The sequence below is a fragment of the Mycetohabitans endofungorum genome (genome assembly GCF_037477895.1).
In the GTDB taxonomy this organism is placed as follows: Bacteria; Pseudomonadota; Gammaproteobacteria; order Burkholderiales; family Burkholderiaceae; genus Mycetohabitans.
This window is the reverse complement of record NZ_CP132745.1, coordinates 230,685-346,027: the sequence shown is the minus strand read 5'-3', so window position 1 is coordinate 346,027 and position 115,343 is coordinate 230,685. Positions and strand designations below refer to the sequence as shown.

Below are 115,343 nucleotides of genomic sequence, written 5' to 3'. Positions count from 1 at the left end.
TATCAAAGCAAGTTCGCCAACGGCTTTGACCGCCGCCAGCGCCACCTTTGCTTTGAACGTCGCTGAGTGCGTCCGTCTCGTTCTCTTCGTCATCTTCCAGGTTCCTTTGCCAGCATTATCGCCGCTTCAGGCCCCGTCCTTTCCACTTATCCAACTGTCCGAATTTGCGCAGCCACCTCTGGAGAGATTGGCTTCTTTAGATATGTACTTTATAATGGGGTCGGATAGTTAGGTGAGACTGCGAGTGCAGGGAGCTAGGCTTAGAGTCGCTAACCCAAGTCGTCCACGAAGCGCGAACAGATCACGGCAGCGGCCAAGCGGAGCAAGCGATATGAATGTCCAGACGCCGCTCAAAGCGGATGCGCAGCTTACCCAAACCGGCAAACTAGGCGTGCGTGCGCTCGACTACCCAGCGATGCCGTCCGAGCCGCTCGCGCTTTTCTACGCCGCGCCGGGCGATGCGTGCAGTGATTGCGCGTTGCTTCAGATAGCGTCGGCAGCGGGCAAAGTCGTAGCCCTTGTCCGCATGCAGCCTGCTCGGACGTTTGCGCGGCGAACCGCTCAAGCCCGGCACGGCCGGGGTGGTATCAAGGGTGCGCTCGAAGCCCATCGAATCATGCCGGTTGGCACCCGTGACGGTGATGACCTGCCCCCTTCAGTAGGGCCAACGGGCTTCTAGCAAAGTCCTTTTATACCAGCTCCTGGAAAGCGGCAGGAGCATCCGCTGTTGCCCGGTGTTTCGCCGCAAACTGTGCGGGCGAAAGGTAATTCAGTGCGCTGTGCGGCCGTTGCTCGTTGTAGTCCTGGCGCCACGCGGCGATGAGCGCGCGAGCGTGCGCGAGACTCGTGAACCAGTGCTCGTTGAGGCACTCATCGCGGAACTTGCCGTTGAACGATTCGATGTAAGCATTCTGTGTCGGCTTGCCCGGCTGAATCAATTTCAAGCTCACGCCGTTAGCATACGCCCATTGGTCAAGCGCTCGGCCCGTAAATTCCGGTCCCTGGTCCGTTCGCAGTGCTTTCGGATAGCCTCGGAAACGCGCGGCTCGCTCCAACGCTCGCGCGACATACAAGCCGCACATGCCGTGGTCCACCACGATATCCACGGCCTCCTTGGTGAAATCGTCGACGATGGTCAGGCACTTCAGACGCCGCCCATTGGACAGCGCGTCCATCACAAAATCGATTGACCACACCTCGTTCGGCCCGCTTGGCAACGCCAACTGCTCGCGCTCAATCATGACGCCGTGGCGCCGCCGACGGCGCCGTACGGCAAGCCCCGCTTCACGATAAAGGCGATGCACACGCTTATGGTTCGCCTGGATACCCTCGCGCTTCATCATTGCGTGTAATCGCCGATAACCGAACCGCCGACGCTCGTGCGCCAGTTCCACCAGACGCGCCTTCAGCGCATCATTGTCGTGGTCCAGCTTCGCCTCGTAATGCAACACGCTGCGAGAAAGCCCGACAAGCCGGCAGGCGCGGCGCTCCGAGATGTTTACCTTCTCCCGAATCACCGCCACTGCTTCGCGCTTGGCTTGCGGGCTCAGGGCTTTCCCTTGACGACAACCTTCAACGCTTGCATATCGAGCATCGCCTCGGCCAGCAGCTTCTTCAGCCGCGCGTTCTCGGTTTCCAGTTCCTTGAGCCGGCGTGCTTCCGACACCTGCATGCCGCCAAACTTCGCGCGCCACGTGTAGAACGACGCGTCACTGAACCCGTGCTGCCTGCACAACTCTTTGACCGGCCTGCCGGCCTCGGCTTCCTTCAGAAACCCGATGATCTGTTCTTCCGTAAAGCGCTTTTTCATGTTCGTCTTCTTCTCCGAAAACGAACTTTACTAGGTTCTGGCTGGCCCTGCTTGCAGGGGGCAGGTCACTGGCCCCCCGGGGGCTGGCAACGCTGGCCGCATCCAGGCTCGCTCGCTCCCAATCAATCTGGTCATGTTCACGCAACCGGCAAAGCATGGCCAGATGCAGCCTGCTCCACACGCCTGCGGCCTGCCAGTCGCGCAATCGTCGCCAGCATGTCATGCCGCTGCCAAAGCCGAGCTCCTGCGGCAAGTCTTCCCATGGAACGCCTGTATGCAGGACATACAGAATACCGTTCAATGCCGCCCGGTCGTCAACAGTGCGCCGACGCCCGCCTTTAGGTGAGGGCGTGAACGCTGGAATCAACGGCTCCAGCACCGCCCATAATTCATTGCTGATTTTGCGTCTTGCCATGACTCCAGGATACGAGCCTTACAGCCTGACGTCCAGGTTGCGTTAGCGACTCTAAGTGCAGTATGCATCTAGTAATGTGTTGCATGCAAGGGCGGCATTATGGATCGCTGTCGTTTGAAGCAATCCATGCTCAGCTTAGCGCAATCCAGTCGACCGCTGAACGGTAACATCGTTCTATTCAATAATCACTTTTGGATCAGATGGCATTTCAGATGCACGTGCACACCTTCTTGAACTTACCCAATATTTATTATGTCAAGCATACTCATTTTTCAGTTCGATAATTCAGATCAACGTCTGCCTAATATTGGCTATCACGATATATTCAAAATTGCCTCGAGTTCACACTATTGCTTTCATTGATTTCGTGTCGATTTCGGCAGTCACTAGGATATGTTTGCGTGCGTGACGAATGCCAGCATCCTAATCGACTCTTGCAAACGAATAGCCAAAGACATACGGAATTCGAGTGGAAGGTTCATTCTCATATTTTACTTTTCTTCTCATCTTATTATTCTGAAGAATTCAATAAATTCGGAATACTGGATTAATTTTTCCGTGAGTGGTTAGCCGCCAATTTTAGTGGTTTTGGCTAAGGCCTGACTTTCATTTTATATGATAATTGAGGATATAATGTATAATACAAATGTTTTGCTGAACAAGATCAGTCGTGCCAGCGATAGCCAGAAAGCGACCCTTGCAGAGCTTCAGCCTCTTTCCTTCAATGAACTAAGAAAAAAGTTTGGGGAGGAGCTTAGCTGGGGCGAAACTCGTTATCTTTATCGTGAAGCCGTAGAGCAAAATAAACGTAATCGTTTATTGGAAGCCCGTATCTTCACCCGCGCCAATCCTCAATTATCCAGAGCCATTCGCCTGGGTATCGAACGAGACGGAACTTCACGCGGCTACGAAGAAATGTTTGGTTCCCGCGCCTCTTCTTTTGTGAAGCCGGGTTCCGTGGCCTCCATGTTCTCACCTGCAGGCTATCTCACGGAGTTATACCGCGAGGCGAAGGACTTGCATTTCGCAAGCTCGGCTTATCATCTTGATAATCGCCGTCCGGACTTGGCTGATCTGACGCTGAGTCAAAGCAATATGGAGGCGGAAATCTCTACTCTGGCGTTGTCTAACGAATTGTTGCTGGAACATATTACCCGCACAATCGAAAGTGACCCGGAAGCACTGATGGAGAGTCTGTCGACTTACCGTCAGGCCGCTCACACGCCTTACCACCAGCCTTATGAAACTATCCGTCAGGTCATTATGGCGCATGACAGCACCCTATCCGCGCTGTCCCGTAACCCGGAGGTCATGGGGCAGGCAGAGGGCGCATCATTGCTGGCTATTCTGGCAAATATCTCTCCGGAACTTTATGACATCCTGACCGAGGATATCACGCAAGAGAATGCTGACGTTTTATTTAAAAAAAACTTCGGTGAAAATGTTACACCCGAGAATTTTACGTCACAGTCGTGGATAGCCGGATATTATGGCATTGAACTTCCCGAGCTGAGGAAATATCTTGGGATTTTTCAGAATGGCTATTCTGACAACACCTCTATTTATGTCGACAATATTTCAACAGGCCTGGTAATAGGCGATGTAGGTGCGCTCAGCGCTTACAAGATAACTAGGGTTCCGAGAGGAGATTATACGAGGCACCTGAACTTTTGGGATCTGATCTATCAAGGTGAAAATATTTTCGCTATCAGGGCCAATTTTAAAAAAAGTGGCGGCGCTCTCACAATACGTAAGAGCAAGATGGGAACGACTCATGATAGCAAGGTTATAGGCCATCTTTCTGCACCAACCAATGCGAATACTGTTTATCAAAGCGGCGTGCTGTCACCTCTTACCGTTGATGAATTAAAAGAAGGGGTAACAATCTTTGCGTATAACCGCGATGGCAATGGAGCGATTGGGGGAACTGCTGCCTTTGTCTTTGAAAGTTACCCTCTGAACATTTTTGCTCTCAAAGTTAATAAAGCTATTCGTCTGTGCCTGGCTACCGGACTTTCGCCTGATGAATTGCAAACCATCGTGCGCGGTGATAATGCACAGGGCATAATAAACGATTCGGTTCTAACCAGAGTCTTCCACAGCCTATTCTACAGTAGTCGTTATGCTCTGAGCCTTGACGACGCGCAAGTGCTGGACGGAGCGCTCATCAGTCAGTATGCCGATGATGCCAGCGTTAGTCATTTTGATCGTATCTTTAACGCCCTGCCGCTGAACGGGAAATTCTTCGAAGTCGACGGCAGCACGATCAGTATTGCCCCGGATGAGGAACAAGCAACCTTTGCCCGTTCGGCTCTGATGCGCGGGTTAGGGGTCGATGGTGGTGAATTGTATCGGCTGGCCAGATTGGCTGGCGTGTTGGACGAAAAAAATACTGTTTCCCTATCCTTATCCGTTATCTCCTCTCTCTATCGTCTGAAATTACTGGCCAGTGTCCATCAGCTGACGGTGAATGAACTGTGTATGCTTCATAGTTTTTCGCCGTTCAGTAGCAAAATGGCGGCTTCCCTGTCTTCTGGAGAGCTGTCGGGGCTGATTATCTGGCTGTATCAGGTGACCCAGTGGCTAACTGAGACGGGAATATCGACTGACGAACTCTGGCTGCTATGCACGCCTGAGGTCAGTGGAAATATCTCCCCGGAAATCAATAACTTGTTAAATACCCTCCGGTCGCGTATCGGTGAGGATGTGGTGCACAGTAGTGACCGGGAACTGCAGGCCGAAGCCCTCTCGCCCTTCATTGCCGCTGCGTTGCAACTGGTGTCACCGGATATGGCGCGTTATATCCTGTTATGGACAGATATCCTGCGGCCAGGCGGCTTGGGGATTGACGGATTTATGACGCTGGCACTGAAAGGGACGTTGAGTGACGATGAAATCACCCAGCTGGCACAGTTCTGCCATGTGATGGCACAACTGTCGCTTTCCGTGCAGATGTTGAGCCTCAGTGAGGCGGAACTATCTGTGCTGGTGAAGTCGGGCTTCGCGGTGCTGGGAACAAAAAGTCAGCCTGCTGGACAGCACAATATCGATACCCTGTTATCACTCTACAGATTCCACAAGTGGATTAACGAACTAGGCAACCTCAGCTCTGACACGCTGGATAGGCTGCACCAGCAAACACTCACGGCGGACAGATTGGCATCGGTGATGAGTCTGGACATCAGTATGGTGACACAGGCCATGGCATGTGCCGAGGTGAGCGGCCTTCAGAGCTGGCAGGATATTAATACCGTGCTGCAGTGGATGGATGTGGCATTAGAACTGCACACCATGCCGTCTGTTATCCGTACGCTGGTCAATATCCGCTACGTGAGCGCGACGAACCAGGTAGAGACGGAGCTGCCTTCCTGGAATGAGTGGCGGACCCTGGCAGAAACGATGGAAGCTGGACTCAGTGCACAGCAGGCACGGGCGTTGACTGACCACACCGCAGAGCGGCTAAGTACCGTGCTGTGCAACTGGTTCCTGCAAAACAGCCGGCCGCAAGGCGTGTCCCTGAGGAGCCGAAATGACCTGTACAGCTATTTGTTGATTGATAATCAGGTTTCTGCTGCCGTGAAAACCACTAGGCTGGCCGAAGCGATTGCTGGTATTCAACTCTACATCAACCGGGCGCTGAACCGGATTGAACCGAATGCCCGTGCCGATGTTTCAACCCGTCAGTTCTTCACTGACTGGGCAGTGAATAACCGTTACAGCACCTGGGGCGGGATTTCGAGGCTAGCCTATTATCCGGAAAACTACATTGACCCGACTCAACGTATCGGGCAGACCCGGATGATGGATGAACTGCTCGAAAACATCAGCCAGAGCAAGCTCAGCCGGGACACGGTAGAGGGTGCTTTTAAAACTTACCTGACCCGCTTTGAAACTGTCGCAGACCTGAAAGCCGTCAGCGCGTATCATGATAACGTCAATAGCAACGCTGGGCTGACTTGGTTTGTTGGGAAAACTCGGGAGAATCTGCCGGAATACTACTGGCGTAACGTGGACATATCACGTTTGCAGGATGGGAAACTACCGGCCAACGCCTGGAAAGAGTGGACGAAAATTGATACAGCGCTCACCCCATATGGGGATGCGATACGTCCGGTGATATTCAGGGATCGTTTGCACCTCATTTGGTTGGAAAAAGATGAAATTGCAGAAAACAGCACCGACCCAGTAAGAACCTATGACCGTTTCACGCTGAAACTGGCATTTCTGCGCCATGATGGTAGCTGGAGTGCGCCCTGGTTCCACGATATCACGAAGCAGGTGATGGCTGTCACCGGCAACAAACCAGACGCTGAACGGCTTGGGCTGGCGGCATCAGGTTTTCAGGGAGAGGACACCCTGCTGGTGTTTGTATACAAAATTGAGGCAGGTTACGACGATTTTGGCAGTAGCAACAAGAAGGTGGAGGGATTGTCTGTATATGCGGACGGCACCTTCAATCCAATGAATGCGGGACAGCTGAATCGCTATTCCTTGATAAAGAATACCTTCGATACTATCCTTTTGGGCGAAGGACGTATTGTTAAACCAGCAAATTATAAATTTGCTCAGGATTTTGATATTCCCAGCCATTTGGCGCTGGAATCCACTTCAGGTCAAAATTTATTTGCCTCTATAGATAATGCGTCGATACAGCATATATCTCACACTCATTCAAGCGAAAATTTGATTTTAACGTTAAATAATCCGTCCTTTGTTTTAAATTATCGGGCCAACGAAGCTCTAAGGCGTTATCAGTTAACTGCAATGAAAGCTTGTGGTAAGCCTGGCCATACTTTTATTTTGGCAGATGAGGTAGAGGTAAAGACAGGGATAGAGGTCGGAAATGTACCGGTTTATGTATATGGACCCATTTGTGTTTATAACGTAACCAATAACACCATTGGATCAAGTCAAAGTAGGACTATTCCAAATTTTGGAGTAGACTATACTAATACAGTATTTATGAGTGGGTCGGACGGCGGTACAGAGTATTTTTTCCAGTACCGAGTTCCCTATGGCGAGCCAACAGTAGTTTTTCCCGTTGGCTCAAATCGCCAGGATGATTTTAGAAAAAGTAAATATACATTTTATGCCTTAAAGTACAACAAAATTTTTATTGGATACTATTCATTAGTTGATACATCAAATTGGTTGCATTTTGATACGGATGTGGACGCAGAAGATATTTCATTTTCGGCTCACATATCCGAAGAGATTCACATCTTTAACGGCAAAGACAAAATTAAAACACTCCCTAATCCCAGCTTTGAAGGGATGAGTTACAAATTTGACCCTATTGTCCTGGATGTGTCAAATTTGATCTTTAAAAATAATGCGGCGTCTTTGGATGTCTATTTTAAAATCAAGTCTAAAGACGGAGGGCTTGTTGGAAAGGCGGGTGCTACGCTGGCTATTAAAAAAGTAAATTACGAGAAAAATAATATCATACGCTTGTATGAAGTCGATACTGGTGCACAGTATATGCAGCTTGGGGTTTATCGCATTCGTCTCAATACTCTGCTGGCGCCCCAACTGGTGTCCAAAGCGAATGTCGGAATTGATACCATTCTGACAATGGAGACCCAGCAGCTTCCGGAGTCTCAGCTGGGCAAAGGCTTCTATGCTACTTTCACCCTGCCGCCGTACAATCCTTCGGCACACGGAGACAGCCGCGCATTCAAGCTCCACGTCAAACATGTAGTAGATAATGCCGCGCACGTTATCTACTCGGGGCTACTGCAGGATAATGAGATCAATGTTCGGCTCTTTATTCCATTGGATGATAAACCTCTTTTTGATAAGATGATTGCCAAGGTGTTTTTAACCACTAAAAAAACACCAAATGACGGAACCTGGAATGGGCCGCACTTTATTTATGTAGGAAATGACCGCAATGAAATAGGCATCAATGAAAATTCAGATATCAGTATGTTTGCGGGCATACAAATACATAACGGCACAACCACCGAACCGCTAGACTTTAACAGCGCCTGCGCCCTTTATTACTGGGAGTTGTTTTACTATACGCCGATGATGTGCTTCCAGCGCCTGCTGCAGGAAAAACAGTTCGACGAAGCCACAAAATGGATGAACTATGTCTACAACCCGGCTGGCTATATCGTTAACGGGGAAATCGCGCCCTGGACGTGGAACTGCCGACCGCTGGAAGAGATCACATCTTGGCATGCCAATCCGCTGGATGCTGTTGACCCGGACGCCGTCGCTCAGCATGACCCGACGCACTACAAGGTCGCCACCTTTATGCGCCTGCTGGACCAGCTCATCTTACGCGGTGATATGGCTTATCGCGAACTGACCCGCGATGCGTTGAATGAAGCCAAAATGTGGTATGTGCGTGCCCTGGAGTTGCTCGGTGACGAGCCGGATGATTACGGTAGTAAACAATGGGCCGCACCATCCCTTTCCGTGGCGGCCAGCCAGACCGTGCAGGCAGGCTATCAGCAAGCCCTTGCGGCGCTGGGCAGCGGTGAGGCTGCCACACAGTCCCGTTCCGCTAACTCGCTAGTCGGGCTGTTCCTGCCGGAATATAACCCGGCGCTCACCGACTACTGGAAGACCCTGCGTCTGCGCCTGTTTAACCTGCGCAACAATCTTTCCATTGACGGGCAGCCGCTGTCGCTGGCGATCTACGCCGAGCCCACCGACCCGAAAGCACTACTCAGCAGCATGGTGCAGGCGTCTCAGGGAGGCAGCGCACTACCGGTAGGCACCCTGTCACTGTACCGTTTTCCGGTGATGCTGGAACGAGCCCGCAATCTGGTGACGCAGCTGACCCAGTTCGGAGCCTCCCTGCTCAGTATGGCAGAGCATACCGATGCCGATGAACTGAATACACTGTTACTGCAGCAGGGCATGGAGCTGGCCACACAGAGCATCTGTATCCAGCGGCGGACGGTGGATGAAGTGGAGGCAGACATTGCCGTCCTAGAAGAGAGCCGCCGCAGTGCGCAGAACCGCCTGGAGAAATACCGGAAGCTGTACGATGAGGACATTACCCAAGGGGAACGGCGGGCCATGACATTGTTCGATGCTGCGGCAAGTCAATCCCTAGCAGGGCAGGTGTTTTCTGTGGCAGGAGGGGTAGCTGACCTAGTGCCAAACGTGTTTGGTTTGGCCGCTGGGGGAAGCCGCTGGGGAGCAGCGTTGCACGCCTCTTCGGCTGTGACGTCCCTTGCCTCCACAGCTTCCCAGTATTCCGCGGAAAAAATTAGCCGCTCGGAGACGTATCGCCGCCGTCGTCAGGAATGGGAAATTCAGCGCGATAACGCGGACGGTGAAGTCAAGCAGATGGATGCCCAGCTGGAAACACTGAAAATTCGCCGCGAAGCGGCCCAGCTGCAGGTGGAATATCAGGAGACCCAGCAGGCGCATACCCAAGGCCAGTTGGAGTTGCTGCAGCGTAAATTCACGAACAAAGCACTCTACAGTTGGATGCGCGGGAAACTGAGCGCGATCTACTACCAGTTCTTTGACCTGACCCAGTCCTTCTGTCTGATGGCGCAGGAAGCGCTGCGTCGCGAACTGAACGACAGCGGTCTCACCTTTATCCGGGGTGGTGTCTGGAATGGGACCACCGCCGGTCTGATGGCCGGTGAAACGCTTTTGCTGAACCTGACGGAGATGGAAAAAGCCTGGTTGGAGCGTGATGAACGCGCGCTAGAGGTGACCCGAACCGTTTCACTAGCAAAGGTATACCAGGCGCTGCCATTGGACAGCTTTAACTTTACTGAAAAACTCACTCAGTTTATCCGTGAAGGGAAAGGCAGTGCAGGCGTTTCCGGAAATGAGCTGAAAGTCAGCAACGGCCAGATTGAAGCCTCGATACGGCTGTCTGACCTGAACATTTTCAGTGACTATCCCGAAAGCCTCGGCAGTACCCGTCAGCTGAAACAAGTGAGTGTCACATTGCCGGCGCTGGTTGGCCCGTATGAAGATGTCCGGGCGGTGCTGAACTATGCTGGCAGCGTGGTGATGCCGCGCGGCTGTAATGCCATTGCCATCTCTCATGGCACGGATGACAGCGGCCAGTTCGTACTAGATTTCGGTGACGCCCGTTACCTGCCGTTTGAAGGCATTCCGGTGAATGACAGCGGCAGTTTTACGTTGAGCTTCCCGGATGCGACCGATCGGCAGAAAGCGCTACTGCAAAGCCTGAACGACATCATTCTGCATATACGTTACACCATCCATTCTTGATTTCAGACACCATTAAACAGGCTCCTGTTGTGGAGCCTGCACTCCCCATTTCCGGCCGGCTCAGCGAGGCTCTGTTGGCAGCGCGCAACCTCCAGCGATGGCAACGGCGCTTTTGGGTTGGCTCTGTTGGTCAATGGTCATCCGTTGGCGCATCGCGCACGGCGTGCCGTGTAGCAATATCGTGCCACGTTGCTCGATGCGAAGCGCGGTACCGTCGACACAGTGCATCGCGTGTGACCGGAGTCAGCCGGATAAAACAATAATTCAACATTTTTGAAGAGTAGGATATGTCAGTCACGCAGTCATCTTCCAATATTGCACTGTCCGAGCCGGCACTCCCTAAAGGCGGCGGAGGAATGCGTGGGCTCGGGGAAGCGTTAGGGCAGGTTGGCCCCACGGGCGTCGCGACAATGACGCTGCCACTGCCCGTGTCGGCTGGCCGCGGCTATGCACCGCAACTGGCATTGAGCTATGCGAGCGGCAGCGGCAATGGCCCATTCGGTGTGGGTTGGAATATTGGATTGCCCAGCATTGGGCGGCGCACAGGCCGAGGCACACCCCAATACGGCGATGACGATGAATTCATCGGCCCGGGCGGCGACGTTCTTGAGCCTGAGCGAGATGCCGATGGCGTCGTGGTTCCACCTTCCGAAGTTAGCACCTATAACGGTCTGGCACTGGATGACACCTATCGGGTGGCGCGCTACTTCCCGCGTATCGAGCACGGCTTCGCGCGGATCGAGTATTGGATTGGCAAAGCCAATGGCGGCGACTTCTGGCTGGTCCATGACGCCGGTGGCGATCTGCATTGCTTCGGTAAAACACCCGCGGCTTGTATTGCCGATCCAGCGCAACCGTCACACATCGCAGTGTGGTTGCTGCAGGAGTCGGTCTCGCCTAACGGCCAACACATCTGGTACCGATACAAGCCGGAGGATGAAGCCGGCGTCGACCGGCAAGGTAACGAGGCTCAACGCGACCATACCGCGAATCGCTATCTTGCCGAAGTCAAGTACGGCAACGCATTGGCAGCCGACGCACTGTATCTGCTCACGGCATCGAAACCCGATGACCAGACATGGTTGTTCTCGCTGGTGCTCGATTACGGTGAGCGCGGCACCGACCCGCAGGTACCGCCCCCTTGGTTGGCCGTCGGCGATTGGCCAGTTAGATGTGATGCGTTTTCGCGCTACGACTATGGCTTCGAAGTGCGTTGTCATCGTTTGTGCCGCCAGGTGCTGATGTTTCATCACTTTCCCGATGAACTCGGCGAGCCTGCCACGCTGGTATCCAGGCTGCTGTTCGAGTACGATGAGAATCCCGTGCTCACCAGGCTAGTTAGCGTGCGGCGGCTCGCGTATGAGCCGGATGATACGCCGCAGTCGTTGCCTCCCCTGGAGCTGGACTACACACCGTTCGATGCGTCGGTGTCATCGGGCCAGTGGCAGCCATTCGACCTCTTTCCTGGATTGAACAACGGGTACCCCTACCAGCTGGTGGATTTGCACGGCGAGGGCATCGCCGGTGTGCTGTATCGCGTCGGCCCCCTCTGGTATTACCGGGCGCCGATGCGAAGCAGCGATGGGGGCGATGCCGTCACCTACGACACGTGGCGGCCGCTGCCTGAGATTCCGTCGTTGCAGCCGCAGGCAATGGCGCTCACGGATATCAACGGCGATGGCAGGCTGGATTGGCTCGTCACGCAGCCCGGGCTGGCTGGCTACTTCAGCCTTGCCCCAGACGGTACCTGGTCATCGTTTACACCATTCTCGGCGCTGCCTATCGAGTTTTTTAGTTCGAAGGCGACGATGGCCGATTTCATAGGAGCGGGTCTGTCCGACTTGGCTCTGATTGGTCCAAAGAGCGTGCGTCTGTACGCGAACGAACGGCACGGGTTTGCGCCCGGTATTGAAGTGGATCAAGTGTCGGCACTTCCCCTTGCTGGGCGTGATGCCCGGGAGTTAGTGGCGTTTGGCGACCTGCTGGGTTCCGGTCAACAACACTTGATCCGCATCCGCAGCGATGAGGTGAGAATCTGGCCGAACCTCGGGCGGGGCCGCTTCGGGCAGCCGTTCGTGTTCGCACCGTTACCATTCGATGCGCAGCGCTTCGATCCCGCCTGCGTCTATTTGGCAGACCTGGATGGATCGGGAGCCGCCGATCTGCTGTATGCGGAAAGCGACCGTATCCGTATCTTCTTCAATCAGTCTGGCAATGGCTTTGCACCGCCCGTCGATTTGGCTCTGCCGCCAGGCGTGCGCTTCGACCGGCTGTGTGCACTGAGTGCGGCGGACGTGCAGGGGCAAGGTACAACGAGTCTCGTGCTATCGATCCCTTACCCGAGTCTCAAGCATTGGCGCTACGATTTTGCCAACGCCAAACCCTACCTGATGAATATCGTCAACAACAACATGGGGATGGAAAACCGGCTTGTCTACCGCAGTTCAGCGCAGGAATGGCTAGACGAAAAACAGCAAGAAAAGAACACAGCGAGCAGCTTGCCCTTTCCCGTGCACGTGGTGTCCCGGCAAATCCAAATCGACGAAATCTCGGGCAATCGGCTGGTTCAACAATACCAATATCGCAAGGGTGTCTATGACGGGCAAGAGCGGGAATTTCGCGGGTTTGGCTTCATGCAGACCTGGGACACCGGTGAAGATGCGAGGATCGCAGGCCAGAACATCAGCGAGGCGCCGCCGCGGTTAGCGCGAAACTGGTACCACACTGGCCGGGAGGAGGACGAAGCGGCGCTGTATGGTGAGCCTTGGACAGACCTTGACGCTTTCACGAGTCATCCGGCCCGTTTGACGCGATTCGATACGAAGACGAGCCAGGATGAATTGCTGGACAATCCAGCCGCCAAACGTCGATGGTGGTTGTACCGTGCATTGAACGGCAGCTTGTTGCGAAGCGAGATCTATGGTCTAGACGAGGCACCTAATCAGCAGGTGCCTTATCGCGTGACGGTAGCCCGTTACCAAGTGCGCGAAGTTCAAACCGGAGGAAACGATGGCGTGCCGGTCGCGATGCCTTCGCAGCTGGAGCAATTGGACTATGCATACGAGCGCATCGATTGCGATCCTCAGGTTAGCCAGGCGGTGACGCTGCGTATCGACGCATACGGTATACCTCTGCACAGTGTAGCAATTCGCTATCCCCGCCGCCCCCAACCATCGACGTCACCCTACCCCGATACCTTGCCGGACACGACATGGCACAGTTCGTACGACCCGCAGCAGCAGTGTTTGCGGTTCACGGAGCAGCGTGCCAGCGTCTGGCATCGGACAAATCCGCAACAGTGGCGGCTTGGCCTGCCATGGCAGCAACGTAGCAACGTGTTGACTTATGACGCAGCGCGTGTGCCACCCGGCGGTCTGAACTTTGAAAATCTGAGCACGCCGGAAGGTTTGCTGGGTGACGATCAAGTGCGCATATTCGGCACTCAAGGGGTGGTCGTGTACCGGGATACGGATGCTGACGGCGTCCCCGATTTTATTGCGCTGGTGGATCACCAGGAGGTTGCGGAGCTCGACTCATCGAGTCTTGCCGCCTACGACGGCCTGCTCGACGAGCCCGCGCTGAGGGCAAAGCTTGAAGAGGCCGGTTACCAAATTTCACCGACCGTCCTTGCTGTGCCCAATGCGGTAGAAGAACCGGTGTGGGTGATCGCGAGCGGCTATCGCACCTACCGTGGCCCGGAAAGCTTCTATGTTCCGAGCGAAATAAGGAAGACCCAGCTCACGAGTGCGGCTCAGCTCTCCTACGATTCGTATTACTGTGCAGTCACGCAGGTGCGGGATGCTTTAGGCAACACCACCTCAGCCCAATACGACTACCGATTCCTCCAACCGTGGCGCATGATTGATGTCAACGACAACCATCAGGAAGTGCAGTTCGATGCGATGGGCCGGGTGGTGGCGAGCACATTTTATGGGACCGAAGAGGCACGTGAGGTGGGATTCGATCCCATCGCGGTTTCCCCGGTACCCGCGGGTCTGACGGTTGAACAGGCGATTAACCAAGCCGGAGTCTCGGCTCAACGGGTAGCGGCCATTTATGCGACGGATTTTTTTGCGTGGATGGGGCAGATAGACCGCTCGGATTTGTCACCGGACGAAGCAGACGCATGCTGGCAGCGATTGATCGCTGCACGGTTTATCACGCCTGAGGGCCACGTCCGCGTGAGGGCACATCGAGAATTGCGCAGTGGGGTGCTGGCGCGCTGTGGAGCACTGGAACGCTTTTCCACGCCCGTGCGCGAGGCACTGGCTTCGGTTGCGCGAAACCCGATCAACGAAGTTGCGCTGAGCGCTGACCGGTACCCGAACGATGCAGAGCAGCAGGTCCGGATAAACGTCGCGTATAAGGACGGCTTCGGACGGGCGCTGCAAGGCTGTGCGAAGATGCCAGGCGGGCTGGCGTGGCAGCGCACTGCCGACGGCGAGATCGTCGCCGATGCCGACGGTAAGCCAAAGGAAGTGGATACCGGTTCGGCACCGCGCTGGGCGGTATCGGGACGCATCGAATACGACAATAAGGGCCAGCCGGTGCGCAGCTACCAGCCCTACTTCCTAAATGACTGGGCCTATGTTGTCGATAATGCGATGCGCACCTACGGTTACGCGGATACCACGTCTTATGATCCGATCGGGCGGGCTGTGCGGGTCGTGACCACGAAGGGATACGAACGCAGACAAAGCGTTTACCCATGGTTTGTCGTCAGTGAGGACGAAAACGACACGGCCTGAGCCGAACTCTGCTAATGCAAGGGCAACAAGGATAAGACGAATAAGAAAGGCACGCTATGAACGAAAACAAGTGGGAAAATGTCTGCAAGGGCACGCCGGTGATCCAGGTCATCGATAACCGTGGGCTGGGTATTCGGACGCTTCAATACAATCGCGACAGCAGCACGTCAGCGTTGGACGAGCGCGTGAGTGTGGCGCAACATACAGAACGGGGCCATCCTCTGTCGATGATGGATGCTCGCCTTTTCGACGCGCTGCAACAAGACCCCGCAGTGGCACCGAATGTCCGCTACGTTAATTCATTGAGCGGCCGCACGCTGCGCCGTGACAGCGTGGATGCGGGGCTTAGCGTGGCCCTGTTCGATGCGGAGGGCCGGATGGTCTGGAGCCAGGACGGTCGCGGCAGCCGGTCGAGACAGGTATTCGACGTCTTGGGACGTCCTGTTGCCACGTATGTTCAGCCGTCAGGAGAGGCAGAACGGTGTCACGAGCGAATCCTCTATGGCGAACACGAGCCTCAGGCATCGGCGTACAACTTGAAAGGACAGGTAGCACGCTATTACGATACGGCGGGTCAGGTTCGCATTGCTGGTTATACCATTCACGGTAAGTCACTTCAGGATACCCGGCGGCTGCTAGCGAATCGGGCAGCCTCAGCCAATTGGGCGGGTGAGGACGAGGCGGCGTGGACGGCTCGGCTTTCAGCCGAGGCGTGGACCACCAAGCGGCGATATGGTGCGCTGGGCGAGCCAGTCACGCAAACCGATGCAAAAGGTCACCGGCATCGTTTCCACTTAGACTTAGCAGGCCGGTTGCAGGCAAGCTGGCTGAAGTTGGCTGATGCCCGTGACGAACAAATCATTGTTGACGGCATTCAGTACACCGCAGCCGGTCAACTGCTTAGCCAGACAGCCGGCAACGGCATAGTTACGGCCTACGGTTACGAAGCCGAAACTCAGCGCCTGCTGTATACCCGCACACATAAAAAGGATGGCACGCCGCTGCAAGCTCAGCAATACACTTATGATCCGGTCGGCAACATCCTGGCCATTGGCGACGACACGCAGCCGACTCGCTACTTTCGCAACCAGCAGGTGGAGCCGCTACACACGTACCGCTACGACGCACTCTATCAGCTGTTGGAAGCCACCGGGCGGGAGAATGCCCCTGCCAGCCGCCAGGGGCCAGGCCAGCCAGTGCCGCCGCGCGACCCCATCAACTTGACAAACTACACCCGCAACTACACTTATGATCGAGGCGGCAACCTCACCACGATCCAACATCAAGGCCAGGGGACTAACGCTTATCGCAACGAGGTCGTCATCGCCACTCGAAGCAACCATGGAGTGGCACAGACCGAACAAAACAGTTTGCGTCCGGAAGACATCGAGCGCGGCGGCTTTTTCGATCAGGCTGGCAACTGCATGCAATTACAGCCCGGCCAGCCCCTTGAGTGGAACGAGCGCAACCAGTTGATGCAGGTGACGATGGTCGATCGTGGCAGCGATGATGACAATGACCAGGAAACGTACGGCTACGATGGCAACGGGATGCGAGTATGGAAACAGCGCCGCACGAAAACCGCCAGCACGTGGCGCACCGAAGAAGTGATTTACCTGCCGGGCCTGGAGCTTCGAACAACACGCGTGGGCGAGAACATCGAAGAGGCGTTGGAAGTGGTCACTACCGCTGAGGGCGCAGTGCGTGTATTGCACTGGAGCACTGGACAGCCCACGCAGATACCGAACGACCAGTACCGCTGGAGCGTGAGCAATCCGATCGGCTCGGTGAACCTGGAGCTAGACAGCGAAGCGCGGATTTTAACACGCGAGGAGTATTATCCGTATGGCGGCACTGCGGTGTGGGGCGGGAACGATCACGAAGTGAAATATAAGTTCATCCGCTATTCGGGTAAGGAACGAGATGGGACGGGGCTATATTACTACGGCTACCGCTATTATCAGCCCTGGCTGGGGCGATGGGCGAGTGCCGATCCGGCAGGCACGGTCGATGGGCTCAATCTCTATTCGATGGTCAGAAATAATCCTATTAGTCGTGAGGACCCGAATGGGCTGAAAGCGTCGACTGGGCGTCTTTTGAAAACAATGGCAAAACAGCACTGGCGGAAATTGATACCGTGGGCGGGGCCGGTCATACTGGGCGTTGCGGCATTGGGCGGGCCTGCCGTGGCTGCAGGCGCAGGCGCTGTAATGGCGGTTGCAGGGGCAATTTACGGAGGCTACAAAATTTATAAAGCTGTACAGCAATTTAGACGCGGTGGCGATTCAGCCGTAGCTCGGCGACGTAACCAGGAATCCCTCATTGCGACAGCGTCCCCCTCACAACTGAGGTTGTTGGGCCAAGTCGGCAGGGCATTGCGTTGGGGGGGCTTGCTGTTGCGGTGGCGGGGGGCATTGCCGCTGTTGCCGGGGCAGCACCGCTTGTGGCAGCTGGCGTGGGTCTTGCAGCGGCGATTGGAGGGGCGGCATTTGCTGTCTGGGCTGCCCCACAGATTGCGCGACGTTTCGCGAGCTCCAGGAGTCGCCAGATCGCACAGGATGCGTGGGTCTTGCAGCGGCGATTGGAGGGGCGGCATTTGCTGTCTGGGCTGCCCCACAGATTGCGCGACGTTTCGCGAGCTCCAGGAGTCGCCAGATCGCACAGGATGGTGGAACTTTACCCAGTTTCGTCGGGAATTCCGCGGCGGCCACATTCGTTTCAGCTGAGATGCACGGCGCATCGCATACTGGGGCAGCAACTGCAGTGGTCAGTACCATGCCGATTTCGGTTTTAGGGTGGGCAGAACAGAACCCTGAAGCGAGCGTAGCGGGTGCGCATGCAGGCGGTGTGGCAGTGGGGGAATATGAAAGTATTTCGCGGGCGGTCGGTGTCGAAACGGATACTGACATTCCTGCTCTCATTGGGACTGGATTAGGCGGTGGCATAATGGGATATATACACGGCCAGATCGAGGGGAGCACAGAAGTTGGTCAGGCTGCTGGAGCGGTGGCTCGGCAGTGGCATGCTCGACTTTGGCTGGGCTCGGATTTAATAAATCAGTTCCCACAAGCCCTTGGAGAGTCTATGGTAAATAGCTACTTTCCGCTCGCCCGGGCCATAATCGAGAGTATGGGGTTCTCAGGGGCTGTTGGTTCGGTTGGTATCGATTCTAGGTTGGTTAGTTTCGGAGTCTGGATGTTTGAAGGAAGAGCAAGAAGGATTATGGAATATGCAGTTGGAAGAACAGCCATAAATACGGCATTTCCTGCAGTAGGTGCAACATTAGGTGTAGCCGTGACGTATGGAAGCTGGATTTCGTTCGCCGTTGCAGCGGGCGGGGCGATTTTCGGAGGTTACGGCGCTCTTTCTAAAGACAGTTTCGCCTCGGGCATCCAACGCATTAGCGATTGGGCTACAACTCAGGTCTTCTCTACGCTCGAATTGGCGTACCCTCAGTTTTCCGAGTCCGATGCGTGAGGGGGGTTAAAAAGTTAAAATCGGCTCAACAGCGCGCTGGTGCTTACAGAAGACGGCGACGAGCTGGTCGAATTGACGTGCCGTAGTCATCGCTGGGGGCTTACAGTAGACTCTAAAATTCCAGCGAGAGTCCCCTGCGCAGCGCGAAGCGGCCACACAGGGGAAGCCTAAACGCGATGGCGCTAACGGCACGGCGATTCAGGCCGCCGCTGGCCCGAGCAGGAAGCGATGAAGCGAGATGCGCGAAAGAATCACGGTAAGTGTAGTGGCTCGCATTTCACGCCTTAGTTCGCGGCCTGCCCGAGATCGGCTATGGGCTGACCTATGCTCTTGCTACCTGGCCTGCGGCCACATGAGCTGTGCGATTCACAGACATCGTTTCAACTAAAATGAGGCGATGGACCGAGAGATTGCCGCGCGATTACGCTGGGTGCACATGTATCACGAGGCCGGCGTTGCCGGCCTCGTGTGTGCGCGGTGTGGCATCTCTCGACCGACACTTCGCAAATGGCTACGCCGCTATCAGCAAGGTAAGTCAGTATGACTTTCCGTGAGACAGTGGCTGGCCTAGCGTGGGGCATTCAACGCGGGTTAGCATGACTGCCAGAACCGCATGGGTGGGCATGGGCCACACCCCGGCAATTTTCCCACGCCAGGCCAGCATGGATAACGATAGCACGCTATACGTTGGTTTGGATGTGCACAAGGAATCGATCACAGTCGCCTATGCCATCAACGGGGGCGAAGTCGAATCGATGGGCAAGATTGGAACGACGCCGACGGACATCGCTCGCCTATGCAAACGGCTGCAGTCGAAAGCACAGCAGGTGCGCGTCGTGTACGAAGCGGGTCCTTGTGGTTACGGTCTGTATCGGCGTCTGAGCAAGCAAGGTTTCGACTGCATGGTATGCGCGCCGTCACTGATTCCGCGCAAGCCCGGGGAACGCGTGAAGACGGATCGGCGTGATTCGATCAAGTTGGCGCGTTCTCTGCGCGCTGGAGACTTGTCGGCAGTCTACGTGCCGAGCATTGAGGACGAGGCGTTCGCAGACCTGGCTCGGGCCTGGGCATCTGCCAGAGGTGATTGACGGCAAGCTCGGCAGCGGCTGAAGTCATTTTTGCTCTCGCACGGGGTGCATTACATTGGGCGAGCAGACTGGGGAGCGGCACACCGGTGCTGGCTGAGTCAGTACTCGTTCGAGGATGCCTGGCGACAACTGGCGTTTGAAGAGCATCGGCGCACGATCGAAGATCGTCTGGCCCAATGTGATCGGCTAGAAGCTGCGCTGCGCGAAGCCGTGACCGAATGGGGCTTCTATCCTGCGGTTCTTGCGTTGCAAGCCATGCGAGGTATCCAGTTCATCACGGCTGTGGGGATGCTCTCGGAACTGGGAGATCTGTCGCGATTCGAGCATCCGCGTCAGCTGATGGCATGGCTGGGCATCACGCCTTCGGAGCATTCATCTGGAGGGACGCGACGCCAGGGCGGCGTCACCAAGACGGGCAACAGTTATGCAAGAAAGTTGCTGGTAGAGGCCGCCTGGAGCTACCGACATGCGGCGCGTGTGGGCTCGCAGATACAGCAGCGACAGGAAGGTTTGCCAAAAGCCATCATCGATCGGGCGTGGGACGCCCAGGTGCGGTTATGCCGCAAGCATCGCAAGCTGGTGGCCAGAGGCAAGAACGTCAACGTCGCGGCGGTTGCCGTTGCACGGGAGCTGGCTGGGTTTATATGGGATATTGCTCAACTAGCAATGTCGCTTGCATTGCCGCGACGCACCACACGAGCAGCATAACAGCTTCGTGCGCTCAACCCACAACCTTTGAAGCGTTTCCTGACGGCGGCGTAGCCCGGTACAAGAGCAACCCACGAGGGTGCTTCGCGACGACACGTAATTGGTTAATTCGCGGCGTAAGAAAGTGGCAGGCTCAGATGACGGACCTCTGTAATGCGGTACCCAACCCGCGGATATCAGCGTGATCCACCGTCGGCCTTACTGCTACGCCGCCCTCAGGAAATTCTATGCCTATGCAGAAACGGAAAACCGAACGCTTCACTTGACACGGAAAGTCATATCAGCACCCGGCAATGTCACCTTGAACCCGCCGTGTCATGAAGCGACGATCGTGTTCACCTCATTTTTTAATGGACACGTGCACGCTATGAACGAGAATGTCGAGGAGTCCGGTAAACTCATTGTTCAGCGACTGGCCATCGCCTTTACCGCCATCGTTTATGGCCTCAAGAATAAGTAATACGATCAAGTAAGTAACACGATCAACGCAGGAGCACGAAAATCACGACGCCGGAAATCTATCGGGAAAACGGACAGCCTTTCCTGCTGGAAATAAAGTGGGTATGCTGTTACCACTACACCGGCACGACGTCGGGAATGCGGTATCAGGGCGAGTATCTGCACAACGACCATGGGATCGTCACTGAACGGCCGATCGAGACGCGCGCATCGGCTATGCGGACGCGCAGCTGTGCGGCGGGCGGCCGATTCACGCGGCGTTCGATCTGCATATCGAGCAGGGGCCGTCCTGGAGAGCGAGAACAAGACGATCGAGGTCGAGGACGCGAAGCCCGAATGGATCGAGGCCGGCGCCAACGTGCTGCTGCATGCGATGCTCGAGCGCGCGTGCGAGCCGCGATAGCCGTTCCCATCATAGGGTGATCGGTTCGGTTTATGCGAGCCGTACATCGCGGCCGGTAGGATGGTGTTTTTTGCTCAAAGGAACCTTTAATGTCCTTGCAACAAACCGGCGACATTGCAGCAGGCCGCCTGCCTGCGGACCAGCTCGCGGCAAACTTCGCCGATGTCGCGCCACCGCTGGGCGCCTCCGCGGCTGTCGTCGAGGCGAACCGCTGTCATTATTGCTACGACGCGCCGTGCGTGAACGCATGCCCGACGAGCATTGACATCCCGGGGTTCATCCGCAAGATCGGCAACGGCAACCTGACGGGCGCCGCGCGTGACATCCTGTCGGCCAACCCGCTCGGCGGCATGTGCGCGCGCGTCTGCCCGACCGAAATCCTCTGCGAAGGCGCTTGTGTGCGTAACAAGCAGGATGGCAAGCCGGTGGCGATCGGCGCACTGCAACGGCATGCGACCGACCACCAGATGGCGCGCGAGGCGGCGTCAGGCAAACCGCTGTTCACGCGGGCCGCCGACACTGGAACGCATGTCGCGGTGGTCGGCTCGGGCCCGGCGGGGTTAGCCTGCGCGCATACGTTGGCCCAGGCTGGGCACCGGGTGACGATCTTCGACATGCATGACAAGCCGGGCGGCTTGAACGAATACGGCATTGCCGCATACAAGACGGTCGACGACTTTGCGCAGCGTGAAGTGCGATGGCTGCTGTCGATCGGTGGTATCGAACTGCGCGCCGGGCAGCGGCTCGGCCGCGACATGACCGTCGCGCGGTTGCGCGCGCAATTCGATGCCGTTTTCATTGGCATCGGGCTGGGGGGCGTCAATGCGCTGCATGTTGACGGTGAGACAATTGACGGCGTGCTCGACGCGGTGGACTTTATTGCTCGGCTGCGCCAGAGCGTCACGCTCGACGCGGTACCCGTCGGCCGGCGCGTGGTAGTGATCGGCGGCGGTAACACGGCGATCGACGCCGCCGTGCAGAGCCTTAAGCTGGGCGCGCAGCAGGTCACGATTGTCTACCGGCGCGGCGTCGAGCAGATGAGCGCGACGTGGGCTGAGCGCGAATTCGCGCGCAAACAAGGCGTGGTGCTGCGCGAATGGGCGCGGCCGCTGCGCATCGTCGGCGCGCCGCATCCGCAACCAGGGCGCCGCCCGCAGGTCACCGCAGTGCGATTCGAGGCCACGGCCCTGGACGCGGACGGCAAGCTCATCGGTACCGATGAGACTTTCAGCATCGATGCGGACGTCGTGCTGAAGGCAATCGGCCAGACGCTCATACCGGACGGATTAGAGGCTCAGTTACTGACTATCGAGGGCGGCCGGATCGCCGTTGACGCCGACGGTGCGACGTCAATGCCCGGTGTCTGGGCCGGCGGTGACTGCACACACCACTCGGGACTGGATCTGACGGTACAAGCGGTCCAGGATGGCAAGCGCGCTGCGCATGCGATCCATCGCCAGTTCACACGCAGCGCGGTCAAGGCGGCATGATCTTACAGCACGGCCTGCCGACCGTATGACATGACAACTCACATCGATATCAGAAACCGGAGCACCGATCATGGCTGACCTTCGCTGCACGATAGCCGGCATCGTATCGCCGAACCCGTTCTGGCTGGCCTCCGCGCCGCCCACCGACAAGGCCTACAATGTCAACCGCGCGTTCGAGGCCGGCTGGGGGGGCGTGGTCTGGAAAACACTGGGCCTGGACCCGCACGTGGTCAATGTCGGCTCGCGCTACGGGGCCACGACGTACAACGGCCAGCGCATCGCCGGGTTGAACAATATTGAGTTGATCACAGACCGCCCGCTGGAGGTGAACTTGCGCGAGATCGCGCAGATCAAGCGCGACTGGCCGGACCGGGCGCTGATCGTATCGCTGATGGTGCCGTGCAATGAGCAGGCATGGAAATCGATCCTGCCGCAGGTCGAAGATACCGGTGCCGACGCCGTCGAGTTGAACTTTGGCTGTCCGCACGGTATGAGCGAGCGCGGCATGGGCGCCGCGGTCGGCCAGGTGCCTGAGTACGTCGAGATGGTTACCCGCTGGGTCAAGCAGGCGAGCCGGCTCCCCTGCCTGGTCAAGCTCACGCCGAACATCACCGACATCCGGCTGGGTTCCCGGGCCGCCCACGCGGGCGGCGCCGATGGCGTATCACTGATCAACACGATCAATTCGATCATCGCGGTTGACCTGGAGCAGATGGCGCCGATGCCCACTGTCGACGGCAAGGGCACGCACGGCGGCTACTGCGGACCGGCGGTTAAGCCGATTGCATTGAACATGGTGGCCGAGATCGCGAGCGATTCCAGTACGTCGGGGCTGCCGATCTCCGGCATCGGCGGCATCTCGAACTGGCGCGATGCGGCCGAGTTTATCGTGCTGGGCGCCGGCAGCGTGCAGGTCTGCACGGCAGCGATGCACTACGGATTCCGTATCGTCACCGACATGATTGATGGTTTATCGAACTGGATGGATGACAAGGGTTTCGCGACACTGGATGAGGTGCGCGGGCGCGCCGTGCCCAATGTGACCGACTGGAAGTACCTGAACCTGCAATACGACATCAAGGCGCGCATCGATCCGTCCAAATGCATCCAATGCGGGTTGTGCTATATCGCGTGCGAAGATACGTCGCATCAGGCGATCACGGCGAGCCGCGGCGGCCAGCGCCATTTCGAAGTGGTCGACGAGCGCTGCGTCGGGTGCAATTTATGTATGCACGTATGCCCGGTCGATCAATGCATCACGATGGAGCGCGTGGACGCCGGCGGGTATGCGAACTGGATCACGCATCCGAACAATCCCGCGCACGTGGCCGAACCGCAGCCCGCGTAAGCGCGTCGCGCGCTGCGCCGATCGATTTGGATTCGAGGCGGCACGCTGATTGACGCGAACTAGCGTTGGCGTGCCGACGTGCTGTGCGCATCCAGCGCCGAAGGCGGCAAGATCATGCAGATCGGACCCGACTTGCGCGCGCCGGCCGGTGCGACGGTGATCGGTGCCGGCGGACATCACGTCCGGCACTGCGGCCGGACTCGCGGGGGGCGCACGAGCACGGCGTATCCAGCTTCAAGCACTTCATGGCCTACAAGAGCGCGATCATGGCCGACGACGAGATCTTGGGGTGAGGCTACCCCCAAATCGCTTCGTTTTCGTAAGACGCTGTGCAGCTCGGGCGAGCGCAGTAGCGCCGGCCACCGACACGTCGAGCGCGCGGTGAAGGCCCTCTTGTCCTGCTAAGAAAAAAGTTCGGAATGCGTGCCCGCTCGGACGAAGATCACTAAGCCATGCTTGCCGATATCAGCGAGCTTATAAATAAGCAGAAAATCGCCCCCAATGTGACACTCCCGGTGATTGTCCCACTCTCCCGCAAGCGAGTGATCCAACCACTCAGCAGCAAGCGGGCCATCATTGGCAACAAGCAACGTCATGGCCTCTTTCAACCGGTTCATATCGTACCGGCCCGAGTAAGACAGACGTTGCCAGTCCTTGAGAAATGCTTTGGTGTAATCTGATGCGCGCGGTAGAGTGGCCCGCTTACTTGCGGGTGTTCTTTTCAAGGTCATTCATCAAAGCGTCGGAAGTTGCAAAGCGAACGTGGCGGCTCTCGATGATTTCGCGAGCTTCAGCCATGGCGGCACGGCTGGCCGCATTGGGCGCTTGGATCGCAAAGGGCAGCGCTTTGTCTGCCACGATGCGCGTCAGGAAGACTCGAATGGCATCGGAGACAGTCAGCCCCATCGAGGCTAACGTTTGCGCAGCCTGCGCTTTGACGGTCTCGTCAATACGGATATGAACCATTGTCGTTGTAGCCATTGCGACCTCCTATCATGTGAGATACATTGTATCTCACAAAGCGATGGCCAGCAAGAAACACTGTGTTTTTGATTGGGGTGGCTTCTTAATGCGGAAAATCGTATGCCAAGCGGCCTCACTTCTTGGTGCGCGCGGGTGCTGCGAGCAGTGAGCAGCTTTTCAACCCTTTTACCGACACGCATTCGTCAGGGCGAGAGGTCACGGAGTCGTTTAGTCGGATTGATTGGGATGCACTGGCGCATACTCGCTCCGGTAAGGCTAGCCAACAGCAATCTACATTGATTCCGCGTCAAAACCGTGGCAGCCACGATGTGGTGCGCGCCATAACAATGGATGAATACAAGCGGCTGGCCCATTATCTGGGTCCCCTGCTGCCCAATGCTCTCCGGAGCGATGATGATTCTAGGCTTGCCCGAGATCGGCTATGGGCTGACCTATGCTTGCTAACCGGCCTGCGGCCACATGAGCCTTTGTATAAAAAGGAATGTCGGTGACTGTGTCACGAAGTCTTTTTCAGCGCACGCGTGAGCGGGCGTGGCCGCCTAATCGGGCCCGAGGTGCGGCCTGATGCGGACTGGGTGGGTCTGCGCTGCCGTACGCGCCGCGCTTTTTCAGCGTCGGCGTTCGCGCGCTGCAGCGCGGCTAAGTTGCCTTCCAGCATGCCAATGTGCTGGCGTGCGTCCCCCAATTGCGCCTGCAGCGCTTGCCGCTCAGCGCGGCGCTGCGCGTCACTTTCGTCGGCGCGTCGCACTGCCGCATCCCGCTCCTTGATTAGACGCGCGCTGGTGCGGCGCTCATGCTCGGTCTCTAAGAGCGCGCGCTTTTCGGCCGCTTGCAGCCGTGCTTCGGCGCGCGCCGTGTCGGCCCGCAGCTTATCGAGTTCGCGGGCAAAATCGGCGCGCGCCTGGGCGAGCGCGGCGTCTCGCTCCTGAGCGTCGCGTTGCAAACGCTCGACTTCCGTGTGCAGTGTCTGGCGCGCTGCTTCAGCCCCCGCCAGCGCGGGCTCCAGTTCTTGGAGGCGTGCCTGCGCAGCGAGCAGCGCCGCGTGGTGCGTCTCGAGCGTGCGCTCGGCGTGCGCCGCAGCCTCGCGGGCGGCGGCTACCTCGGCGGCGGCCGCGTCGCGTTCGACACGCACCTCGGCACGTATGTCTTCCAGCGCCGCGTGCGCGGTGGCCGCGGCTCGCTCCCACAGCGTCGCGATGAGCGCGCCGGCGGCGTCGCGCAGCTCGGCGGGCAAATCCGGGTGATCGAGCTTGACACGACTTTTTTCACGCAGCTCGCGCCAGAACTCGGCGAGAACCTCGGTGGGCGTGCCCATGCTGCCCTTGCGCACCAGTTGGTACAGGCGGTTCGCGGTGGGAGTGATGCCAAAGCGAAAGAACAACAGCGCGCATACTTCGCGATACAACTCGCGCGTGTTCGGATGCGCGGTTTTCAAGCGCGCGATCTCGGTGGCCAACGCCGCGTCAGGGGACAGGGCATCACTCATCGCAGTTTCCAGGAAAGATCTAATCAAATAATACTACGTAATACGATAAATTTCTAACAAATTGGCCACACTACACGACATTACGTCTATAATAATGTCGTGTAGTGTGGCAAAAGTCGTTTTTCGTTTAACTCTCACCCTGGGAGCGCCCCATCCGTGTCCGTCACCCTGTTCACCGCCGTGCAACCAGTCGAGACGCTCGTGTTGCCCGAGCATCTGGACGGGCGCGACGGCACTAATCGCGGCGCCCCGGAGACGGCGCAGCTTGCCGCGCGTCACGACCTGGACGCCGTGCGCGCCTGGCTGTCCAATTACGCCGACACGCAAACGACGTTCGAGGCCTACCGTAAGGAGGCCGAGCGGCTCATGCTGTGGGCCGTCGTGCAGCTCGGCAAGCCGCTGTCGTCGCTCACGCACGAGGACCTACAACAATTCAACGCGTTCCTGGCCGACCCGCAGCCCGCAAACCGCTGGGTGTCGGCCACTGGGGGCAAATATGCTCGCAGCGATGCCCGCTGGCGGCCCTTTAATGGCCCGCTGTCCGCAGCGAGCCAGCGGCAAGCGCGGGTGATCCTCAACGGCCTGTTCACGTGGCTGGTGGACGCCGGCTACCTGCGCGGCAACCCGATGGCGCTGCTGCGTCAGCGCGCCAAGCGCTCGGCGCCGCGCATCACGCGCTACTTATCCGTGTCGCTGTGGGACGAGGTCAAACACTTTGTCGCGCAGCTGCCCCAAGAAACGGCCGCGCAGCGCGCGTACGCCGCCCGCGGCCGTTGGCTGACCACGCTCTTTTATCTGCAAGGCCTGCGCCTCTCCGAGGTCGCCCACGGCACCATGGGCGACTTCTCGCGGCGTCTGGGCCCGGACGGACAGGACCAGTGGTGGCTTGACATCGTCGGTAAGGGGCAACGCGCGCGGCGCGTGCCGGCGTCGCCAGAGTTGATCGTCGAGCTGGCCCGCTACCGGCAAGCGTGCGGCCTGCCCTCGCTGCCCCGCCGGGCCGAGGACACGCCGCTGGTCGTGCCCTTCCGAGGCGCGCGCCGTGGCCTGTCGCGCTCCGCCCTGCATGACGCGATCAAGCGGATCTTTCTCGATGCCGCGTCGTGGCTACGCGCGCGCGGGCCCGCCTTCGCCGATCGGGCCGACGAACTGGTGCGTGCGTCGGCGCATTGGCTGCGGCATACGGCCGGCTCGCATCAGGCCGACGCCGGCCTCGATCTGCGCACGGTGCGCGATAACCTCGGGCACGTGTCGCTGACCACGACGAGCTTGTATCTGCACGAGGAAGAGGACACGCGGCACCGTCAGACGGTGCGCGGCCATCGGATGAACTGGAACGACCAAGACCCGGTTTAGCTTTCTGTTCGGCCACCGCAGCGCTGATGGCCGGCCAGTCCAGCTTGCCGTGCGAACCCAGCAAAGCACAATTGTGGATCAAACGCCGGATCATGTAGTGGGTGATGCCAAGCCAGCGGACCCGTCTTGCCGCCACGGGTTAGCGGATGGATGCAAACGGTTGCGAGCGATGGAACGACAAGGCAGCGATATCGTTGATCCTGTGTGTTGGTAGACGTGTGCAGATATCCCTGAGGTATGCATGCCGACCATGGCCATTGAATCATGATGGCGGAGGTATGTATTTCGGCGAACGTGGTCATCGATTCCGGTCATATGTTATCAGTGGATCCAATGATGATGATCGGCTGTTCGACCCTAGCCGAATACAGCAACCTGCATTGCTCTCTCTTAAGTTCTTAACCATAGCGGAACACGGCTCCTCGCTTTAGGAAGGTTCCTCGTATTCGGTATAATTTTCACAAAATATTGCGATACGAAAATTTTTCATTTTCTCAACATCCTAATTTTCTGGTTGGCCTTACTTCACAAAATTAAACACTCGTACTTGACATCCAAGTCGAATGGTATAGATTGAAGTCAAGGCTTCATTTTTAAGAGGCCGAATCGATGCAACCAAGTTTACAATGCCGAGCGATTGTGCATTATTGACTTATATTTTTTATTTAGCATACTTAATTAAATAATATTGAACATTGCAGCGTTGATTGGATTGTGCGTTGATTGACACCAGGCATTCTAACAACCGGTTCAGTTATTGAAGATTGAAAGTAGGTTAAGGGTTGGCGGATAATGGTTTTGATTGTGTTATGTGAACCATTTTTTGTGTCAGGTAGTTGAGTGTTTATTTTATGGTCCGGTATGAGTACTTTTGATGACGCCTTTGACCAGCTCATTGGCAATGAAGGGGATTACTCCAATCACCCTCAAGATTCTGGCGGTGAAACTATGTGGGGCATCACACAGCGGGTGGCGCTCGCATGGGGCTATACCGGTCCCATGCAGGATTTGCCGCGAGAGACAGCCAAGCACATTGCCAAGGCGCTTTACTGGGATCCGCTGCACTGCGATAGCTACGACGCGCGTGTTGCGTTTCAAGTCTTGGATGCCAATTACAACGGTGGCCCTGTTGTCGTTTGGATGCAGCAAGCCAGCGGCGCGCTCGCCGACGGCAAACTCGGACCCAAGACGATCGCCGCAGTGCAAGCGGTCGACCCAGAGCTATTTATTATGCGTTTTGTAGCCGCGCGACTAGCCTATTTAACCGCGCTGCAAATGTGGTCCAGCTTTGGGCGCGGTTGGGCACGACGCATTGCTACTAATTTGAGGGTAGCCGGAGCTTAATCATGTTACCGATCGTCCTTGCCCTCGCGCAGTTTGCTCCTCAAATCGCACAGTGGATCGGCGGCAGTCGGGCTGAACAGGTCGCGCAGAAGGTGGCTAACATCGCCCAAACGGTCACCAGCACCAGTACACCGGAACAGGCGTTAGCTGCGATTCAAGCCAATCCTGAACTCGCCTACCGGTTTCAGGAGGCGATCGTTGAAAGCCAAGTCGAGCTGCAGCGTATCGCCGCTGAGTTGGAGAAGGCGCACATCACCGCCAACATCGAAACGGCGAAGGCGAATGCCGCCGACCGCGCCGATGCTCGACAGAGGGCGTTGACTGCGCAAGACCGCACCCCGTGTAACCTCGCCTATCTATATACAGGTGCCCTGTTTTTTGTAATTGGCGCGCACTTCTGGCTGTTGTTTTCCCGCATACCGATTGAACCGCTTGCTTTTGGGGTGCTTGGCAATATCGAGGGTGTGCTCATTTCAATGGTCTTGGGTGCAAAGGAATTTTTTCTAGGATCATCCGCAACAGCGAAGAAGCAGGCCGCAGTGATTACCAGCTTCGCGACCGATCCGGACACTTACGCCACGACTCAAGCGCTAAATCCTATAGTGACGCGCGCTGAGCCAGCATTACCGTCATTAACGGAGGAAAAATCATGAGAATTTTTCAAATAAATATGAGTGTCGATAGGTTATTTCATGGGTAATTTTATTTGCATTGACTGCGCTGGTTATTACAAGAATTTAGTAGGATTTATTTTAACATGTTTTTTCAGGCCACATGAAATTTGTTTGTCATTTATATTAGCCATATATTTTAAGGTCCTCAAATGAAAATTTCACACTTTAATCCACCTGTCAATCAAGACGATTTCGGTTCGCCGGATCTCTTGAAAAAGTATAGTGACTATGTCTCGAGAAATTTCAACCGATCGATTGCTGAGATTAAAGCTGTTTTATCAAGGCATCATGCTGGTAAGCCGCAGTTTTACAACCCAATGGAGAATGGAAATTCTGCTGATGATACGCTAGAAATGATCCCTTGGAACGGGTTTCCTCGCAGATTTCTCAACGCCGCTGCTAGCGGGGAGACAGATTACGTTAGCGCCGAACCGGATCAACTTGCACAAAGCGATGGCAAACAGTTCAGACAACAGGATGAATATTTAGAATGGTTTGTACATCGTGACGGCCAGGGAAAAATAATCCGAATCGACTTTACCTGCGAAGCATACGATTATTTTGAATTTTTGGCATCTTTGAGCCCGAAAGCAGTCGTCAATCTTTATGCCAATCATATCGCACCGGGCGTGTCAGAAAACGATCTTAAAGCCGAATTATTTCCAAATGGTGTATACAATTCTTGGAATGCATTTAATACGACAAAAGGGGCAATGCACCTTACGCATCCCGCAAATGCGCTTGGCGCCGAAATTAAGTTAGCAGCCGACGCAACCGTCAGACGCAACAATGGCTCGGGAGAGCCCACTTCTCCTGCCAAATTGATTCAATGCGCTCAATTTGGAGATGGTGACCGAAACAGCGACCCTGCAATCGGATACAAAATCAATCGTATCGCCCGTGATGGTTACCTCATTACATTGACGGACCCCGTTGGTTTATACATGATCGATTTTGATGATAGGGGGTGGACTTTCGCTGATGGTACGTCCGCGTCCGGCTTTATGACGATTATTCGAGGAAAGCCGGGAAAAGCGATTCGTGCGATTTATGAGCTACCTTCAGCGCTAAAAACACAAGGAAAAACAATCAGCGATATCCAGATTGGTGGTGTACCAATTGAATACGGTGGCCAGATAGCAGAACACGTGACAATGGGGATTGAAGGAGCGGCGTGTTTAAAGGACTCTGTACACAATAGTCTTGTTCCATGTGGCCCCATTCCAGAGGACACCGAAGTGGCAAGCGGATTAAATAAGCCGATGAAGAGGACGAGATAATGCAAGAACCTAGACTTGACGTTGACGATATTCAGGGCAACATCCTTGCTGGCTTCAATAAGGACTTTCAGATTCTGGTTGGCTTAAAAATCAACAATGTCACGATGGCCAAGCAATGGCTACTTGCCATTCAGGACTCGATTGCGTCCACAGCGGAGGTGTTGCAGTTCAACCGCTTATTCAGCGCTATGCGAAAACGGGTCGGCCGAGATCCACACGGACTCGCATCGACATGGCTCAACGTTGCCTTTTCCCATGGTGGAATCGCAAAATTAACGTCGGCAGCTGAAGCTGATAGTATTCCTGACAAAGCATTTCAGTTTGGAATGCCCGCTCGCTGTAAGACCTATCTGGGCGATCCTTCCGATTCAAAATCTCCCTATTATTGTTCTAATTGGAAGGTAGGCGCTCCGGACGCTATTCCCGATATCTTGTTGATAATCGCAAGCGATCGCCCGGAGCTAGCGGACGAAGCGGTTGCTCACGCTCTTCAGGCTACAGGTGCTAGTGGTTTGGCACAGGTGTATCGCGAAGTTGGAAGCACGCGCAGCGATCAACCTGGGCATGAGCATTTTGGATTCAAAGATGGTCTCTCGCAACCTGCAGTTCGGGGGACCGTTTCGGACGCCCCGGACGATTACTTGACTCCGCGCCTCATCGATCCCAGCGACCCTCATGCTGCCTCGTTTGCTCAGCCGGGAAGACCGCTAGTTATGCCAGGGCAATTTGTCCTAGGTTATGACGGTCAAGACTCCAAAACCGGTGCAGTACGACCCGCCATCCCCCTGCCCGCGCCATGGCTCAAGAACGGATCGTTTCTTGTGTTTCGTCGGCTAAAACAAGATGTCGCCGCGTTTCGCAACTTCGTCAAAGATGCTGAAAGGTCTCTAAAACCTTTATTGCCAGATATGCGTGCTGAGCACATCGCTGCCGCGTTTGTCGGACGCTGGCCAAATGGAGAGCCGCTCGTTCGGACGAAGAATGGGCCGGATCCGGAAATGATGGGACCAATCGCCGCAAATGCGTTTGCTTACGCAAACTCTATGCCGACGATCAAGCTAGCCCCCGGGGTTCCCCCCGATACCACGCCACCGGCACCAGACGATTCTGGAGGAAATATCTGTCCGCATTGGGCACATATTCGTAAAGTCAATCCTCGTGACGAGGTCACTAATTTAGGAGACGAATTTGATACGCGAACGCGTCTCATGATTCGCCGCGGAATTCCTTATGGCAAAACCTTACCATCAGAGGCTCAAGACGACCAAGAGGATCGCGGGTTGTTATTTTTATCCTATCAGGCATCGATTGTCAATTCCTTCGAGAAAATCACATCAGATTGGGTAAATAAAAAATTCACTCCTAGTCCGTATGGACACGATCCGATCATTGGTCAATCAGATTCGAACGATCGTACACGAGTTGTACATTTTAAGAAAGATGATGAAGAGGTACCGCTGAAGATTGACCGAGAGTGGGTCCATCCAACTGGGGGAGGATATTTTTTCGCGCCGTCGCTGTCTGCAATTGTTGGAAAGCTCGCCAAGTAGTGATCAATTCAAGCAATCTAAACAGATAATTTATACCAAAAACAGCAATAAATCGCACTGATCTACCTAATATTTCAATATTGGAGGATAGCCTTAGTTGTTTCCGTTAAACAATACCGCTCCTTGATGCGCGAGCCTGAGACACGACGATTTGGCGTTGCCACATTACGTCGATGTCCGCGTGTGCCGCTAAGCTTGCGCCAGCCGCCTGCTGGCTTCACGCCTGAAAGGGCACGCGCTCGTACCCACGTGATTGACCGGGAGGTAAACGTATGATCAGCAGTCACCCCTATGCACAACCTGTGCTTAATCGACCCAAAGACCTTGAACTGGTTAAAAATGCGGGACCGGCACAGGGCGTCGCCAGCGGTGTCGGGATCGGCATTCGTGGCCTCGAGATTGTCCAGACGATCCAATCCGTCGATAACCAAGTGCGGCTAATCGCCGGTAAGGCGACGGTTGCGCGCCTATACCTTGATCCCACCGCCATCGCATCCAATGCGCGGGTCACGGGTGAGTTGGCGTGGCGCCGGGATGGCGGGGGAATGGCTTACCTGCCTGCCATCAACCGTGTCAAGTTGACGCCGGCTACGCGGCCGAGCCTGCAAGAACAGCGTTTCGACGCCGCGTTGAGCCTCAACTTCGTGCTTCCCCCGGAGGCTGTCAAGGCCGGTCGGCTTGAGCTAGCCGTCCAGCGCATCTATGTGCCCGGTGCGAACGATGTCCCGATTGCAACGCCTGTCCAGTTGTCCGTGGAGTTTCGCAAGGCGCCCCTACTCCGTGTGCGTGCCATCGGCCTGCGCTACAGAAGCCTATCCAGGCCCGGTAGCTTCGCCACGCCCGACGCGACGCACTTCAACTTCCTGAGGTCATACCTGCTGCGCGCCTATCCCGTCGCGGCGCTTGACTGGTCTCAGCTGGTTACCGATGCTGACTTGCTCAACCCGCCATTTGGTGAAAACGCATCGGATCTTGCAAACGCACAACTGACGGCCTTGCGCGCGCGCGAGATCTCTTCCGGAATCGATCCACGAACACACTATTACGGTCTCGTCGATGACGACCACGGCACCTGCTTTATGCGCGGCAGCGCAGTGTATGACGAGGCAGCGCGCACCTTCGGCTTAATCGCCTCCGGTCCGACTGGTGTGCCCAACGGCGACTGGGAATGGGACTCTGACGCAAGCTACGCCGACTGGTATGGTGCGCATGAATTGGGGCATACCTTTCAGCGGCGCCATCCTGGTTTTCCTCGCGAAAAGCAGGAGCGCGATCCTGATGAACCAGGGTTTCCCTATCCCGACGGCTTGATCACCACCGTGCCCGACAATCGATTCGTCGGCTTTGACGTCGGCGACCCCGCCCTGGCGATACCAATGCGCGCTTTACCCGGCGAAACTCACTACGACGTCATGACGTACGCCGACAATCAATGGCTGTCGGCATACACCTATGAAGCGATCCACGAGCGGCTCATGGACGAGGAAATTCGGCTCGCGCACGAGGGTGTCTGAACGCAATGGAGAAATACCATGTTGAAAACCGAAACAGGTCGTTTTGTGAAGCTGATTGCTTCTATCGACAGCGAGAAAGGCGAAGGCAAGATCCTGTATGTGAACCCTAGCACCGTCGCGACGCGGCCTGAAGGCGCGGCGAGCGCCGCACCTTCGCCATTCGATGCGTTTGACATCTCGATCCAGGATTCCGGGGGTCAAGAGCTGCGCCGGTTTCGCCCGGCCATCCAGGTGTCAAGCTGTGCAGACGACATGTTGCCTAAAACAGCTCTCGTTAATGAGGACATCCCGGTGATACCCGGCATGAAACGAATTGCGCTGTTGTATAACGGCACTGAGGTAAGTTGTTTCGAGGCAGCTGAGCCGCGCGCTGCCTCAGAGATCGCCGGCGGCTTGTCGCCGCTATCGATCGACGCGCCACTGCCAGACAAACCCAACCGCAGCGCTCTGCGTGCGCAAGCGGCAGCGCCACAGGGTGGCGTCACTTATACCGTACAGGTGTGTCCTGCGGGGAAGTCGACTTGGCAGACCCTTGCCGTGGGACGCGAGACGCCGCACGCTGAGATTGACCGTAACCAGTTTCCAGGCGTCAAGGCCGCGAAGGTACGCGTGCTACGCAGCACGGGTTTTGAGGACGAGCTCTTCTCCGAGCAAGAGGTTGACTTGAACTACTGAGGTGGCATATGAATAGCAACAGCAGCAACGCGCTTGATCCGGCGTCGATCGTAGAGGTAGCGATCTATCCACCGCTGGGTATCGCCCGCGTCGGCAACGCCCGAGGCGACTCGGACTATTTCACTGCCGCTGAAGTCATTGGCGGTGCGCCGGCGGATCCAGGGGCGTTGCGCGATGTGAATGGCGCGATCAAGCGCCAAGCCGTGCGTTTTCGCATCTATGCCACGCTTGCCTCGGGGCAAGTGCGTGAGCTAACACTAAACGATGGAATCCAAATTCAATGGCGGGTGGCCATCGCCAACCTGAAGGCCGGCTGGTATGAGTTCACGAACGCACTTGACTTACCCGACGGCCTCGCAAAGCCCGCAGTGAAGCGGAACGCTGAGACATCGTCCGGCCGCTTTCGCCTCGATATCACGCCGCCGCCGCAGTCCATTGAAGGTCGCGGTGTGTCGGGCGCAGGCTATATATTCGAAGGGCAGTTCTTTGACAAAACCGTCTACTTGGGCGAGTTACGCACTGATCCTCAAGGCCGGCTATTATTTTTGGGCGGGCATGGTCGGGCCGCTCCTCGCTGGGCGGGAACCAAGCCAACGACGTTCGCTAACAATAGTTTGTGGTTTGACGACGTGGCCGACGGAACTGTGCGCGCGCACGTTACGGTCGGCGGCAAATCGTTTGAGGCTACACCGGGCTATGTTTCGGTGGCGCCCCCTAACTATGCGCCCGGGCTGTTTGGGGTTGTGACGATGGACGACGTGGTGCGTGATATGTTCGCCGCGGAAGGTTGGCTTGAACTGCCGCCCCAAACAAGTTTTACCCGTGATGTCTGGCCAATCTTCTCCAGATTGACTGCGATGCAATGGGTCAATCACGGCCTTTTCATGGCGCATGGATTCGGCTCACCTTTAGATGCACGGAATCCAAAAGTGCTTAAAAGGCTCACCGACACCTCGCATGAGGGGCGCGCTTGGCGTGAAGCTGTCTTTGGCCTGTTTCGCGATCCCGCGGTGGGCGGCGCCACTGATCGCTCGAAGCTACCTTATCTATACGGCGATGCGTACGATGGCGGCAGTGTCGACCATGCCCGCGTGCTGTTAGCGGTCACCTCGACCATGTACCGCCACCTCGCGGCCTGGGCGAAAGGCGACTTTATTAACGACTGGCAGGGCGAGCCGCTACCGCCGCACTTTGACGAGCTGACACCGTCCGCGCAAATCGAGCATCTTTCGCGCGCTCCGCTGCACGAATGCCTCGGCGGCCCGTTTCATCCTGGGATCGAATTGACTTGGATCATGCGGCGGGCGTCCCTGTGGGCCGGACCCTACCGGCTGAACGTACTGGACGAAGAAGGACCGGCGCGGCAGGACTTCGGGCCTGAGCTAACGCCGGAGATCTGCCTGGGCGCCGACGGACCGCTGCGCGGAGTGGCGCCAGGTGCGCTAACGCGTTGGCTAGGCGTCCCGTGGCACACCGACGAGGCCTCCTGCCTCTCCGATTTCGAATACTCGCCGTCCACCTACCTATCAATGCCCAGCTACTGGGGCGCGCGAGTTCCCAACCAAGTGTTAAGCGCTGAAGCCTGGTCGCGTGCCGTCGATGAGGCAAGCTTCGAGATGCAGAAGCTCAAGCATGCCACTTACCGCGAGGATTGGACCCGTGACATTAACGGGCGCAACTACTATGAGCGTATTGACAATATGGTGAAGAATTGGTGCGAGTTGGGAATGGTGTTGCCAACCGGCACGCCAACGCACCTGCAGGCGCTTGGCCTGCCGGAAATTGCCCATGTCGAAAACGGTCGGCATCCAGATCATGCGGGCTCGAACGACAAGGTCATGCTCATGGCCGCGATCGAGCGGCTCGCCTCGCCGACTCCGTCAGCCGTTAAGGCAATGGGTCTGACTCAGCCGGGGCAAAGTCGGCCGCCCCGCCGAACTTACCACCGTGGTGAGATATGAGCGGCAACCTCACGCAAACGTGTGACGTGGCTATCGCCGGCGGCGGGCCGGCGGGTGCCACAGTCGCGCGGATTCTAGCCGGCTGGGGCTTCGCCGTCACGGTGATCGCCGGCCATAGTAGCCGGAAGGCCGGCGAGGTAATGGGGCCCGAAGCGAACCTGGTACTGGATGCGCTTGAGCTAACCTCTCTATTGGCAACATCAGCAGGGATTGCAGCGCAGTGCGACGGCGTGGTCGCGCACTGGCCCTCGATGGGTCCCGATCTCGCAGACCACGGCTTGCGCGGTGTCTGCGGCTGGGCGATTGATCCGCCGCGATTGGTGGCAGCACTCAAACGCCTTGCGTTGATCAATGGCTGCCGTTGGCTAGAGGAAGCCGTTCTGGCAAGTGTGACACGCAACACCTCAGGCTACGTGTTATCGTTGGCATCCGGCGGCCAGACGCAGGTCGTCACAGCGAAGTTTGTCATTGACGCAACGGGCCGCGCTAGCAGACTGGCCCGCCGGCTGGGTGCCCGCCGCATCGTCGACGACAAGCTCATTGCGGCTGCAGCACGGCTGAAACGTCATGCGCCTCAGCGCGACCCATATCTGCACCTGACTGCGACCCCTCATGGGTGGTGGTACCGTACTGACGGCCCAGCCGATGACACGCGTGTGGCGATGGTGGCCGACCCGCTTGATAGTGTAGGCCGGCCGGATGCGTTGAAGCGTGTCTTGCGGCGGCTTCTTGAAGAATTGTACCCTGGATTGGCTGCCACGGCTACGTCGAAGATGTTTGTCATGGACGCGTCCAGCGCGCGGCTGAACTGCTGCGCGGCGGATAGCTGGCTGGCAGTCGGCGATGCGGCAACGGCCTTCGACCCGTTGTGCGGCCAAGGGCTGGCCCAGGCTTTCGGCTCAGCTCTCGCGGCGGCGCACGCCACCCGGGAATGCATGGCCGGCAACCCCCATGCGCTCGCCGCATACGACCATGCGGTACAAGCGACCTACCGCCATTCACGCGCTCAGCTTGACCTCCGCTATGCCTACCGGGGCCATTGCGAGCCGAACCCATTTTGGCCGGCTCGTGCGCACCAGGCTCGCAGTTTAAATACATCAGGCTTGTAGCTTGTCAATCGGCCTTTTTGAGTTCGTTTATATCAACGGCAACGCGTTGCGCTTGCTCGTAAGCGCGCAAAAATGGACGTCTAGCACTCTGCGATCTGTTTGGGCAGGCTATGTCCACTGTTATTTGAAGTCGCCCCTGGGTACACCAGTCGGGCCGGAGGCGATTAAGCTAAAGGTGCGCGCTGCCTCGTCATACACGGCACTGCCGCGCATAAAGCAGCCTTCGGCGCCCTTGTCAACAGCAACTTAAAATGAAGCGCTCAAGCGCCATGCGCTAAAGGTCTCGCCTCAGGGCGTTCGCAGCATCTGGCTGCGTCACGATCTGCAGATTATGAACAAACGTCCGAAGGCGCTGGAAGCCAAATCCGCTCAGCAAGGGCTGGTGCTAACCGAGGCCCAGTTGGTCGCGCTGGAGCGAACCAAACGCCCACGGCGAGTTCGAGTCCGAATGTCCGGGCTACTGCGGCGCGCAGGATATGTTCTATGTCGGCAACCTCAAAGGTGTAGGCCGTGTCTATCAACAGAGCTTTGTCGACACCTACTCGAAGGTGGCATTGGCCCAGCTCTACGATCGCAAGACGCCCCTGCCGGCGGCTGACTTACTCAATGACCGCGTTGTCCCATTCTTCGACAGTTTCGGCATCCCGCTGCTGCGTGTGCTCACGGATCGCGGCACCGAATACTGTGGCAATCCCGAGCATCACGAGTATGAGCTGTATTTGGCTGTAGAAGACATCGACCATACCTGTCACTGTCGGATAGATACTCTCCATTTCTGTCGAAGTAATTTTCCCCGTTTTTCGTTGGCGGCATGGGTTGCCGCCTGCACATGATCGACGACCATGCTGTCCTGGATTTCGTTCTTGGAGCTAGCGGTCGAACTGGGAGAGGTACTGACGATTTTGGAGTTGCACCGGCAGGGGCTGAGCATCTCGGCGATTGCCAGCAGACTGGGCATGGATCGCAAGACCGTCCGCAAGTACATCAATAATGGAGTCCAGGTGCCGCGGTATGGCCCCCGAGCGCCACGGCCGCGGGTCATGGACCCGTTCATCGACTACGTAACAGAGCGGGTGCGCGCGTTTCCGGAACTGAGCATCGAGCGCTTGCTGCGTGAGATCCGGGCTCTCGGCTACAAGGGCGGCCGCTCGGTGCTTGGTGAGATAGTCCGGGAGGTACGCCCGCCCAGGCAGAACGGATTCGAGGTCAGGTTTGAGACGCCCGCCGGCCAACAAGCACAGGTCGACTTTGCTCACTTCAATGTCGAGTTCGGTGATGCGCCTGGTCAGCGTCGCTCCATATGGCTGTTCTCAATCGTGCTAGGGCACAGCCGCTATCTCCGTTTCGTTGAGCATCAGGATCTACAAACACTTCTGCGCTGCCATATGCAGGCATTCAAGTATCTGGGTTGTGTGCCTCGCGAGATCCTCTACGATCGAATGAAGACAGCCGTACTGGGTGAACAGGACAAACACATCATTTACAACACCAAGATGGTCGCCTGCGCGAAGCATTACGGTTTTGTGCCACGCGCGTGCAAAGCTTATCGAGCCAAGACCAAGGGTAAGGTCAAACGCCCGTTCAGATATATCCGCCAAGACTTCTTCCTGGCCCGGCAGTTCCTGGACCTGGCCGATCTGAATCGGCAATTACGCGACTGGCTCGATACCGTGGCTAACGTGCGCATGCACGGCACGATGCAGCGTGTCGTGGCGCAGCACTTTGCACAAGAGCGTCCAACCTTGCAGGCGCTGCCGGCAGGCGTCTTCAACGGCGTCATCCGACTGGAGCGTCGAGTCAACCATGAAGGATTGGTATCAGTCGGTGGCAACTACTACAGCGTGCCGGACCGAGCCCGGCGACGGGTTCTCGAGGTACACAGCCTCGCTCATGAGATCCGGATCTACGAGGATGGAGAACTGCTGGCGGTCCATCCAGTACTCGACGGGCGCAAGCAGACGTCGTTGCTGGCCGGACAGCGGCAGGTACAGCGGAACAAGCCAGCATCGCGTCATGCCCAGTCGGCAGCAACTGCACCGGTTCTGCGCCGGCCATTATCTTTTTACGATCAGGTGGCCAAGCGCTTGGCCGGCGCGGGGAGGAGCGCATGAAGGCTAACCCTGTGTCGACCACCGAGCAGATTCGCCGCTATCTGGTAGGCCTGCGAATGCCCCGTGCTTTTGGAGGTGCTGGATGCAACGTTAAAGCGCTTCGAACAGGGTGACAGCTCCATGCTTGAGGTCCTCGAAACGCTATTGGCCGAGGAGTTCACGACCCGCGAAACGCGACGCATCAAAACGGCGCTGCAGACCGCGCGGCTGTCCACCATCAAGACGCTGGCGGGCTACGACTTTAGCTTCCAGCCAGGCCTCGATCGAGACCGGATCATGGCGTTGGCACAACTGGAGTTCATCGAGTGCAAACAGGCCGTTCACTTTCTTGGACCGCCTGGGACTGGCAAAAGTCAGGTATCTATAGAGGTGCGGGGTTGACGCCGAGGGGCAAATCGATGACGAAGCTGCAAAGTGCCTCGACGAAGTGATCGCGGGTCGACTCCGCACCATCAAATTCAGAGTCTTTTTGGCTGAATCCGGGCGCAGAGCGAACCCGATGGGTAAGAGTATGAGGAGCGTCTGCGGCTCCGACTCGCCGTTCAACTCCCGCCTTCACTGCCGCTGGTACCCTTGCCTGCGGGCACCGAGCCCAGCGACCTCAAGAACGTGGGAGAGCCTGCAATGTTCGTCCCGACGATGTGAAGCCCATGGTTGCAGGGTTCGGGCTGGCGCAGGCAAGCGTAACGAGATGGTGGCGCATGAATGTGCAAGTTTCAAGCGGCCACGAATGAAACACCTGGCAGTGCTGCCCAGCATCGAGCCCTCGAATCCATCGATAAGGAGAACAACAACCCATGGCCTCAACCAGTAATGCGTCGGTACGCCACCGAACCATCGGCATTGACCTTGCGATCAGAGCAGTTCAGCTCGCGCAGGTCTTTGATGATGGCCGTGCGGTTGGCAAGCCCATCCGCTTTCGTTTAACGTCAACTGACCTCAAGCGCTTTATATTCACCATCAAGAACGGGATCACTGCTGAAACGCCAATTACGGCGGTGATGGAGCCAACAGGCATGGCATGGTTCCCGGTTGCGAACTGGCTCCAGCGTGCGGGCATCAGGGTTATTCGAATCAAGGGGCAGCGTGTCAAGGCATTGCGCAAGTACCTCAGCGAGCACGCCAAGACCGATACGGCCGATGCGCATGTACTGGGTGCGATACCCGGCTTTGGCGGTCGGGGCCTCGATCCCGTCCATGTACCCGTGCCCGAACAACATGCACTGCAACGACTGACCAAGCAACGTCACCGCTATCAGGAACTGGTATGTTCTGCGCGGCGTCGTGTTCTTGATCTCATCCGCTGGGCCTGCCCAGCCCTTGAGCCAGTGTTACCCAATACCGTGACGCAGCTCACGCTGGCAATTCTCGGCGAGCTATTCAATCCACGCGAGGTTGCTGCCATGAGGCGCGATGTGCTCGCCCGATTTCTTTCCCGCAACGCCTCTGGCAATCATCCCAAGAGTGGTCCTTTTATTGACTCGATGGTCGAAAAGCTAAAATCAGCTGCTACCGAGACCATCGAGCTACATGGAGATAGCGTGGATTTCGTCGCACTGCAGTTCGAGGTGGCGCAGGAGGTCGAACATTTGCGACTATGGGATCGTCACATCGGCGCGATAGAGCGCGAGGTAGAACGGATCTATCAGCGGGCGCATCCATCCGATGCGCTTCGGTCAACTCCCGGCGTCGGATCAACTTTGGCCCCGTTGCTTATCGGGATACTCGGCCACGCGAAGCGTTTCCGTAACGAAGACCATATTCGTGGATTCTGCGGCATGTTCCCGACCAAAAATTCATCTGGCGGCATAGACAAACCAGGTCAACGGCTAACAAAGAGCGGTAGCGATCGCATCAAGCGGGCACTGTATATCGCCGCAGACGTCGCTCGCAAGATTGACCCGGAGCTTGCCGCCGTCTACTGGAGGCTCATGGTGAACAAAGGCCACCACCACAAGCAGGCCATATGTGCTGTCGCCACGCGTCTAATCAATCGTATCTATCGTGTGCTGAAGACTGGCCAGCCGTATGTGCTGCGGGACCAGCAAGGTAACGCGATTACCGTTCAGGAAGGCAAGCGCATCGTTCTCGCACAATTCACCGTGCCGCTCGAAGTCCGCCAATCACGTCGGAACCAGCCCATGCCACAATCAGCGTAGAGCACTATTTCTGGCCGTGAATAAGCGTTGACAGTCGGTACGAGATCATTTGGCAGTGGCCCTTGGCATTGAAGCTGTCCGCGCTGGGAAGTCGGTGTACTTCGGCTCACTGGCCGACATCGTCGCTTCGATGGCCAAGGCCGAGTGCGAGGGTAACCTGACGCAGCGTGTGCGCTTTCTCACGCGCAACAGCCTGCTCATCATCGATGAGCGGTGTTGAACGCGCTCTTTCGGTTCATCGTAGGCACCGGCTAGCTCTTTCGAGAGAGGTATTAGTTCATCCAGTTCTGCTATGCGGTCGAAGGGCGTCTTGCCACCGAGTGATCCGTGCGGGCGGCGCCAGTTATAGTCGAGGTGCCACTGTTCAATTTGTTCCTTGATCGCGCGTCGACGGCGGTGCACTGATAGAGGCCCCGCGTAATCTTCATCGTGTCCATCTGGACGCAATCGCCCAGAACCGGACGGCTATAACGTTTCGGCTGCGCTGGTCGCCTGGGTCGAACCAATGGCTTCACACGCGCCTGGCACAAGATCTTGTGAATGGTTGCGAGCGATAGTTATCTTTGCTCGTGCAATCGCAACTCATCCTGGATCAGAAACCTTCTGGCCTGGACTTCAGTGTGGACGGCGGCTTTGGGATGGCAGACCTGCTTCGCCGGTTTCCTGATAGCGGCGTAGCCACTTGCGAAGTGTCGGTCGGGAGATGCCACACCGCGCACACATGAGGCCGGCGTTGCCGGCCTCGTGATACATGTGCACCCAACGTAATCGCGCGGCGATCTCTCGGTCCATCACATCATTTTAGTTGAAACGATGTCCGTGAATCGCATAGCGCGTCTCCACTGTGCACTGAAGTGGACGACGCTCGCCGAATTCGCCCACCAGTGCAAGTCCCGGGCCGATTCGTCCCGCCCCGAAAAGCAGGAAATTTCCACTTCCGAACGGCCCTGATTTAGCAGTAGCCTCACCCAAGCCCGAGCTCGCATCTCGGTGGGCCGAGCACGCCGGAGCCGAAGGCACTTCGCGTAAGGTCTCGTCAACGAACGGAAAAAATCACCCGTCCACATAGCCCCGCACACCAAGGGCTTAGCCGGCTTAGGGTACGGTCAGGTCGTTGCATGAGGCATCAAATAGTCAATGAGTTGACGCAGATCCGGCCGATTGCCTATCCGTTCGGTTTCGTCAGGAACTTGGGGTGACCCCGTCGCACGCAGAGCAGTACGCAAACTTGATGAGGATAATGGTTCACCATTGCGTTTGGCGATGCCTTGCAAACATGCAATTGCGCCAGCGACAATCGGGGATGCACTCGATGTGCCACTAAACGTACTAGTATACCAATTGTCTTCGTCATTAGGCATGCCTAAAAGATGGAACAGATCGCCGTATCCAGTGGTCACGACACCTCTACCCCAGCCTTGACAATCGACCCGCTGCCCAAAATTTGAAAAATTGAGCCGGCTGCGGTCCGGTCCATACGTCCCTGACGGCGGCGCTCCGGCACCAACCATGATCGCACCCGAGATTGTAGGGTCGCGAAATGGATTTTTCCAACCCGCCGGAAATCCAGGGCCGGGATCATCGTATAATGGATCGTCAAGATCTTCTGCTCCATTGCCAGCTGCTTCAACCACAATGATGCCTTTCATTGTTGCAAACTGAATCGCGAGTAGGTCATCCGGCCACCACTCCACTCCGATATATCCTCTTTGATAAGGATCGGATTGAAATCCATTTCGAGGGCCGGGCCGGTGCATCTCCAACAGGATGATGTCGCCGGCATTCAACCTTTGGGCAGCCAGCTGGATTGCTTTTGCTGAACCGATATCGCCATGGGACACTGCGCTGACCACAGCACCGAAAGATATACCCGTGACTCCAAAACCATTCTTGTCGCTTCCCATTTCTCCGAGCACAGCGGTACCATGGTTACGCCAATCTACCTCCGGATAGGGTATTCCGCCAATCAGGCCGCCGTTCAACATAGCCAGATCAAGATGCGACAGTCTCCAGCCTCCTTCCACATCCACAATCGTCACCCCGTTCCCCTCTCCACCTGGAAGGCTCCATGCATATTTGGCGTCAATACCACCAGGGGCGTTTTCAAGGTAGCCCTGTTTGGATGAAAAGTCGGGGATGGAGGCGGCTTCCATGTTGGCGCTTGATGGCCGCTCCCCGCCCGGAGCTAGGGGGTTTTCCGCCGCCGGCTTGTAATAAACGGACTCTACACTGGGATTTGAAGACATTTGCCGCACGATGCTATCCGCCATCGTATTAGGAACTTGCGCAACGTAGTAGCGACGCATTTCGTTCAATATCGACGCGACCTCCGGCGACGGCGCCGACGACGGTAGCAAATTGGACTGCACATGGGGAAATAAAGGCCTAAGCTGATTGGCGAAGGACGTAAGGTCTTCATCATTGGATGCGAAGCTGGGAAGCAAGCCGTGCGCCGCTTGCGGCGAATTAAACATTACAACTATTTCAACAGTGTTCATTTCGACCTCCTCGGAAGAAGCCATAGTTAACTAAAAACAACAGAGCAAAGAAAAATTTTCACTATCATGCATACAGCACTTAAGTCAAAACTTCCTTACAGCCACACACACTCAAAATTACTGTTTGGTAGCAAAAAATATCTTACAGCCAGCAACAAAAGTCGTGGCTATGGACCTTTTCAACACGCGCAGCAAGTACTGCCACGCCGGTCTAAATACTTAACTCATTTATTATTGTTCAGGCAATTTGACCATATCGACGGTGTATTTACATGTTGCCCATCCACGACCGGAACTATGACCTTTAGGGCTTCTTGCGTGTGCCTGTAAAGTAATGGTTCTAGGCTGAGTGATACCTGGAACGACATCAACGTAATCCGCCCATCCAACACGGCAATTGTATTCAGAACCATTCTTTTCTATTAACTCACCTTTTAAGGATTTCTCCGCAAAAACATATCCATTAGGAGAAGTAATTCGATTCACCTGTGAGTCGCAGGCATGTCTAGCACCGCTGGCTTCAGTTCCTTCTGTTTTACACTGAGCTACTATTTCTTGTGCCTCAGCGAAGGCAGAAACAGGAAAAATGGTTAAAAAGATCACGGATGCCCACAATTTTGCAATCATCGTTCTCTCCTAGTTTATCAAGCCACGATAGGGAACAAAGTAAAAGATATACTACAACATCAAGTTTAAAGGTTTGCCACCCGTAAACTTGTCGAAACAAGCGTTGCCGAGACAACGGAAACTGCCAACGACGCGGCTGTTATTATACGTTTTATGAAAATGTGCTTGTTAACCATAAATATTAAAAACTTTTCCGGGTTTACCTTCATCTAATGGTGGCAATGCTGTCTCAGCAGGTGCCACCATAGGATTTGGCGCTTGAGTTGTGGCATAAACGTCCGGATCGGTCGCGAAGCCAGTAATCACTGCGGCCTGCTTTTTTGCCGTTGAAGACGAGCCGAGGAAGAATTCCTTTGCACCCAAGACCATTGAAATGAGTACACCCTCGATATTGCCGAGCACGCCAAAGGCAAGCGGTTCAATCGGTACGCGGGAAGACAACAGCCAGAAGTGCGCGCCAATTACCAAAAACAGGGCGCCCGTATATAGATAGGCGAGGTTACACGAGGTGCGGTCTTGTTCAGTTAGTGCCACCTGTCGAGCATTGGCACGGTCGGCTGCATTCACTTTCGCCGTTTCGATGTTGGCGGTGATGTGTGCCTTCTCCAATTCAGCGGCGATGCGCTGCAATTCGACTTGGCTGTCTATGATCGATTCCTGAAACCGGTAAGCAAGTTCGGGGTTGGCTTGGATTGCTTCCAGCGCCTGTTCTGGTGTGCTGGTGTCCGTGACCGTTTGGGCTATGATGGCCACTTTCTGCGCAACCTGTTCAGCTCGGCTACCCCCAATCCATTGGGCGATTTGCGGCGCAAACTGCGCAAGAGCAAGAACAATCGGTAACATGATTAAGCTCCGGCTATCCTCAAATTAGTGGCGATTCGCCTTGCCCAGCCGCGCCCAAAGCTAGGCCACGTTTGCAACGCGGTTAAATAAGCAAGGCGAGCGGCCAAAAAACGCATAATAAAGAGCTCTGGGTCGACCGCTTGCACTGCGGCGATCGTCTTGGGTCCGAGTTTGCCATCGGCGAGCGCACCGCTGGCCTGCTGCATCCAAACAATAACAGGGCCACCGTTGTAATTGGCATCCAAGGCTTGAAACGCGATACGCGCATCATAGCTGTCGCAGTGTAGTGGATCCCAATAAAGCGCCTTGGCAATGTGCTTGGCTGTCTCACGCGGCAAATGCTGCATTGGACTGGTATAGCCCCACGCGAGCGCCACCTGCCGAGTGATACCCCACATGGTTTCACCGCCAGGATCTTGAGGGTGATTGGAGTAACCCCCTTCATTGCCAATGAGCTGCTCAAAAGCGTCATCAAAAGTGCTCATGCTGGGCCACTAAGGAAATGTTCATTCATCTGACACATGAAACGATTCACATAGCACGATAGGAAAAGTACGCCCGTCGGTCCTTAAACTTGTTTGCAGTACTTACGAAATTGACTAGTTGCTCCGATTTATGGGGCTACGCAACACACAATCCAATCAACGCTGCGATGTACAACATTAACTACTAAAATAATACTAAGCACATGCTGATAGACCAACAATATGTAATCGCGTGGCACCGGCATGAAGCTTGGCTGTATCGGATGCACCCTTCAGAAAACGAAGCCTTAACTTCAATCTATAACACTCAACTTCGATGTCAAGTGCTAAGCCGTGTTGTGCCGGATCATTACATAGACGGCAGCGCGGTCACGTGACACCAACTGGACTGCTCGGTGGCCGTTTAGCCAACTCGCCACCGTCGTTGCATTGCGTTCTGGCAGCAAATCCGATGGCCGGCATATCTCCAGATTGACCAGTAGGGTGCCATAGCGATGACCGCATCCAAACGCCCAGTTATCAACGCCAATAATGGTAAACGGCGATGCCATCGCGACGTGCTTCTGGCCGTTGCGTTTGAGTCAACGCGCAACCGTTTCGCCGCTGATCGAAATGCCCAGCCACTGCGCTAGGCGCACACCCGCGGCGCCACTGAGCGCCAAGCGAACTGCGTAAGGCACTGGACAAATGTTTGCCGGCGGCATGTTATGCACGGCCCGTACACATGCCGCCTCGGTTAATGGCAGCACCGGACGACTCGCAGCAGCCGCAGCCGGCGCCCTACACGCATGAAACGGCGCCGAACGATACCCCGCTCGTCGGCCACTTGAGAATAGACCCCTTCCTCGCTTCAGATGCGCTGGTCCTACTGCACAAGAAGCTCTTTGCGCAGGCCCTCGGCGATTCGAGCACGCCTATCCGGGAGCAGCGGCCAGCCCACAGGGCGTCTACTGCTACGCCATACGCATGCGAACCGTGCTGCTGAACGCGGGCGGCGATTTGGGAGCGTGCACGCGGAGCTAAGACACGTCAGTTCAACGTTTACAACAATCTATACGAAGGGGGACACGGCAAGACAGTACCGTGCGCTCGAGTAGTTTCTCGACGCTGCGTTCGGGGCCACCTCACGTCGGTCTGATTAGGCGCCTCCGGCACGGCTTTGGAAGCACACGACAGAGCGAACGCGGAACTTGGAAAGCCAAGCAGAGCTCGAAAGTCATTGCGAGCCGCGCCATTTCAGGCCGTACCACGCGCCGTGCCGAGCCTGTCAGATTTTTAGTGTGCCGGGGGTCATGATCATGGCTGCGCACGCGGGCCAGCATTCGCCGATCGGACCGACGAGCGGGGGCGCGCCTTAGCACATTGGCGCGGCATACGGCCAGCTCGCATCAGACCGACGCCGGCCTTGATGTGCGCACGGTGTGCGATAACCTTGAGCGCGTGTCGCTGACCACGACGAGCCTGTACTTGCACGAAGAAGACACGCGGCACCGGGAGACGGTGCGCGGCCATCGGAAAACTGGGGCGACACGGAGCCGGTCAAGCCCCCTGCTCGGCAGCCACAGCGCTGATTGCCAGCACCCCCTTGTCCTTAGCAAAATCGCGGCTCACCAGGAGCGGCAGCCGGCACTAAAAAAGGGTTCAGGGGGCTGGTTCAATCTATTCCGTCATCACCTTGAGGAGCTTCGCAAACCTGTACGAGCGCTTCTTCTGTCATACTGTCCAGAGCATGCTTAAACGGACATTTCGTCGCCAGCGGGTGGCGTCTCGGTACCCGCCTTGTCCAGAAAAGGCAATAAGTCTGCTGGTTGCGCATGGCCGGCCCGGCGCCTGAGGAAAGCAGCGGCTGTTTCAACTGCGCCAATCTTTTCCGCAACCGCGACGGCAATCCACTGATTCAATGACACCCCATCTTCACGCGCGAGTTGCTGCGCAGCCGATTTCACTGAAGCGGGAAGCTTAAGTGGATAAGAGGTTTTACTCATGAACGTATCTCCTTCAGTAATTCGCCAGGGCGTGCAACACGCAGACCAAACCGGCCAGCCGCAGGTAAAAAATCCCGGACGTTATAGGTCACAAGCGTATGGGCTCGACCATTGATCGCAGTCTCTAAAACCATTTCATCGCTTGCGTCCCGAAGCTGCGGGCGCCACTGGAACTGAATCTCGACAGGCTCACAAGCACTGGCCAACGCAGCCAGGAAGCGGTCTATGGCTTCCATGTCCAATCCTGTCACCAGGCGTTGCTCGGGCCGTTTCAACACATCCTCATATTCGAGAAACAGAGCGGGGGTGACGAGAGGCAACACCTTTTGCTGCGCGACGAGTCGCAATAGGGCATTGCCTGCCCCGCAAGCGCTGCGCAATGCGGTAGCGATCACTGACGTATCCAAAACGATTCTTGGCTGCATATCTTATAAGATATCATATCTTGACGGCCGAGGACATGCCGCTGGTCGTTCCAAGGCCCGCGCGTCGGCGCATTGGCTGCGGCATACGGCCGGCTCGCATCAGGCCGACGCCGGCCTCGATCTGCGCACGGTGCGCGATAACCTCGGGCATGTGTCGCTGACCACTACGAGCGTGTACTTACATGAGGAAGAGGACACGCGGCACCGCCAGACGGTGCGCGGCCATCGGATGAACTGGAGCGACAAAGATCCGGTCGAGCCCCCTGCTCGAGAGCCACAGCGCTAATGGGCCCAGCCAGCGTTTGTCTCTCTAACTGAGCGCAAACCGCCCAGGTGACCCATCGCAGACTGGTCTGCCTAAGTGCTTCGCTCGGTCAAGCGAACACCTCGGTCGCACATCACTTGCACACGGCGTATCAGTCCAGCTTTCTGACGTTACAGCCATGATGTTGAGTTTCCCGCGCACCAGCATAATCCGCGCCGCGTCAGCGTTCAAGCTCGCACATGGTGGACGAACAATTCGACCTGCGCCGCGGGCGCGATCATCTGGACCACGCGTCGCTAACCGCCGCGGATTGCCACCTGCACAGCAACGACAGCTGGCGTCATCGAAAGACCAAGCCAAGCACCGAATCAACGGCTAACGTAGCGCATGAGTACGCATAACGCTGATTGCCAAATATGCAATCAATGATTAAAATGCCATCAATGATGACGGAGGCTAACATGGCAAGCATGACCATTCGCAACCTCGATGAAGGGCTTAAGATGCGTTTGCGGGTACAGGCGGCGCAGCACGGTCGCTCCATGGAGGAAGAAGCCAGGGATATTCTACGGGCGGCGCTTTTCACTGAATCGGCCAGCTCCCAGCAAAACTTGGCGCAAGCTATCCGGAGCCGTCTACAATCCATTGGCGGCGTTGAACTGGAGTTACCGGCGCGTGAAGCGATTCGGAAACCGGTGGATTGGAACGCATGATTATCCTAGACACCAACGTTTTATCCGAAACGCTGCGACCGGTGCCCAACGCAAAAGTGATGACCTGGCTAGCTGAGCAGCGTCGCGTCTCGCTTTTCACCACGACGGTCACGAAAGCGGAAATTTTTTACGGTGTGCGGCTGCTGGCACACGATGCTCGCAAGGCATCAGCCATTAACGCAATCTTTGACGAAGATTTTGCGGGCAGGCTTTTAAGCTTCGACAGTCGTGCAGCAGACATGTACGCACAAATTGCCGCGTCACGCAAAAGCGCAGGCATACCCATCAGCCAGTTTGATGCGATGATCGCGGCCATCACACGGTCACAAGGGGCGACGCTGGCGACGCACAATACTAAGGATTTTGTTGATTGCGGTATCCCCATTATTGACCCGTGGAGGGCATGAGGGAACTGGTAATACCGCACATTCGGGGTAGCGGTTCGATGTTGGCCGGCTTTACCATCAGGTTGATGATGCCCGGCTCGTAACGATAGGGCAGGACGCATAGCTGCGGTGCGATGACAAGCTCAAAATCCCGCTGGCGTTCGATCAGCGACGCGAAATATTGCGCATTGTCGATACTCAGATCGACCCATCGTGCGTCCCCCCGACATCCGAGCAAACGCAAATTTGTGTACAGCATCACCAACGCCGCGCCGCGCGATCCCTCAAGCATGTGACAGTTGAGGTCTTTCGAACCCTCGCGCACGATATAGTTGGTGTGCTGGCGGATCTCGGCCGTCCACGTCGGCTGTCTGGTAAGCACCTTACGAATGGCAGCCGGCACCAAAAACAGGTTTTAGGGGGCCGGTTCAAAAAATAGGTGGACACGTTCAAGTGTGTCGCAGGCGCTCCTGTGCTAGCGACACGACACTGTAGTGGTCTAATGAAACCGGACACTGATCTAGGCGAGAATGCTCGCCATGAAGAGGTGTCTGATGAAGAAGCAGCGACGTACGTTTTCCCCGGAATTCAAACAGCAAGCCGCCTGTCTGGTGCTCGAGCAGGGCTATAGCCATATGGAGGCGAGCCGTTCGGTGGGCGTTGGCGAGACGGTACTGCGTCGCTGGGTGCACCAGCTTCAGCAGGAACGTCAGGGCATCACGCCGCAAGGCAAGGCGATCACGCCAGATCAGCAAGGAAGTTGCTCGCCATGGCGGCTTGAGTCAGTACAGGGCGGCGTTAGCGGATGCGAGGGCCTGGGAGCTGGCGAGGCGGCCTAAACTATGCCGCTTGGCCGTCAACGCCAAGCTTGGACAATGGGTTGCCCGGAAGCTGCAACAAAGATGGGCACCAGAGCAGATCGCTGGCTGGTTAAAGCTGAGTTACTCTGTGCATCTATGCAGATTTCGCACGAAACGATCTATCGTAGTCTCTTCATCCAAGCCCGTGGCGTACTGAAAGCGGAACTGATGAAGCATCTGCGTACGCGCCGCATGATGCGTCGTTCAAAAAAGCTTGCGCGAAGAGACAGCCGCGTGGACAAGTCATCGATGCGGTATCGATCCGTGAACGGCCTGCGCAAGCACAGGACAGAGCCGTTCCCGGCCATTGGGAAGGCGACTTGTTCAGCGGCTCGAACAATACACATATCGCAACTTTAGTAGAGCGTCATTCACGCTTCACTATGCTCATAAAAGTGAACGGAAAAGACACGGAAAGCGTCGTTTTAGCGTTAAGCAAGCAAGTTCGCAAGCTACCTATCGGACTGCGCCGATCAATCACCTGGGATCGGGGCATGGAGCTCGCTCAACACAAGAAATTCACGGTGACAACTAATGTTCAGGTCTACTTCTGCGATCCTCAAAGTCCATGGCAGCGCGGCACGAATGAGAACACCAACGGCCTTCTGCGCTAGTACTTCCCGCGAGGCACTAACCTTGCGGGCTACTCGCAGGCAGAATTGAACAAAATCGCCATGCAGTTGAATCAACGTCCGAGAAAAATGTTGGGATTCGCGACGCCAGCAGATAAACTAAACGCCAGCATTGGTGTTGCATCCATCAGTTGAACCTGCCCTTCCCCACTTTGTGTGAAGTTTCACGTCACAAGTCAGCACTGATTCAACACGCGTGTACGAAGCAGTTGGAAGCCGGCACGGCCATACATTGGCCAGAAAAGCGCTGAGTATGTGCTTTCGTTGCGGCGCGTCAAAATCCAGCTTGGTTCTGCCGATTCCGGGCTTGGCTGCACCTCGAGCACCATCAATATAGTTGCCCATCTTCAGAAAGCCGTGCTGCGACACCCGCTACCACTTCTTCAATGATCTCTTGCAGCTGCGTCGGGTTGCTACCGTCGCGTGCTTGGATCGAAATGCCCTGCATGACGGCCGACAGATAGCGCGCCAAACGCTGAACCTCGTGCGCCCCCGCAAAGGGCTGGAGCGCTTGCGCAATCCGTTCGCGCATGGCATCACGCCGCGCGGCCGCGTCGCGGGCGAGCGAGACATGCGCCGGGTGACACGCGATCATGCCGCTTGAGATCAAGCAGCCTCGTTCAAGGTGAGGATTGGTGACGGCTCTCACGGCTCCCTCAAGCAATACTCGCACCGCCTCCGCCAGCGACGTTGCCGAGTTGATGGACGCCACATCGAGGCCCCCGAACGTCGCCTCGTAGTGGCTAACAGCTTCCCGATAAAGCTCAGCCTTGCTGCCGAAGGCAGCATACAGGCTGGGAGGCGCAATCCCAATCTCCTTCGTAAGATCGCCGATCGATACCCCCTCATAGCCGTGCCGCCAGAACAGCCGCATCGCGGTGTCGATCGCCTTTCCCCGGTCGAAGCTCCAAGGCCGCCCGCCGCGCGATTTTGAGTCTCGTTCCATAGCGACACTAAACAACCCTTGACAAAAAAAGTCAAGCGAGTAAATTATCGATCACTAAACAACATGGAGTGATTCTCATGAACCATTCAAGACGTACCTTCCTCGCCGGCATGGCCGGCCTCACCGCCCTGGCCGCCAAAGTCGCCTATGCGACACCTCAAGGGACCAGCGCATTCGCCAACAAACCGGGTGCCTTTCCGGATAGGGCTGTACCTGCGCGCGAGCCGTTCGTCGTCCGCTCCGCCGATGGCGTGATGCTGAGGGGCGAGGCGCAGGGCGACAGCCAAGCGCCTGAAATCCTGTTCATTCACGGCCTGCGTCAGAGTCGCCTGAGTTGGGAGAAGCAGTTCGCCGATCCTGCGCTAACGCACTTCCGCATGGTCGGCTTCGATCTGCGCGGCCATGGTGATTCCGACAAGCCGATTTCGCTCCAAGCCTATTCCGAAGCCGATCGATGGGCGGATGACGTCGCCGCCGTTATTGCCGGCGCCAAGCTTCGCCGACCGGTGCTGGTGGGCTGGTCGCTCGGCGGCTTCGTGGTCGGTGCGTACCTGCGCAAATATGGCGGCGGTGCAATTGCCGGCATCAACCTGGTTGACGCCGTCACCAACCTGTCACCGGAGCTTCTCACCGAAGAGGCAGCAGCATTCACCAACACCACCACCTCTCACGATCTCGCCACACGAACCGCGGCCACGGCCGACTTCCTCGCTGCCTGCTTCCACCGGCTGCCGACAAAGGTGGACATGCAGCGCATGCTGGTCGTCAACGGCATGACGGCACGGGCCGTGAACGAGGGCTTTATCAAGACGGAGACGCCTAATTTCGAGTCCGTCTTTAAAGCCTATTCTGGCCCGATTTTGCTGACGCACGGCGTCCATGACCGGCTCGTCCGCATGGCGATGTCGGAACGGATCAAGTCGATTCACGCGAACAGCCGCCTGTCGCTTTTCTACGAGAGCGGACATAGCCCCTTTTACGAGGAGCCGGTGCGCTACGGACAAGAACTTGCGGGATTCGTGACGGCAGCCAACTATGGTTGAGAAGACCACCGTGAACCTGAATCGACAGCACAATCCTGCCAATCCTTGAGCAGCCGATAGTGCCGGGTCTAGCGCGACGCCACCGTTCTTTTCAAGCTTCCCGATGCCGGCGGCGTTCGCTTTGCCGGCGTCATCGGCGGCATGGAGGCGTCTACGTCGAAACGCGTGCGACGAACGGTATTTCAGCGCGCTGTGTGGGTGCTTTTCGTTGTAATGCTCAAACAAACGACCAGATTGCGAATAGCGTTCACCGTGTCAGGCTTCGGCATGAACGCAGCTTAGTCGTGCTTCATCGTCTTCACGAAGCTTTTTGCCATGCCATTGTCCGCCGCTCGCGCCACGTGGGCAACCAATCAAGACTCTCGCCAGAACGGAGCAGCCGGTGCGTATCGAAATCGCTCTTCGGTGGCTTCGCGAAGCGTGCGTTGTGTGCGATTCACGAACATCGTTTCAACTAAAATGAGGCGATGGACCGAGAGATCGCCGCGCGATTACGTTGGGTGCACATGTATCACGAGGCCGGCGTTGCCGGCCCCGTGTGTGCGCGGTGTGGCATCTCTCGACCGACACTTCGCAAATGGCTACGCCGCTATCAGCAAGCCGGCGAAGCAGGTCTCCAATCCCAAAGCCGCCGTCCACACCGAAGTCCAAACCAGAAGGTTTCTGAGAGCGATCGAGCAACGATCCTCCGACTGCGTGCCGAGCACAAAGGCGCGCGGCGGACCCAGAATGAGCTGTGATTGCATGAGCAAAGAGAACTGACCGAAGGCGCGATCGAGGAGCAAATTGAACAGTGGCACCTCGACTATAACTGGCGCCGCCCGCACGGATCACTCGGTGGCAAAACGCCCGTCGATCGCATCGCAGAACTGGGCGAACTGACACCTCTCGCGCAAGAGGTAGCTGGTGCCTACAACGAACTGAAAGAGCGCGTCCAACACCGCGAATGGCGGCTTGACAAGACCCTTGCTACACATCACCGGCGCGTGTTAGAACTCGTGGCGCCGATAGGAGAGGCAAGTTCCAACACGCCACGAAAACAGCCCTCTAAAAAGTGAAACGATGTCCGTGAATCGCACAGTTTGACGAATCCACTGTGCGTCGAAACTCGCGTGGTGAGCGATATTTCAGCGCGCTATGGGGATGCTTCTCGTTGTAATGCTCAAACGCAATGGCGATATTGAGCATGGCCGTCGCCGCATCCGATTTTGGCATAAAGGCGGCGTTTGCGGATACACCAAGCACGGCTCAAGCCCCACCATTATTGGGTAATGCGACGAAGTTAGCCAGACTTGGTGGTTATCTGGCTCGTACCGGCGGTCCACCTCCTAGCAATATCGTCATGCGGCGTAGCATCCGACGTCTGGCCGACATCCAGCTTGGCTATGAACCTTACTCTCTCGGGTTGTGGGTAATTGCAAGTCCGACAATACGTATAACGAGAGCGGGCAACAGGCGTTGAAGGAAGAGAAATCCACACCGATTATCCGAGTGATGCGATATCGCGCTTGACCACTATTGCCACCTGCAGTTTCACACAAAGTGTGGAAGAGCCAAGATTGTCCTCCTATCGACATATCCAAAGAAATTAGACCATGACATTGACAAAGTCTTTGCTTACACAACTCGTTTTGTTAGAGTTTTTTTAGGCGTTGCAATAATCAGGCTCAGCGGGGAAGTGGTAGGAACCACTTCTTGTAGTTCGAATCCTGATGCTAAAAGCAAAGTCTGGTATTCTGACTCTGTTCTCTCGCGCCCTCCGAAAGAAACTAACATTTGCAAGTCGAGCCACTTACCGAAACTGAACTCGGGTCCGTCAGAAATAACACACTCAGCGAGGATGAGGCTCGCTGTTGGTTTCAATGCTTGATGTAAAACTTTGAGAATGGTTGCTACCTCCGGTTCAGCCCAATCGTGGAGAATCCATCGTAGCAAGTAAGCATCCGCGCCCTTCGGTACATGTTCGAAGAAATTGCCCTCTACATTTTCAATGCGATCATGCGGGCTGGCTTCTGCCAGCACGTGTGGTTGATCGAAGAGAATACCTCTACAGCATGGAAAAGCGTCAAGAATCGAGATAAGTTGCGTACCGATACCACCGCCTATGTCGGCGATCAGGGAGAACCGATCCCACTCGTAGGCGGAAGTGATAGCAGGCGTCATGTCATGGGTAAGCGAGCGCATCATCTCGTTAAAGAGCGCATTGACTTTTGGTTCACGCTTGCACAGCTCCCAAAAATCGTGGCCGTAAAGTTTATTGAGAGACGGAGTTCCGGTTTTCATAGCGTAACCGAGCTCGTCCCATCCATCGAAAAGACCATTACCTTTGGAAAGACTAGATAGAACCACAGGCCGCTGTGATTTGGGAACACCTTCGCGCAAGCACTGACTTATCGGCGTATTGGCGAAGACCCGCGGCTCAGGTTGGCTGAAAACCCCGATGCTTTCCAATGCGCGCAAGAGACGAAACAGCGCGGAAGCGTTCATCGCGGTCCGACTGGCAAGATCGTCTACAGATAAAGGTTTTTCCGCCAGGATATCCGGCAAACCCATCTCAGTTGCTACCGCAAGTGCTCGGCTTTTCCAAAAGCCCATTTTAAGTAAAAGAATTTGTTGCTCAGGCGAAAGTTTTGTGCTTGACATGGCTTCATAAAAATTAGGCTGGCTCATTATGCAATCCTTTTTACGACGTCTATACTTTTAACCATAAAAATAGCTTACAGACTCGTTCCAATCCAGGTCAAGGCATCATTAGTATGGACAAACGACATCAAATCAACCGCGAGCCGCCCCCCATTTTTAAGGGATAGCCATATCTCTGTAATAAATTCAACCTCTGCCGCAAAAGACACCCAATTGACGTAGCCTGTGCCGGCCGATTCCATATCTCCGTGATTACAGTCAATATAATGAGCCTCGGTTTCCCAACATTGGTCATGGCCCGTACGTCTATCTCAAAGAGGTGCTCAATCGACTGCCCGCCCATCGAGCCGACGACATCGCCGCGCTTCTACCGCATCGCTGGGTGTCCACCGGAGCTTGATTGATGGCGATTTACGCCCTGGAATGCCTTCGCAGGATGCTTACAGCGTAGCGCGCCAGCAGCGGGATGTAAATGACATTTGTACTTACGCCTAACGCTGTGGTTTTGCGGTGGCACAATCTGGTAGATTAAATTCGGAAAAGCAAAAAGAATTGCGCCGAGGCAAGGGAATGGTGACAAACGCGTTTCAATGACGGATTTTTACTACGTATAGTTCACTTGATTTTTGCAAAATTATAGTCCAAGCTTTGGTAGAAGAATTATTCTTTTTTCTCTAACTGCAACAAAACGATAGCAGCTCGCGAAAGCAGAACAATTTTTCTATGCCGGCCGGCATTGAGCAGCCGAAGTCAGATGCCAATCAGCAACGCGTTTCAAGGCTCGCAGTAGTGGTGGTGTTGCGTAACGGTCAATATCTTTACACGGACCGCAAGCGTCGGTGCGGTACATGATACCCGCTTGCCATTTTGCATGGATGAGGCTAAAACCATGGAAAGAGAAGTTTGCTGTCTGTATCAAGCGTATTTCGCTCGACCGTTGGCTGAAAGCGGCTTGGAAAGCAACGTCAGTATTCTCCGGCGTGATGCGCTCGTCTGAGTACTCACCGAATTGCTACGCTGCCGACGAACAGTCGTCGATACGCGACGTCCTTCAGTAAAAGCTGGCGATAAAGCGGGAGAGACGAAAATGTTGCGCCCCTCAGCTTGGTGGCGCGTCTGTACCCCGGAACGTGGGTCATGCACTGGTTGGGCGGGATACGGTAGTCTGTCGTTTGCGACTCGAGGCTATCCCCGACGGATTAATTTTCATGATTAGAGAACTACTGAATTGGGAGGCATCAATGGATAAGGTTTCAACTAAGCGTTCTGTCAGCGAAGATCCTTCAAGAGTAAGCATGATGCCGCATGAACCCATTTCGCGTTCTATCGACTTCGTCTGCAATGAGCTGCAAAATGACTCCGTGGTGCTGCTGAGGGAAGTGCGTCCGGAAGATGCGGACTTGATTATCTTTCACGTAGCCAAGCGGTTAAACATCTTTGACTAGTTGAAAATACAGGCTGGCTTCGCAGATTTTCTCAGGCATCGCGAACGGGCTAACCAATATTTTATAACTATCAACAAACGACACGATTACCAATTTATACAGCCACACTCGGAAGGCGCCAGATTCACGGGTATGCAGCTAGCGGCATTCTACTGTGTAAAAAATACCACAGACGGCGGTGAGTCTATTTTAATGAATGTGGACTTTGAAAGTTCAGCATGGGATCGATTGAAGGAAGTTGTATATAGGGGGGCGTCGATAAACAGGTCACTGACAAGAGAAGAATTTTTTCGTGCGCGGACAGTATATGAACTGGAATCGACTTCGGAACACAATTCGAGACATGGCGAACTCATGTGACTGGAAACACCAACGTGCATTTGATCGACTGTGAGCGCGTCACGATGATGAAACCAAAACCGCTGCAAAAGATCGCCACAGTACTCGCGGCGCAGCTGTCTTACCGGTAAGCTTTTTCACATGCGCCGGACAATTCTCGGTGCGCTGGCACCACACGCTACGCGGCTACCGCACGTTGACGTTGTTGCCGCTGATTGCGCCCGCTTAAGCGCGGCAGAGTAAGAACATGTGCCGTGCCGTGGTAAAGATCCAAGTTCTCCGAGCGCTGCCGCCAGCTTCTGGCTCGCTCCTTTGCGCCGTTCTTCCCCCAACAATTTGATCTCTCCGTCTTTTTTCATGCTGGCTCCGCAAGGAGCCGCATAATAGCGACGGCCGCAACCTCAACAGTTCAGCCGCCCAACACCGGCAAAAGTAATTGTCGCCAGACAGGCAGCATGGCTTAGTGGTTTTCGTCCGAGTGGGCACTCATTCCGAACTTTTTTCTTACAGAACAAGACAGATTGGCCGTTTTAAATGTGGTTTGCGTCTTGGCCTGCTCCACAAACTGTGCGGCATTGAGCTTTACCTCGTGTGCGACGTGCTGATCTGTTGCAAGGTGGGTGTGGTTGCGGCATTCTAATTGCGCAGTTAACAGTCATCTTTATGCCCCCCTACCTACCATGACCAAAGCTGATTTGTTTGCCGCCCAACAGCGCACCGACTGGGACCGCGCGCCGATCCAATCGTTTGAAGCATGGCTAGCCAGGCAACCCGGACGGCGTACCGGCTCCACTTTGCAGCCTTCTACGGCCAAGGTCTATCTGGCTCAATGGCGCGCGTTTGTACGCTACCTTAACGCGCGCCACCTCCCTTTAAGCGCAGCAACATCCGACACAATCAACACTTTTCTAGCCAGCTTGCATCACGAAAACCGCGACCAACGCTTGCGCTACCGCAAACTGATTGAACGCGTGTTCGTCGATATCAACGCGTGCACACGGCAACAGGCCAGTATCAATCCTGCTGTCGGCGCATTGCGCGACAGCCAAGCTACATGGAAGCGTGTTAAAGGTAACCAGGACACCGATTTTCTCTCACCGCAGGAAAGGCAGCACATCATCGACACGCTCTTATCTCCGGTGGCAGACACGTATTACGCGCGCTGGCATAGTTTACGGGACCGCGCGTTAGTCGCGACGTTTCTGGGCGCTGGGTTGAAGGTTTCACAAGCAATTAAACTGACTGTTAACTGCATTAATATTGGGCCAGATCGGCTCATGCATATCACCACGCCAGGCTCACGCTTTTCGCATCAACCTCGGCCCGAGCCGTTTGCGCAGTCGGCGCTGGCGCACTGGTTAGTCGAACGGCACGCCAGTGGTGTGAACAGTCCATGGGTCTTTCCCGGCGCACGGGATGGACGCCCGATGCACGCGGTCACCGCACTGCGCGCCACCGAGGCGATCGTGCGCGCCTGCCGCCTGTCGGCCACGCGGCAGGCGCGCACCAGTCCCCAGACGCTGCGCAATAGTTACATCGCGGCGCTATTTGAGGCTGGACAGACTACGCTGGCGGTCAGCGAAGTGCTCGGCGTGGAGCTAATCACCGCCGAGCGTCTTAAAAAGGCATGGCAGAAGTGGGCACGAAAAAATCAGTTTGAAACTAAATCTATGGTTACCCCATTTTTGCAGGTTTTCGATTAAGAGAAGTGCAGCCTCGCACTGCAGTAAGCACTGCGGCGAGCCGAGCGGGCCGAAACCGAAGGGGACGTTACACAGCAGATCGTCAACGGGCGAAAAAGCCGCTAACTCCCCCGTGGCGCCGCGCGCACCAAGGGGGCGACGGCTTAGCGCACGCTTATAAAGTCACCCCCATATTGCAGCCGCATAAGATAAGAGACATTCGAAAGCATGACACGGCAAATCCGTTCTGGACGTTCAGCAGGGCATGCTCCTCATGCTGCGATAGGGTCACCGTATGAGTAAGGACGTGGATATCTTCGTCCTCCAATCTACAATACCTCGGATACGTCAATCCTCACATCAGCGAGGCCGCATCCCTTGATGCGGAACGCCGCCGCGTTCGCCGGTTACGGTGCATGGCGCTCTCGCGCACCAATTCGTCGTAAGCCACGCGATTGATTTTGAAGCCTGGTGCTCCAGTGTGCAGTCCGTTCGTGCGCCACCCGACGCATCTGCTGTCGCCCGAAACGGATGGATGGTGGCAGGGCGGCCGGTACCGCCCGGCATGCACGACTTGCGGTTACGCCGCGTTTTCGGCCACCTTGGACAGCGCAATGTCAGCCTCGCCCGGTTGAGCACCGTGATCGCGCATCCGGCGGTGGACAACCCAGTCGCCGCATTCGATGGGCGTGCGCCCTACCGTCGAAGCGGCATCGACAGGATAGAACTGGCACGGCAACAGCCTACCGTTGAGCTGAACCTGAATCAGGCTGCGCTGAAACTCGCGCGGATGGTGCGGAAATACCTCCTCGATCTTATCCAACACCGGTAATAGCGTCTCGTCGATCTCGAACACGTCGCCGTAGACCTCACCGGCCGCTGCTGTATCGGGTACCAAGCCCGGATACGCGCCAAGGTCGTACAGCGTGCCCTTCACGCTGCCTCGGCCAAGCCAGCGCGGCTGCGCGGTGCCGCTTCGTTGGGCGGCACGGCCAATATCGTTGGCCTCGTTTTCACGCAGTGTTCCGTAGACAAAGACGTTCAGCATAATGGTCTCTCTCGCTCAAGTTAGCTTCGTGGTGGAGATGAGGACGCCATCCGCCTCCCTGCAGATCTCTCCCCGCCGGATCGTGACACTAGGGAACGCGACGGCAACGTCCCATTCGCTGATGCCCCGATTTTTGGCTGCGCTGTGAGTGCACCGCGAACGCGCGAATGCCGACTTCGCATGCGTCCAACTCGCGTGTGTCCCGCACCGTGCCGTAGACAAGGATGCCAGCCCAGCCATGTTTCTCGGCGAGCATGCCGAGGTTGCCGCCGACGAGCGCGCAACGCACGCTGCCGCCGCCGACCACCAGCCCCCGCCCCTCGCCTTTTCCTCCAGCGCCGCGCGTACCAGCGTGTTGTCTTCGAACACCTTCAGCGTTGATGCCGGCCCGGCGAACGTGCTCGCCCGCCCGAAGGCGCGGAAGACCGACGCCAGCACATGCAGCATGCCGGTAGCCAAGCTGTCCTCATGGGCGTCGCACAGATCCGGGGTGGCGAACGTTGTCATCGTATCTCCTGGAACAAGAGCGGCCCGATGCCGCTTGCACGCCATGGGCTTTCACCAGCACGGGTGCACGGCCGGGCCGCTCGCCCCCTAGCATAGTGCGCGTGCCGTGACAGTGAAGGCATCCAGGCGGATGAAGCTAAAAAACGGCTGCTCAACGCATGAATCGGCCGACCAGTACCGGTGCGTGTCCGCGTATGCTATACGCGGCACCCAGCCACTATCATGACACCGCTTATCAACGAGCCAAATTGCTGCGAAACTGCGCCATTATTTCACTTTGTTTGTGCCGTTATCAGTGCCATGCTCTCTGCCGACACCCCGGCCCTGATGATGGCCGATATCCCGCCACATCACGCGCCGACCCGCGATCATCCGATCCGGATCAGGTCTCGGCCCATGCCGGCTGGCCATGGTTTTGCGGGCCATACGCATCCGTGGGCGCAATTGGCTTACTCGTCGCGCGGCGTGTTGCGTATGACTAGTATGAGCACCACCTGGATCGTGCCACCGTCGCGCGCCGTATATGTGCCGCCGAACGTACCGCATCAGGTCGCCGTCATCGAAGACGCGTTCCTGCGCACGATCTATATTGACGAGTCTGCGTGTCCGGCAGGGCTCAGCGGATGCCAGGTCGTCGAAGTTTCGCCTTTGATGCGCGAGGTGATTGCGGCACTCGATGCACGCGAGTTGCCCGGGCGGCGTGAAGCGCTGCTGTGCGAGTTGTTGCAGGACGAGATGATGCGCTCCCGGCCATTGCCGCTTGGCGTGCCGCTGCCGACCGAGAAGCGCCTGCGGGGGCTGTGCGAGGCCGTGCTGGCCGATCCCGCGCACGCTCAAACGCTCGAGATGTCGGCCGCACGGGCGGGCGCCAGCGTGCGTACCATTGCGCGGCTGTTCCGGCAGGAACTGGGTATGAGTTTTTCGCAATGGCGGCAGCAGGCGGTGCTAGCGCGCGCAATCCCGTTGCTCAGTCAAGGGTATCCACTCGCGCGCGTGGCCCATGAGTTCGGCTACCAGAGCCAGAGTGCCTTCTCGGCGATGTTTCGTCGCGCATTCGGCGAGAGCCCCCGTGCGTTCTTCACGCGACAGAACGGTGTGCCCGGTGCGCGCGAAGCGCAGGTCTTCGAGCCTGACGAGGTGGCCGGGCCGATCAGCTCGACCTGGCCGCCGGCACCGTAGCCGACAATTTGAAAGGATGCCTAACCTATCGACGGTGTGCAGAATCAATCCGGCGGTGACGCCGGACTAGCGCAGTCAGGCAATGCGTTCCATCTGCTTGACCATTCCGAAGTCGGCAAGCGGTCTCCCGACGTTCTGATAGCGGAGCCGCACATACAGTCTTGTGGCGGGGTTTTCGGTGAACACGCGCAAGCGCAGTATCCGCAGGCGACGCCGGCAAGCCCACGCGTGCACGGTTTCTAGCAGAAACGTGCGCCGCACGCGCCGCGGGCTTCGGGCGCCAGTTGCAGGTCGCGGATATGCAGTGCGTCCCCTTCGCTGCTGATGCGCAGCACGCCGATGCGTTGGCGGTCCCGTTCGAATCTGCTCGCCAACCGCCGTGAGCACGCAGCCTCCATTCCGTTGTCCGCCGTGCTCTGAGGCGGTCGCCGGGGACTTCAGCGACTGATTCAGCTCGTCGGGCAGCAGCCATGCGCGCCGATAGGCCATGGCTGGATCATGCGCGCCAGCCTACACGAGGCCCTTGCCGCGGAGCGAGGCGCGGCTGTTGGCGAAGGCTGGGCCATAGACGTTGCGATGTATCCTGCGCGTGAGGTGTCCCGCTTGCGAAGTGGCCCTTATCCGACGTGCCAAGGGCTTGGCCGCGAGCGGATTCGCTGTCGGCCATCGCTTTACGTTAGGATCTGCGCGCCGCGTGCCTGCAGCAGCTCGCGCAGGATGTTGCGGTGGCAACGGCTTTCGTCCTCGCAATAGCAGCCGATCGAGAAATTTGTCGACTTGGAAAGCGCGGCGAGCACGTCCAGCACCTTGCTAGCATCACCACTGTTCATGGCGGCACGAAAGCTACGGGCAAACGCGTTCCATTCGGTTTGACTGCGCGCCGATTTCGCCTGCGCCACGCCGTCTGCGTCCGGCGACAGGATCGGCAACCACACATCGTAGTAGTTACATCGGGCAAATTCGGCCTTGGGCACGCCGCGTGGCGGCCTGCGCACCGTGCCGATGCGCAGGCCCTCGTCATCGGCGCGTGGCGATCCCAACTGCACGATCCGTATGCTCATCGCTCACTCCTGTTGCGTCAGTGCGTCATCTCGCGCCCCATAAACGCGTCAATGGGCCGTTGGTCCCTCCCAACGGATCACTATTCGGCACCGCCAGCGAGCGCATGCTCTGCACCGCAGCATCGGACAATGGCCCTCGGCAGATGTCCCACTGCTGCCCGGCCGGATAAGCACCGACCACCACCAGGTCCTCGCTGGCCGACAGGCAGCAGTGGGCTGTGCCCGCTGGCAGCACGAGCACGTCGCCGCGCTCCAGCTGCACCTCGCGTGCGCCGGGGCCGCCCAACTCGACGCTGGCCACGCCCTGCGCGATGCCCAGCGCCTCGTGTGCGGTCGAGTGAAAGTGTGGGAAATCGTAGATGCCGTCACGCCATTGCGGTGGCCAGCCATAGCGGGAAAAGGTGGCCTCAAAACGCGTCGCCAGGTCGTACTCGTATGGACTGAGTCCTGCGCGGTATAGCAACACCGGCAGGCGGTCGTTGTTCGGTATCCAGTCGTTCGGTGGCAACATGAACGCTTCGGGCGTGGGCACGGGAGCGTACGATACGCCGGGCGGACGCGCCGAAGTTGCGCGGCTGCGGCGGACATGGCTGTCGCCCTCGGCGCCGAAGCCGCGCGGCGCGCGGCGTAAGTAGAAAAAACGTGGCATAACGGTGCTCCTTCGAGTCTTCGTCCGATCCGGTTTTTCTATTGATCGCGCATTGCCAGCGCAGATGCACGGTTCGTACCAGGTCGCGGCGCCCTAGCCGGCGCGGCCTGCATGAGCGACCTTGCACATTGGAGTGCAAAATCTTGCGTTCACTGGCGCAATCGTCTGCTGGGCCGATCTGCACCAGCCTCGCACGATGCCCATCGCGCCGCAGCGAACACAACGCCGCCTACCATGCAACGTCTATGATGCGCTTTTCTGCATTCCATCGCTTGCGGATTATCACCGCGGCACGCCACAGCGCAGCATCCTGAAACATCCTCGGTTCGTCGCCACGGCCGGCGGCTCGCATCGGCGCTGCTCGGTCGAGCCATGTCAACAAAACGGCATGGCGAACGGCTTGAGTTTTAGCCCGCACGCCGGTGCAGTGAACAAGGCCGAACGTTGTAGTTTGGATGGTCGCTTCATTGAGGCGCCCTTTTTATCGAGGTCAGAACGGCAATTCAACGCTCGTGAGTGACCGTGAGTGAGCCAGTACTGAGATCGGCCAGTTGCGCTTAACTCGTGCCGCTTTGCTGCTGCGCTTCAATGATGTACTGACTGGCCGCTCGCTGCCGGCTACCACGGTAAGACGTCACCGCTTCGAACAGCGGCCAAGACGGGAACGGGCCATGCACACGCTGGGCATCGCAATCTTCATCGTGCCAGTGCTCGGCGGGCTCATTGTCGGTCTGACTGCACGGTATGGCTCAGAGAAGATCCGCGGGCACGGCATCCCCGAAGCCATCGAGGCGATCCTGTTCGACAAAAGCCGCATGTCGCCCAAGGTCGCGCTGCTTAAGCCGTTGTCATCTGACATCGTGATCGGCAGTGGCGGACCATTCGGCGCGGAGGCGCCCCATGACTGGCAGTGCACTGGGCTCGCTAATCATGCAGTATTTCCGCTTATCGGCGGCAGAACGCAAGACGCTGCTGGTTTCCGGTGCAGCCGGCGGGCATGACCGCGGTGTTCGGTACGCCCTTGGCCACTGTACTGCTCCCGCCTCGCCGTGCATGGGCTCGAGCGGCTAGCGGTCGCCGACGATCCGCATTCGCGCCGGCGCCGTGAGGCACGACCTTGTTAATACCGGCGCGATGGCGCGGCGACCGCGGCTCATCTCAGACAGATGCTATACGCCGCATTGCCATCGAGGCGTGCCACGATGGCAGGAAGTTGGCGCCAGACGCCGATGACCGAGCGACACGGCGCCCGTCGCGGCCCGCTAGCGTGGTGACGCGCCGAACAACGCCGCGATGCGCTGCTTGAGCATCGGCAGCACCTGATCGGCGAACCACGGGTGGCGCTTAAACCATAATTGATTGCGCGGCGACGGATGCGGCAGCGGCACATACGATGGGGCGTACTCGGCCCACGCGCGGACCGTTTCGGTCAACGACGACTTGCGCCGTGCGCCGAGGAAATGATGCTGCGCATATTGTCCAACTAACAGGGTCAACTCAATCCGTGGCAAATGGGACAACAGCTGTTCAAGCCACAATTGCGCGCATTCCGGTCGCGGGGGATTGTCCCCGCTCGTACCCCGACCCGGGTAGCAAAAGCCCATCGGAATGATCGCGACGCGAGATACATCGTAGAATTCGGCCTCGGTCATGTCGAGCCAGTCCCGCAACCGCTTGCCGCTGGCGTCGCTCCATGGCACCCCAGACGTATGGACTTTTGCCCCCGGCGCCTGGCCGACGATCAACAGACGCGCATCGCGGCTGGCCCTGATCACCGGCCGTGCGCCGGCCGGCAACTGTGCATCACAGACACGGCATGCGCGCACGTCGCGCAGCAACATGTCCAGAGACGCATATCGGGAATGGGGCCGCATAAGCTTCATACCGCTTCAACACACATTACACCAAACCAGCGGGCAGCATACACCCGCGGTGAACCCGGCGCCATCGCCGCGCGCCGCAGCAACGGTGTTCAAGAAACACAGCGCCCTGGGGCTCGTGAAACAAGCACCCGGGTACGTATATTGCAGCTTTCGTTGCGACACTCGTCAAAGGAGAACCCGCGATGAAACGACACGTTGTCTATCTGCTATTTGCCATGCTCATGGCCGCGCTGACCACTGGCATTGAAGGATGTAAGCGCGCCGACAATTCCGGGGTCGCGCCCGGCGGCACGGGCAGCGCGGACAGGCCGGCGTCCGGGGCCAGCTATTAACCCACGGTTGCTGCGGTCAGCAGCGCGCACTTCGGGCCACCGCGTCCGGCCCGCCATCATCGGGTCGGCAAGCGCCGCCGCGGTTGTGCAGCCGATGTATGCCGACATCACCATTGCACGCGCGCGTCCCGTACCCACGGCGCCGCGGACAGATAGGCTGCGATGTCCGTGAGCGCAGCATCTGGTATATCGCGAAAGTCCAGTTCCAGTACGTCCATGGCGAGTTTTCGGTTGCAGCGGATCCGGCTCTGCGTAACGTGGCTGGCATAGGTGCCTAACGCTGCCCACACGGCAATAATCCGCAGCTCGCCTGTCGACGCGCGTACTGTGAGCCGTACCGTGACGGGCTGCGGCGCACGCGCGTGGCTACCCTGCCAGGCCGCGTCGCGCAGCGTGGCAGTAACTGGCGTGCGGGCATGCTCGACGCCGGTATCTCGTGAATTCAAGCCGTTGTTCATCTCCCTACCTTCGTGGTCCCGGCCTGCGGAAAAACTACATCGCCCGGGAAGTGAAATGGCACGGGGGGTGGCGTGGTCCCCCACAATCGATACTTTGCCCGCCACCATGCTATTTCAAGGCGCCAATCCGGACGCCACGGTTCGACGCGACGCGTCAAGCACGAAGGCAGATGCAATATCCGTACCGGCTTGCCGCTCGCAGCGCGCGTCCCACGACGGACACCTTGCGAGCGCCCCAGTGCGGGCCCCGTCCCGTCTTGCGACTGCGGCTGCCACCCTGCGATTTGTGGCATGCAGCGTGCACCAATAGATTACGGAGGTGCTCAAGTACGTGAACACGATCATCTTCGCCCCGTGGACATGCCTGGCCGAGCAGTGCGTCAATTCACATTTGCCAGTCTTCCAGCCCATCACGGCAACGGTCGAATCCATTCCGGTCTGGGTCGCCACACTCGCTCACCGTGTCGCGGATCCACTTCTTGTCAGTACCAATGTCGTACAGAGGGTAACGCGCTTGCCGATCGGCTTTAGCGTCGAGGAGAACGTCTCACCGGTCTTCGGGGGCGTGCGTCGGGACGCGGTCAAGCCGTACACCACCAAAGCAACCTGCACCAGTTCGCGCCGGGTCTCGTAGTCGATTTAATCAAGCATCGATTGCCTCACTGACTTCTCCCACCTCGAATTACACGACGGCTGCGGATGCTGCCGCGTACCCACAGCGGTGGGGGAGCATTTTTTGTGCTTATATCGATTGCTGCGTCGTTAGCGGGGGTGACGAGCTGCCCATTGCTAGGCCAGGGCAACAGTATCGAGCGCCTTGCGTGCGCTCGATACTGCCGTCGCTACGCTTCAGAGCATCGCGGATCTCGCGCAGCAGTAGGATATCCTCGGGCGGCGGCGCAGGAGCGGCAGGCGTCTCTTTAGCCTTATGCGCGTCCAGTCTGCGCAATTCGTTCACCGCCTTGACGAGCAAGAAGACGATCACCGCCAGGATCAAAAAATTCAAGACCACTGTAATGAAGGCCCCGTAGCCAAACACCGCGACGCCTGCCGCCTGCAGGTCTTTGTACGAGTCGGGATTGCCTTTGAACGTGGCCGGAATACGTCCGATACGGATGAACTTGTTTGAAAAGTCTAGCCCGCCCGTGACGGCACCGATGACTGGCATGATTAAGTCCTTGACCACCGAATTGACAATCGTCGAGAATGCGCCGCCGATGATCACACCAACGGCCAGGTCCATCACGTTGCCTTTGATCGCAAACTGCTTAAATTCTTGGATGAGTTGGGCCATTTCGTGCTCCGGCAAAAATATCCTGGGCGCTTAAGCGATCCGCGTGCCCGACTCGGGCGACTCGCGTCAGTGAATCTCCAGATCTGGGTCAACTTGACGGCCAATGTCCCCAATCACGCATTCCCTCCGCCTTAACCGACTCCGCGTGCCGAAGCATGAACACACTGTGTTGTGAATTGTGCAAGCGTTGACGACGCAGCGTCTGCTCGGCCCGATGCGTATGTTGTACTCGGCAAGGACAGGGTGGCTAGCGTCCTTTGCCATGCCATGCGTTTACTCCCGCAGCATATGGCGCTGTCGACTTTTACAGCACTTGAATCTCTACCATTAACGGCCAATGGAAAGCTCACTGTGATCAAGTTACCCGCGCCGAAATTCAGCTCGTCGATGGACAAGGCCTGTCGCCAACCAGCCCTCGAAGTCTCGCAGGACCCTACCAACGATACGCTACCGGAAAAGTTGCGGTGTATCTGGAGCGATGCGTTCAGCCACAATACGCCCAACTTTCTTGAACAACAGTTCAATGTGCGACGTCTCGACCCAACTCGCGTAACCGACGTGACGAACGCAAAAGAGGGGTTAAAAGCTGTATTTTGCATCGATCTTGGACCTATATAGCGGCAAGGTCTTCGTCTATGAAACTTCACAGCACCCGTTGTTCAACCTGGTAGGGAGGATGCTAAACAAGCGATTGATCAACCCGAAGCACACGGCCAAGGCTGCACTCGGACCCGGGCTGGCAGTATCTCGGCCAGGCGAGTTTCTTGCATTCAGTTTGTCAACCACGATCGATTCGCGTCCCTGCAAAACAAGGGGCAGTAAAAAATCCTGCTCAAGGAACCAAGCCATGGCTATGCCGCCTATTGCTGGTCGCTCGACTCGGCAGTTTCTTCGTCAAGCATTTCTTTTCCCTTTTCGCGGGTTCTGTGCCTCTGCGTATTGGCAACGGCTGATGAAACGACATATTGGCATTATCCCATTGCCAGCGTATGGGCTCATCCTCGCATGCTTAAGCGCACTTATTGCGCTTGAGGAGCTACCGAGCGAATTGCCAGTACTCATCGCCGTGCTTGCAGTTGTCGGGTTCACTTGTTTTGAAATTGGCGCCCGGATGCCCGTGCTACGTCACATGGGTGGTCCGGTGATCATGACACTATTATTACCCTCTTGTTTGACCCATCATCAATGGTTGCCAAAAAATTTGATTGTTTCAATCCGCGAGCTGTGGGTGGCAACAAATATCCTCTATCTATTCTGCATCCTCGTGATCGCGGGCTGCTTACTGGGTATGGATCGACAAGTATTGATTAAAGGCATTGTGCGATTCTGCGTCCCTGTTGTGGCCGGTTCAGTGACTGCGGCATTAGCTGGCACCGCAACGGGTGTTGCATTCGGTTTGAGCGCGCAGGATACATTCTTTTTCATTGTTGTACCTATTATGGCCGGCGGAATCGGCGAAGGTGCGATTCCTCTTACCATCGGCTATGCCGCGCTATTACAGCAACCACAAGGCCAATTGTTTGCGCAAGTAGTGCCGGCGATTGTCCTAGGCAATTTAGGCGCCATCGCTAGTGCCGCAATACTGCATCGAGTCAGCCGAAGTTGGCCCCAAGACAACCAGGCTTGGCTGACGACGGCGGATAACACTACACTGTTATGCCGCAAGTCTGTTCCCATTGAGCACATTGCGGCAGCCGCAACGATTGCCATTAGCTTGTATTTTGCTGGCCTGGTTATTCAACATTTTACAAGCTTGCCCGCACCGATCGGCATGTTAGCGTTCGCCGTTTTGATTAAGCTAATTGGTGCCGTGCCCTCTCACCTCGAACATGGCGCGCACTGGAATTATCGTTTCTTCGCATGCACGGTGTCTTATCCACTGCTATGTGGTGTTGGCATCACATTGATGCCATGGGATGCAGTCATTGCCGCTCTGAGTCCAGTGCACCTTGTCACAGCACTTGTCACGGTGCTTGTACTAATGACCACCGGCTTTCTCGTCGGACGTTGGACGGGGCTGCCGGCGATTGAAAGCGCGTTGGTCAACGCATGTCATAGTGGCATGGGTAGTGTCGGAGACTTGGCCATTCTCACCGCGGCCAACCGTTTGCCATTGATGCCGTTTGCGCAACTTGCCACTCGGATCGGTGGGGCGCTTACAGTGGTGGTAGCGCTGTTATTGTTGGACCAATGTATTTGATGCAAAAATGCACATGTCCTGTCTACGTCGTCGACATAAATCAGTAACATTATTAAAATATTATATAATTTATGTAGAGGCCAATTAAGCTATATTCAATAACGATGTGTGAACCGCGATTGTGTAATGCATGTTCAGTCGCGTCAAGCATGATATGGCTTAACAGCTGACTCTTGCAACTGATACGCCGGCTACGATGGTAAGAAACGCCGCAACAACGTTAAATTCATTACCAAGGAAACTCGAACGCATGCTGAGGCAGTATGCATTGAGTCAAACAGCTGTCGGGCAATTACGGTATGTAATGACATCACTTTCTGCATGATGCGCGGCAATAACGACTGCTTCTTTGAATGCATCCATGTCCAGGACCGCGTGATTGGCTAGGCATCGCAATGACAATCGCGTCGCGCGCCATCGCGGGCCGTCATTCGGTTCTGGATTTACCAGCCTCAGGGCGAGACGAGCACGCTCCTTTCGGGTAAAATCAAACGATCCAACGTCATTTTACCCTGTATTCGTCCGCCAACGCAGGCCCCGCTTGAAAACCGGACAACATCACATGAAGATCCGAAGGGCAGAAACGCTTATATGATCGGCGTCGGTTTTCTTGGGATGTCCGACTTATCTATTGCAACGCAGTGTACCGCAGCAATAGGACATCGACATGTTGCTGCATCGCCCCGAAGTAGCGCCGAGATGAATTCCTCTGCACGAACGCTGTCGTAGTCGATTTGTGCCTTTTCGAATTACTGCCATGCCCGTTTCTTTCCGTCCGCCGCTTTGCCAACCCGCCCGTCAGCTTACCTGGATTGCAACCGTATTCGCAGTGATGGTGGTCGCGTTGTCTATCGCAGTGCGAGTAAGCGCGGCGCCCACCCCCACCCCTAGCACTGCTGCGCCACCGTCATCTGGCACGCCGGCCGCGCCAACGAGCAACGCCGCGGTCACGCTCACGCCGGAGCAGGCACGTACCGCTTTGCAAGTATTGAACGATCCTCGACGCCGCGCGCAGTTCGAGGACACGCTGCGGGCGATCGCCGCGGCGGGTACGCTGGCTAGCCCAGCCGCGTCGCCCTCTGCCGTCGCCGCGAGTGTGCCGTCAACCGCCAGCGGTCCAGCTGGGTCGTTGGCCAAGGCGCTCGACGCGGATGGACTGGTGACACAGTTATCGCGGCACATCGCACAATCCGCTTCCACTTTCGGACAGCGCGTGCACCTGTCGAGTTCGGCATTGCTCGACTTTCCGTCGGTCCGTCAATGGTGGGCATGGCATTTATCCAGCCCACAAGGCAAGCATGCGTTGCTAGGACTGCTGGAACTGCTACTTGCCGTGCTGGCGCCGTCACTAATGCTCGAATTGCTGGTGCGACGGGCAGTACGGCGCTCACGCAGCGCGCTGGCGTCCCATCACGCCACACCCCACGAGTCGCCTGCCCCATCGCCCCAAAGTGGCACCCAGCCCGGCGACGCAGGCGTGCCGCGAGCGTCTGCGTCGCGCGCGGCACATCATTGGAGCCGCCTGCAAGTGCTACCCCGCGCGCTGGTCCACTTGTCGCTTGGTGCGGTGCCGTTGGCCGCGTTTGCGCTATGTGCATCCATGCTGTTGTCCGTGTGGGGCACTTCCAACGCGCAAGCGTCGAGCGCAATAGGCGTAGTCGTTGACGCGTACGTAATTGGCCGGGCGGTGTTGCTCGCCTGTACATTCTTTTTTGCGCCTAACGCGCCACACCTGCGTCTACTTCCTTTGCGGGATCACTGGGCGTCGTTTGCACAAAGCTGGATGACTCGAATGGTGGTCGTCGCAGGGGCCGGCGGAGCATGGGCAGGCGCTGCCGGCCGGCTCGGCATGACGCAGGAAGCGCAGTTGGCACTGGTCAAGCTGGTGGCGCTAACGGTACACATCATGGCGGCGATCGCAATCCTGCAATGCCGGGTACCGGTGGCGCGCACGATCCGTGGCTATTTCACGAAACGGCCAACGCTCGCATACCTGGGCCACTGGCTGGCGGACATCTGGGCAGGCTCGACGGTATTCGTGATCCTCGCGCTGTGGCTAGTCTGGGCGCTCGACGTGCGCAACGGCTACGAGATGGTGTTACACCTGGGCGGGCTGTCGCTCGCTGTGCTGCTCGCCGCGCGCGTCGTCGCCATTGTCGCGTTCGGCGCGCTCGGACGCGTGTTTGGACAAGGCGTGGACGACAGCACTTCCAGCGTCGGACGTCGGCGCGCGTACCGCTATTATCCGCTGCTGCGTCAAGCCTTGTCCGTGGTGATCGGCGTCGCAACTTTGTTGGTGCTGCTGTCGATATGGGGACTGCACGTCGGCACGTTCCTTGTCTACAATCCAATCGGCAACCGGCTTGGCTCGGCGCTGGTGACGATCGCGATTGCAGCGCTGGTCGCAGTGTTGATCTGGGAGATCGCGAACGTAGGCGCCGAGCGGCGGCTCGAGCGGTGGACGGCGGCTGGCGACGTGATCCGGGCGGCGCGGCTGCGCACGCTATTACCGATGCTGCGTACCACGCTATTCATCGCGATCTTGATGATCGTCGGGCTCACCGCGCTGAGCCAAATCGGTGTCAACACGGGCCCCCTGCTGGCCGGCGCAAGCATCTTTGGCGTCGCGCTCGGATTCGGCTCGCAAAAGCTGGTGCAAGACTTCATCACCGGTATTTTCCTATTGATGGAAAACGCGATGCAGGTCGGCGACTGGGTGACGGTTGCGGGCGTATCGGGCTCTGTCGAGTATTTGTCGATCCGCACCGTACGTTTGCGCGGCGGCGACGGCTCGCTGTACACGGTGCCATTCAGCTCTGTCACAACGGTCAACAACACCAATCGCGGCATCGGCAACGCCGCAGTGAAGGTCGTGATCGCAGCAGGGGCAGACGTCCAGTACGCGATCCAGACGCTGGTCGATATCGGCGCCGAGTTGCGCAGCGATGACAAGTTCAAGGATGGCATCTTGTCCGACTTCAGCTTCTGGGGTGTCGACCAGATCGATGGCGCGAGCATTACGCTGGTCGGTCAGATCGCGTGCCGCGATACCCGTCGCTGGCCGGTTCAGCGTGAATTCAACCGGCGCATCTTGGATCGTTTCACGGAACGGGGCATCGAGTTGGCCAATCCACAGCGCAACTTCGTGATCGATGCGCGCGCGACGGCCACGCAGCCAAGTGGCCCGGACGTGGGCACGTCCCCGAACCGGTAGAATTGCGCATTGCGCGGCGCCTCCAACGCGCCCAACTGCCGGCTCCGGGGGATCAAGTTCAGTCGCGCGGCTGCCCGCGCGAAATGGGGGCTGCGCGAACGCAACCCAATAGCAAAGCGGCTTGACGTCGATCACGGTGCAAAAGCATGGCCAACCACCGCATTCTAAATTGAATTGTATCGTTGTAACCGCTTAACCTGTCGCGACCGGCTTTCCAGCCCAACTTAACTTACGGCTTCGCGATGTTATCGACGCTCGGCATCCTGCTTCCCGTCTTCGCACTGATTTTTGCCGGCTTCGTGTGTCGCCAGCGCGCACTGCTTGGCCCACGGCCGCGTCCGAATTGAACCGCTTTGTTGTACGGCTCGCGCTTCCAGCGCTGCTTTTCGACATCACCGCCCATTCGGACTGGGCGCAGCTGACTAACCCGGCGCTGGTCGCCACGTTCTCTGTCAGCTGCACCGCGGTGTTCGCCATCGTGTTGGCTGCGCGGTTGATGGCGGGGCGACAGTTGGCAGACGCCAGCGTTGACGCGATCGCCGCGTCTTATCCGAACACCGGCTATCTCGGCTTCCCCCTTGTCCTGCTCGCGTTCGGCCATGCTGGCCTTGCGCCGACCACGATCGCTACGGTCATCGTCACCTGCGTACTGTTTACCTTTGCGATCGTGCTAATAGAAATCGGCGTGCAAAATGAACGCGCGCCGCGCAAGCTCGCGGCGAAGGTGGCGTGGTCACTCGTGAAAAATCCGCTAACCATGGCACCTGTCGTCGGCGCGCTCGTCTCCGGTGCCGCGATCGCGCTGCCGCCCGGCCTGGCTGCGTTCACGAAACTGCTAGGCGGCGCGGCCAGTCCATGCGCGCTCGTGAGCCTCGGGTTGTTCCTGGCCGAGCCCCGGCCGGCAACCGGCACTACCCGCGCGGCGCTCGTGTTTACCGGCGTCAAGCTGCTCGTGCAGCCAATGCTTGCATGGTGGCTGGCAGTCCACGTATTCGCTCTCGCCACGCCACTGGCCGACGTCGCCGTGCTGCTCGCCGCGTTGCCCACCGGCACGGGGCCGTACATGCTAGCCGAGTTTTACCGCCGCGAAGCCGCCGTGACGGCGCAGACAATCCTGCTGTCCACGATGGGCTCCCTGGTGTCGCTGTCGCTGCTGCTGTATTGGATGCGCGCACCGGGCGGCTGACTCGCCGCACGCGATAGGGTCAATACAACTTCCGGGGCGGCAAGGAACGGCGAATCTGCTTGCGCAATCTCGCCACGGCGGCTGCCTTCTTCCGCTTGCGCTCTGTGGTGGGCTTTTCATATGCCGTGCGGGCACGCAACTCTTTGATCAAGCCAGTGCTTTCGATCGAACGGCGGAAACGCCGGAGTGCAACCTCGACGGGCTCATTAGGCTTCGGGATAACAGTGGTCAAATCATTCCTTTGAGTTCAATGGGAGAAAAAGGTACCGCACGCCTGTGCGAAACCCAAGGCGTCGCATGCTCATACGAAACATCAGCTAAAGCAAGTAATGGCTGGCCCGCTCACATGTCGATCACCGACGCGCCGTCCACCTTGCCGTCGATGATGTCCTGTCCTTGCTGACAGGCAACACGTCGGGCCACGCCGAAATCGGCAAACACATGTTCCTGGTCGACCTTGAATACGCGGCCCGCGCCCGCGGCGCCGTCTGTTCCCAGACGGCAGATGCGCACGGCAACGTCATAACCTTCAGCATAGCGCGAGTGACCGTCGAAACGGCTGAATTGGCGCGCGAAAACGAGCGGACGAAGCTCGAACCCCTTATAGAAAAGTCGCAGCGGTGTCGACATAATTGCTCCTCGACGGGGACATCAGTCACTATACACGCAAATCACGGAGCGGGTCCCGGTATTCTGGTGCTCCGAGAATATCGGGACCGCGCGACGATCGACTGGATCACCGTCACGGTGGGCGTGCTCGGCGCACTGATGGCGACGCGGGACATTTCAATCACAAACTCTGCGCCACCGCAAATTCAGGGGAGTTCGGCGCGGCCGGCACCGAAGGCACCTGGAACTCGACGGGATACTTGATATCGTTGCATGCTCGACATCGGCGCTGACCGCGCAAAGCGTCGGACACGATTTCATGGGTCGTGACTGCTTCGCGGCACAATCCAGATGCTCACGATGATGCCGATGAATCGAGACTGCATCGGATCAACGATTTCAACCGCGAGGCGCTCGGCATCGAGATCGATTTCTCGTTGCCGTCGCAGCGGGTGATCCGTGCGCTGCGGCAGATCATCAGTTGGCGTGGCAGGCCGAAAGCGATTCGGTGTGACAACGGCCCGAATACCTGAGCACGGCGATCACCGAATGGGCCCGGCAGTATGGCATCAGGCTTGACTCCATCCAGCCGGGTGAACCTCAGCACAATGCGCATGTCGAGCGGTTCAACCGGAGCGTGCGGTACGAATGGCTGTCGTTGTACCACTGGAAAGACTTGGACCACGTGCAGCGTTTCGCGACCGACTGGATGTGGGCTGACCATCACGGCCGCCCGAACATGGTCATGGATCGCGCGACGTCACCGATTACTCATCAGACACATGCTCGTCACCGCCTTCAGGGCCGGGGGCTGCCACCGCGCAAGCAGCACGTTGATACGATCGCCGCGCTGCCTCCAGCATGCGCCATAACGTGGGGGAGGCAAGCTGTCGTCGATCGACGGCGGATATGACAAGGCCGGTGCCTTGGCACCAGAACGCAATACCGGCCGGTGGAAAAGCGCCTGCCGGCACGTGCGTCGATCCTACATCGGAACCCACCGAGCCGGGTTCATCGCATTTCATATCGCAATCGCGTAATCGAACTTTAGGTCCGTTGCAGCATGGCCGCCGTGTAACCCCCAGTTGTCGAGCGGCTCTTCACGCAACAGAACTAGGATGCGGGATGGATCAACCTGACGCGCCTGCGCCACCTCCGCGACAACGCGTTCGTAAAGTCGGCGCTTGACATCGAGCGAGCGTCCGGCGAACAGCGTGATCTCGATCACCAGATACTCGCCGGTGCCCGCCGGCGGATAAAAATCCTCCGGTTCGAACGTCTGGTATCTCGCTTGCAACTCGTTCGGAGTAACCCCCAGTGTTTGTCGCAGTACGCTGAATAGCAAGTCGACGAGTCGCGCCTTCTCGTCTGCGGTACGCGGCTGCGGCTCTTCGATTTTGACGATTGGCATATTCAAGTCTCCTGAATCATGGTAAGTGAATTTTTGGTAAAACCGGCGTAGGCACGAGACTGCATCTCGGCAAGGCGGCTAACTGTCCTCGATAGATCATGCGCACCTTCGAGGCCCTCAAGTGCATCGCTGATCGCAATGTCCGATGCGATACAGACACCGCACTTGCGGTCATACAAAATGTCGATCAACCACACCAGACGCTGCAATGTATCGGGATTTTCCAGTGCCATTGCGTGGACGTTGTCAATGATGACCCATTGCCAGCGATCAACCATCGCCAAATAATCGACATGCGAACGCTGCGCCATGCAAAGCACGTCGAAATCCACCCATACCGTTGTCTCGCCCGCAGCGCTCACCGGCAATGGCCGACCCGCCAACTCCATAACGCCAGGTTGCAGCGCAGCTTCGCCTTCCCGAGTGACGAAAATGGCACGTAACGGCTCACGAGCAAGCGCAAGCGGCGAAAAGAACCGAGGCTGCGCGGTATCCGCATCACTGAACCGGTAATCGCGCGGTCCATCGAAGTGCACGATCGTGAAATGACGCTTAATCATGTCGATCGTCGGTGCGAAACGCGCATGGTATTCCTGGTTCGGCAGCAGATCGTCCGGCGCATAGTTCGACGTGAGCACAATACGCACGCCCTCGGCGATGGCCGTTGTCAGAAATCGCCCAATAAGAAACGCATCAGCGATGTCATGCACGTGAAATTCATCAAAACACAGCAGATTGACGCCGTGCAGCCAAGTCTTCGCGACGTCCGCGAGCCGATCGCTACTGCGCGGTGCCTTCACAAGCCTGCAATTGATATCCCGCAGAAACTCATGAAAATGAATCCGCCGCTTCGATCCTGGCGCGAGCTGAAAGACCGCATCGACGACCATGCTCTTGCCTCGCCCGGGTAGACCATGGCAATACACGCCATGCAACCGGTGCAGCGCGCCCAGCCAGCGCCGACCCGGTGCCATGAGCAGCATACATAACGCTGCGATTGCCCGGCGCTGGCTTGCGTCCGGCTCGATTCCGCTGCTGCGAAGCGAGGCTACGACTTGCGCGTCATCGAGCATGCGCGGCTCCCTCCCGTGGCGGCAGGAATGTCTCCAGCAGCGGCCGCAGACTACGCGCGCGCGTGGACAACAGACAGTCGAGCGCCGCATACTGGTCCTCTAAGCCCTTATCCTGCGAAAGCTTGATGCGCGCCTCCTCATGCTCGACGTGTACGCGCAACGCGAGCACGCCCGGCGCGAATCGCGCCACCCGCTCATCATTCGCGTCGAACTGCCATCGTGCATCGTCGGGCTGCAAGCGGGCCGCTGTCTCACGCAGCACGTCGATCTTCTGCGCCAGGTCGGTCACGACATGCACAGAGCCCACCAGATGGACAGCCACGTAGTTCCACGTCGGAAGTTGCCGCGTCACGTACGCTTCGGGCGGAATATAGCTGTCGGGTCCAGTGAACACAATACGCGCACGCGCCGTTTTAACATTACAGAACTGAGGGTTTGCCGCATCGACATGACCGAATAGATTGCGCGACTGGCGTTCGCGGAAAAGCGGGATATGGCTCGCATGAGATAGCCCCGCGTCCGTGCTGACGATCAACGCGAGCGGAAAGTTGTCGATGATCGCGTCGATCCGCTCCGGATCAGTAAAGCGGAACGCATCATAATGAAACGAAACGGGTTGGTTCGCTAGAGGTTCCATTTTTGTCCGTATCATGGATGGCCGCAGTGGCCGTGGCAGAAGGCACGACTGCATTCGAACTGACGCGTGCCGCGGGGCGCGACAGCTGCGCGTAGAGCGACCGAGCAATGGCCTCGGAGCGCAACGCCAGCAGACTGAACGAGCCGGAGTCCCCCATGCCGTGGGATGACTCGCATAACCCGTTTAAATACAGCGGTGCGTCCGGCGCCACTGCACACGAGAAATGCACGCGGTAGTCGAACGACACATCCAGGTGCCCGCGGCTCAAGTCGAGCAGCGGCGCCAGCTCCCGCAGCAGCGGTGGATAGGGCTCGTACCTCGGACCGTCGCCGATATCAAGAAAGCCCGTTGCCAGGACAACCAGGTCGAAGCAGTCGAGCACATGCTCACCGCTCACCGAGTTGACGAGCGCCAGGCGAATCCCCTCTTCTGTGACCGTCACAGCATCGACGTACGTATTGGTCCGTATCGCCAAACCATCACGTCCCAATATTCGGTTCACGTAGCGCTTGACGTACAGCGCATCCAGTACGTCCTTGTCCGCCGAAGCATAATTGGTCGGCATCAGTTCCGCGCGCAACCGATTGCGCGTTGCCTGGTCCGCAAAAAAGAATGTTTGAACAAATTCAGGAAAATAAACCTCGTCGGAAAACGGGCTCGTGTCCTTCTGCCGGAACGCAAAGTTACGCGTGATGCCGACAACCGACGCGCACGAGCCGGTACCATACGCGTGCAGCACAATCTCAACTGCGCTCTGGCTACCACCAATGACCGCGATGCGCGGCTTGCGGCCGCCGTCACACGCCCGTCGCAGCGCAAAGAGATAGTCATTTAAGTGGACAATGCGCGGATCGTCAAAGCCGGCGAACTGCATCGGCACGTTCGGCGTACGCCCCGGCGCGACAACAACCGAGCGGGCCCGCCATGTGCGACCAGTGCAATCGCGCACCACATAGCCATCCAACAGTCCAGAACGCGCGTCGATGACCGGCTCAATGCTCGTCACGTCCACGCCATAATTGACTTGATGCGCGAAGAAACCGGCCACCCACTGCACGTACTGCGCATACTCGATCCGCAATGGAAACGATAGCCCGAGGTTCAAATGCTCGAATAATCGCCCGTTCTCGAACAGGAAATTGGTAAATGAATAGCGACTGCGTGGGTTGCGTGGCGTGACCAGATCGCGCAGTGGATGGTTCTGGATGTCCGACTCCTCCAGCAGCATGCCCTGCTGCCAGCACGCCGCATCGCGCCTTTCGAGAAACAAAACGTCGAGGCCGTCGGTCAGCTCCTCAAGCGCTACGGCAAGCGCAATGTTGGCGGGACCAAAGCCGATTCCAATCACATCGTGAACGCAAGGTTCAAGCGCCGTGGCGGCGTCGTGTCCTGCTTTCATAAGGTCTCCGATACAGAAATGTGAGCGTTGCGGCCGATACCGTCAGGGGTAAGCAAGGGCGCATCCACCGCGCTGGTCACCGTCGACAACGCTCGTTCGAGACGAGCTAGGATTTCGTCCGTTTCAGCCTCTGTAATGATCAGCGGCGGCAACAGCCGCAGCACCGCACCGTGACGTCCTCCCGTCTCAATGATCAAGCCTTCGTCCAAGCAAGCATGCTTGATGCGTCGCGCTAGTTCGCCCTCCGCTGGCGGCAATCCGCGCGCATCCAGCGGACCGTGTGGAGCAACGATCTCGACGCCGAGCATCAGGCCACGACCACGCACGTCGCCGATACACGCGTAGCGCCGTTGCAACGATTCAAGACCGGCGCGCAGCCTGGCGCCGCGCTCAGCTGCCTGTTGCACAATGCCGTGCGAGCGTAGAAATTCGAGCGTGGCGGCACCCGCCACCAGTGCGATCTGGTTGCCTCGAAACGTCCCCGCATGGGCACCGGGTCGCCAACCGTCGTAGCAGCGCCGATAGGCGAGCACGGACAGTGGAAAACCGCCGCCCACTGCCTTAGACAGGATGATCGCGTCGGGTATGATGCCAGCCACCTCATGCGCGAACATCGTGCCGGTACGACCGAAGCCGGTCTGCACCTCGTCGATAACAAGCGGAATCTGATGACGCAGCGCCAGCTCGGACAATCCGGTCAACCAGTCGGCACTGGCCGGAATGCAGCCGCCCTCGCCCTGCACTGCTTCCAACAGGATCAGCGCGGGCTTCGTGATGCCGCTCTCCGGATCCTCAAGAAGATGGCGGATATACGCCAACGACAACGTATCGCTTTGTGCACCGCCAACACCGAACGGGCATCGATAGGCATTCGGATAAGGCAAAAAATGCACTTCTGCCATCGCCCCGGCCACGCTTTCCTTCGGCCCCCGGTTGCCCATCAGACTCAACGCGCCCATCGTCATGCCGTGATACGCGCCGTGAAATGCCAGTACCGACCGCCGGCCCGTGACTGTCTTGAATAGCTTGATCGCCGCCTCGACCGCATCGGAGCCGGTCGGCCCACAAAACTGAAGCTTGGCATCGTTGGCAAACTGCGGCGGCAATACGCGATATAACGCTTCGACAAATTCGATCTTCGCCGGCGTCGCAATGTCCAGTGCCTGCAGAATGTGGCCCGATGCGAGAAACTGGCTGACCCGCTCCATGACGTACGGATGATTGTGTCCCAACGGCAGCGCGCCAGCGCACGCGAGGCAGTCCAAATATTGACGGCCTTCACTATCGTAGACGGTCGCAAGCTCTGCCCGCGTGAGGACGCGAGTGATCGAGCGTGCATACGTACGGGCATTGGACTCACGATGCTCGAGCATGGACAATGCATCCAGCGTTTGCTTATGCATGATACGACTCCTTTGAATGCTCACTGCGAGCATGCTGTTGCACGCCAGCGGTTTGGTGGGCGCTGCAGCCCGCTGTTGCAGCCTCACCCAGCGCACGCAACCAGCGTCGATACTCCACCGCGAGGCGGTCGCTGCGCACATGCATCTCTTCGCGCAAGTCCAGTGGCAGCCGATAGGGACGCTGCGATTCGACGATGTGGCGATCCTGCTCAAACACCCGGTCCTGGCGCTGGAGGATTTGTGCGTCGCTCAAGTCTTCACCGAAGTTGATCGCCACAATGAGCTGTATCACGCACTCGTCCTCGTCAACGGGCGTCGCGTTCAGAAACGTGCAAAAGCGTTCGATAACACCGGTCTTCTTCGAGAAATAGGCGGTCGTGGGCCGAAAAGCGTGATAGGTATAGCGAGCGGTAACCGGGATCCCACGATGATCGCCATACGGCTGAAATACCTCGATTTCCGAAGTTTTGAGACCGTTTTCTGTCATTTTTACTTCGTAATCCTCAATTTTATCGGGACAATTTGGATCGCCGTTTAGATTTGCGTGCACGAATGGAAAATGCGAAGCATCGAGGAAATTCTCCACTGAGCGCAATGCGTTTGCCCGATAGCGGTAAGGTCCCGCATACACCTTGCGGAAACTCGCGTCATCCCATTCGGGGAACGGCGGCACGTCAGCTGCCGGTTGTCCGACACAGACCCAAACTAGCCCGTAGCGTTCGGTTACACGGTACACGCGAACAAGCCGCTGTGCGGGCGGCGTTTGGTCCGGATGCGCAGGCACTTTCGTGCATTGTCCCGACGACGCATAACGCCATCCATGATAAGGGCACTCAATTTCCCCGTCGCGCACACAGCCCAGCGAAAGCCGCGCGCCACGATGACCGCAATAATCGAGCCACGCGTTGATGCCGGCATGGTTCCGCCACAGCACCAAGTCCTCGCCCAGCAAGCGCACGGCGAGCGGCATATCACGTGCCACATCGTCCGAGCGGGCGACCACATGCCACTGATCGCGCAGCGCCCGATAGTCGAGCGCATCCTGGTCCCACTTTCCAGAATAGATCATTGTTCACCTCATCACGCAAACGGGTAGGCTTCACGCTGGCCGTCAAACTGCCATGACGGATTGCGCCAGCCATCAACGTCGTAATCGGCAAGACACTGCTCGACGAGCGACCTGCATTGGTCGATCGCACCACATGCGGTGGAATGGTTCAGCATGTCCAGCCGTACCTGCTCATGGTTACCCGCATAGTTGTACTCGTACAGCTCGTGCCGGCCGCCAAACTCGCTGCCGATCGCGTCCCACAGCAATTTCACAAGCTTGAGCCGCTCCTGTGCGCTCGAATCGGTGCCTTGATAGTACGTATCGATGAGCCCACGCAGTTCTGGATTGTGCATGTCCGCGAAACTGGCCACCTGCATGATCAGCGAGCCACCGAGGATCGTGTCGAAAATCGGCTTGATGTGGGTCATCACCTGCGCGCCGAAGTGCCGCACTGTCGCCGCCACTTCGAGCCGCGGTACGACAGAGCCGTCGCTGCGCTTTTGCGGCGCAATGCACATCGCTTCAGTCATCGCCCACATCGCGTTGCGCCAGCCGACCACATCGGCCACCTTCGTGCGCACGCCTCTGAATTCGTAGCTGCCGTTTGATTCGAGCAGTTTAATCAACGCGCCACAAAGGAAATCCAATTTGACTGCGAGCCGCGTGCCGGATTGCAACGGATAACGATTCAGGAATCCCGAGGCCGAATAGAAACTGCGCGCCTTCGGTATATCCCGGTAGATCAACACGTTTTCCCATGGCACAAACACGCCATCGAAAATCAGCACCGAATCATTCTCGTCAAAACGGCTGGACAATGGATTGTCAAACGGACTCAACGACGACGCTTCGTATGAGCGCCGACAAACAATTTTTAAGTTTGGCGTGCTCATCGGCAAGATGAAGCACAGCGCAAAATCCTCTTCCCGACCCTGCTGGTACTGCGTTGCACTGTTTTGTGCCACGAACGTGGCATTCGATATCGCCGCGCTGGTCGCCACCATCTTAGCGCCACGCACGACGATACCGTCGTCACGCTCTTTCTCCACATGCAGATAGACGTCACGCATGCTGTCAATCGACTTGGCCCGGCCCACTGGTGGATTCACCAGGACATGATTCATGAACAGCACCTTGCGCGCCGTCTCGTGATACCAGCGGATCGCATTGTCGCGGAACGGATCATAGAAGTCAGGATCGGACAGCAACGTTGCGGTAAACCCCGCCTTGTAGTCGGGCGTACGCCCCATGAAGCCGTACGACAGCCGCGACCAGTGTGCGATTGCGGCGCGGGCCCGCAGCAAGTCGTCGGCCGAACGCGCTGGGGTGAAATAGCAATGCGTGCGATAACCGGACGGATCCAGTGTCGTCATGGTGTCTCGGGACGCCGGTGCATGCAGCGCATCGTACAACCGAGCGATGGATCTCGCACTGTTGCGAAATGCCACGTGCTGCGTGACGGATCGAATTTTTTCACCATAGATGAACACTTCACGGCCGTCGTCGAGACTGGCGAGATACTCGTCAGCCGTCAACATTTCGTCCTTCTCAGCGGCTTCCAGCTTCAATGCCGCGGATGTGCTTTGAATCATGGATACTCCTGGTAACGTTAAATCTAACCGCGACTGCCTACAGCGCCATGGAACCGCCCGGTCCTACCGGGTATAACCTATGAAATTGACGAAAAATACCGCACCAACAAAAACACACCGGATACGAGGATGACGCTATTCACCAGCTTGACGAATTGCTCACGCGAGAGCCTCAGCGTAATGCGGCGTCCTATCCACACGCCGGCCAGCATGCCTGGCGCGAGCAGCACCGCGAGCAGCAGCAGACTGCGGTTGGCGTAGACGCCGGCCGCCAAGAACATCACCAGCCTGGTAAGCGTCGACAATCCAATCAGCGTGGTTTGCGTGATGCGGATATGCTCCTTGTTTTCAAGCCGTCCCTGCAGATAAATCGCATAAATAAAACCGCCACTGCCAAATAACGCGCTGAAGATGCCACCAACGAGGCCGAAAGGCACCGACGACCATGAACTTAATTGTGTCATTGGCCGATAGCCACTTAACGAGTATGCTGCGTAACCAATCACAAAAATCCCAAGCAGCAGCAGCAACAGATCCGGTTTCGTCACCAACAAGATCACCGCACCGATTCCGCTGCCGGCCACCATCAAAGGAACCAGTCGCTTCAATTCGCCGCGCTCGGCTTTTCTGCCGTCTCGCACTACATTCGTGGTGGCCGCACAAAAATCCAGCAATGCGAGCAGTGGGACAATGTGCGATACCGGTATGAACTGGGCCAACAGCGGACTAGCCACCAGTGCAGTGCCAAACCCAGTCATGCCGAACACGACATACGCTAATGCGATCCCTAACCATACGATGAACAAATGCGTTACAGTCAGATCGAAGATCAATTGCGGTCCTTGATTTATTGCTATTTCGGTGTTCTACATCGATCACTCGAAATAGGAAAACAATGACAGAATTCGTTACGACCCTTATTTATCAGCCCAATTATTTAACCTAACCGCCAAATCCGCAGGCAATATATCGCGCTAATTTTTGGCCAACCAATACCATTTTGGCAAAGTGCTATCTCAATAAGGCATGGAGATGATGTCGCTACGGCAACTGCGTTACTTTGTGGAAATCGTCGAGGCGGGCAGCTACAGTCTTGCCGCCGAGCGGCTTTTCATCGCGCAATCCGCCTTGAGCAGGCAGATCAAGGAACTAGAGGCAACGGCACAAGTGCAGCTACTCGTGCGCGGTGCGCGCCGGATCGAACTAACCCGGGCTGGAAAGGCGCTGTATGATGGCGCAAAGCGTCTACTGTTCAACCTCAATGAAACGCTTGTACAGACGCGTCATGCGAATCGCGGCGAGCAAGGCATCATCCGCCTGGTCCATTCAAGCTCGGTGCCATTCGCTGGACCCTTGCTGGAACGCGTTCGACGCTATCTTGACGCCAACGAGCACGTTTCAGCGCAGGTGTCCCAAATGCCGTCAGAAGAACAGATGGCGAGTATCGAGCAAGGCGTGAACGATGTCGGCTTTGTACGACTGCCTGTTCACCTGGAATTTCCCGGTGTGCGTGCTGACGAGCTTTATTCGGAGCCACTGATGCTGGCCGTTAGCGCCACACATCCGCTTGCGGTACGCGAAGCAGTTTCGATTGCCGAGCTACGCGAGGAGCCGTTCGTGTCACTGCCGCATCACGAACGAGGAGGGTTGAGTTTTCGTGTCGCGGAATTGTGCATGAAAAACGGCTACTTTCCGCGTTCGGCTCGCGTGACATCACGCAAGACGACGCAACTGAGCCTGATCGAAGCAGGTTTCGGCGTATCACTGGTCGCAGAAAGCATGCGCTTAATCGCGCCAGCAGGCGTGCGCTTCATTCGGCTGGCCGGCGCCGGCAATACCACTGCCATTGCGATGCTGTATCGGAGCAATGCATCCGCACTCGTCCAAACATTCGTGTCGGCAATCACAGAAAAAAACTGAGCACGGTCATCGCGCCGGCGTGGGCGTGGGCGTGGGCGTGGGCGTGGGCGTGGGCGTGGGCGTGGGCGTGGGCGTGGGCGTGGGCGTGGGCGTGGCATGCAATTGTACGACGAGCGCGTCGCTCGACTCTTACCCGGCGCGAGCATGGGTATTGACTCACGTCAATACAGAGCGTGAACGTCCGTTCGACAATATACATGACCCACCCACAACATTGCACAAGAAGACGACACCATGAACGCACTTTTCCGTATCGCAGCCGGCATGCTGCTTGCAGCGCCCGTCGTGTTTGCGGCGCCCGTCCAGGCTGAGCAAGGTGATATCCTGGCCCGCTTGCGCGCGATTAGCATTCAGCCCGACGTGTCGGCCGGCGGCACGCTCGGCCAACTCGGCACCGGGGTCAACAATGCGATCGTTCCGGAACTCGATTTCACGTACATGGCGACACGCAACATCGGCATCGAGTTGATCCTTGGGACATCGCGGCACCAGATTACGTCCAACATCGGCGCATTGGGTGGTGTCAACGTGCTGCCGCCCACGTTGTTGTTGCAATATCACTTCAATCCAGCCGGCAAGATCCGCCCGTATGTGGGCGCCGGGTTGAACTACACTTATTTCTATAACGATGGGCTGCATGCGGGCGGCACGCCGGTGTCAATCAAGCATTCCAGTTTCGGCCCGGCGCTGCAGGCTGGTGTGGACGTGCAAGTGACCCAGAGCATTTTCGTCAACGCCGACATCAAGAAGATCTGGATGCGCACCAGCGCATCGATCGGTGACACGCAGCTTGGCTCGTTGAAAATCGACCCGCTAGTGGTGGGCATCGGCGTCGGAATGCGCTTCTGAGGCGCTATTGCACGATCGACGGGTCGGCTGAGCGAACCGGCGCAGGTTACGCTCAGCGTAGGCGGACTCAGCACCGGTTAGCCCAGCCCGATTGGCGTCAATTCCGGCAGGGCCAGTTCCGATTGGCCCGATTCCAGTTAGCCCTGCTCCGGTTGACTCAACAGCAGCTGCCCCGGCGCGCGATCACAGGTTGCTAACCAGTTGCCGCGGGCCGCATACCATTCGTGGTACGCGCGCTCGACCCGACGCAAGTCGGCGGCCCGCTCGCTCACTTGCATTCCATCCAATTCCGGCACGTCCAGCGCGAGCGCCTTGCAGTGTGGATAGTCGCGCACGCGCAGCGCCGGTGCGATCGTCGTGAAATACGCGGTACTTGGCACGCTAAAGCCTGCCGCCACGTGTACCGCGGCCGTGTCGGAGGTCACCACGTGGCGGGCATGAGCAACCCAGCTCAGAAAGCTCGCCGTATCGGGCGACAGTGCGGCAATATCCGTATAGTGATCGTGCTCCAGCGCACCGAAGCCCAGCACTGGCAAGCCGAAGGTGCGCCACATCTCATCGACGATCGACACGCGCACAGCGGCCGGGATACTGCGCACCGGCGTGCTCGCCTCTGGACAAAACAACGTATAGCCACGTGCACACCACCCTCTGCCGGGAGCCGGTAATGTCAGCGTGGTGAGCCAATCGTTCGCCTTGTACCGCGCGGGCACGGTGTGGGGCGCCATGCCGAGCGCGAACAGGAAAAAATCAATCATCGGCAGGGTCGCAAAGCCGGGCCAGAAAAGATGGTTACCAACGTCGATGGCGAGTTCGGTTGCTGGAATCGAGCCGAGCGGCACCGGCAAGTCGATCACGTCGCCGAAGCGGGGTGCCGCCAATGCATACAGTTGCTTCACGTAATCTGGCGCATGGGCGGGCCGATAAATCGTCACCGACAACGACGGATGCAGGCGTCGGATTGCGTCAAGCGCGCTCAATCCAATAATCGAGTCACCGAGTGTGACACCCATGCCGTTAACCACATGCAAATGCGTTTGCTGGCGATAGTCGATCGTGAAGGGCACCACATTCGCATTGTGGATCCAGCTCACCACCGACAACGGCTGGTAGCCATGTGCCGGCTTGCCGGTCACCTTCAGGTCATATGAGGCCGCCACGTGGGCGTGCGGCGACAGCAGTGAGCCGGGATTCGACAGTACGCAAACCTCATCAAGCATAGTCATGGCGTGCCGGTCCAGACAACGATCCTCCTACTTTGTTTCCTTGCTTACGAGCGCGGCAGCTTCTTGTTATCTGCGCCTGCGCGCAACAACAGCTCCAGCGTCGCCTCCAAACAAATCACGCGCTCGGCCTGCGGTTTCCAACGCCGGCAAGAACTTCGTCCGAGGTGCCGGCCAACGTTGACAGATAGGTGCTCGCAGATCCGACACGTATCCTATTCGTTCTCGCTGAAATAGTGGCCAAAGCGCTTGCGCTTAGCCCAGATATAGCGTTCGTTTTCCTCGCGCATCGGGATGGCGAGGTCGACGCGGTCATGCACGGGAATGCCATGGCGCCGTAGCGTGTCAAACTTGTCCGGATTGTTGCTCATCAATCGTACCGACGACACCCCGAGCCAGCGCAGGATGCTGGCAGCTGAATCGTATTCGCGCGCATCATCGGGCAACCCAAGGTCTCGGTTTGCATCGACCGTGTCGCGGCCCTGCTCCTGCAGTGCGTACGCGAGAATCTTGTTCGACAATCCGATGCCGCGTCCTTCGTGTCCGCGCAGATACAGCAGCACGCCTGCCGCCTCGGCCGCGATGTGGCGCAGCGCCGCGTCCAACTGCTCGCCGCAATCGCAGCGGAACGAGCCGAGCACATCGCCGGTCAGGCACTCCGAATGCAGCCGTGTGAGCACCGCCTCGCGCGCGCGCACCTCCCCCATGACCAGTGCCAGGTGCTCCGTGCCGTCGCCCCTGACGCGAAACACGTGGGACGCAAAAGTCCCATAGCGGGTCGGCAGCGTCGCGCTAGCAATGTGCGCCGCGCATTCGCTGGCCTCGTCAAAATGTTGTTGCTGCATCGTAACCTCGATCATTCGCACCGCCATAGGGGCTTCGGGGATGCAAGTCTACCGCGTCGCGGCCAATATCGTCCCACGGCTGCGTATGCCGCATAAGCGGCGCGCCCATGCTCCGGTGCAATACCTAGTGCCGACGCGCGACCGCTACGTCCATCCGTCGCTATCGATCGGACTCGAACGCTGGCGGGGTCCGTACGAGCGCATGGAGATCGATGCGCCGCATTGGGTGAGATACTAAGTAATGCGCGAGGATTGCCGCTTGGCACACGCGTTTCATCGAGCGACACGAGCGCGCGAGAAGCTCAGTGCTTCGGCACGCCATCGCGCCAAGCCTTCCAGTGCGTCACGATCTCCTGCACCAATGGGTTGCCGGCCAGGTACAGGTTCTGCAGCGCAACCTGAAAGCCTCCTTGCGCCGCATAGTTAAGTAGGTTATCCGCGCTGCTCTGGCCCGCAGCCGGTCGATCGAAATCCGAGCCGGTGCGCAGCACCGCCACGCGCGACAGGTCCACCCGGTGCGCCGCGGCCCCCCGCTTGAGCGCCTCGTACGTCGCGTTGTCCTCCTGCTGCGTGGTGCAATAGACACCCTTGTCGTGCGTCACCAGCTTCGTCCAGTCACGCGCACGTTGACCAAGCTGCGTGCCGGACCACCACGTGTCGCTCGCCAGCGTATCGCACTGGATCACAGACGGCGGCAGGTTGGCCGGCGCGTAGCCGAACCGCGCGCGGGCCACCTGCGCTGGTGCGCTATCCGATAATTGCACGCTGCGCGACAATGCGAACGCGCGCTGCACCAGCGCGTCGTTTAGCTCGAATACCTCAGTGCGATAATCCAGCGGCGGCTTCTCTACCGGACTCTTCGTGTTGACGCCGAGGTAACCGGACTGCCATCCGGCGGGGATCTCACGCGCATCTAGTTCCCACTGCAGACCGAAATCGACGAGGTAATGCGCCCAAGCAGCAGAGCCGATCGTGCCCTGCGCCGGATCGATGCCCGCGATCCCGGCGACGATGAAATAGGTCCGTCGCAGGTCGAACTGCCGGGACAGGACCAGCGCCATCGTCGATGCCGCCGCGTTTGCATGGCCCATGCCGGTCGTCAGCACACAAACGTCACTGCGATTGCAGTGCACAGACGGATAGTCGGACGACAAGCCCGGAACACGGATCGCCTGCCATGGCCCTAGCTGATCCAGCCATACCTGGCCCTCCGGCCCGAACATCGAAACGATCATCACCTTGACGGCGCGGCCGGACCCGCCGGCCCAATCCGAATGCAGCGCCGGCTCCGCCTGCACCACGTCTGCCGCTTGTTCCGCATGACCACTGCCGAGGCCGGCGCACGCCAGACCAGCCGCCAGTACGGTACCGCCAATCAGCTTTTTGAACATCGTTCGCTCCTTGTTCGAACACGAGTCGGCCCACGCCACCGGCGAGACTATAGGGTGTTGCAGGTCAAAACAAGGGACAAAGCGAATCAAAGATTCTATTAACGATGTCCGATAAAACATCGATGCGACGCGGTGTGTCTTCGTGCGACGGTTGAGGAGCGTACTTGCGCATCACGCCGCCCGTATCCGACGCTTCAAGGAGCGCAGATTCCAATGCAGACAGCCTCCCCCTGCGTCCCGCAATCGCACGCCATTGATGGTCGACGACCTGCCGGTGGGTACCGCGCTACTGTACGGGTGACGCGCCACCCATGCCGCGCACCGCAACAACAGGCAGCGCACGACGAGGCGGGCAGGCTCGTGGGGAGCGGCAAACGCTGCGCCCCCCCTTTGCGGCGATAATGCATAGGTGCGTGCGCACGCTCGGGCGCACGAAGGGACCATCACACCAGGAGAACGCCAGCATGTACCATCGCATCCTCGTGGCCGTCGACGGCAGCCGCACCTCGCGTCATGCATTCAACGCCGCGCTCGATCTTGCAGCGTCCGAGAGCGCGCAGCTCCAGCCAATCTTCGTCGTCGACGACGTCCCACTCTACTATTCGGTGCCCGGCTACGATCCGTCAATCGTCATGCGCGCGCAGACGGAGGAAGGCCAACGCGTGATCGACGAGGCGGCTGACGCGATGCGTACTCGAGGCATCGCCGGCACGCCGCAGATATTGACGACATCGTCCCTCGAAGGGATTGCCGAGTGTATCGTGCAGGCGGCACAGGCGTTCAACGCGGACCTGCTCGTGCTCGGTACCCATGGACGGCGCGGCGTGCGCCGACTGGTGCTGGGCAGCGTGGCGGAACAAACGCTGCGGCTCGCGCAGCTACCGGTGTTGCTGATTCCGTCGGCAAGCCACGTGCCGCAAGCGGCACCGTCGACCACCGCGAACGGTTAACGCCGCCTACTGTCCCACGCATCGTGCATCGTGATGCTTGCGTGCGCACGCGTGCGCGGTCATCATTACTCCATCGGGCATGGTTATGTCCCGCTGCGGCCGGCCGGCGCGGCAGCATCCAACCCAATGGAGAAAACTGCAATGTGGTACTTCTGCTGGATACTGGGTATCGGCGTGGCGCTGGGCTTCGGTGTGATCAACGCGATGTGGCTGGAAAACGAAAGGAACCTGGCGCGGATGCGGTCCGACTCGCGGGACGGTCGTGCCTGTCGTTGGCACGACTGATCCGCATGAGCCGCCCCACGCATGCCTCGGTTACGCTGCACCAGGCGGGCTGCGGGCGGCCGCTACGATGACTCGATTGCTTTTCTTTTGCGGGCACGCCGGCGCGGGCAAGACCACGCTGGCTAAGCAACTGGTCCCGGCGTTGCTCGACGCCACGCGCGAGCCGCTGTGCCTGCTCGACAAAGACACGCTGTACGGCCGCTACAGCGCAGTCGCGATGCAAGCGCTCACGCACGACCCGAACGACCGCGACAGCCCGGTCTATCTACAGACGTTGCGTGACCCCGAATACCAGGGGCTGCTCGACACTGCGCGCGAAAACGTATCGCTGGGCATCAGTGCGGTTGTCGTCGGCCCCTTGTCGCGGGAGGTACGCGACCGGCGAATCTTCGATCGCGATTGGCTACGCGTGCCGGCGCACGTCGATGTGCGTTGGGTCTGGGTTAGCGTGTCGGAACATATCGCGCGCGAGCGCATCGTGCGGCGGTCGAACGCCAATGACGCATACAAGCTCGCACATTGGGAAATCTATCGCCAGCGACGTTTCGAACCCAATCCGGCCGACTACCCCCAACTGCTGATTTTCGACAACGATGCGCCATGTGACGCGGACCGACGCGCGCTGCAGGATCGGCTCCTCGCGCCAGCGCATTCCGTTGAGCCCTTCCCCCTCGCTGCCGGCAGGCCGCCGTTCACGCCCGAATGAGTTTCCGCTCCGGCTGTCTCATAGATAGCGGCCAAAGCGATTGTCTAGAAAGGCATCAAGCGCGGCCTGCTTCCCGAATAAAGTTGCTTTGCGGCAACCTGCTTTCACGAAACAAATCCACGAGCGCACCGGCGCTCGTCAATTCGATCGCGCCGATCCGGCGTGGCGTGCGCCTGGCCGCAACGCACGCGTCATGCGAACTCGCGCCCGAGTTCGACCTCGGACACCGGCTCGATCTCCTTGCCCAGCGCATACTGCTCTTCCATCGAACCGATCACCGCCTCTAAGTAGGCGCGCAGCACGGCTTCGGCCCGCGCGCGCTCGTTGGGCGGCGCGACCGCATAGCGCGCCAGGCTCGAATCGACGAACACCACATCAAGCGTGACCTTCGAGTGCCGCCGCGAAAAGGGCGAGACTGTCCAGTCGATGCGCAGCGCCGGATGGCCGGCCTCGGTCTGCGTATCGGTAAAGTGGGCGGTTTCCGGCAACAGGTCGCTGATGACACGGGCAAGGTGCTCGCGCAGCGGATCGTTAAAGAGAAAAGGCGGACGGGGCATGGATGTAGGGCTCGGAAAGAGTGCCGAGGCTATCACAGTCAGCCGCGCATGCCAGTCGGGATGGCTTCAGCCCTGTGAAGCCCGCCGCCGCGCCAAGCGTGCCGTGGCCGCAGCCCTAGCACACGTTAAGGTGGTTGCGATATCCTCGGGCGCTCATCATTTCTAAAATCGTGCTGCACCAATCGATGGAATCCTTAAATCAAACGCTGTTCCTGTTGCTCAACGCGAGTGCGCCGTCGCCGACGCTGCACGCATTAATGTCATTTTGCGCGAATGCGCTGATCTGGGCCATGCCGGCGACGCTCATCGCCGGCTGGTTACGCGTGCCGAGCCGCGCGCGCCCGACGCATGCGGTGGCCTTCACCGGTGCGGCCGCCCGCCCGCAAGCATGCCGTGGCCATTTCGTCGAAGCCGCATTGGCCGCCATGCTCGGCCTGGGGATCGCCCAAATCATCGGTGCAATGTGGCCCCACCCACGGCCGTTCGCGATCGGTTTGGGACACGCATGGATTGCCCACGCCGACGACGCATCGCTGCCCAGCGACCATACCACGCTCGCTTTCTCAGTCGCCTGCAGCTTACTGCTGCACGCCGGCACCCGGGTGACCGGAGTGGCCCTGGCGTTGGCCGGGCTGATGGTCGGCTGGGCTCGCATCTATGCCGGCATCCACTTCCCGCTGGATGTCGGCTGTGGCATGCTGCTCGGCATGACGTGCGCCGTGCTCGCTTACCGTCTCGCGCCATGGGTCGTGCCGCCACTGTTGCGCTGCGGTGAGCCGCCCTATCGGTTCCTGTGCGCGGCGCTGATTCGGCGCGGCTGGGCGGTCGCGTAGTACGGCCGTCAGCGCCGCTGTGTTGACGCGCGCACCCTCAGCTCACCGTCGGCGCCCCGCGTGGCACAGGCATGCCAACATCTCGCGCAGTAAGAGGCGATGGAGTCCATTTTTAAAGCCAATTCTGAAATGGGTTCCGATTCACATACCGGTTCCGATTTCTCATCGAAAAGGCGCGAGGTCCGCGCCTGATGGATGCTGGAATGGTCCGTACGGGTTTGCACATCGCGCCACGCAGACTAACTCTAATCGATGCTGCAAATGGCCAGGAACTTGAGCGCCGCGCGCGACGCCGCCGAACCGTGCATGACCAGGATCGAGAAACGCCGCGTCAGCGGTTGCGGCGCCAGCGACACGCTGGTCAGGCGCGCATCCTCATGCCGCATCGCCATCGCCGACACAAAGCCCACGCCCATGCCGGCGCGCACCGCCTCCTTCACGCCCTCGACGCCGGCCAGCTCCAACGCGACCCGCGCGCGCGCGCCGGCCCGCGCAAACGCGCGCTCGACCTCGTGCCGCACGCCAGAGCCGGACTCACGCCAGATCAGCGGAAACTGGCTAATCCGCGACAACGGTACGGCTCTATCGGTGGCCAACGGGTGACCGGCTGGCACGATCGCGACAATCTCGTCGTCGTGCCATGGATGCACGCGCGTGTCAGCCGGCAGCTCGGCGGGCACACCGCCTTCAATCAGCGCGATGTCCAACCCCTGCAGCACATGGCAGACATCGCTCGTATTGCCATAGGTGGTGCGGATCTCGATATTGGGATGGGCGCGGTGAAAGTCCGCGACCAGATAGGGCAGCAGATAGCTGGCTGGCGTCGTGCTGGCACCGATGCGCAATGTGCCATACTCCAGACCCCGCAACGCGTCGCGCAGCGCATGCGCCTGCCGCCATGTGTCGCGCAACCGCGCGGCATGGACAGCCAGTTGCCGGCCAGCGTCCGTAAGCCGCACGCCGCGGCCGTCACGCACGTACAACGGCTCACCGAATTCCTCTTGCAGCAACCGCAGCTGTCCAGACACCGCTGGTTGCGATAAATGTACCGCTTCGGCCGCCCGGCTGATGTTCTGATGTTCTGCGACGGCTGCAAAAGTCAAAAGTTGATCGGGGGTCATGCGCTTAATCTATCAGATTAGCCGATAGTTTACATCCCAAATGACGATTTTTCATATCGTTATATCCATTTTACGATGAGGCTGTCGAGGTCATCTCTCAGGTGAATGCCATGTCCCTCTTAATTTCCGAGTCCTCCTCGCCGTCGCGGGGCACGCCAGCGGGCGCTGTCGCAGCGTCACGTCGCGGGCTGCTCAACGGCGTGCTATTCGTTGCGCTGTTCGCCTTCGCGGTCACCCAATTGGCCGCGTGGCCGCCCATCGCCGGGCTCGGCATGAGCCCGCTGATCGTGGGCATCGCGTGCGGCGCGGTGTACGGCAACGCATTGCGCATCGCCATGCCAGACAGTTGGGCTGCCGGTGTGAACTTCTCCGCGCGCAAGCTGCTGCGCATCGCGGTCGCCTTCTTTGGGCTACGTGTCAGTTTGCAGGAAATCGCGCAAGTCGGGCTGGCCGGGCTGGCGATGTCCGTCGTGGTCGTCGCTGCGACGCTGGCTATCGGCTGGTGGGTTGGAACCCGATGGCTGAAGTTGGACCGGGATACCGCACTGCTCACAGCCGCGGGCAGCGCGATCTGCGGTGCGGCGGCAGTCGTCGCGTTCGAGTCCACGTTGCAATCCAAGCCGCACAAGAGCGCGATGGCGGTCGGCACGGTGGTGCTGTTCGGCACGCTGTCGATGTTTGTCTATCCGCTGATGGCCAATGCCGGATGGCTTTACCTGGACGCGACCGGACTCGGCCTATACTTTGGCGGCACCATTCACGAGGTGGCGCAAGTGGTCGGCGCCGCCAGCGCGATCAACGCGCAAACGGTACACGTGGCGACGATCGTCAAGATGACCCGTGTGATGCTGCTGGTGCCGGCGATTTTTGTAGTCGCCGGCTTTATCGCCCGTGCCGCGCGCGATGCACAGCCGGCCGGCAGTAGCACGCGGCGCGGCAAGTTGCCCGTGCCGTGGTTCGCGCTCGGCTTCCTCATGCTGGTGCTGGTGAACTCGCTGCACGTGATCCCGTCGCACGTGTCACACGTCCTCAATAGCCTGGACACCTTCGCACTGACGATGGCGATGACCGCGCTCGGGATCGAAACTCGGGTCGCGCAGATTCGCGAGGCTGGGCCACGTGCGCTGATCGCCGGCGCGCTGTTACAGCTCTGGCTGATCGCTGGAGGTTACGCGCTAACGCTCGGTGTCGAGCGCTGGCTCGGCTAGAGCGTGTTATGCACTTTGCAAGATAGGCACGGCATGAACGAGCATGAGCATGGCAAAGACGACGAAATGCAAGCCGACGAGTGACGCCTTCGACAACTGCTGCCATGTCCTTGATTTGTACGATTCACAGGCATCGTTTCGACTAAAATAAAGTGATGGGCCGAGAGATCGCAAAGTTAAGGATGCCCGGCCCACTTGCCAATGGGTTCGTCTGCCAGACGTCAGACCTTGCTGGATCTTGCAGGTGAGCATCTCGCGGCGCTCAGGTTGCATGACAACAACGACGAACCCTTGCCAGCGCGCCGATGGCACGACGGTATTTGTTCCGGCGTTGGATCAACGAAGCATACTGGGTTCAGTTTCAATAAATATTATTGGCTCACTTCTGAGCCAATCTACATTGGCCCGGAATCGCGCCCGCGCCGGCTCGGAGAACTGGCTGGCCTCCATAAAGCGCGTAATCTCCTCCACTGCCATTTCCCATCTGAAATTGCTGAACTCAGATAACACCCAAGCGGCCCGAAGTTGGCGAAGCAAATCCCATAAAGCGGCTTCGCCCGCATCATTCAGTAGGTTCAAACCTTGCCGCCAGGCCCACTTTATTTGTACATCGTCTAAAAACAAGTGGCATTTGAGTAGTCCAAACGCTGCCGAAACACGCTGTGACATAGGCACGCGCGCTAAATGACCCTCAAGCAACGTCAGCTCCTGCGCACGTTGTTCATACGACAGCTCTTTAAGCCCTTCAGGCAAATACTGCAAAGCAATCCCCCACTGCTCGTCAGGCAGCGACAGCGCCCAATCACGCATCTGCGTGTATTGGGCAAACTGCTCTGCTTTTGGCAAAATCCGTACGCAACTCGCTAACATGCCGACCGATGCACCTTGATGAGAGGGCGGCAGTTGTAACGCGTGTCCGCGTAAGAGCGCATAGCGTTCAGGGACGCGCGGGTCTGTCTTATTGGAGTAAAGGAGCAAGTTCGACAATACCGGGATAAGCTTCGCTTGTTCGGATACCTTCAGCGACGCAAGCCGAGCCAAGAACGCCTGATAACGCTGCTCGGCAAAAGGTGAGCGGAACGAAAAGAACTGCAAACTGTCAGCCAGTTCCGCCCAGATATTGTCTTGCCCGGGCGCGCGCCGTTCCGCCATCGCATAAGCAAAGTCGAATAGTTCAGCACGCCGGCTCGGAGGAAAAATAAAAAAGCACGTAATAGCGCTTTTTGTATTTGCACGCCGTCCCGCGGGATACGTTCCGCAGCCGCAAACACGCGCTTGAATGCCTCGACTCGCTCGGCTTCTGGCAACGCTTGCAGACGCTGACTCAGCGCATCAATGGGTTCGACATACTGCGCTGGATTGCTCAACGCACCGCCTATTTCGTCCAGCAGCTGGTTGACTGACGCCAAGCTGACGGCCTGGTTTGCCCGCTGCCAATAGCGGTGAACCAAACGCCTAGTTTGCATCGCATGATACGTGCGGCGATCGACTGTGGCGAACGGCATCACGTCTTGAATGGGTACATAGTCACCGATCCGGGCAATCAGTTCGGACGGCAGGTCATCATACGTCGTCGGTCGGGTGGGCAAGGGACGAGTCAACGCGTCGTTGGAAGACAGTCGTGGCGGCGCTGAGGCGGCAGGCTTTTGACCCGCCTGCTCTGCGGGTGAGGGTTTAAAGCGGCATTCAAATCGAAGCCCATTAGCAAGCTCAGTAATCGGTAAAAAGACACCACGCGTAGCGAAGCTGTGCAGCAGGTTAACGAAAAGTAGGGGAAGACGTGCAGTGTAGTGGTCAACTGATTCCGAATACTGCATTAAGTTTTTCTTCCGCAACTGCTGGAGCCAGTGCGTCATTGAACTGATGCGGCCGTATCCAGTTGTACCGGTGCATCAGGTAGTGACTGATATCCCGGTGTGCTTCCTGTGCCGACAGGTAACCCATTGGTGGCAGCCATTCTGTCTTAAAGCTGCGCAGCAACCTCTCCATCGGCGAATTGTCCCAACCATTTCCGCGACGGCTCATGCTCTGCTTTATCCGATAGCGCCACAGCCACTGACGCAATTTCCGGCTGGCATACTGACCGCCCTGATCCGAGTGGAACAACAATCCTTGCGCTCGGCCACGCTGCTCATAGGCCATTTCCAACGCCTGCACGACTAAGTCGGCATCCGGACGCGTCGAGAACGCCCAGCCAACAACCCGCCGCGTGAACAGGTCGAGCACCGCCGCCAGATAATGCCAACGGCCTTGCGCCCAGAGTGGAGTAAGAGGCAGGGCGTAGTCGAACTATCTCCCTGCCTCTGCTCCCCGAACCGGACTTGCACCTCTCAGCGCATCCGGCTCTCCATTCAAGCGTTGCTCATAGCAAAGGCGACATCGGCATAGCGTGACTCGATGGTGTTTCGGGCCTCATTGCACATGATATATGGGTTTTCCGACGGCGTACGCCACCTGAATTGGCCCTTCCGGCTGGTAACAAGACGCCGAAGCGCCACCACCCCATACCACCCTCGACTGTTTTGGCCTTGCAGCACCCATGTTGGCCCGTTGTACGATCCGATCCCGCAGGCTCGCAATGCCGAGTGGTCTGAGCTTGCCGTTCACTTTCGGTATGTACACGCGTCGTGCGGGCAGCGGACTATACGATCCCGCCAGCAGTTCTTCGCGTATCCTCGCCAGTTCATGCTGGAGATTTGCTTCCAACGTGCGTCTGTCGACGCCGTCCACACCCGGCGTGCGAGCTCCGCTGGATACCAGCGTAATGCGAGCCGCTTCACTCAGCCAATCTCTATCGGCAATCAGCCTCAGGAGTCGATTGAACTTGCGCTCTTTGTTCTCCGTTGACCACGTCGCCAGTTTGCTTTGCATTTCACTGATTATCAAAGGTCTTCACCTCACTACAACTGCCTCCCTTCGCCGTGTGGCCGGCTCTCCCGACCTCGGACTACTACGGAGGCTCTGCCAGCCTGCACGTCATCGGGGGCACACTCCCTTGGCATCCGTGCAGACCTTCCCCAGTTCACATGTCGGACTCAACGCATGGGCGAGGTTGCCTGTCGCAGTCTTTATCCTTGCTTGCCGCAAGTCCTCGCGAACACCACGGTCTAGCTGCGCGCTCCCCGTGGTTCCCTGCCGACCAGCATACCTATCCAGTCAGCCCTCGTGCTGCCGGGCCATACGTGTAACCGGCAACAGTGCGCGTTCTGCCCATAAAGCGGTGTGGGCAGAGGTGACACTTCAACCCTCAGATGCGGTTTAACAGGTTCGTGTTCCTCAACCGTCCCATGCTCAGCCTGGAGGCTCATCTTGGCGTAACCGCTTCGCCGCAAGCCCCGTTCCCCACGGACTACGTCACCTTGCCAGTGTCGGCAAGTCACCGCCGCTTCGGCTCACTTCCTCTCGCAGCAGAGGAAGGGCATACCCCAACCTCAACTTCTCCGGGGTATTGCATTCCAAACATGCTCAAGCAGCGCCACCCCCATGCGGTCGGGCTACGCTGGCTGGGCGTACTGTAGGTCGTGTCCAGTGCCCACGCCTGGTTGGCCCGCTCGATCTTCATGCTGCGCAGCAGGTACGGCCAGAGCTTATGCTGCGCGTTGTGGCGGCTTGTGCTCGGCTTGCAGTACAGTGCCTCGACGCCCATGCGCTTCATCAGCGTGCGCACATGCCGGCGGCCGACCTTATGCCCCTCACGATACAGCAAACGCGCCAGCATCCGTGCTCCGGCAAACGCAAACTCCATATGCAGTCCGTCGATTCGTCGCATCAGCAACTGATCCGCCTCGCTCGTCGGCTGCGCTCGATAGTACGCGCTCGATCTCGCGATGCCCACTAGCCGCGCTTGCTGCAAAACCGGCAGCGCATGCGTACGGTCGATCATCGCTTTGCGCTCAGCAATCCCGCTTGGGTGAGCGCACCTTCTAAAAAATCATTCTCCAGGGTCAACTAACCGATCTTCGCATGCGGCGCCTTCAGCTCTACCGGCGGCTCACTCGAGAACGTGCCAGCCGTGCCGAACACGTCTGCCGCGCGTTCCTGCAACTGCCGTTTCCATTGCGTGATCTGGTTCGGGTGAACATCGAACTGCTGCGCTAGTTCGGCCAGCATTCGCTCGCCTTTGACCGCCGCCAGCGCCACCTTTGCTTTGAACGTCGCTGAGTGCGTCCCTCTCGTTCTCTTCGTCATCTTCCAGGTTCCTTTGCCAGCATTATCGCCGGTTCAGACCCCATCCTTTCCACTTATCCAACTGTCCGAATTTGCGCAGCCACCTCTCCTGAAACTTTATAGCGGCCCACGACAGCTGGGCACAGTGCTTGCGGCAAAAATTGAAGCAGTGAACGTCGAGCTGATGGATCTGCGAACGGCTGCGTTGTCATAGCCGTGTGGCTAGATAAAAGTGATGTCTGGAAGGAAAATGAAGAAGTACCCCAGTCTGACCCCCAAGACGCTGCGCCTGTACGGTGCAGGTGCTGGTCCTGTTCTTTTTAACTGTCTTGCTTGGCCGGCTGCAAGGCCAAGCCGCGCGCAGTATCACGCGCGTTATGCTCAGCGTTTTCGGTTGACACAATTTGATCGTGACGTGCTCACTGGCTGACCAAGTGACACGGACGGCGCACTGACGCCTGCCGATGAGTGGCCCTGGTCGCCGCAGTGAATGGTTAGGGATTGCACGCGACGTGTCATAAAAGCCGTATTGGTTCCCAACGAGCAACGATAGATTCTGATTGCGTCGTCGTATCGTTTTTTACACCTATTAAATATCAGGCTGCTCGGTCGCTTGAATCGGAGTTTTGTTATGGGTACTAGCATCACGCCCATTACGTATGCATTAACCACTGCTCAAACGGAGATCTGGCTCGCGCAGCAACTGTATCCAGACAGTCCGGTCTACAACATTGCGCAGTACACGGTGATCGATGGCACGATTGACACGGTCGTTTTTGAAGCGGCATTACGTCAAGTCATCGATGAGGCCGACACCCTGCGCTTGCAATTTGTCGATAGCGATGACGGGCTGCGGCAGAGGATCGGTACACCCGCATGGTCAATGCCGGTGCGGGATCTGACGGCACAAGCCGATCCTGAGGCAGCGGCCCAGGCGTGGATGCAAGCCGATTATCAGCAATCGGTCAATCTGATGCAGGGGCCGCTTTTTTGCTATGCGTTGCTGAAAGTGGCACCCGAGCAGTGGATTTGGTATCAGCGCTATCACCATATCATGACGGATGGATATGGTCAGTACCTGATCGCACAACGCGTTGCACACGTGTATAGCGCGCTGTGCGCGGGAACGGCGCTGGCGGCATGTGATTTTGGCTCGATCCGACAGCTATTGGAAAGCGAAGCGCAATATCAGACATCTGCCCAACGGGCACAAGACGAAGCGTATTGGCTTAAGCACTGCGCCCATTGGCCTGAGCCGGCGACGCTGGCAAGCCGCGCAGCCCCTGCTTTCCAGCAGCGGCTGCGTCAGACGACTGACCTGGCCATTCAATGGGTAGACGACTATGTGCTGGATGCGGGACGGCTGGCGCAGTTTCTGAGCGCCGCGCTCGCTGCGTATCTGCATCGCATGACTGGCGCGCAGGACGTGGTGGTCGGTTTTCCAGTGACTGCCCGCTTGGGGGCAGACGGGCACATTCCTGGCATGGTCGCCAATACGGTTCCGTTGCGGTTCAGATTCGAGCCGGAGGTCAACTTATTGTCGCTGATGCGGCAGGCGGCGAAGGAAATCCAAAGCGCACTGCAATATCAACGCTACCCGAGCGAAGCGCTGCAGCGTCAACTTGGGCTGGCGCCCGGGCAGTCACTATTGGGCATCAAGGTCAACGTGATGCCGTTTGACTACGCGCTGTCGTTTGGCGGGCATTCATCGACGAGCCATAATCTGCTCGCGGGTCCGGTTGAAGATCTAATGCTCGGTGTTTATTGGACATCCAATAGCCGTCAATTACGGATCGACTTTGATGCCAATCCGGCTTGCTACACCGCGGAGATGCTCGACACGCATCAGCGCCGGTTTATCCGGTTCATGCAAGTGCTCGCTGCCGATGCCACACAACCGATTAGCGGCATCGATCTGCTCGACGCTGACGAGCGGCATCGGCTGCTGGTCGAGTGGAATGCGACAAAACAAGACTATCCATCGCACTTATGCATCCACCAGTTGTTCGAAGCACGGGTTGAGCGCACGCCCGAAGCGCCGGCGCTGGTGTATGAAGACCAAACGTTCAGTTATGCGCAGCTCAATGCCCGGGCCAATCGTCTCGCGCACCAGCTGATCGAGTTAGGTGTCAAGCCGGACGCGCGCGTGGTGATCTGTATGCAGCGCAGTCCCGCACTGGTCGTCGGGCTACTGGCGATTTTAAAGGCCGGCGGCGCCTATGTGCCGCTCGATCCGAACTACCCGAGTGAGCGCTTGGCGCATATTCTGGCCGATGCGGCCCCGAACATTGTGCTGACCGATGCGGCCGGGCGCACTGCGTTGGGCGAGGCGGCGCTGGCCGAGTGCACGGTGCTCGATCCGACCATATTGCCGGCGTTGCCGGACACGAATCCGTTGGTCGCCGCGCTGACGGCCCGGCATCTGGCGTATGTGATCTATACATCCGGCTCGACCGGTATGCCCAAGGGTGTAATGGTCGAACACCGCGGGTTGAGCAATTATTTGAGTTGGGCTATGCGGGCGTATGCTCCTAAAGAAGGCGCGGTGGTATTTTCCTCACTCTCTTTTGATGCAACGGTTACCAGCTTATGGACACCGCTACTATACGGTAGCACGGTGAAATTATTGAGTGCCGTTAACGAAATCGAGGCATTGGAGGCGTATGTACGCCAGGCGCAGAGTGAAGGGTTGGTGAAGATCACGCCGGTTCATCTAGACATACTGGGCCAGCGGTTACAACAGGAAGGAATTAGAACGCGGGTGGCTGCGTTTGTGATTGGAGGAGAAGCGCTGAATGCTTCGACCGTGGCGATGTGGCAACGCATACAGCCGGGTGTACGGCTGATTAACGAATATGGACCTACAGAGACGGTAGTGGGATGCGCTGTGTATGAGGCAAGTACGCCGCTGCCACAATCTGGTTCGGTGCCGATCGGAAGGCCGATTGCCAACACGCGCATTTATCTGCTCGATGCGCACGACCAGCCGGTGCCACTCGGTGCGGTCGGGGAGTTATATATTGGTGGGGCCGGGGTCACACGCGGCTATCTGAACCGCCCGGCGCTGACCGCTGAGCGCTTTGTGCCGGATCCGTTCTCAGAGGAAGCGGATGCACGGCTGTATAAGACCGGGGATGTGGCGCGTTATTTACCGGACGGCAATCTGGAGTATTTGGGGCGCAACGATGAGCAAGTGAAGATCCGCGGCTTTCGCATTGAACCGGGGGAGATCGAAGCGTGCTTAACGGCGCACCCGCAGGTGCGCGATGCGGTGGTAGTCGCGTGCGGTGAGGGCTCGGCGAAGCGGCTCGTGGCGTATGTGCAGGCCGAAGCGGATGAGCAACTGGCGAGCACGCTGCGCGCACAGCTGGCAGCGAGCCTGCCCGAGTATATGGTGCCCAGTGCATTTGTGCGGCTCGATGCGTGGCCGCTGACGCCGAACGGCAAGCTCGATCGGCGCGCACTGCCCGCACCGGATGACGCGGCGCTGGCGCATCAAGCGTATGAAGCGTATGAAGCGCCGCAAGGCGAGCTCGAGACGACGCTCGCGATGATCTGGGCCGAGCTATTGGATGTGAAGCAGGTCGGTCGGCACGACAGCTTCTTTGCGCTCGGGGGGCATTCACTGCTCGCGGTGCGGTTGTTGAACCGGGTGAGAATACTGGGCGCTGATGTGCCGCTGGCGACCTTGTTCGAGACGCCAACGTTGACCGCGTTTGCCGCGGCGCTCGAAGCCCACTTGCAGCAAGGCACCGATGCGCTGCCCGAGATCACGCCGGTGCCGCGCGAAGGCAGTTTGCCGCTGTCGTTCGCCCAGCAACGGTTGTGGTTTCTCGCGCAACTCGATGGGGGCAGTGAGTCATATCACGTTCCGCTGGCGCTGCATGTGCGCGGGTCGCTTGATCGGGTCGCATGGCAACAGGCATTGGATGCGCTGTTAGCGCGTCATGAAGCGCTGCGCTCGACGTTTGTGAGCGTCGAGGGTCAACCGCAGGTACGGCTGCTGCCGGCAGACAGGGGTGTGCCGCTGCGCTGGCATGATCTGCGCGGTGTGCCGGACGCGCAGGCGCAACTAGCACGCTTAAGTCACGAAGCCACGCACGCGCCGTTTGTTTTGGCGTGCGGCCCGTTGATCCATGCGTGCGGCATTCAAGTGGCCGATGACGAACACGTGATGTTACTCGTGCAGCACCATATTGTGTCGGATGGCTGGTCAATCGGGGTGCTCGCGCGCGAGTTAAGTGCACTTTACGCCACGAGCGTCGGCGTGCAAGCCGATCCGCTGCCGCCGCTGACGGTTCAGTATCCGGACTATGCGGCATGGCAGCGACAGTGGCTCACGGGCGAGCGGCTGCAGACGCAAAGCGACTATTGGCGCGCCACACTCACGGACGCACCCGTGCTGCTGGAGCTACCGACCGATCGGCCGCGCCCGGCGCAACAGTCGTTTGCCGGCGCACAGGTGCCGGTGCGTATTGATGTATCGACCACGCAAGCGCTCAAGCGCTTAAGCGCGGAGCATGGCACGACGCTATTTATGACGGTGCTTGCCGCATGGAGCGCGGTACTCGCGCGCCTGTCGGGCCAGGATGATGTGGTCATCGGCACACCCAGCGCTAATCGCAACCACCGCCAGATCGAGCCGTTGATTGGTTTTTTTGTCAATACGCTGGCGTTGCGCGTGGATTTGTCGGGCGAACTCGATACTGCCCAGCTGCTCGCGCGCGTGCGGCGCACGACGCTGGACGCACAAGCACACCAGGATCTGCCGTTTGAGCAAGTGGTGGAGATCGTGCAGCCGCCGCGTCGGCTCGACCATACGCCGCTGTTTCAAGTGATGTTGGCGTGGCAGAACAATGCGCCAGGCGAGTGGTGCCTACCTGGGCTCACGGCCACGCCGGCTGAGCTGGAGCATGACGTCGTGAAGTTCGATCTCGAGCTGAACTTATCTGAGGCAGGCGAGGAGATCATCGGCAGTTTAGGGTATGCGACGTCGCTGTTCGAGCGATCCACGATCGAGCGGCATGTCGGGTATCTACAGACGATGTTGCGCGCCATGGTGGCTCATCCGCAGCAGCCAGTCGCAACGCTTGAGTTGCTGTCACCGGTTGAACGTCAGTTGCTGCTTGGCATGTGGAACGCGACGCAGCAGGCCTATCCGAAACATCGGTGCGTACACCAGCTATTCGAGGCGCAGGTCGAGCGTACCCCTGAGGCGACGGCGCTGGTCTATGAAGACCAGACGTTGAGCTACGCGCAACTGAATGCGCGGGCCAATCGCCTCGCGCATCAGTTGATCGAACTGGGTGTCAAGCCGGATATGCGGGTGGCGATCTGTTTGCAGCGTTCACCGGCGCTGGTCGTCGGGCTACTGGCGATTTTGAAAGCGGGCGGCGCTTATGTGCCGCTCGATCCGAGCTATCCGGGTGAGCGCTTGATGCACATTCTCGTCGATGCGGCACCGAGCATTGTGCTGGCGGATGCGGCCGGGCGTGCTGCGTTGGGCGAGGCGGCGCTCGCCGAGTGCACGGTGCTCGATCCGGCCACCGTGCCAGCATTGCCGGACACCAATCCATCGGTAGCCGAGTTGAAGACCCGGCATCTGGCGTATGTGATTTATACGTCGGGCTCGACCGGCATCCCAAAAGGCGTGATGGTGCCACATCATGCGATTGCGCGGCTGGTTATCAACAATGGCTATGTTGACATTCGCGCCGGTGATCGTGTGGCATTCGCAGCGAACCCGGCTTTCGACGCGAGCACGTTTGAAGTGTGGGCACCGCTGTTAAATGGCGCCACCGTTGTCCTATTCGATCGGGACGCGGTGCTGAATCCCCAACCTCTAGAGGAGACACTGACACGATACAGGGTGACCACACTTTTTCTGACAACGGTGTTATTCAATCAGCTGGTTCCTTTGATGGCCCCGGCTTTGGCACGATTGAAATATTTGCTCTGTGGTGGAGAACAAGAGAACCCTGAGCGCTTTGCGCAGCTGCTAAAGCATGACGGGCCGAAGCATTTGATCCACTGCTACGGGCCGACCGAAAATACGACTTTTTCAACGACTTATGAGGTCACTGAGCTTGGCGATCGATCCGAACGTTTACCAATTGGCCGACCCATTGCCAACACGCGCGTTTATCTGCTCGATGCGCATGGGCAGCCGGTGCCACTGGGTGCGGTTGGCGAGCTGTATCTTGGTGGTGCGGGGGTCGCGCGCGGTTATTTGAACCGCCCGGAGTTGACCGCCGAGCGTTTTGTGCCGGATCCGTTCTCCGATGAAGCGGGTGCGCGGCTGTATAAGACTGGTGACCTGGCGCGTTATTTACCGGACGGCAATCTGGAGTTTGTGGGGCGCAACGATGACCAAGTGAAGATTCGCGGCTTTCGGATTGAACCGGGCGAGATCGAAGCGTGCTTAACGGCGCACCCGCAGGTGCGCGACGCGGTGGTGCTGGCCCTGGGCGAAGGCAATGATAAGCGGCTGATCGCGTATGTGGTGGCTGAGGCGGATGCAGCGTTGGCTAGCACACTGCGCATGCACGTGGCCGCGGCGCTGCCCGAGTATATGGTGCCCAGCGCGTTTGTGCGGCTCGATGCGTGGCCGCTGACGCCCAACGGCAAGCTCGATCGGCGTGCGCTACCCGCACCGGATGATGATGCGCTGGCGCATCAGGCATACGAGGCGCCGCAAGGCGAGCTCGAGACGACGCTGGCTGAGATCTGGGCCAAGCTATTGGGTGTCGAACGTGTAGGTCGGCACGACAGCTTCTTTGCGCTCGGGGGCCACTCGCTGCTCGCGGTGCGGTTGATGAACCAGATCAGAGGGCTGGGTGCCGACGTGCCGCTGGCGACCTTGTTCGCCAAGCCAACGTTGGCGGCGTTTGCCGCGGCGCTCGAAGCCCGCTTGCAACAAGGCACCGATGCGCTGCCCGAGATCACGCCGGTGTCGCGCGAAAGCAGTTTGCCGCTGTCGTTCGCCCAGCAGCGGCTGTGGTTTCTCGCGCAGCTCGATGGGGCCAGTGAGTCGTATCATATTCCGCTAGCGCTGCATGTGCGCGGGTCGCTTGATCGGGCTGCATGGCAACAGGCATTGGATGCGCTCCTTGCGCGCCACGAAGCGCTGCGCTCGACGTTTGTGAGCGTCGAGGGTCAGCCGCAGGTGCAGCTGCTGCCGGCCGACACGGGCGTGCCGCTGCGCTGGCATGATCTGCGTGGGGTGCCCGATGCGCAGGCGCAACTGGCACGCTTGCGTCACGAAGCGGCGCACGCGCCGTTCGATCTGGCGCAGGGCCCGTTGATCCACGCGTGCGGCATTCAAGTGGCCGATGACGAACACGTGGTGCTACTCACCCAGCACCATATTGTGTCCGATGGCTGGTCGATCGGGGTGATGGTGCGCGAGTTGAGTACAATGTACGCGGCGAGCGTCGGGGCGCAAGCCGATCCCTTGCCGCCGCTGGCGGTTCAGTATCCGGACTATGCGGCCTGGCAACGACAGTGGCTCACGGGCGAGCGACTGCAGGCGCAAAGCGACTACTGGCGCGCGACGCTGGCCGATGCGCCGGTGCTGCTGGAACTCCCGACGGACCGGCCGCGCCCGGCGCAACAGTCGTTTGCCGGTGCACAGGTGCCGGTGCGTATTGATGCAGCCACGACGCAAGCGCTCAAGCGCTTAAGCGCGGAGCATGGCACGACGCTATTTATGACGGTGCTTGCCGCGTGGAGCGCGGTGCTCGCGCGCCTGTCGGGCCAGGATGATTTGGTCATTGGCACGCCCAGTGCCAATCGGGGGCATGCTGCAATCGAGCCGTTGCTTGGCTTTTTTGTCAATACGCTGGCGTTGCGTGTCGACTTATCTGACGAGCCCAATACAAGCGAACTGCTTAAGCGCGTGCGGCGCACGACGCTGGACGCGCAGGCGCATCAAGATCTGCCGTTTGAGCAAGTGGTCGAGATCGTGCAGCCGCCGCGCCGGCTCGACCATACGCCGCTGTTTCAAGTGATGTTCGCGTGGCAGAGTAATGAGACAGGGCAGTGGCGCCTACCCGGGCTAGATGTCAAGCCTGGCGAGCTTAATTACGACATGGTCAGGTTTGACCTGGAAATGCATCTGTATGAAGCAGGTGAGCAGATCATCGGGTCGTTGCACTACGCGAGTGCATTGTTTGACCCTGCGACGGTCGAGCGGTACGTTGAGTATCTGACGACGATGTTGCAGGCGATGGCGGCCTGCCCACAGCAACCGGTGGCAACGCTTCAAATGCTGGGTCCGGATGAGCGTCAGTTGTTGCTGCAGACATGGAACGCGACGGCGGTTCCCTACCCAGGCCACCAGTGCGTTCATCAGTTGTTCGAGGCGCAGGTAGAGCGCAGCCCGGAAGCTACTGCGCTGGTGTATGAAGAGCGGGAACTGAGCTATGCGCAATTGAACGCACGGGCTAACCGCCTCGCGCATCGGCTCATTGAATTGGGCGTCAAGCCGGATGCCCGAGTGGCAATCTGCGTCGAGCGCTCGCCGGCAATGGTCGTGGGACTATTGGCGATCATGAAGGCGGGCGGCGCTTGTGTGCCACTTGATCCCGCGTATCCGTCCGAGCGCCTTGCACATATTCTGCATGAGGCGGCGCCAATGATCGTACTCGCTGATGCAACGGGTAGGGCCACGTTGGGGGAAGCGGCGCTAGCGTGCCGAATCGTACTTGAGCCCGATGTACCGCTCGATCAAGCCACACCCAACCCACGGGTAGCCGAACTGACTCCTCGTCATCTTGCCTATGTCATCTACACGTCTGGGTCCACCGGCACGCCGAAGGGCGTGATGATCGAGCATGTGCAAATTGCACGCTTATTTGAGGTTACAAAGCCTAACGGGACCCTCAACGAAGATCAGGCGCTGATCCACCAACCACGAGGTTATAGCCTGACGTCTGCCGATCGCGTTCTTCAAAAAGCATCCTTTAACTTCGATGTATCAATTTGGGAGCTTTTTTGGACGTTGCTCAATGGCGCGACCCTTGTGGTAGCAGACGCCGACGTTCATAAAGATCCTGTTGCCTTGAGGGAACTCATTGTCCGGGAGCGCATCACGACGGTTCACTTTGTACCCTCCATGCTCAGCATTTTCTTGGATACGGAAGGTGTTCAGCGCTGCACATCGGTAAAGCATTTGATTTGCGGTGGCGAAGCACTGCCCGGTGCGACTGTCCAGCAGTGTCAAACGCTGCTGCCTGACGCGCAAGTTCATAACTTGTATGGTCCCGCTGAAAATCCCATTGGTACAACGTTTTGGACCTGTTCAGTGGCCTGTACAGAGGACAATATTCCGATTGGGCGGCCCATCGCGAACACCCAAGTCTACTTGCTTGATGCATACGGCCAGCCGCTACCGCTCGGTGCGGCCGGCGAGCTGTATATCAGTGGTGACGGTGTGGCGCGCGGCTATTTGAACCGTCCTGATCTGACCGCTGAGCGTTTTGTGCCCGATCCGTTCTCCGATGACGCGGGTGCACGGCTGTATAAGAGCGGGGATGTGGCGCGTTACCGACCGGACGGCAATCTGGAGTTTTTGGGGCGCAATGATGAGCAAGTCAAGATCCGCGGCTTTCGGATTGAACCAGGGGAGATCGAAGCATGCTTAACGGCGCACCCGCAGGTGCGTGATGCGGTGGTGTTGGCGTTGGGCGAAGGGCAGAACAAGCGTCTGGTCGCGTATGTGGTGGCCGATCCCGATGACGCGCTAGCGAGCACACTACGCGCGCAGGTGGCGGCGAGGCTGCCCGAATATATGGTGCCCAGCGCTTTTGTGCGGCTCGATGCGTGGCCGCTGACACCGAACGGCAAGCTGGATCGGCGTGCGCTGCCCGCACCGGATGACGCGGCGCTCGCGCATCAAGCGTATGAAGCGCCGCAAGGCGAGCTCGAGACGACGCTCGCGACGATTTGGTCGGAGCTATTGGGAGTCAAGCAGGTCGGTCGGCACGACAGCTTCTTTGCGCTTGGGGGCCACTCGCTGCTGGCGGTGCGGTTGATAAACCGGGTGAGAATGCTGGGCGCCGACGTGCCGCTGGCGACCTTGTTCGCGACGCCCACGTTGGCCGCGTTTGCCGCGGCGCTCGACGCCCACTGGCAACAAGGCCCCGATGCGCTGCCCGAGATTACGCCGGTGTCGCGCGAAGGCAGTTTGCCATTATCGTTCGCCCAGCAGCGGCTGTGGTTCCTCGCCCAGCTCGATGGGGTCAGTGAGTCGTATCATATGCCGCTGGCGCTGCATGTGCGCGGGCCGCTTGATCGGGCCGCATGGCAACAGGCATTGGATGCGCTGTTGGCGCGTCATGAAGCGCTGCGCTCGACGTTTGTGAGCGTTGAGGGTCAGCCGCAGGTGCGGCTGCTGCCGGCGGACGCGGGCGTGCCGCTGCGCTGGCATGATCTGCGTGGGATGCTCGATGCCGACGTGCAGCTGTCGCGGTTAAGTCATGAAGCGGCGCATGCGCCGTTTGATCTGGCGCGCGGCCCGTTGATACGCGCATGCGGCATTCAAGTGGCCGATGACGAACACGTGGTATTGCTTACGCAACACCATATTGTGTCGGACGGCTGGTCGCTTGGCGTGCTCACGCGCGAGCTGAGTGCACTCTACGCAGCGAACGTTGGGGCGCAAGCCGATCCGCTGCCAGCGTTGACGATCCAGTATCCGGACTATGCGGCGTGGCAGCGGCAGTGGCTTACGGGTGAGCGACTGCAGGTGCAAAGCGACTACTGGCGTACGACGCTGGCCGACACACCGGTGCTGCTTGAGCTACCGACCAACCGGCCGCGCCCGGCGCAACAGTCATTTGCCGGTGCACACGTGCCGGTGCGCATTGACGCATCGACCACGCAAGCGCTCAAGCGCTTAGGCGCTGAGCATGGCACGACGCTATTTATGACGGTGCTCGCGGCATGGAGTGCAGTACTCGCGCGCTTGTCAGGTCAGCAGAATTTGGTCATTGGCACGCCCAGTGCCAATCGGGGGCATGCTGCAATCGAGCCGTTGATCGGCTTTTTTGTCAATACGCTAGCGTTGCGTGTCGACTTATCTGGCGAGCCCAATACGAACGAGCTGCTTAAGCGCGTGCGGCGCACGACGCTGGACGCGCAGGCGCATCAAGATCTGCCGTTCGAGCAAGTGGTCGAGATCGTGCAGCCGCCGCGCCGGCTCGACCATACGCCGCTGTTTCAAGTGATGTTCGCGTGGCAGAGCAATGAAACCGGACAGTGGCGCCTACCCGGGCTAGATGTCAAGCCTGGCGAGCTTGACTACAACATGGTCAGGTTTGACCTTGAGTTGCATCTATATGAGGCGGGCGAGGAGATTGTTGGGGCATTGTGCTATGCGAGCGCGCTATTTGACCCCGCGACGATCGAGCGATACGTTGGGTATCTGACAACGATGTTGCAAGCGATGGTGGCCAACCCACAGCAACCGGTGGCAACACTTCAGGTACTGGGAGCGGATGAGCGTCAGTTGCTGCTGCAGACATGGAACGCGACGGCGGCTCCCTACCCCACTCACCAGTGCATTCACCAGTTGTTCGAGGCGCAGGTGGAGCGCAGCCCCAATGCCACGGCACTGGTGTATGAAGCGCAGACACTGAGCTATGCGCAATTGAATGCCCGGGCCAACTGCCTCGCGCATCGGCTCATTGAATTGGGCGCCAAGCCGGATGCCCGGGTGGCGATCTGCGTCGAACGCTCACCGGCGATGGTCGTAGGACTATTAGCGATTCTGAAGGCCGGCGGTGCTTGCGTGCCGCTCGATCCCGCGTATCCATCCGAACGCCTCGCGCATATTCTGAATGATGCGGCGCCAACGATCGTCCTAGCTGATGCAACGGGCAGGTCCACGTTGGGGGAAGGGGCGCTTGCGTGCCAAACGGTACTTGAGCTCGATGCACCGCTCGATCAAGCTGCACCCAACCCACGGGTAGCCGAACTGGCTTCTCGCCATCTTGCCTATGTCATCTACACGTCTGGCTCCACCGGCACGCCGAAGGGCGTGATGATCGAACATGGTCAAATTGCCCGCTTAGTCGAGGTTATCAAGTCTGACGGGACCTTCAATGAAGATCAGGCGCTGATCGACCGGCAACGAGGTTATCGTCTGGCGCCTGCCGATCGCGTGCTCCAGAAAACACCCTTTAACTTTGATATCTCAATTTGGGAGCTTTTTTGGACGTTGCTCAATGGCGCAACCCTTGTTGTTGCAGACGCCGGCGCTCATAAAGATCCGGTTGCCTTGAAGGATCTCATTGTCCAGGAGCGTATCACGACGGTTTACTTTGTGCCGTCCATGCTTAGCATTTTCTTGGATACGGAAGGGGTTCAGCGCTGCACATCGGTGAAGCATGTAATTTGCAGTGGTGAAGCGCTACCCGGTGCAACTGCCCAGCGGTGTCAAACGCTGCTGCCTGACGCGCAAGTTCACAACTTGTATGGCCCCACTGAAAATGCCATTGGTACAACGTTTTGGACCTGTCCCGTGGCCTGTACAGAGGGCACTATTTCGATTGGGCGGCCGCTCACGAACACGCAGGTCTACTTGCTGGATGCATGCGGCCAGCCAGTGCCACTGGGGGCGGTCGGTGAACTGTACATCGGTGGCGCCGGGGTGGCACGCGGCTATTGGAACCGCCCGGCGCTGACCGCTGAACGCTTTGTGCCGGATCCGTTCTCCGAGGACGCGGGTGCACGGCTGTATAAGACCGGGGATGTGGCGCGTTACCGACCAGACGGCAATCTGGAGTATTTGGGGCGCAACGATGACCAAGTGAAGATTCGCGGCTTGCGGATTGAACCGGGTGAAATCGCAGCGTGCTTAACGGCGCACCCGCAGGTGCGTGATGCGGTGGTGGTAGCAACAGGTGAGGGCTCGGCTAAGCGGCTTGTTGCGTATGTGCAGGCCGAAGCGGACGAGCAATTGGCGAGCACGCTGCGCGCACAGGTGGCGGCAAGCCTGCCCGAGTATATGGTGCCCAGCGCTTTTGTGCGACTCGACGCGTGGCCGCTGACACCGAACGGCAAGCTGGACCGGCGCGCACTGCCGGTACCCAGCACTGACGCGTTCGCGCATAAGGCGTATGAGGCACCGCAGGGCGAGTGCGAGACCAAACTGGCTGCAATCTGGACCAAGCTGTTGGGTGTCGAGCGCATTGGCCGACATGATAACTTCTTCGATTTGGGCGGTCATTCTTTGGCGGCGATGAAGTTGATTTTCCAGATACAAAAAATCTTCAATGTACAGCTATCTGTGCAGGTTTTATTTGACACACGCAGTGTTGCAAAGCTTGCTGAACGCATCAAATCAAGTGCGCATGCTCAGACTCCAGCGGAGAAGCCTATTGAGATACCGCATCTGATGAAGGTTGACGCTATACTTGCTCCGGAAATAAGGCGGCAAATCCCAACGAGCAACATCTCCCGCACGTGGAAACAAGTATTGCTGACCGGCTCAACAGGTTTTGTAGGTCGTTATTTATTACTGGAACTTTTGCAGCAAACTGCTGCGCATATCATTTGCTTAATAAAATCTGAAGATAAAGATCAAGCTATGCGCCGAATCGTGTCCGTATTGCACGAAATTGGGCACTACGACATAGACTTGCGCCGTATCTCGGTACTCTGTGGTGATTTGGACCAGGTCAATTTGGGACTAACGCAGGTACAACTCACCCAATTAGCAAACGAGCTCGATGCGATTGTGCATAATGGCGCAATAGTTAACCATTTTTTCTCTTATCGTGAATTACGCCAAGCCAACGTACTTGCGACCAACGCGCTGATTCGTATCGCAGCTACAGGAAAGGAAAAGAGCCTGCACTACATTTCCACATTGGCTGTAGCTCCATGGAAAGGCTCGGGACTGTTTACAGAGGACGGCGAGATATCGGATGTTCCTGTTCCAAACGGCTATGTTCAAAGCAAGTGGGTTGCAGAGAAGCTGGTTGGTGCAGCAGCAAAACAAGGCATTCCATGCGGCATTTATCGTCTCGGCCAGATAACGGCTGACTCCGTGACAGGGTACTGCAACATTAAAGACCGTATTTATCGCACGATTCGCGCCATTGCGGCGCTAGGTCTCGTATCTGATGCGACGGAGACTTATCCACAAACACCTGTGGATTATGCTGCACGCGCTATTGTTAAGCTGGCGGTGCATCAAGCGGAACAGTACCAGATTGCCCATATCAAGGGGCATCAGTTAATTGATCTGGATGAATTTGTTGCACAGATGCGTGACTATGGAATTAATATTGATGAAAATAAATTAACTTGGCAGGAGTGGACGCGCTCGCTAAATTCCGCTGCCAAGAAAACCTTGGATGACAATCTGATTGCTCTATCTTCTATATTTGACACAACTTTATTGCCCGATTCGTTGGAGCACAAAAATGGTTTAGCAGATGAATCCATAATATGGTGTGCCAAAAAGACCAATAAAAGGCTTTCTGAGCTGGACTTTTGTTACCCAACTTTAGGGCCGGATTATGTTAAATCGATTATTCGTTTCATTTTAAGTCAAGAATCTGGCCGTCGCTGCTGGAGCGACAGCGCAACGAAGCGCTGAGTACGTCGTCGGCCCTTCAAAATTTGGATGAGAAGTTCGGTGCGAAGGAAGTGAAACAGGACAGGTAGTGGTGCAGCGCCAAAGCGAGCGCAGCCACCCAAGCACAAAAAAGGCGGGCTGGATGCCCAATCGGGTAATGGCGCGCAGCAGCCAGCGCAGGTTATAGCCTGTCGAGCACAGCACGGCATGTACCGCATCACCGGTGACGCCTTTGAGCCAGTAGCGCCGCATTCCATGATCCTGTTTGACATGCCCGATGATCGGCTCGATGGCTTGACGCCGCTTCAAACGACGCTGTTGTGCCGGGGTCA

The 115,343-nt window shown here is 58.0% G+C and carries 79 protein-coding genes and 24 pseudogenes (2 of these 103 cut by a window edge); 55 read left to right on the top strand and 48 right to left on the bottom strand.

What is annotated here, in order from left to right; all coding sequences use genetic code 11:
* Window positions 1-29 carry the 3' portion of a hypothetical protein gene (locus RA167_RS13735; RefSeq protein ID WP_338877537.1) on the top strand. 163 nt of this gene lie to the left of the window's left edge, so 29 of the gene's 192 nt are visible here — the last part of the coding sequence; the start codon falls outside the window, past its left edge; its stop codon occupies window positions 27-29.
* A 240-nt stretch (window positions 30-269) separates the two neighbouring features.
* Here the strand turns inward: RA167_RS13735 and RA167_RS13730 are convergent.
* The 3 genes and pseudogenes from RA167_RS13730 to RA167_RS13720 form a co-directional block, all read right to left on the bottom strand.
* Window positions 270-643, bottom strand: a pseudogene (locus tag RA167_RS13730) (transposase); the annotation flags it as partial.
* A gap of 46 nt (window positions 644-689) precedes the next feature.
* Window positions 690-1,810 (bottom strand): IS3 family transposase gene (locus tag RA167_RS13725; protein WP_139337192.1). Its coding sequence is split into 2 segments (ribosomal slippage): window positions 690-1,552 and window positions 1,552-1,810, totalling 1,122 coding nucleotides; the frame shifts between segments, so codons are not numbered across the junction.
* Between the two features lie 55 nt (window positions 1,811-1,865).
* Window positions 1,866-2,225 (bottom strand): annotated as a pseudogene (locus RA167_RS13720) (transposase); the annotation flags it as partial.
* Between the two features lie 633 nt (window positions 2,226-2,858).
* Between RA167_RS13720 and RA167_RS13715 the strand changes: the two are divergent.
* The 10 genes and pseudogenes from RA167_RS13715 to RA167_RS13670 form a co-directional block, all read left to right on the top strand.
* On the top strand, window positions 2,859-10,442 hold the full coding sequence (locus tag RA167_RS13715; RefSeq protein ID WP_076788638.1) for a neuraminidase-like domain-containing protein: 7,584 nt from the start codon (window positions 2,859-2,861) through the stop codon (window positions 10,440-10,442).
* Between the two features lie 287 nt (window positions 10,443-10,729).
* A complete protein-coding gene (locus RA167_RS13710; RefSeq protein WP_076788129.1) occupies window positions 10,730-15,190 on the top strand; it encodes a SpvB/TcaC N-terminal domain-containing protein in 4,461 nt (1,486 codons plus the stop codon).
* 56 nt (window positions 15,191-15,246) lie between these two features.
* On the top strand, window positions 15,247-17,916 hold the full coding sequence (locus RA167_RS13705) for an RHS repeat domain-containing protein (RefSeq protein WP_076788127.1): 2,670 nt from the start codon (window positions 15,247-15,249) through the stop codon (window positions 17,914-17,916).
* Between the two features lie 49 nt (window positions 17,917-17,965).
* Window positions 17,966-18,667 carry a hypothetical protein gene (locus tag RA167_RS13700; protein WP_076788126.1) on the top strand — a complete coding sequence of 234 codons (702 nt, stop codon included), beginning with the start codon at window positions 17,966-17,968 and terminating at the stop codon, window positions 18,665-18,667.
* 397 nt (window positions 18,668-19,064) lie between these two features.
* Window positions 19,065-19,196 (top strand): annotated as a pseudogene (locus tag RA167_RS13695) (helix-turn-helix domain-containing protein); the annotation flags it as partial.
* A gap of 133 nt (window positions 19,197-19,329) precedes the next feature.
* Window positions 19,330-20,463: pseudogene (locus RA167_RS13690) on the top strand (IS110 family transposase).
* Between the two features lie 631 nt (window positions 20,464-21,094).
* Window positions 21,095-21,325, top strand: a complete 231-nt coding sequence (locus RA167_RS13685; protein ID WP_076788124.1) for a hypothetical protein — start codon at window positions 21,095-21,097, stop codon at window positions 21,323-21,325.
* 89 nt (window positions 21,326-21,414) lie between these two features.
* Complete coding sequence (locus RA167_RS13680) at window positions 21,415-22,815, top strand: NAD(P)-dependent oxidoreductase (protein WP_076788123.1); 1,401 nt, start codon at window positions 21,415-21,417, stop codon at window positions 22,813-22,815.
* A 70-nt stretch (window positions 22,816-22,885) separates the two neighbouring features.
* Complete coding sequence (gene preA, locus RA167_RS13675; protein ID WP_076788121.1) at window positions 22,886-24,163, top strand: NAD-dependent dihydropyrimidine dehydrogenase subunit PreA; 1,278 nt, start codon at window positions 22,886-22,888, stop codon at window positions 24,161-24,163.
* 78 nt (window positions 24,164-24,241) lie between these two features.
* Window positions 24,242-24,450: pseudogene (locus RA167_RS13670) on the top strand (hypothetical protein); the annotation flags it as partial.
* Window positions 24,451-24,564: 114 nt separating this feature from the next.
* Here RA167_RS13670 and RA167_RS13665 read toward each other — a convergent pair.
* From RA167_RS13665 to RA167_RS13655, 3 genes are all read right to left on the bottom strand, one after another.
* Window positions 24,565-24,894, bottom strand: coding sequence for a type II toxin-antitoxin system YafQ family toxin (locus RA167_RS13665; RefSeq protein WP_076788119.1), 330 nt, complete (start codon window positions 24,892-24,894; stop codon window positions 24,565-24,567).
* Window positions 24,866-25,144: a type II toxin-antitoxin system RelB/DinJ family antitoxin gene (locus RA167_RS13660; protein WP_013428592.1), complete on the bottom strand. Its 279-nt coding sequence runs from the start codon at window positions 25,142-25,144 to the stop codon at window positions 24,866-24,868. Before RA167_RS13660 ends, RA167_RS13665 begins: the two co-directional genes overlap by 29 nt.
* A 499-nt stretch (window positions 25,145-25,643) precedes the next feature.
* A complete protein-coding gene (locus RA167_RS13655) occupies window positions 25,644-26,633 on the bottom strand; it encodes a DNA-binding protein (protein WP_076788117.1) in 990 nt (329 codons plus the stop codon).
* 156 nt (window positions 26,634-26,789) lie between these two features.
* Between RA167_RS13655 and RA167_RS13650 the strand changes: the two genes are divergently transcribed.
* The 14 genes and pseudogenes from RA167_RS13650 to RA167_RS13585 all read left to right on the top strand — a co-directional run.
* Window positions 26,790-27,989 (top strand): tyrosine-type recombinase/integrase, encoded by a 1,200-nt coding sequence (locus RA167_RS13650; RefSeq protein ID WP_076788116.1) that lies wholly within the window; start codon window positions 26,790-26,792, stop codon window positions 27,987-27,989.
* Window positions 27,990-28,850: 861 nt separating this feature from the next.
* The gene (locus tag RA167_RS13645; RefSeq protein ID WP_076788114.1) at window positions 28,851-29,333 is read left to right on the top strand and encodes a glycoside hydrolase family 108 protein; all 483 of its coding nucleotides are present in this window, start codon (window positions 28,851-28,853) and stop codon (window positions 29,331-29,333) included.
* A gap of 2 nt (window positions 29,334-29,335) precedes the next feature.
* Window positions 29,336-29,986 (top strand): hypothetical protein, encoded by a 651-nt coding sequence (locus RA167_RS13640; RefSeq protein WP_076788113.1) that lies wholly within the window; start codon window positions 29,336-29,338, stop codon window positions 29,984-29,986.
* Between the two features lie 170 nt (window positions 29,987-30,156).
* Window positions 30,157-31,287 (top strand): hypothetical protein, encoded by a 1,131-nt coding sequence (locus RA167_RS13635; protein ID WP_139337191.1) that lies wholly within the window; start codon window positions 30,157-30,159, stop codon window positions 31,285-31,287.
* Window positions 31,287-32,837: a Dyp-type peroxidase gene (locus tag RA167_RS13630; RefSeq protein ID WP_076788110.1), complete on the top strand. Its 1,551-nt coding sequence runs from the start codon at window positions 31,287-31,289 to the stop codon at window positions 32,835-32,837. The genes RA167_RS13635 and RA167_RS13630 overlap by 1 nt, the downstream gene beginning before the upstream one ends.
* A gap of 272 nt (window positions 32,838-33,109) precedes the next feature.
* Complete coding sequence (locus tag RA167_RS13625) at window positions 33,110-34,351, top strand: hypothetical protein (protein WP_076788108.1); 1,242 nt, start codon at window positions 33,110-33,112, stop codon at window positions 34,349-34,351.
* 18 nt (window positions 34,352-34,369) lie between these two features.
* The gene (locus RA167_RS13620) at window positions 34,370-35,026 is read left to right on the top strand and encodes a hypothetical protein (protein WP_083706127.1); all 657 of its coding nucleotides are present in this window, start codon (window positions 34,370-34,372) and stop codon (window positions 35,024-35,026) included.
* A gap of 8 nt (window positions 35,027-35,034) precedes the next feature.
* Entirely contained in the window at window positions 35,035-36,987 is a 1,953-nt protein-coding gene (locus RA167_RS13615) for a LodA/GoxA family CTQ-dependent oxidase (RefSeq protein WP_076788107.1), read from the top strand.
* Window positions 36,984-38,096 carry an NAD(P)/FAD-dependent oxidoreductase gene (locus tag RA167_RS13610; protein ID WP_076788105.1) on the top strand — a complete coding sequence of 371 codons (1,113 nt, stop codon included), beginning with the start codon at window positions 36,984-36,986 and terminating at the stop codon, window positions 38,094-38,096. Before RA167_RS13615 ends, RA167_RS13610 begins: the two co-directional genes overlap by 4 nt.
* A gap of 259 nt (window positions 38,097-38,355) precedes the next feature.
* Window positions 38,356-38,842: pseudogene (locus tag RA167_RS13605) on the top strand (IS481 family transposase); the annotation flags it as partial.
* Between the two features lie 96 nt (window positions 38,843-38,938).
* Window positions 38,939-40,207: an IS21 family transposase gene (gene istA, locus RA167_RS13600; protein ID WP_076788103.1), complete on the top strand. Its 1,269-nt coding sequence runs from the start codon at window positions 38,939-38,941 to the stop codon at window positions 40,205-40,207.
* Window positions 40,204-40,573, top strand: a pseudogene (locus RA167_RS13595) (ATP-binding protein); the annotation flags it as partial. The gene istA and the pseudogene RA167_RS13595, both read left to right, overlap by 4 nt.
* Before the next feature lie 431 nt (window positions 40,574-41,004).
* Window positions 41,005-42,366 carry an IS110 family transposase gene (locus tag RA167_RS13590; protein WP_076788102.1) on the top strand — a complete coding sequence of 454 codons (1,362 nt, stop codon included), beginning with the start codon at window positions 41,005-41,007 and terminating at the stop codon, window positions 42,364-42,366.
* Between the two features lie 40 nt (window positions 42,367-42,406).
* A pseudogene (locus RA167_RS13585) lies at window positions 42,407-42,577 on the top strand (ATP-binding protein); the annotation flags it as partial.
* On the opposite strand, the pseudogene RA167_RS13580 reads toward RA167_RS13585, so the two are convergent.
* From RA167_RS13580 to RA167_RS13545, 7 genes and pseudogenes are all read right to left on the bottom strand, one after another.
* Window positions 42,553-43,158, bottom strand: a pseudogene (locus RA167_RS13580) (helix-turn-helix domain-containing protein); the annotation flags it as partial. The pseudogenes RA167_RS13585 and RA167_RS13580 sit on opposite strands and share 25 nt — an antisense overlap.
* Before the next feature lie 314 nt (window positions 43,159-43,472).
* Complete coding sequence (locus tag RA167_RS13575) at window positions 43,473-44,864, bottom strand: S8 family peptidase (protein WP_217697112.1); 1,392 nt, start codon at window positions 44,862-44,864, stop codon at window positions 43,473-43,475.
* Between the two features lie 231 nt (window positions 44,865-45,095).
* Window positions 45,096-45,491: a hypothetical protein gene (locus RA167_RS13570; protein WP_139337190.1), complete on the bottom strand. Its 396-nt coding sequence runs from the start codon at window positions 45,489-45,491 to the stop codon at window positions 45,096-45,098.
* A 168-nt stretch (window positions 45,492-45,659) separates the two neighbouring features.
* Window positions 45,660-46,334, bottom strand: coding sequence for a hypothetical protein (locus RA167_RS13565; protein WP_076788099.1), 675 nt, complete (start codon window positions 46,332-46,334; stop codon window positions 45,660-45,662).
* Between the two features lie 2 nt (window positions 46,335-46,336).
* Complete coding sequence (locus RA167_RS13560; protein ID WP_076788097.1) at window positions 46,337-46,819, bottom strand: glycoside hydrolase family 108 protein; 483 nt, start codon at window positions 46,817-46,819, stop codon at window positions 46,337-46,339.
* Between the two features lie 1,733 nt (window positions 46,820-48,552).
* Window positions 48,553-48,804, bottom strand: coding sequence for a pilus assembly protein HicB (locus RA167_RS13550; protein WP_076788090.1), 252 nt, complete (start codon window positions 48,802-48,804; stop codon window positions 48,553-48,555).
* Window positions 48,801-49,229, bottom strand: coding sequence for a putative toxin-antitoxin system toxin component, PIN family (locus tag RA167_RS13545; protein WP_076788088.1), 429 nt, complete (start codon window positions 49,227-49,229; stop codon window positions 48,801-48,803). Before RA167_RS13545 ends, RA167_RS13550 begins: the two co-directional genes overlap by 4 nt.
* Window positions 49,230-49,287: 58 nt before the next feature.
* On the opposite strand from RA167_RS13545, the pseudogene RA167_RS13540 reads away from it, so the two are divergent.
* The 3 genes and pseudogenes from RA167_RS13540 to RA167_RS13530 form a co-directional block, all read left to right on the top strand.
* Window positions 49,288-49,515 (top strand): annotated as a pseudogene (locus RA167_RS13540) (tyrosine-type recombinase/integrase); the annotation flags it as partial.
* Between the two features lie 440 nt (window positions 49,516-49,955).
* Window positions 49,956-50,207 carry a FitA-like ribbon-helix-helix domain-containing protein gene (locus RA167_RS13535; RefSeq protein WP_076788632.1) on the top strand — a complete coding sequence of 84 codons (252 nt, stop codon included), beginning with the start codon at window positions 49,956-49,958 and terminating at the stop codon, window positions 50,205-50,207.
* Window positions 50,204-50,614 (top strand): type II toxin-antitoxin system VapC family toxin, encoded by a 411-nt coding sequence (locus RA167_RS13530; protein WP_076788087.1) that lies wholly within the window; start codon window positions 50,204-50,206, stop codon window positions 50,612-50,614. The genes RA167_RS13535 and RA167_RS13530 overlap by 4 nt, the downstream gene beginning before the upstream one ends.
* Here the strand turns inward: RA167_RS13530 and RA167_RS13525 are convergent.
* Window positions 50,592-50,996, bottom strand: a complete 405-nt coding sequence (locus RA167_RS13525; RefSeq protein WP_237574280.1) for a pyridoxal-dependent decarboxylase — start codon at window positions 50,994-50,996, stop codon at window positions 50,592-50,594. The two genes, RA167_RS13530 and RA167_RS13525, sit on opposite strands and share 23 nt — an antisense overlap.
* 151 nt (window positions 50,997-51,147) lie before the next feature.
* Here RA167_RS13525 and RA167_RS13520 point away from each other — a divergent pair.
* Window positions 51,148-51,348, top strand: a pseudogene (locus tag RA167_RS13520) (transposase); the annotation flags it as partial.
* Window positions 51,326-52,220 (top strand): annotated as a pseudogene (locus RA167_RS13515) (IS30 family transposase); the annotation flags it as partial. The pseudogenes RA167_RS13520 and RA167_RS13515, both read left to right, overlap by 23 nt.
* 193 nt (window positions 52,221-52,413) lie before the next feature.
* Here the strand turns inward: RA167_RS13515 and RA167_RS13510 are convergent.
* Entirely contained in the window at window positions 52,414-53,031 is a 618-nt protein-coding gene (locus tag RA167_RS13510) for a TetR/AcrR family transcriptional regulator (RefSeq protein ID WP_076788082.1), read from the bottom strand.
* Window positions 53,032-53,108: 77 nt separating this feature from the next.
* On the opposite strand from RA167_RS13510, the gene RA167_RS13505 reads away from it, so the two are divergent.
* A complete protein-coding gene (locus tag RA167_RS13505; RefSeq protein ID WP_076788081.1) occupies window positions 53,109-54,074 on the top strand; it encodes an alpha/beta fold hydrolase in 966 nt (321 codons plus the stop codon).
* 150 nt (window positions 54,075-54,224) lie between these two features.
* On the opposite strand, the pseudogene RA167_RS13500 reads toward RA167_RS13505, so the two are convergent.
* Window positions 54,225-54,400, bottom strand: a pseudogene (locus RA167_RS13500) (integrase core domain-containing protein); the annotation flags it as partial.
* A 141-nt stretch (window positions 54,401-54,541) separates the two neighbouring features.
* Between RA167_RS13500 and RA167_RS13495 the strand changes: the two are divergent.
* Window positions 54,542-55,132 (top strand): annotated as a pseudogene (locus RA167_RS13495) (helix-turn-helix domain-containing protein).
* Here RA167_RS13495 and RA167_RS13490 read toward each other — a convergent pair.
* Both RA167_RS13490 and RA167_RS13485 read right to left on the bottom strand, forming a co-directional pair.
* A pseudogene (locus tag RA167_RS13490) lies at window positions 55,122-55,295 on the bottom strand (integrase core domain-containing protein); the annotation flags it as partial. The pseudogenes RA167_RS13495 and RA167_RS13490 sit on opposite strands and share 11 nt — an antisense overlap.
* A gap of 396 nt (window positions 55,296-55,691) precedes the next feature.
* Complete coding sequence (locus RA167_RS13485; protein WP_083706123.1) at window positions 55,692-56,744, bottom strand: methyltransferase; 1,053 nt, start codon at window positions 56,742-56,744, stop codon at window positions 55,692-55,694.
* A gap of 262 nt (window positions 56,745-57,006) precedes the next feature.
* On the opposite strand from RA167_RS13485, the pseudogene RA167_RS13480 reads away from it, so the two are divergent.
* The 3 genes and pseudogenes from RA167_RS13480 to RA167_RS13470 form a co-directional block, all read left to right on the top strand.
* A pseudogene (locus tag RA167_RS13480) lies at window positions 57,007-57,117 on the top strand (transposase domain-containing protein); the annotation flags it as partial.
* Window positions 57,118-57,958: 841 nt separating this feature from the next.
* A complete protein-coding gene (locus RA167_RS13475; RefSeq protein WP_139337186.1) occupies window positions 57,959-58,162 on the top strand; it encodes a hypothetical protein in 204 nt (67 codons plus the stop codon).
* A gap of 1,019 nt (window positions 58,163-59,181) precedes the next feature.
* Complete coding sequence (locus tag RA167_RS13470) at window positions 59,182-60,204, top strand: site-specific integrase (RefSeq protein WP_076788079.1); 1,023 nt, start codon at window positions 59,182-59,184, stop codon at window positions 60,202-60,204.
* 559 nt (window positions 60,205-60,763) lie between these two features.
* Here RA167_RS13470 and RA167_RS13465 read toward each other — a convergent pair.
* Complete coding sequence (locus RA167_RS13465; protein WP_076788077.1) at window positions 60,764-61,231, bottom strand: gamma-glutamylcyclotransferase family protein; 468 nt, start codon at window positions 61,229-61,231, stop codon at window positions 60,764-60,766.
* Window positions 61,232-61,246: 15 nt separating this feature from the next.
* Window positions 61,247-61,738, bottom strand: coding sequence for a ribonuclease (locus RA167_RS13460; protein WP_422393167.1), 492 nt, complete (start codon window positions 61,736-61,738; stop codon window positions 61,247-61,249).
* A gap of 300 nt (window positions 61,739-62,038) precedes the next feature.
* On the opposite strand from RA167_RS13460, the gene RA167_RS13455 reads away from it, so the two are divergent.
* Window positions 62,039-62,917: an AraC family transcriptional regulator gene (locus tag RA167_RS13455; protein ID WP_076788075.1), complete on the top strand. Its 879-nt coding sequence runs from the start codon at window positions 62,039-62,041 to the stop codon at window positions 62,915-62,917.
* A 360-nt stretch (window positions 62,918-63,277) separates the two neighbouring features.
* Here RA167_RS13455 and RA167_RS13450 read toward each other — a convergent pair.
* From RA167_RS13450 to RA167_RS13440, 3 genes and pseudogenes are all read right to left on the bottom strand, one after another.
* Window positions 63,278-63,406, bottom strand: a pseudogene (locus tag RA167_RS13450) (ModE family transcriptional regulator); the annotation flags it as partial.
* 182 nt (window positions 63,407-63,588) lie between these two features.
* A complete protein-coding gene (locus RA167_RS13445) occupies window positions 63,589-63,978 on the bottom strand; it encodes a DUF488 domain-containing protein (RefSeq protein ID WP_076788072.1) in 390 nt (129 codons plus the stop codon).
* 25 nt (window positions 63,979-64,003) lie between these two features.
* Window positions 64,004-64,627 (bottom strand): cupin domain-containing protein, encoded by a 624-nt coding sequence (locus RA167_RS13440; protein WP_083706122.1) that lies wholly within the window; start codon window positions 64,625-64,627, stop codon window positions 64,004-64,006.
* Between the two features lie 659 nt (window positions 64,628-65,286).
* Between RA167_RS13440 and RA167_RS13435 the strand changes: the two are divergent.
* Window positions 65,287-65,666, top strand: a pseudogene (locus tag RA167_RS13435) (chloride channel protein); the annotation flags it as partial.
* A gap of 223 nt (window positions 65,667-65,889) precedes the next feature.
* Here RA167_RS13435 and RA167_RS13430 read toward each other — a convergent pair.
* The gene (locus RA167_RS13430) at window positions 65,890-66,510 is read right to left on the bottom strand and encodes a uracil-DNA glycosylase family protein (protein WP_076788070.1); all 621 of its coding nucleotides are present in this window, start codon (window positions 66,508-66,510) and stop codon (window positions 65,890-65,892) included.
* Window positions 66,511-66,692: 182 nt separating this feature from the next.
* Here RA167_RS13430 and RA167_RS13425 point away from each other — a divergent pair, with 182 nt between their 5' ends.
* Entirely contained in the window at window positions 66,693-66,842 is a 150-nt protein-coding gene (locus RA167_RS13425) for a hypothetical protein (RefSeq protein WP_170872336.1), read from the top strand.
* A 107-nt stretch (window positions 66,843-66,949) separates the two neighbouring features.
* Here the strand turns inward: RA167_RS13425 and RA167_RS13420 are convergent, their stop codons facing one another.
* The 3 genes and pseudogenes from RA167_RS13420 to mscL all read right to left on the bottom strand — a co-directional run.
* Window positions 66,950-67,300 carry a hypothetical protein gene (locus tag RA167_RS13420; RefSeq protein ID WP_076788069.1) on the bottom strand — a complete coding sequence of 117 codons (351 nt, stop codon included), beginning with the start codon at window positions 67,298-67,300 and terminating at the stop codon, window positions 66,950-66,952.
* A gap of 456 nt (window positions 67,301-67,756) precedes the next feature.
* Window positions 67,757-67,894, bottom strand: coding sequence for a hypothetical protein (locus RA167_RS13415; protein WP_237574283.1), 138 nt, complete (start codon window positions 67,892-67,894; stop codon window positions 67,757-67,759).
* A gap of 247 nt (window positions 67,895-68,141) precedes the next feature.
* Window positions 68,142-68,594: pseudogene (gene mscL / locus RA167_RS13410) on the bottom strand (large conductance mechanosensitive channel protein MscL); the annotation flags it as partial.
* A gap of 267 nt (window positions 68,595-68,861) precedes the next feature.
* Between mscL and RA167_RS13405 the strand changes: the two are divergent.
* The 4 genes and pseudogenes from RA167_RS13405 (at window position 68,862) to RA167_RS13390 (ending at window position 75,194) form a co-directional block, all read left to right on the top strand.
* The gene (locus RA167_RS13405) at window positions 68,862-69,212 is read left to right on the top strand and encodes a hypothetical protein (RefSeq protein WP_217697111.1); all 351 of its coding nucleotides are present in this window, start codon (window positions 68,862-68,864) and stop codon (window positions 69,210-69,212) included.
* Window positions 69,213-69,441: 229 nt separating this feature from the next.
* On the top strand, window positions 69,442-70,794 hold the full coding sequence (locus tag RA167_RS13400; protein ID WP_076788068.1) for a 2-hydroxycarboxylate transporter family protein: 1,353 nt from the start codon (window positions 69,442-69,444) through the stop codon (window positions 70,792-70,794).
* Window positions 70,795-71,551: 757 nt separating this feature from the next.
* Complete coding sequence (locus tag RA167_RS13395) at window positions 71,552-74,008, top strand: mechanosensitive ion channel family protein (protein WP_237574278.1); 2,457 nt, start codon at window positions 71,552-71,554, stop codon at window positions 74,006-74,008.
* A gap of 242 nt (window positions 74,009-74,250) precedes the next feature.
* Window positions 74,251-75,194 (top strand): annotated as a pseudogene (locus RA167_RS13390) (AEC family transporter).
* Window positions 75,195-75,213: 19 nt separating this feature from the next.
* On the opposite strand, the gene rpsU reads toward RA167_RS13390, so the two are convergent.
* Together rpsU and RA167_RS13380 are read right to left on the bottom strand one after the other, a co-directional pair.
* Window positions 75,214-75,426 carry a 30S ribosomal protein S21 gene (gene rpsU / locus RA167_RS13385; RefSeq protein ID WP_076788066.1) on the bottom strand — a complete coding sequence of 71 codons (213 nt, stop codon included), beginning with the start codon at window positions 75,424-75,426 and terminating at the stop codon, window positions 75,214-75,216.
* A 110-nt stretch (window positions 75,427-75,536) separates the two neighbouring features.
* On the bottom strand, window positions 75,537-75,824 hold the full coding sequence (locus RA167_RS13380; protein ID WP_076788065.1) for a hypothetical protein: 288 nt from the start codon (window positions 75,822-75,824) through the stop codon (window positions 75,537-75,539).
* A 60-nt stretch (window positions 75,825-75,884) separates the two neighbouring features.
* On the opposite strand from RA167_RS13380, the pseudogene RA167_RS13375 reads away from it, so the two are divergent.
* The 3 genes and pseudogenes from RA167_RS13375 to RA167_RS15715 form a co-directional block, all read left to right on the top strand.
* Window positions 75,885-76,072, top strand: a pseudogene (locus tag RA167_RS13375) (EmrB/QacA family drug resistance transporter); the annotation flags it as partial.
* A 57-nt stretch (window positions 76,073-76,129) separates the two neighbouring features.
* Window positions 76,130-76,336 (top strand): hypothetical protein, encoded by a 207-nt coding sequence (locus RA167_RS15720; protein ID WP_083706121.1) that lies wholly within the window; start codon window positions 76,130-76,132, stop codon window positions 76,334-76,336.
* Window positions 76,333-76,716, top strand: a complete 384-nt coding sequence (locus tag RA167_RS15715) for an integrase core domain-containing protein (RefSeq protein ID WP_370642951.1) — start codon at window positions 76,333-76,335, stop codon at window positions 76,714-76,716. Before RA167_RS15720 ends, RA167_RS15715 begins: the two co-directional genes overlap by 4 nt.
* A gap of 108 nt (window positions 76,717-76,824) precedes the next feature.
* Here the strand turns inward: RA167_RS15715 and RA167_RS13365 are convergent, their stop codons facing one another.
* The 8 genes from RA167_RS13365 to RA167_RS13330 form a co-directional block, all read right to left on the bottom strand.
* Window positions 76,825-77,214, bottom strand: a complete 390-nt coding sequence (locus tag RA167_RS13365) for a tautomerase family protein (protein ID WP_076788063.1) — start codon at window positions 77,212-77,214, stop codon at window positions 76,825-76,827.
* A 2-nt stretch (window positions 77,215-77,216) separates the two neighbouring features.
* Window positions 77,217-78,287 (bottom strand): cell division protein ZapE, encoded by a 1,071-nt coding sequence (zapE, locus tag RA167_RS13360; RefSeq protein ID WP_076788062.1) that lies wholly within the window; start codon window positions 78,285-78,287, stop codon window positions 77,217-77,219.
* Window positions 78,277-78,924 (bottom strand): FMN-binding negative transcriptional regulator, encoded by a 648-nt coding sequence (locus RA167_RS13355; RefSeq protein ID WP_076788061.1) that lies wholly within the window; start codon window positions 78,922-78,924, stop codon window positions 78,277-78,279. The genes zapE and RA167_RS13355 overlap by 11 nt, the downstream gene beginning before the upstream one ends.
* Complete coding sequence (locus tag RA167_RS13350; protein ID WP_076788060.1) at window positions 78,884-80,323, bottom strand: SidA/IucD/PvdA family monooxygenase; 1,440 nt, start codon at window positions 80,321-80,323, stop codon at window positions 78,884-78,886. Before RA167_RS13350 ends, RA167_RS13355 begins: the two co-directional genes overlap by 41 nt.
* Window positions 80,320-81,726 (bottom strand): diaminobutyrate--2-oxoglutarate transaminase family protein, encoded by a 1,407-nt coding sequence (locus tag RA167_RS13345; RefSeq protein WP_237574277.1) that lies wholly within the window; start codon window positions 81,724-81,726, stop codon window positions 80,320-80,322. Before RA167_RS13345 ends, RA167_RS13350 begins: the two co-directional genes overlap by 4 nt.
* The gene (locus tag RA167_RS13340; RefSeq protein WP_076788058.1) at window positions 81,719-82,795 is read right to left on the bottom strand and encodes an aromatic ring-hydroxylating oxygenase subunit alpha; all 1,077 of its coding nucleotides are present in this window, start codon (window positions 82,793-82,795) and stop codon (window positions 81,719-81,721) included. The genes RA167_RS13345 and RA167_RS13340 overlap by 8 nt, the downstream gene beginning before the upstream one ends.
* A gap of 11 nt (window positions 82,796-82,806) precedes the next feature.
* On the bottom strand, window positions 82,807-84,369 hold the full coding sequence (locus tag RA167_RS13335) for a 4-hydroxyphenylacetate 3-hydroxylase family protein (protein ID WP_076788057.1): 1,563 nt from the start codon (window positions 84,367-84,369) through the stop codon (window positions 82,807-82,809).
* 77 nt (window positions 84,370-84,446) lie between these two features.
* A complete protein-coding gene (locus RA167_RS13330) occupies window positions 84,447-85,202 on the bottom strand; it encodes a sulfite exporter TauE/SafE family protein (protein ID WP_076788056.1) in 756 nt (251 codons plus the stop codon).
* A gap of 199 nt (window positions 85,203-85,401) precedes the next feature.
* Between RA167_RS13330 and RA167_RS13325 the strand changes: the two genes are divergently transcribed.
* Both RA167_RS13325 and RA167_RS13320 read left to right on the top strand, forming a co-directional pair.
* On the top strand, window positions 85,402-86,289 hold the full coding sequence (locus RA167_RS13325; RefSeq protein ID WP_076788627.1) for a LysR substrate-binding domain-containing protein: 888 nt from the start codon (window positions 85,402-85,404) through the stop codon (window positions 86,287-86,289).
* 234 nt (window positions 86,290-86,523) lie between these two features.
* On the top strand, window positions 86,524-87,138 hold the full coding sequence (locus RA167_RS13320; protein WP_139337182.1) for an OmpW/AlkL family protein: 615 nt from the start codon (window positions 86,524-86,526) through the stop codon (window positions 87,136-87,138).
* Window positions 87,139-87,275: 137 nt separating this feature from the next.
* On the opposite strand, the gene RA167_RS13315 is transcribed toward RA167_RS13320, so the two are convergent.
* The gene (locus RA167_RS13315) at window positions 87,276-88,364 is read right to left on the bottom strand and encodes an ADP-heptose--LPS heptosyltransferase (RefSeq protein ID WP_076788055.1); all 1,089 of its coding nucleotides are present in this window, start codon (window positions 88,362-88,364) and stop codon (window positions 87,276-87,278) included.
* Between the two features lie 212 nt (window positions 88,365-88,576).
* A complete protein-coding gene (gene ribA, locus RA167_RS13310; protein WP_076788623.1) occupies window positions 88,577-89,206 on the bottom strand; it encodes a GTP cyclohydrolase II in 630 nt (209 codons plus the stop codon).
* Window positions 89,207-89,246: 40 nt separating this feature from the next.
* On the opposite strand from ribA, the gene RA167_RS13305 reads away from it, so the two are divergent.
* On the top strand, window positions 89,247-89,444 hold the full coding sequence (locus RA167_RS13305; protein ID WP_076788054.1) for a hypothetical protein: 198 nt from the start codon (window positions 89,247-89,249) through the stop codon (window positions 89,442-89,444).
* A 64-nt stretch (window positions 89,445-89,508) separates the two neighbouring features.
* Here the strand turns inward: RA167_RS13305 and RA167_RS13300 are convergent, their stop codons facing one another.
* Entirely contained in the window at window positions 89,509-90,597 is a 1,089-nt protein-coding gene (locus tag RA167_RS13300) for a purine-nucleoside phosphorylase (protein ID WP_076788622.1), read from the bottom strand.
* Window positions 90,598-91,061: 464 nt separating this feature from the next.
* Between RA167_RS13300 and RA167_RS13295 the strand changes: the two genes are divergently transcribed.
* The 3 genes from RA167_RS13295 to RA167_RS13285 all read left to right on the top strand — a co-directional run bounded on the left by RA167_RS13295 (window position 91,062) and on the right by RA167_RS13285 (window position 92,538).
* Complete coding sequence (locus RA167_RS13295; RefSeq protein WP_076788620.1) at window positions 91,062-91,547, top strand: universal stress protein; 486 nt, start codon at window positions 91,062-91,064, stop codon at window positions 91,545-91,547.
* Window positions 91,548-91,688: 141 nt separating this feature from the next.
* The gene (gene cydX / locus RA167_RS13290) at window positions 91,689-91,832 is read left to right on the top strand and encodes a cytochrome bd-I oxidase subunit CydX (protein WP_076788618.1); all 144 of its coding nucleotides are present in this window, start codon (window positions 91,689-91,691) and stop codon (window positions 91,830-91,832) included.
* A 67-nt stretch (window positions 91,833-91,899) separates the two neighbouring features.
* The gene (locus tag RA167_RS13285) at window positions 91,900-92,538 is read left to right on the top strand and encodes an AAA family ATPase (protein WP_076788053.1); all 639 of its coding nucleotides are present in this window, start codon (window positions 91,900-91,902) and stop codon (window positions 92,536-92,538) included.
* Between the two features lie 191 nt (window positions 92,539-92,729).
* Here the strand turns inward: RA167_RS13285 and RA167_RS13280 are convergent, their stop codons facing one another.
* A complete protein-coding gene (locus RA167_RS13280) occupies window positions 92,730-93,095 on the bottom strand; it encodes a DUF3022 domain-containing protein (protein WP_076788052.1) in 366 nt (121 codons plus the stop codon).
* 185 nt (window positions 93,096-93,280) lie between these two features.
* Between RA167_RS13280 and RA167_RS13275 the strand changes: the two genes are divergently transcribed.
* Window positions 93,281-93,928, top strand: coding sequence for a phosphatase PAP2 family protein (locus RA167_RS13275; protein WP_076788051.1), 648 nt, complete (start codon window positions 93,281-93,283; stop codon window positions 93,926-93,928).
* 245 nt (window positions 93,929-94,173) lie between these two features.
* On the opposite strand, the gene RA167_RS13270 is transcribed toward RA167_RS13275, so the two are convergent.
* Entirely contained in the window at window positions 94,174-95,049 is an 876-nt protein-coding gene (locus RA167_RS13270; protein ID WP_076788050.1) for a LysR substrate-binding domain-containing protein, read from the bottom strand.
* Window positions 95,050-95,159: 110 nt separating this feature from the next.
* On the opposite strand from RA167_RS13270, the gene RA167_RS13265 reads away from it, so the two are divergent.
* Window positions 95,160-96,257 (top strand): YeiH family protein, encoded by a 1,098-nt coding sequence (locus RA167_RS13265; protein ID WP_076788049.1) that lies wholly within the window; start codon window positions 95,160-95,162, stop codon window positions 96,255-96,257.
* A gap of 336 nt (window positions 96,258-96,593) precedes the next feature.
* Here the strand turns inward: RA167_RS13265 and RA167_RS13255 are convergent, their stop codons facing one another.
* From RA167_RS13255 to RA167_RS13235, 5 genes and pseudogenes are all read right to left on the bottom strand, one after another.
* Window positions 96,594-97,352: a hypothetical protein gene (locus tag RA167_RS13255; RefSeq protein ID WP_338877536.1), complete on the bottom strand. Its 759-nt coding sequence runs from the start codon at window positions 97,350-97,352 to the stop codon at window positions 96,594-96,596.
* Window positions 97,277-98,074, bottom strand: a complete 798-nt coding sequence (locus tag RA167_RS13250) for a hypothetical protein (RefSeq protein ID WP_338877535.1) — start codon at window positions 98,072-98,074, stop codon at window positions 97,277-97,279. Before RA167_RS13250 ends, RA167_RS13255 begins: the two co-directional genes overlap by 76 nt.
* Window positions 98,052-98,528 (bottom strand): annotated as a pseudogene (locus tag RA167_RS13245) (IS3 family transposase); the annotation flags it as partial. The pseudogene RA167_RS13245 and the gene RA167_RS13250, both read right to left, overlap by 23 nt.
* Before the next feature lie 252 nt (window positions 98,529-98,780).
* Window positions 98,781-99,143 (bottom strand): annotated as a pseudogene (locus RA167_RS13240) (group II intron reverse transcriptase/maturase); the annotation flags it as partial.
* 628 nt (window positions 99,144-99,771) lie between these two features.
* Window positions 99,772-100,445, bottom strand: a pseudogene (locus tag RA167_RS13235) (IS3 family transposase); the annotation flags it as partial.
* Window positions 100,446-100,674: 229 nt separating this feature from the next.
* Here RA167_RS13235 and RA167_RS13230 point away from each other — a divergent pair.
* Entirely contained in the window at window positions 100,675-100,854 is a 180-nt protein-coding gene (locus RA167_RS13230) for a hypothetical protein (protein WP_175972481.1), read from the top strand.
* 201 nt (window positions 100,855-101,055) lie between these two features.
* The gene (locus RA167_RS13225; RefSeq protein ID WP_083706117.1) at window positions 101,056-115,032 is read left to right on the top strand and encodes a non-ribosomal peptide synthetase; all 13,977 of its coding nucleotides are present in this window, start codon (window positions 101,056-101,058) and stop codon (window positions 115,030-115,032) included.
* Here RA167_RS13225 and RA167_RS13220 read toward each other — a convergent pair.
* Window positions 114,979-115,343 carry the 3' portion of an IS5 family transposase gene (locus RA167_RS13220; RefSeq protein ID WP_139337180.1) on the bottom strand. Its footprint extends 1,183 nt past the window's final position, so only the last 365 of its 1,548 coding nucleotides appear in the window; the start codon falls outside the window, past its right edge — the gene reads right to left on this strand; its stop codon occupies window positions 114,979-114,981. The genes RA167_RS13225 and RA167_RS13220 overlap by 54 nt on opposite strands.

Bases quoted from the DNA above. Each gene is read 5' to 3' on its own strand.
- RA167_RS13320 (WP_139337182.1), top strand. From the start codon at position 86,524: ATGAACGCACTTTTCCGTATCGCAGCCGGCATGCTGCTTGCAGCGCCC.
- RA167_RS13550 (WP_076788090.1), bottom strand. From the start codon at position 48,804: ATGAGTAAAACCTCTTATCCACTTAAGCTTCCCGCTTCAGTGAAATCG.
- RA167_RS13230 (WP_175972481.1), top strand. From the start codon at position 100,675: ATGAAGAAGTACCCCAGTCTGACCCCCAAGACGCTGCGCCTGTACGGT.
- RA167_RS13355 (WP_076788061.1), bottom strand. From the start codon at position 78,924: ATGGAACCTCTAGCGAACCAACCCGTTTCGTTTCATTATGATGCGTTC.
- preA (WP_076788121.1), top strand. From the start codon at position 22,886: ATGGCTGACCTTCGCTGCACGATAGCCGGCATCGTATCGCCGAACCCG.
- RA167_RS13700 (WP_076788126.1), top strand. From the start codon at position 17,966: ATGCCGATTTCGGTTTTAGGGTGGGCAGAACAGAACCCTGAAGCGAGC.
- RA167_RS13305 (WP_076788054.1), top strand. From the start codon at position 89,247: ATGCAAGTCTACCGCGTCGCGGCCAATATCGTCCCACGGCTGCGTATG.
- RA167_RS13475 (WP_139337186.1), top strand. From the start codon at position 57,959: ATGGATAAGGTTTCAACTAAGCGTTCTGTCAGCGAAGATCCTTCAAGA.
- RA167_RS13615 (WP_076788107.1), top strand. From the start codon at position 35,035: ATGAATAGCAACAGCAGCAACGCGCTTGATCCGGCGTCGATCGTAGAG.
- RA167_RS13640 (WP_076788113.1), top strand. From the start codon at position 29,336: ATGTTACCGATCGTCCTTGCCCTCGCGCAGTTTGCTCCTCAAATCGCA.
- RA167_RS13565 (WP_076788099.1), bottom strand. From the start codon at position 46,334: ATGTTACCGATTGTTCTTGCTCTTGCGCAGTTTGCGCCGCAAATCGCC.
- RA167_RS13250 (WP_338877535.1), bottom strand. From the start codon at position 98,074: ATGCAGTATTCGGAATCAGTTGACCACTACACTGCACGTCTTCCCCTA.
- RA167_RS13610 (WP_076788105.1), top strand. From the start codon at position 36,984: ATGAGCGGCAACCTCACGCAAACGTGTGACGTGGCTATCGCCGGCGGC.
- RA167_RS13620 (WP_083706127.1), top strand. From the start codon at position 34,370: ATGTTGAAAACCGAAACAGGTCGTTTTGTGAAGCTGATTGCTTCTATC.
- RA167_RS13685 (WP_076788124.1), top strand. From the start codon at position 21,095: ATGGGATCGTCACTGAACGGCCGATCGAGACGCGCGCATCGGCTATGC.
- RA167_RS13455 (WP_076788075.1), top strand. From the start codon at position 62,039: ATGCTCTCTGCCGACACCCCGGCCCTGATGATGGCCGATATCCCGCCA.
- zapE (WP_076788062.1), bottom strand. From the start codon at position 78,287: ATGCTCGATGACGCGCAAGTCGTAGCCTCGCTTCGCAGCAGCGGAATC.
- RA167_RS13380 (WP_076788065.1), bottom strand. From the start codon at position 75,824: ATGTCGACACCGCTGCGACTTTTCTATAAGGGGTTCGAGCTTCGTCCG.
- RA167_RS13350 (WP_076788060.1), bottom strand. From the start codon at position 80,323: ATGAAAGCAGGACACGACGCCGCCACGGCGCTTGAACCTTGCGTTCAC.
- RA167_RS13710 (WP_076788129.1), top strand. From the start codon at position 10,730: ATGTCAGTCACGCAGTCATCTTCCAATATTGCACTGTCCGAGCCGGCA.
- RA167_RS13630 (WP_076788110.1), top strand. From the start codon at position 31,287: ATGCAAGAACCTAGACTTGACGTTGACGATATTCAGGGCAACATCCTT.
- RA167_RS13545 (WP_076788088.1), bottom strand. From the start codon at position 49,229: ATGCAGCCAAGAATCGTTTTGGATACGTCAGTGATCGCTACCGCATTG.
- RA167_RS13395 (WP_237574278.1), top strand. From the start codon at position 71,552: ATGCCCGTTTCTTTCCGTCCGCCGCTTTGCCAACCCGCCCGTCAGCTT.
- RA167_RS13420 (WP_076788069.1), bottom strand. From the start codon at position 67,300: ATGAACAACGGCTTGAATTCACGAGATACCGGCGTCGAGCATGCCCGC.
- RA167_RS13470 (WP_076788079.1), top strand. From the start codon at position 59,182: ATGACCAAAGCTGATTTGTTTGCCGCCCAACAGCGCACCGACTGGGAC.
- cydX (WP_076788618.1), top strand. From the start codon at position 91,689: ATGTGGTACTTCTGCTGGATACTGGGTATCGGCGTGGCGCTGGGCTTC.
- RA167_RS13535 (WP_076788632.1), top strand. From the start codon at position 49,956: ATGGCAAGCATGACCATTCGCAACCTCGATGAAGGGCTTAAGATGCGT.
- RA167_RS13340 (WP_076788058.1), bottom strand. From the start codon at position 82,795: ATGATCTATTCTGGAAAGTGGGACCAGGATGCGCTCGACTATCGGGCG.
- RA167_RS13665 (WP_076788119.1), bottom strand. From the start codon at position 24,894: ATGACCTTGAAAAGAACACCCGCAAGTAAGCGGGCCACTCTACCGCGC.
- RA167_RS13560 (WP_076788097.1), bottom strand. From the start codon at position 46,819: ATGAGCACTTTTGATGACGCTTTTGAGCAGCTCATTGGCAATGAAGGG.
- RA167_RS13275 (WP_076788051.1), top strand. From the start codon at position 93,281: ATGGAATCCTTAAATCAAACGCTGTTCCTGTTGCTCAACGCGAGTGCG.
- RA167_RS13645 (WP_076788114.1), top strand. From the start codon at position 28,851: ATGAGTACTTTTGATGACGCCTTTGACCAGCTCATTGGCAATGAAGGG.
- RA167_RS13445 (WP_076788072.1), bottom strand. From the start codon at position 63,978: ATGAGCATACGGATCGTGCAGTTGGGATCGCCACGCGCCGATGACGAG.
- RA167_RS13590 (WP_076788102.1), top strand. From the start codon at position 41,005: ATGGCCTCAACCAGTAATGCGTCGGTACGCCACCGAACCATCGGCATT.
- RA167_RS13315 (WP_076788055.1), bottom strand. From the start codon at position 88,364: ATGACTATGCTTGATGAGGTTTGCGTACTGTCGAATCCCGGCTCACTG.
- RA167_RS13425 (WP_170872336.1), top strand. From the start codon at position 66,693: ATGAAACGACACGTTGTCTATCTGCTATTTGCCATGCTCATGGCCGCG.
- RA167_RS13505 (WP_076788081.1), top strand. From the start codon at position 53,109: ATGAACCATTCAAGACGTACCTTCCTCGCCGGCATGGCCGGCCTCACC.
- RA167_RS13715 (WP_076788638.1), top strand. From the start codon at position 2,859: ATGTATAATACAAATGTTTTGCTGAACAAGATCAGTCGTGCCAGCGAT.
- RA167_RS13430 (WP_076788070.1), bottom strand. From the start codon at position 66,510: ATGAAGCTTATGCGGCCCCATTCCCGATATGCGTCTCTGGACATGTTG.
- RA167_RS13440 (WP_083706122.1), bottom strand. From the start codon at position 64,627: ATGCCACGTTTTTTCTACTTACGCCGCGCGCCGCGCGGCTTCGGCGCC.
- RA167_RS13530 (WP_076788087.1), top strand. From the start codon at position 50,204: ATGATTATCCTAGACACCAACGTTTTATCCGAAACGCTGCGACCGGTG.
- RA167_RS13325 (WP_076788627.1), top strand. From the start codon at position 85,402: ATGATGTCGCTACGGCAACTGCGTTACTTTGTGGAAATCGTCGAGGCG.
- RA167_RS13660 (WP_013428592.1), bottom strand. From the start codon at position 25,144: ATGGCTACAACGACAATGGTTCATATCCGTATTGACGAGACCGTCAAA.
- RA167_RS13460 (WP_422393167.1), bottom strand. From the start codon at position 61,738: ATGACAACGTTCGCCACCCCGGATCTGTGCGACGCCCATGAGGACAGC.
- RA167_RS13465 (WP_076788077.1), bottom strand. From the start codon at position 61,231: ATGCTGAACGTCTTTGTCTACGGAACACTGCGTGAAAACGAGGCCAAC.
- RA167_RS13270 (WP_076788050.1), bottom strand. From the start codon at position 95,049: ATGACCCCCGATCAACTTTTGACTTTTGCAGCCGTCGCAGAACATCAG.
- RA167_RS13655 (WP_076788117.1), bottom strand. From the start codon at position 26,633: ATGAGTGATGCCCTGTCCCCTGACGCGGCGTTGGCCACCGAGATCGCG.
- RA167_RS13635 (WP_139337191.1), top strand. From the start codon at position 30,157: ATGAAAATTTCACACTTTAATCCACCTGTCAATCAAGACGATTTCGGT.
- RA167_RS13285 (WP_076788053.1), top strand. From the start codon at position 91,900: ATGACTCGATTGCTTTTCTTTTGCGGGCACGCCGGCGCGGGCAAGACC.
- RA167_RS13575 (WP_217697112.1), bottom strand. From the start codon at position 44,864: ATGAACACTGTTGAAATAGTTGTAATGTTTAATTCGCCGCAAGCGGCG.
- RA167_RS13300 (WP_076788622.1), bottom strand. From the start codon at position 90,597: ATGTTCAAAAAGCTGATTGGCGGTACCGTACTGGCGGCTGGTCTGGCG.
- RA167_RS13705 (WP_076788127.1), top strand. From the start codon at position 15,247: ATGAACGAAAACAAGTGGGAAAATGTCTGCAAGGGCACGCCGGTGATC.
- RA167_RS13625 (WP_076788108.1), top strand. From the start codon at position 33,110: ATGATCAGCAGTCACCCCTATGCACAACCTGTGCTTAATCGACCCAAA.
- RA167_RS13280 (WP_076788052.1), bottom strand. From the start codon at position 93,095: ATGCCCCGTCCGCCTTTTCTCTTTAACGATCCGCTGCGCGAGCACCTT.
- RA167_RS13400 (WP_076788068.1), top strand. From the start codon at position 69,442: ATGGCTATGCCGCCTATTGCTGGTCGCTCGACTCGGCAGTTTCTTCGT.
- ribA (WP_076788623.1), bottom strand. From the start codon at position 89,206: ATGCAGCAACAACATTTTGACGAGGCCAGCGAATGCGCGGCGCACATT.
- RA167_RS13345 (WP_237574277.1), bottom strand. From the start codon at position 81,726: ATGCATAAGCAAACGCTGGATGCATTGTCCATGCTCGAGCATCGTGAG.
- RA167_RS13485 (WP_083706123.1), bottom strand. From the start codon at position 56,744: ATGAGCCAGCCTAATTTTTATGAAGCCATGTCAAGCACAAAACTTTCG.
- RA167_RS13510 (WP_076788082.1), bottom strand. From the start codon at position 53,031: ATGGAACGAGACTCAAAATCGCGCGGCGGGCGGCCTTGGAGCTTCGAC.
- RA167_RS13225 (WP_083706117.1), top strand. From the start codon at position 101,056: ATGGGTACTAGCATCACGCCCATTACGTATGCATTAACCACTGCTCAA.
- RA167_RS13680 (WP_076788123.1), top strand. From the start codon at position 21,415: ATGTCCTTGCAACAAACCGGCGACATTGCAGCAGGCCGCCTGCCTGCG.
- RA167_RS13365 (WP_076788063.1), bottom strand. From the start codon at position 77,214: ATGCCAATCGTCAAAATCGAAGAGCCGCAGCCGCGTACCGCAGACGAG.
- RA167_RS13265 (WP_076788049.1), top strand. From the start codon at position 95,160: ATGTCCCTCTTAATTTCCGAGTCCTCCTCGCCGTCGCGGGGCACGCCA.
- RA167_RS13335 (WP_076788057.1), bottom strand. From the start codon at position 84,369: ATGATTCAAAGCACATCCGCGGCATTGAAGCTGGAAGCCGCTGAGAAG.
- RA167_RS13570 (WP_139337190.1), bottom strand. From the start codon at position 45,491: ATGATTGCAAAATTGTGGGCATCCGTGATCTTTTTAACCATTTTTCCT.
- RA167_RS13295 (WP_076788620.1), top strand. From the start codon at position 91,062: ATGTACCATCGCATCCTCGTGGCCGTCGACGGCAGCCGCACCTCGCGT.
- istA (WP_076788103.1), top strand. From the start codon at position 38,939: ATGCTGTCCTGGATTTCGTTCTTGGAGCTAGCGGTCGAACTGGGAGAG.
- RA167_RS13405 (WP_217697111.1), top strand. From the start codon at position 68,862: ATGCGTTTACTCCCGCAGCATATGGCGCTGTCGACTTTTACAGCACTT.